The organism is Aquimarina addita, assembly GCF_039539305.1.
In the GTDB taxonomy this organism is placed as follows: Bacteria; Bacteroidota; Bacteroidia; order Flavobacteriales; family Flavobacteriaceae; genus Aquimarina; species Aquimarina addita.
The window spans coordinates 413,865-529,207 of record NZ_BAABCW010000001.1; the positions used below are offsets into that span (position 1 = coordinate 413,865).

The window sequence follows — 115,343 nt, forward strand, 5'->3', positions numbered from 1 at the left end:
TTCGGCAGTATGTATTGATACACCTCATCAAAACATTTCATCTCCCATTTATGAAAAACCTGATAAATTGTTGGAAGAAAAAGAAAGTATCGCTCGTATTTATAAAGGTGTTCATCAATTACCTGAAAATCAAAAAAAGGTGATTTTATTATTAAAAATTGAGCAAAATACGCAAGATGAGACGGCTAAAATAATGAATAAATCTACTAAATCCATAGAATCTCTATATCAGCGAGCGAAAAAAAATTTACAATATCTTTTGGAGCAAAATGAAGAAAAATCTGTATTATACGGTTCAGTTATTTAATAAATTGTCATCTATTACGTTTCTTATAGACATATCAATAGCCACTAAAAAATCAAAATTACAAATTGAAAAAAGCGCTTGATTATATAAAAGTAAATTTATGAAACTCTTTCCAACCTTTAGTAATTTTATAAAAAAAGTATCTTTTATACATGTAATCTTAGTGACTATATTACTATTATCTTGTTCTGCATTTGCCCAAAAGACAATATCACTTGTTCCTCTTTTTAACCAAAAGGCTTTGAAGCTAGATTTATATTATTTAATGGATAATAAAATTGATAGTATACAATTTCGAACAATAAAATTTTATATGTCTAACATTACCCTATTACAAGATTCTGCAGAAGTTCATACATTAGAGAAACAACATGTATTAGTCGACTTAGCAAATAATAAATCCCAGATCATAGATATTGATATAGAAAATGAAATATCCTATAATAAGATTCAATTTGATTTAGGAATAGACCCGATTACCAGTGAATCAGGTGTATTTGGAGGTGATCTGGATCCTACAAACGGTATGTATTGGACATGGCAAAGTGGTTATATCAATTTTAAAATTGAAGGAAACAGTACCACTTGTCCAACACAAAACCACGAATTTCAGTTTCATATCGGTGGTTATCAGGAACCATATAATACGAGCAGAATTATAACATTACCTTTACAACAGAAAGAAAATATTGTCATACAACTAGAACTCAGCACACTTTTTAGTCAAATTAATTTTTCAGAAACCTCTAGCATCATGAGCCCAAATCAGAAAGCGATGAAAATGGCGGACAAATTGACCACTATATTTAGAACCACACTATGAAAACAAAACTTATAGTCATAGGTATCTTAAGTTTATGCTCTGTAGGTTTCTATACTATAAAATCAGATTTTTTTAAATATCCCAAATATTTTCCCGTTCCTGAATATGATTTTACCAAAAACCCGATTTCAAAAAACAAAATAATCCTGGGAAACGCTTTATTTTATGATCCCATTTTATCAAAAGATAATACAATATCTTGTGCCTCTTGTCACTCTCCATATAATGCATTTGCCCACACTGACCATAAGGTAAGCCATGGAATCCAAGATCAAATTGGAACACGTAATGCTCCTGCACTCTTCAATCTTGCCTGGCAAAAATCATTCATGTGGGATGGCGCTATTAAGCACTTAGATATGCAAGCACTAGCTCCTATTAGTGATGCTACAGAAATGGGAGAAAACATACAGCATGTTGTTCATAAATTAAAGCAAAGTAACATATACCCAAAACTATTTCAGGCAGCTTATGGTGATCGTAATATTACGGGAGAACGTATTCTAAAAGCCCTGTCACAATTTCAACTCTCACTGATATCTGCTAACTCTAAATATGACAAAGTAATACAAGGAAAAGAAAAATTTACGAATCAGGAAAATACAGGATATTCTATATTCAAAAATAAGTGTAATTCCTGTCATGCAGAACCTATGTTTACTAATTATGGTTTTGCCAATAACGGAATTGCAGTAGATACCATCTTTAATGATTATGGAAGATGGATGGTAACAAAACAGAGTAAAGACAGTTTGGCGTTTAAAATCCCAACCTTACGCAACCTTAGATTTTCACCACCCTATATGCATGATGGACGTTTTAAGAAATTAAATCAGGTATTAAATCACTATACCAGTGAAAAAAATCAAAGTAAAACGCTGGCTGCTGAATTAAAAAAACCATTACAACTCACAGCTAATGAAAAAGTAGATCTGATTGCTTTTTTACGAACATTAAATGATGAGGATTTTATATTTGATCCAAAAAATAAATTCCCTAGAAATATTCTGTTAACTACCAAAACCAAAAACTAACAAAACTTTTCAATAGCTATAATTTATTTGATGTCAAATTAAACCTTTTCATATTTTCTGAGTCACAAGATCATCACAACACCCAAATCAACTTAAAACTCAAATTATGAAACAATTGATCCTATATGCTATTTTTCTGTCAATAGCACTTAACCAATTGTATCCACAAACAACAATTGGTCTTACCCAGAACGATACAGGAACATTAAACGATGGCTATGTATTATTCGCTCCCATAGGGCAAACCGATACTTATTTAATAAATACATGCGGAGAACAAGTAAAAACCTGGCCCAGTTCGTATCGACCCGGGCAATCTTGTTATATACTACCAGATGGCAATTTATTACGAACAGGAAATACTAATAACACTACATTTAATGCTGGTGGAAAAGGAGGTATCATTGAAAAAATTGATTGGAATGGAAACGTTATCTGGAGTTATGAAATTTCTGACGCTACCCAATGCCAACATCATGATATAGAAGCTTTACCTAATGGAAATATTTTGGTCATTGCCTGGGATTCTAAAACGAATACAGAAGCAATTGCTCAGGGAAGAGATCCTTCCTTAGTACCAGAAACTGTATGGAGTGAGAAAGTTTTAGAGATTGAACCTGTAGGAACAGATGGAGGAACTATTGTTTGGCAATGGAATCTATGGGATCATATCGTTCAGGAATATGATAATACAAAACCTAATTTTGGAGTTGTAAATACTAACCCTCAATTGATTGATCTAAATTATGGAGGAAGTGCCACTAATTCTGATTGGATTCACTTAAATTCCATTGATTATAATGCTGCACTGGATCAAATCGTATTAAGTTCTCATGAATTTAGTGAAATATGGATTATTGATCACAGCACCACAACTGAGCAAGCTTCAGGAAGTTCTGGCGGAAACTCTGGCAAAGGAGGTGACTTACTTTATAGATGGGGGAATCCTTTGGCATATAACCAATCCGGAGCATCTGCACAGCTATTCAGACAGCATGATGCTAGATGGATACAAGATGGGTTTCCTTATGAAAATCAAATTATAATCTTTAATAATGGAAATGGAAGACCTGGTGGCAATTATACGACAGTAGATATCATAAATCCGCCAGTGGATGGTTTTAACTATACCTCAACCCTACCTTTTTTACCTGCTTCACCATCTTATATATATAATGAAGGAAATCCAAACAATCTTTATTCACAAAATATTTCTGGTTCAGAACTTTTATCAAATGGAAATATTCTCATCTGTGACGGACCACAAGGAACTTTTACAGAAGTTAATTCATCAGGCACTACTGTCTGGACTTATATAAATCCTGCTGCAAACTCAGGTATAATGACTCAAGGAGAAACCCCATCAGCCAATCCCGTTTTCAGAGCTAACTTTTATCCAGACGATTATATTGGATTTGCTGGTCATACTTTAACAGCGATAGGCACCATAGAAAATACTAATTCTATATCAGACGATTGTAATGTAACATTATCAGAAGAAGAAAATATCTTCGCAGAAACTATTGCAATGTATCCAAATCCGGCTAATGACTTCATATATATTACCAATAGTAATGCTGGTATAAGAAATATACGAATCAGTAATTCATCAGGGCAGTTATTGCATATAAAAAGTTATGCATCCACAGTAACTGAAATATCTATCCCTGTCGATCATTATACAAATGGATTATATTTTATAGAAATCTCTGATGATAAGAGTACAACAACATTTACTACAGTTATTGATCATTAATTAACAAAAAGAATCGCATGATAACCGCAAGAAAAATTATTATATCTCTATTGTTCCTAATTACTTATGGCATAAGTATGCGAGGGCAATCTAATCCGGGGATCACTTCCTGGCTTCAGAACACTACACAGATCGGAACCTATTATATAGACGGAAATAGTACTGCTATCACTAATAATCTATTGGTAAACTGTCAGAAAGTAGAATACTCTGATGATTTTGTATATATAACTACTACAGGAGTTCCCTCCTATCCTACCGGTCCATTTTTAGATGGTAATGGTACTCAGGCATCTGATCAAGAAGCGATTTATCAAATCCCGTTAAATCCAACTCAAAATACAGGAACTCCCATTAGTACTACAGGCGGTAATATTGGTGTTTTTATTAATGGTGTATCCCTTTTTGATTTTAGAGATGGAGTTGCCTGGAATTCTACTACGCAATCTCTATGTGGAGGCCCGGGAAATAGTCCGTGTCCGGGTGGTTTTAATGGATCTGATTGGGGTAGGGATGCTATATTAGCAGAAAAAGAAGGTTTTGATTGTTCTAAAGGACATCCCGCAATGGGTAATTATCATCATCATCAAAATCCATCTGCCTTTAAACTTGATAAAGAAGTAGTTTCTGACATTTGTAACTTATACGATGCAGATGGATTATACGCTATTAATGAGAATCAACACTCCCCATTAATTGGATTTGCCTACGATGGATTTCCTATATATGGAGCCTATGGATATCAGAATGCTGACGGTAGTGGAGGCGTTGTTAGAATGAAATCAGGGTATCAGTTACGAAATATTACAACCAGAACAACTCACGCAGACGGAACAGATGTAAACGATGGGCCCGATGTAGATGAGACTTACTTTTTAGGATATTTTAGAGAAGATTATGAATGGATCGATGGAGGAACAGATGATTTTCTGGATGAACATAATGGTCGGATTTGTGTAACGCCAGAATACCCTGAAGGCACTTATGCCTATTTTGCTACCGTAGATGAAAATTGGAATTCAGCATATCCGTATGCAATAGGACCCACGTATTATGGTACGGGAGAAAATAGAAAAGTAGATGCAATTACCGAATCTACAACGGTATATGATGCAACACTGGATGTTACTTCTTTTGATTTAAAAAACTCCAACATATCTATTTTTCCTAATCCGGCTGCAGATTTAATAGCAATCCAAATGAATGGCTTACTTCAAGAAAACGTAGAAGTGGTATTATGTGATATGAGCGGAAAGCAATTGAAAAAGAAAGAAATCAATAAAGGGCAGACAATTGCATATTTTGATATCGAAACATTATACGAAGGTACATATCTAATTAGTATTTCTGATAATAGTTCTAAAAAATCACTGACGTCAAAAGTGATTATAAAAAGATAAAAACAAATAGTAGAAATAAAAAGCTGCCTAAAAACTACTTGTAGGCAGCTAAACAAAAATTATGAAATTACTCTATTAATTAATTGAACTTGGATCTCCTTGATAGGGACCTACAAAAACTATGTACCTACCAGTGGTTGAATACAGTTCATTAATAATATGATAATGGTATTCTGCTTCATTAGTATGTTGGGTTGTACTTGTATGACCTCCCGAAGCATCTAAATCGTTAGGATATGTTCCTGTAGCATTACACTTTCTACCATAAATAAAAAAACCATCCGCTATAATACCAACTAAATTTTCATCATCATTAGTAAATGCTAAAGGTTCTAGATGATAATGATACTCTGCGGGACCAATATGACCTCCTGTATAATCTAAACTCACAGCAGCCTCATCTAATGCTCCGTTCCCTTCTTGATCATTAAAAATTGCAGCTCCACTTACCGCAATACCAATTGCTCCTAATTGAGTTGCAGTAGTGCTACTTGCTATTTCTGGTGTAGTGGTTACCGTTAGAGAGGCAGTACCATCATATTGAGGAATTCTTGTAGGCGTCATATCCTCCTCAGTTGTTACTGTTGGAGCAATGTATTTTTCATTACCCTCTCCCCAATATGGCGTGTCATGGCTTGGATTGCCCGTCGTTTCGATGACAACATTAGAACCTTCTAAATAAATTGTAGTTTCATCAGTATCAAAATCAGCAAATGCTGCGTGTAGTTCCCCAGAAACAATATCTTCATCATCATCATTCCCATTTTCATCATTACTACAACTTATTATTATAGCTGTAATAGCCGCCATTGCAATACTTAATCTTATCAGGTTTTTCATACTTATCATAATTAAGAGGTTTATTTAATTATCATTTTTATATTAAAAGTATCTGAAAAAGCCTATAAATGCATGTTTTACAACCTGAAATAAGCAACATATGGCGTTTTTTAAGCGAATATATCTCGAAAGTCTGTGAAGTTGTTTTCTAAAAAATAAATTATATACTAAAGTATTCTCTGACATTCAGAAAATAAATATGAGAGACAAAAATAAGTAGCTTACATATATTTTTTTACCGGCATTAGATTTGCCATAGATTTATAAATCATTGATTATAAGAATTATTTCTTTCAGTTTTGAAAAAGAACTTATTTTTAGAATAAAAAAATGTATGCTAATAATTAAATTTATATGTTAAACCTCCTAAAACCTGTATTCCCTGTACCGGATAATTTGTCCAACGCTCATAGTTTTCACCTGCAAGGTTGTTTCCTTTAACAAAAACTGATAATTTCTCATTGAATCGATACCCTATATTAATATTAGCATCAAAATAAGAATCAAGTGTTAGAGAAGGTTCTGAAGCGGGTGGCGTAAATAAAACAGAAGTATCAACATCTCTTCGCTCTCCAACAAAAAATAACTGTGCGCCCGCAAACCACTGCTCAGTAATTTGATAATCGGTAATGATAGAAGCTTTTATTTCAGGTAAATTCCAGGCGGCTTCTTCATTATCCGTGCTGTAATTAAAATATTCAGCGGTAGCGCCTAAAGTAAATTTTTTGGTGATACTAAAATTTAGTTCTCCATATGCACTTATTGTATTGATATCATCATATCGATATGAAAATGAATTCTGGAAGTCATACCCTTCTAATTGCGGTAGAGATTCGTCATTATGAACTAATACTGCTTTATTCTTTTCTGAACGAAGACTCCCTCTAAAATTATAGCTTACCATATCATATACTTTTCCTTTTAAGCCAACATAGGTGTCAAATTGATTATCGGTAGGTCTGATTTCTAATGTTGGGGATACATATGGATTTATTTGTACCGCATCCCGATACGTATTTTGTTTCAACCCTCCTTCTAAACCTCCGTAGGCAATTACATTCTCTCCCAGCAAACGATACGATGCAGTCACATTAGGATAGATATGAAAACTATTATTTTCTCTCTGACTATCTACACTATAGACAATTTCTGCTCCTAAATTTAATGTTAGATTATCTCTTAATACTAATAAATTAGGCTGAATCCCCATATTTAATATTTTATAATCATTAAGAACTCCTGCTTGAAGTTCTCTTTCAAAACCACCACCCAGATAATCAATATTAATATTGGTGGTTACGATCTCATCTGCTATATTGAATTCTAAAGTTGGAGTTGCTATGAATCTATTTTCTCTAGAACCCAATGCATCACCAAAATATCGATAACTGACTACCACCTTATTAAAATACTTATCCTTAAACTCAAATTTACCTCCTAATTTACCACCAAAATAATTCTGTTGTGGATCAATACCCTCTAATTGTTCTTCAGTTAAAACAGGAATATCAGGTAGCCCATACCAATTATATAATTGATGTTCTGCACCAACTTCGATTCCGTAGACAAAATCCTTTGTCCGTGAGGTATAATTAAGATCTAAAAAGGTATTATAAAACTTATCATCCAATACAACATCTTCAATTCCTCCCTGAGATGAATTATGATGTAGATATAAACCTACATTATCAGTTCTGTTTAATTGAAAATTACTATAAAATTCTGCGAGAACAGAAGTAAAATTACCTACTCCTAACGTAGCATAATTATCATACAAAGGAATCTGTTGTGGTTTGTCAATATTTTCTGCTTTCCCTTTTGCCGGCGTAAAAGTAGAGGCAACCGGTACTGAAAAAATACTATATCGAATTTGCTTTTTTTTCTGAGTTACAGAATCGTTTAAGACCGGAGTGGATTTTACCTTAAAAGCGTCACTGATAGTAGGTGTATAAGCTTTAACGATAACTACACGTTCTGTTTCTAATGTTTGTTCATCATCATCCTGCGCAATCGCTCCACAATGAAGACCAAATACTATGATAACAAAAAGTCCAAAAGTAGACCTAACAGGTTTTAAAATACTTAAAAAAAGTATCATTATATTTTTACAATATCCAGACATATAAGACAATTGATTTACTAAATTTATGTTATTATTCAGGTTGGATGGATGAGTTTGTTTTAGCCTCTTCTGCTTTGATACTTTTAAGCTCAGCTCTTGCTTCTTTTATGACCTCAGGAAAATCGGTAAAATTTTTAATTACACTTTCTAAAATATAAGTAGCTTGATAAGCATCTCCTAGACCGTAAAAGTTTTTTGCCATTAATACAAGTCCCTTTGCCCCATACAACTTATAGCCTGAATATTCTTTGGATAATTTCTGAACGGACTCATTAGAAACTTTATAAGAACCTTCCTTATGTGCAAAGTAGGCATCATAATACAACGCTTCTGCTGCTAGTTCTCCGGTAGCGATTTTACTTACCTCAGTGTAAGCACGTTTTGCTCTGGCTTCATCTTGTGTTTGTAATGCTGCTCTGGCAATAAAAATCTGAGCATCACTCTTAACATCATTCTGTATTTTTGAGTTTTCTAACACTTTTTCTGCATACTGTATAGTTTGCTCGTAGTGTACCAATTGATAATGTGATTTCATCAAATTGGATTGTGCAAAAATAATATTTTGAGGAAAATCCGCGTCTTTCTCTAATCGTTCCAGTACAGGAATGGCCTCTGTGTATTGACGATTTTCGAGATATACCTGTGATAATCTTGCCAGTGCTTGTTCTGTAAACTCTGTTCGTTCATTTTGCAATACGTATTGATAATGAGGAATTGTTGCTTTTTTATCTCCTTTTTGATAGTATAGTTGTCCTAAATAAAAATGACTTTGTAAGGCATGTAGACCATTAGGAAATTCATCAAGATATTTCTGAAAACTATTGATAGCTGCAGATGAATTATTCTCTAAAAATTGTTTTTCTGCTGCTTCATAAGATGTATTATCTAAGTCTGCATCGGTAACATCTACAAAACTTAACCCTTTTACCCAATTAGCATATTTGTCAGTTCTTCCTAGATCCACATAAATCAGTCTTGCTGTATTCACTGCCTGGATAGATTCATCTGTACCAGGATACTCAGCAACTACTTCTTTAAATTTACTTAACGCCCTATCACCTTGATTACCGTTATAATAAACTAGCCCTTGTTTTAATAATGCTTTGGGCACATAGGAGCTCCTGGGTAATTCTTTCGTCAACCGATCATAAGATGCAATCCCTCGTTGTATATTATTCTCTGCTATATACGTATCCCCTAAGGCAAACATTGCGTCGTCACGATAGGTAGATTTTAGATATTGTTTTAAAAACAATTCAAGATCACTAATTTTCTTATCATTTTTTTTGACAAAACCATAGCTAATTGCTTTCTGATAATGCGCATAATCAGCATCTGCTCCTCCTCTCTGGATGGCTTTGTTATATGCTTCCATCGCCGGCCAATAATTACTTGAAATAAAATAACTATCTCCCAGCCTGAGATAACTATCGGTCAATCTCACCTCCTCTTCTGTAGCATTTTGTTTTATATATGCCTCAAAGGCATCAGATGCTTGTTTATATTGTTTTAATTTAAAATAAGTATATCCCAGGTTATAATCAACGCCTTTATACTCTGCTGTAGATGCAGCATCTGTACTTCCTTTAAATTGTTTAAAACCAATCAAGGCTTCTTCAAAATTGTTTTGCAAATAATCACTTTCCGATTTCCAATAAATTGCTTTAGCAGTATATACTGGATCTGTCTGTTGCGCTAGCGATTTATCAAAATACACAATGGCTTCAGCATATTTACTCTCATTATAGAGCTCGATACCACGAAAGAAAGCCACTTTTTGATACACCGTTTTATTATTAAAATTACGACTTCCTTCTAATAAGTCCATCGCCTCTTTATAATTTTTAGAAGTAATATAAGAGCTAATTAACAGCTCCTCTATTTCTTCTTTAAATTCAGAATCTGGATATGCTTCCAGATAAGACAGTAATACTTGTGGTGTACTTTCATAGGAGTTTCCTATTTCATAACTCAGTTTTGCATAATTGTATGTAGCATCTTCTTTAATTTTGGCTTCAAAATCCATTTCTGAGGCATTCTTAAAAGCATTTAATGCTTGTTGCTTCTGATTGGTTTCTAAATAGGCTTCTGCTAAGTGATAATAAGCATTCTGAGCAGTGGCATTATCACCACCAATGATCTTATTAAATTCTGAAATGGCACTCGTAAAATCTCCTCCTTTGTAATAGGCATATCCTAATTGATAATAATCCGTGTTATTCCATTTACCTTTTCGACCTTTATATTCTTTTAAATAAGGAATTGCTTTATCGTACTGACCTAAGTTAAAGTAACTTTCTCCAATAATTTTATTCAGCTCTGATTTTTCTGTAGGTTTAGAATTAGGAAGTTGCACTAATCCCTCATCAATAGCTTCCTGAAATTTTCCGGATTTAAAATTCATATCACTCTGGAAATAAGATAAATTTTTATTGTATTCATCCAGATCCTTTACCTCATCAAATAGTTTATCAGCTTCTTGATAATTATCTCCTTCATATGCTATAAAACCCAGATAATACTTTGCTTTTGCACCATATTTATCAGATTCTGCTACTTCATTCAAAAATTTCTTTGCTTCATTAAACCGTTGAATTTTAAAATAAGCATATCCATTATTAAAATTAAACTTTTCTTTCTGGGATCTACTCATGTTCCCTTGATCCACCTTTTCATACCATTTACGTGCATATGCATACTTACCATTATCAAAATAATAATTAGCAACATCCAGATAGGCAGCATTACGTTTCACACTGGTGGGATATTCTACCACAAAATCCTCCATCATAGTATCCGCTCCTTTTTGATTAAGCCATACCGCACAATTGGCAATATAATAAGCACATTCTGATTCGATATTATCATCATCTACGGCATCCTTTACCTTATCAAATAAATTCTGTGCTGCCAGAAATTGTTTATTATTGTACAGTTCTAATGCTTGATTGTAACGTACTAATTCATTAGTATAAATAGCAGATTGTTGCGCAAAAATCGATGAAGACAGGAACGCAACAAAAAGCATCAAAGTGATGTATTTGTTCATATAAATACTTCTTTTTTAAAGTTTAAATTCCGACCCTAACCGGAATAGCAAATTTAATAGAATTTTAAGGCAATACCTGCATTGCCTTTCTTAAAGTAGTTGTTTATCCTGTGAAAATATTTTGCATTAATGATTTCCCTTTGTATTCCATATACTAACGAAAAAAAATATGGATAATTATACGGTTTCTTATTTTTTAAAAGTACTTATGTGTTCATTTATAATTTTTGTGTATTTTTTTGCTCCTTTATGATTTAAATGATCGGGATCATACAAATCAGCATTCTCTAATCTTTGATCTCTTCGTAAATCAATATAAGTTGTATTTGGATACTCATTAGTTAACGTTTTACAGGAGAGAGTGATTTTCTGAAGCTTCACAGGGTTCAAGGCATTAAGATAAGATGGATGAACCGGCATATCAACAAGAAATACCTTACAATTGATTTTTTCACAATATCTTATTATCGATTTAAGCCTTGCTAAGTTTTCTTCAAAGTCAACCAGAAAATCCTCATGCCTCTTTGCTGTTACTTGTGATTGGACAATAAGGTCTTCATCTGCAGATTTATTGTAATAAGTACCCCATCCATCGGCATTACAATCTATAATCGTTCCATTCTCTATATATTTCTGAAATAAAGTAAGCGATTTATCAAAACGTCGTGTTAATCCAAGACTATATTTTCTGATATCTACACTACTAATCATCGGTACATCCAACTCCATTTGCTGGTGATAAAAATATTTTCTCCAAGTATCCTCTTTCGTATTTTCTAATTGGCTTAAGCTATAATATCCTAGAGTAATAACTACATTTCTCAATGCTGGCATACTATCCACATGCTTTTCAAAAAGCAACTGATCAAAGTATAAACTCTGACTTATATTAGATATATTAAAAGCTTTTGTGCTTAAATAGTCTGGATTAATCCCAAAAAAGGCATGAGAATCTCCTAAAATCAAGGTTTCGACCTGATCATAATTTTTCTTTATCATTTCATGCTTATATGAGTAGTTTGATACGGTAGTCTGATAGAAATATTCGACACCTATAAAAACAAGAACAACCGGAACCAAAAATACACCTGTATGTTTAAGAAAGTTTTTCATCTCTAAAACTGAAAATAAATAAAGGTTTGTAAATCACCTGCATAATAAAAAACAATAAAGACTGTAAGATAATAAATGGTGTATCTGATAAATTTTGAGTGGATATATGTAATATCTAATAAATGTTCTCTATGCCGCTGCAACCATTCTACTGTCATATAACCCAATAACAAAAGTAAGACTCCTTTGTGTCCTTCGGGTAATGAAAAAAGAGTTACAGAAAAAATACGACTCACATAGCCATAAGCTTGTACACTATCTTCTGCTCTAAAGAAAACCCATGCTAACGTCACCAAACAGAAAGTAATACCAATTCCCAGAAGTTCCCAGAAGATAGATTTTTTATTCTTAAAAAAAGAAGTTGTTCCTTTCTGTATAAAAATAGTACAAATCAATGCTACTCCATGAATTAAACCCCATAGCACAAATGTTATATTAGCCCCGTGCCACAAACCGCTCACAAAAAAAACAATTAGAATATTAACTATCAATCGCATCGTTGACACTTGATTTCCACCCAATGGGATATATACATAATCCCTGAACCAAGTAGAAAGAGAAATATGCCATCGCCTCCAGAAATCCACTAAGTTTATTGATAAATAAGGAAAATTAAAATTCTTCCTGAGATCAAAACCTAACAATCTGGCAGTTCCTATTGCGATATCAGAGTATCCTGAGAAATCCCCATAAATCTGAAAACCAAAAAAGATAGCTCCACAAAATAAAGTACTACCCGAATAATCTGTATAATTGTCAAATATCTTATTGACAATCAAAGCACAGTTATCTGCAATAACCATTTTTTTAAACAACCCTCCCAGAATAAGCTGTAATCCATCAATACCCCTACTATAAGTAAACACTCTTTTTTTCTGAAATTGAGGAAGTAAATTAGTAGCTCGTTCTATGGGGCCAGCAACTAATTGAGGAAAAAAAGAGACAAATGCAAAAAATGAAATGATATCATCAGTAGGTTCCATTCTTTTCCTATATACATCAATAGTATAACTCAATGTCTGAAATGTATAGAAACTAATCCCAACTGGTAATATCCATTGCACAGAACTATAAGAAATTGGTGCACCGAATAACAAAAAAGCTTCTGCAAACGTTTCTATAAAGAAATTAAAATACTTAAACACAAAAAGTATCCCAAGATTAGCGAATAAACTAAGTCCCAAAAGCAATTTCCTATGACTATATTCAGCTTTTTTTAATCGTTTGACAATAAAAAAATCAAGTATCGAACTAAAAAAAATCAAAGATAAAAATCGCCAATCCCAAAATGAATAGAATATATAACTAACTACAACCAGAAAAATGTTTTGAGCTTTTATAGATTTGTTAAAGACAAACCAGTATAACACAAAAATGGCCGGAAAGAATAACGCAAAATCAATAGTATTAAATTGCAAGAGGTAGTCATTTTATTTCTTCTGAAAAGTACTCAAAACAGCTGGCAATAAAAAAACAATTTTAATAAATACATATTAGCGTAAACTTTTTACTTTTACTAAATTAATAAAATTAGAATACTATATTATGTCCAATTCGGTTCTAAACCTTAAAGATGCGTCTATTTATCAACGTGATAACCTCATTCTCTCTCATGTGAATGTAGAAGTCAATAAAGGAGATTTTGTGTATCTCATTGGTAAAACCGGTACCGGAAAGAGTAGTTTTATGAAAACACTCTACGGAGATATCCCATTAATAGAAGGAGAGGGAAGTATTGTCGACTTTGACCTTACTACTTTAAAAGAAAACCAAATTCCATTTTTAAGAAGAAAATTAGGAATCGTTTTTCAGGATTTTAAATTACTTAACGACCGAACGGTGAAGGATAATCTGATTTTTGTACTGAAAGCTACAGGTTGGGCAGATCAAAAAGCTATGGAAAGTAAAATTGAATCTGTTCTGGATAAGGTAGGGATGAAAACCAAAGATTTTAAATATCCGTATCAATTATCAGGAGGTGAGCAGCAGCGTATTGCAATCGCAAGAGCACTCCTTAATGACCCTGAACTAATTCTCGCAGACGAGCCTACCGGAAATCTGGATCCACAAACATCTGTAGAGGTCATGGAAGTATTACAAGATATTAATAAGAATGGAAATACAATTCTAATGGCAACACATGATTATGCTTTATTACTTAAATATCCTTCAAAAACTTTAAAATGTGAAGGCAACAAAGTTTTTGAGGTTGTACAAAGAAAAGGATAAGTACTGCATGAAAGCATAAAAGAAATTCTAAAAAAATAACACCAAAACATTTCTATATATTCCCAAAGAATTAATTAAAATTCCTTTCGTCTGATCATTTTGGGACGAAAAACATCAGTGTAATACCTGTAAGTAATATTAAAGCAATTTTATAGAGACTCCAACTCAGAAACAATTATGCCCTATTGCGATAGTCTATACAGAACAAGATGATTATATGATGTATGAACAACTAAATACAGATTAACCCGAAAGATTTGATATTCAGCAAACCTATATTAAATTTAGAAAAAAAGAAAAATGCAATAAAACGTTTTCACCTACAATTTTAATTTAGATCGACCCTTAACTTTCATTAAGACTTTTACTTTTTATAGACATGTGGATTCTCTCGAATGCCGTTTTTGAATAATTTTCTTACCCCCATTCGCACTGATGAATCTAATTGCAATAATTTGTCCGTAAAAAACTGTCCGGGACGCCCTCTGAATGTAGTAACATGAAAAGATTTCTCATTACTCACTGGCTGATCAGAAAAATAGTAGTTAGAAATACAACATCTAACACCATCAGTGTTTACTTTACTAACAGAATGCCACGATTTTTTATGGGTAGCCATTACGGCAAGCCTATTAAATTTTGCATCTATTACTGTTGCTTCCCCTTTTAATCCGTCTGGCCAAATTTCTAAATTACCTCCATGTTCCGGATTCCAATCTGGTGTAACATAATATAAAAGATTTAACACACGCCACAACGCCCTGTCTTTATCATGAGAGTTATCAAGATGAGGGTTCAGATAATTTCCTTTTCCCATCATAGAAATACCACCAGCATATAAGTTACTATCAGGTTGTATAGCATCATATCCACATATATCAGAGATTAGGTTAACCACTCTTACATCCTGAAAAGCAAAAATTATTTCTTCTAATAATGGGTTGTACTTGTCCATTTGGGCAGCAACATACTTATACTCTCTTATGCTTTTTTTAACATTTACATCTTTAGTTTCAGGAAAACTTTTATAAATACGTGTCGCAATGTCATCTGGTAATAAATCATCTATATAAAAGCATCCTACCCCAGAACTCGTAAGATCAAAGTGCTTTTTTAATGCATCTTCATTATCTTTGAGCCTATTATATATGAAATCGGCAATGTGGTCTCTGTACAAGTGCTTCATGTATCTTTCATAAATTTATCATAAAAATAATTATAAATTCTTAGTAATACGCCTATTCATGTTATCTATTTTGATTCCGGTTTATAATTATAACATTTTTTCAATGGTTTCTCAGATCCATAACCAAGTATCTGATTGTCATATCACTTTTGAAATAAGAGTGTATGATGATGGTTCAAAACAGTTTAGTGTCAAAAATAATGCTATTAGTAATTTATCAAATACTACTTATAAAGAGTTACCAAATAATATAGGTAGAAGTGCTATTAGAAATTTACTAGCCGCAGAAGCTAAGTATGATTTATTACTCTTTATCGATGCAGGTACTGTTCCTAAAAGTGATAACTTTATTAAGGATTATCTTGATCATCCAGAGTATTCTGTAGTTTCTGGTGGTATGACTTATCTAAGTAAACCTCCCAAAAAACCATTTACCTTACGCTGGGCTTATACTAAAAAAAGAGAATCCAGTATTCAGAAACCTTCTCATACACAACCTGTTATTTGTTCTTCTAATTTCCTGATACAGAAAGAAATTTTCAAGCGCAATCCGTTTGATGAGTCTTTGAAAAAATATGGTTGTGAAGACGTACTTTTTTTTGATGGAATTACTAAAAAAGGAATCCCAATTAAACACATTAACAATCCCGTCATCCATGATGCTCAGGATGATGCAACTACTTTTATAAAGAAAACAGAAACAGCTATAGAAAATTTAATCGAATTAATTGACACAAAAAAACTACCCAGAAACCGATATAAAGTCTCTAAACTATATTACAAACTGGAAAGAATACGACTGGATACTCTTATTTCACTACTTTTTAAGGCAACTAGAAATATCCTTAAAATGAACTTCAATTCTTCTTATCCATCAATTTTATGCTATGATCTATACCGTTTAGGTTACTTTTGCCTAATTAAAAATAAAAAATAGTGCCTTTTTTTTCTATCATAATTCCTTTATACAATAAGGCAAATAGTATTGCCCAAACTTTACACTCTGTAATCAATCAAAATTTCAGGGATTATGAAATCATTATTATCAATGATGGATCTACAGATCAAAGCGAAGAAGCCGTGCATTGCTTTGATGATGATAGAATACGGTATATTCTTACAGAAAATCAAGGAGTTTCTAAAGCCCGAAATCTAGGAATACAAAAAGCGAAAGGCACTCTTATTGCTTTTCTCGATGCAGATGATTATTGGTATCCTAATCACCTCGACATACTAGCTACATTGTATCAAAAATTTCCTGAGGCAGGTTTATATACAACATCTTATGAAAAAAGATTTAACTCAAAATCTACTCATATTGTTAATTTCAAAAATATTGACCCTACAGGTAAAAGATTTATGATCATTGATGATTTTTTTGATTCCAGCCTAATTGATCCTATCGCGTGGACATCGGCTTGTGCAGTACCTAAACGCATTATTGATATATTAGGCGCGTTTGACATATCTATTACGCATGGAGCTGGAGAAGATACAGATTTATGGATAAGGATTGCGCTTAGGTATAATGTCGTGTTAGCTACTTTTATAACAGCCACCTATCATCTGGATGCTACTAATAGAATTTCTAACACAAATACCTTGCAAAGGAGCTTTATAGATCTTAGTAAATTCGAAAAAGAGGAAAAACAAAATATCAGTCTTAAAAATTATCTGGATCAAAATAGATTTGCAATCTCTCTTCAATATCGCATGGCGGGCGATCACAAAACGGCAAAAAAATATAGAAAAGAAATTGACTTTATCAATCTAAATACAAAACAGAAAATATTAATACGATTGCCAAAATCATTATTACTACTAAGCAAAAAGATTCAAACCTTTTTAATACTAAAAGCAGGTATTAAACTATCTAGCTTTACGTAATTTGAATTCATTAAAATCCCGAATATAATCAGCTTCTTCAAAAACTGCTGAAGCTAATACTAAACATACAGATCCTGCTGAAAAATTTTCTAATTCCCTCCATATTCCTGATGTGATTAACAATCCTTTATTAGGTTTATTGAGTGTCACTTTTTTATGAATTTCACCATCATGGAGTATCACATCAAAGCTACCACTTACCGGAATTAAGAATTGACATAAATTAATATGTGCATGGCCTCCTCTACTGGCATCACTAGGAACATCATATAAGTAATATACCCGTTTTGTTTCAAAAGGAATTACATCATGCTCTACAACACCAATAGTACCTCTGGGATCTTTTATACTAGGAATCTCAATGATTTTACAATCTTGTAGATTGGTTTTAATTACTTTTTTTTGAGTAGAAGTACTGCTTGCCATTGTGGTTGAATATTTTATATTTTAAATGTTAACACCCTTAGAATGGTTCATTATTTATATTCGTACTGAAAAATACACATCTGTTTCTATTTTTCTTATCTTATATATCACTAAGATACTATTCTAAACTGTAACTATAGCTTTTGAATGCTTCGATTTGCAATCTACAGAAAATCATTTATATTCAAAGGGTAAACTCCGTCAAGAATACCTATAAACACTGTAATATATTGATCGTTTTACAATAATTTAGATACAAAAGCTTATAACCTTTGTTCTCATATTTTTAGAAGGGCAACCTAATTTCTCTTTTATCAGATGCTTCGATCAGGACCAAAAAGTGATTTTCTGAATAGGATCAATAATACTATAAAATAGCATACATAATTATAAAAATGAGCCATTGATGCCCCTTTAAAACCAAATTCTGCTATTAAATACATACTTGAATAATAAAGAATAACAAATGAGATAATTTCTGTAATAAGATAATACCAAAACATCTTTTTTGCTAATAACTGATAAGCTATTACCAAGGAAGCTATTTTGACAAAATCTCCTGATAGTTGCCAGGAGAACAAAGATTCCATTCCTTTAAAATCTTCAGAGAAAAGCAATGCAATAATTAGGTTCCTCAATAGATAAATTAATAGAAAACCAATAAAAAATACAGGCAAGATTATTTTATAAAAACCAAATACTTCTTTCTTAAAATCATTGCTTCTTTTAATTTCTGAGAATTTTGGCAATAAGTATACAGTAAGCAATGTTGTTATAAACATCATATACTGTCCACTTATTCGCTGCATAGCTTCCCAATATCCTGCCTCATTCGCTCCTTCATTAAGAATGATAAAATTTCTAATTCGTATCAAAATTGCTGGCAAAATCGTAGCCGATATTAATGCCATTACCGCATAGGTACTTAACGATTTCAAATACTTTAGAGAAATCCTCTTTACCTTTAAAAACTTTATAAAATTCTGTTGATTTAAAACAAGAATAATGGTAATAAAAAAAGAAATCACAGGATTCACTATAATTGCAATGAATGCTCCATCTAAGTTGAATTGTAATACCAAAAAGATGGTTACAAACAATCCTGAAATACTACCGATAATGTTTAGAATAATATAAACCTTATACTTAGAAAATCCATTAATAATTGCCAGGCAAAATGTGTTTGCAGCATAAAAAGGCAGTGCAATGGCCATTGCCTCAAAAATATATCTAAAATCATAACGATCTGTAAAAATCAATGCATTCCAGAAATCAGAACCAATATATAAAAATACGGATAGCACTATAGTAACTAAAAGACACGTATAATAAGCAGTAGATAACATAGCTGCCATCTCCTTTTTGTTTTTCTTATACTCTGATATATATCTTACAACACCATTATATAATCCAAGTGTACTGATAGATTGAATAGTGGTTAACACATTACGCAGGTTGCCTATTAGTGCCATTCCTTCTGCTCCCAGATAGAGAGCAATTACTTTAGAACTTACGAGACTAGTTACTGACATAATGATAACTCCTAACGCATTAAAAGAGCTCACTTTCACTAAAACATTATCCTTAAGCTTTTGGAAATTAGAATTCACAACTTAATATTGGTTTAAGACATTAATGATATGCATTACTTCTTGATCTTCTAAACCGATATGCAATGGAATACTCACTACTTCATCATGTATTTTTTCTGTGATAGGTAGCACCAGCGATGATAATTCTTGTAGTGCTTTCTGTTTATGTGGTGGTATTGGATAATGAATCAGATATCCTATACCTGAATTTTCTAAGTATGTACAAAATTCTTTACGATCAGCAACTCTGACTACAAAAAGATGAAACACATGATTTTCTGAACCATCCCATGCTGGCAAATGTATCTTATCATTGTTAATTAAAGAAAGATATTTTTTTGCTAACGCTCTTCGCTTGTTATTATCTCTTTCTAAGTTCTTTAATTTTTCTATTAAAAATACTGCCTGCAACTCATCTAACCTAGAGTTAACGCCAATATATTGATTCTTATATTTACTGGAAACACCGTAATTCCCGATACTTCTTACTACCTCTGCTAGTTTTTTATCACTTGTAGTTACGGCACCTCCATCGCCCAGAGCTCCCAGGTTTTTTGTCGGGTAAAAACTAAATGAAGCCGCATCACAGAGACTTCCTGCCATCTTACCATGTTCATCTTTGGCTCCATGTGCCTGCGCTGCATCACTAATTACCAATAGATTATGTTTTTTTGCTATTTCATTCATAGCTGTCATCGCAGCCAATTGTCCATACAAATGAGTAGGCAACAGCACCCTTGTTTTATCTGAAATATAATTCTCTACATGATAAGGATTCATCGTAAAAGAGACATGATCAGGTTCTATAAGAATTGGAGTTAACCCTGCTTGCTTTATTGATAAAATTGTGGCAATAAAAGTATTTGCAGCCACTAATACCTCATCACCAGGATTTATTGCACCTAATATTATATATCCTTTTAATATTAACGTCAACGCATCCAGACCATTACCTACCCCTATACAATATTGAGCCCCACAAAAAGCAGCAAAATCACGTTCAAAATCTGCTACCGCCTTTCCTTTAACATAAACACCAGATTGCACAAAATCTGAAAAACGTTCCTTAAAAATCGGATCGTAAGCTCTGTTAATTTTAGTAAGATTTAAAAAAGGAATAGATGGTAAAAAATCTGTCATGGTCGTTTTTATCTTAGAAGAAATAACCCTTCCTTTTATTAGTAGTAAATTCTATATGATTCTGTTTTTATTATTAAAGTATTAAAAATACCTTTACAACAAAGATATTTTTTTTTATGTACCTCCCTAAAAACGTAGAATATTTTTTTTAAGTCTTACAAAGCAAGACATAAAATTGCCTTCATGAACATATTATTAGTAGGAGAATATAGTAGATTACACAATTCGCTTAAAGAAGGGCTGGTGCGAAATGGTCATCAGGTGACTCTTATCGGTAGTGGTGATATTTTTAAAAAATACCCGGTAGATATCAACATTGACGGTAGATTTATCAAAAATAATTTTTTATTAAATAAAGTCAGACATATCATCTATAAAATAATAAAGCTTGATATTGCTTCTATAGAGACTTTTTTTAGATTCAAAAAACATACATCAATACTCAAGGATTTTGACGTTGTTCAACTGATCAATGAAACTCCTTTTAATATTGATTCTTATTTTGAAAAAAAACTATTGCACTTTCTTTTTACGCACAATAAAAATGTTTTTTTATCAGCTTGTGGAGATGATTACATTTTTATTTCTTACTTATTATCAGGAAAATTTTCTCATAGTACCGTAAGCCCATACTTAGAAAACCCTTCCTTGAAAAAAGAGTATAAAAATACACTATGTTTTATATCCAATAAGCAAAAAACCATTCATGATTTTGTATTTAATCATATTCAAGGTGTAATTCCTGCAAGTGTAGAATATAATATTGCTTATGAAGACACCCAAAAAAAGCTACCTATCATACCCAATGCAATTAATACTGATACGATCAAATATCAACAGCTTCCGGTCACTGGAAAAATAAAAATTTTACACGGAATAAATAGCTCTAATTATATAAAAAAAGGAAACCGATATTTTGAGGAAGCTCTCGCAATACTTCAAAACAAATATGCTGATCGTATTGAAATTGTCACCACACGGGATCTATCCTATAATGAGTATATAATCCATTTTTTATCTACTCATATTCTATTGGATCAAACACACGCCCACGATCAGGGATATAATGCACTAGAAGCGATGGCTATGGGAAAAGTAGTATTTACCGGAGCAGGAAAAGCTTTTACTGATTATTATCAATTAACAAAAAAAGTAGCCGTAGATACTACTCCCGATAGTAAAAAAATTGCTCAGGATCTGGAACATTTAATTTTAAATCCTTCAACAATTACGATACTAGGAAAACAAGCCAGAGATTTTATTGAAAAAGAACATCATTATATTAAAATAGCAAAAAGATATGAAGAAACCTGGTTAGCTAATTCTTAAAATGATATGTCTAACCGATAGAAGTCTTGTGTATAAATCCTGCAGCCAAGCTCTTCTTTTTGTTTTAACAATCCAAAGTTATTTTCTGTAACCGTTCCCATATCAAAGAATGTATACCCTTCTTTTTTATATTTTTGAATTAAGGTAATAAAAAGAAAATCCAGCGCTCTTAATTTTTCACCTTCTTTAGTGACCGCTCCATATTGCGATTTTATGACAGAATTTGTCTTAAAAACAGTAATTCCTGCGAGGATTTGTCCATTCAGCCTTATAGTAAATTGCCTAATCTCTTCTGGGAATTTATTTTTGAGACTCATCATTTCATCAACCGTATGCACAGGTGATACATTATGTTTTTCTTTGAGCCTGGGTATTAATACCTGATTCCAAAAATCAGCACAATTTTCTTCTTCTTTAACAAGAAAACCCACCTCTTTTCTTTTTTCAAAATGCTTTAATTTACTTTTATGAATTGTCAAAGGCTTCCTGTAATCAATTGCCAGATTAAGATCTCTTTGATACATAGTTGTCTTATATTCTGAAAGAAAGAAAGTAAATGCCTGAGCAGGCTGAGTATGATAAAAAGCCGGAATCGATTTAACAAAAACTGTGGTGATATTATGGGATTTAAAAAAATCGATAAGTGATGACAATATATCTCTTACTTTTTCTCCTCCTGTAGATGCGGAAATGATGAGACCACCATAAGTAAGCCCTTGATGAGAATGCACCTCTGCCCCTACACTATTAGCAGGAAACAATCCAATTAATTTTTGTTTATCAAACACCATCAATGAATAATCAAGAAATCGATCATGATGATATTCCATAAAATCACGATCAAAAAGAAAGGTTCCATTAATAGAATCTTTCACAAAACTATTCCATAGCTCAGAGTCGCTATGCTGGTATTTTTTTACGATATATGCTTTTGACATTTGATTTATAAATAGTGAAAATAAGTATTTTGTTTTGGACTAAAGGGGTTGAAGGTGTTTTTTAGCCTAAATTTCACTTAATATAATTAAATCATAAAACACATAAAACAAAAGAAATTATTTATCAAATATAAAAGCCTTATATAAGCTACAAATTCTAAATCTAAAATTGATTGCAGAAATAGTCAATACCTCAGGATACTGTAGATTTTACATTATAGCCATTAACAATAAAATCCCTGAAAAACCGGGATTTTATTGTTATAATATTATAAATCAAATAGATTACACTATTTTATTTCTCTTACGTTCGTTTTCTGTCAAATAAATTTTTCTTAATCGTAAGAAACTGGGAGTTACCTCTACATATTCATCTTTCTGAATATATTCTAAAGCTTCTTCTAAAGAAAATTTAATTGCAGGAACTATCTTAGCTTTATCATCAGCACCTGCAGAACGTACATTAGACATTTTTTTAGTCTTGGTGATATTAACCGCCATATCATCCCCTCTGGAATTTTCGCCTATAACCTGACCTTCATAAATATCTTCTCCTGGATCTACAAAAAACTTACCTCTGTCCTGAAGCTTATCAATTGAATATGGTATCGCAGAACCGCGCTCCATAGAAACTAAAGAACCATTAATACGTCCGGGAATATCTCCTTTTAACGGCTGGTATTCTTTAAAACGGTGTGCCATAATTGCTTCTCCCGCGGTAGCAGTTAGCAATTGATTACGCATTCCGATAATTCCTCTGGATGGAATCAAAAATTCGCAGACCATACGATCTCCTTTAGCTTCCATGCTTAACATCTCACCCTTACGCATCGTCACCATCTCCACTGCTTTTCCTGAAACCGTTTCAGGTAAATCAATCGTTAATTCCTCGATAGGTTCGCATTTAACTCCATCAATCTCCTTTATAATTACCTGAGGCTGTCCTATCTGCAATTCATATCCTTCACGACGCATAGTCTCAATAAGAACTGATAAATGTAATACTCCACGTCCAAAAACGATAAACTTATCTGCACTATCTGTAGGATTCACTTTAAGCGCTAAATTTTTCTCTAGCTCTTTTTCTAATCTTTCTTTTATATGTCTCGAAGTAACAAATTTTCCATCTTTACCAAAAAACGGAGAATCATTAATGGTAAACAACATACTCATCGTTGGCTCATCAATCGCTATGGTCTTCAATCCTTCTGGGTTTTCAAGATCAGCTACTGTATCACCAATTTCAAATCCTTCTAAACCTACGATAGCGCATATATCACCAGCTTCTACCCTTTCGGTCTTTCTTCTTCCTAAACCTTCAAAAGTATGAACCTCTTTTATTTTTGTTTTCTTTATACTACCATCTCTTTTCACAAGTGAAACCTGCATTCCTTCGGTCAATGTTCCTCTTTGTAAACGACCGATAGCAATACGACCTGTAAATGATGAGAAATCTAAAGAAGTTATTAAAAGTTGTGGAGTTCCTTCTTCAATTTTTGGAGAAGGAATATGCTCTATCACCATATCTAATAATGGCTCAATATTATCGGTTTCATTTTTCCAATCATCACTCATCCAATTGTTCTTTGCAGAACCATAAACAGTTGGAAAATCTAATTGCCACTCCTCTGCTCCTAGTTCGAACATCAGATCAAAAACTTTTTCATGAACCTCTTCTGGAGTACAATTTTCTTTATCTACTTTATTAACAACTACACAAGGTTTTAACCCCAGATCAATTGCTTTTTGTAGTACAAAACGAGTCTGTGGCATAGGTCCCTCAAAAGCATCTACTAATAATAGCACTCCATCAGCCATATTTAATACGCGCTCTACTTCTCCTCCAAAATCCGCGTGACCTGGTGTATCAATAATATTGATTTTAGTATCCTTATAAACAACAGAAACATTCTTAGAAGTAATTGTAATACCTCTTTCACGTTCTAAATCGTTATTATCTAAAATTAAATCACCCGTATTTTCATTATCACGAAACAATTGACAATGGTACATAATTTTATCTACCAATGTAGTTTTCCCGTGATCTACGTGGGCAATTATAGCAATGTTTTTTATAGCAGTCATATACACCTGAATTTAAGGCTGCAAAGGTACGTTATATTTCAACAGGTTGTATAGGAAATTTCATAAGAATTTCTAATTAAGTAGAAGGTTCTTGTTTCAACATTCTTACTGTGATAAAAATGTATTAAGATTTTATCGGCTTTAATAAATATTTGACACCATATTAACGGTAACCTAAAGAATATTAACTTTTTAAACATAATGGAGCAAAAAAACCAACGTTTATAATATGTACCGTCATATTCGATTCATTTATAAAAACTTCTCTTATTGAAAGTTCTAAATATTAAAATCGTATAAATTAAAACCTCATATGAAAGCATCATTGATGTATAGGATCGTATTTGCGATTCTCTTAGTAAATTTTTCTCCGCGTATTAACGCACAAAACAATAATGATAGAGCAGAAGAAATGTTACGTTTAGTCAATGATATCAGAACTACTGAAGGGCTACAGCCACTAGTTTTGAATCAAGAATTAAATGAAGCAGCTTATCTTCATTCTAAAGATATGGGTGATCAAAACTATTTTAATCATACAGGGTTAAATGGTTCCTCTTTTAGTGAAAGAGTTCGGGATGCAAGCTATGTAGGTACTCCCAGAGGAGAAAATATTGCTGCAGGTAATAATACAGTTGCAGAAACTTTTAATCAATGGGTCAATAGCTCCGGACATTTGGATAATATATTGGACGAACGATCTAATGAAATGGGTATTGGTTATGCAGTAGTAAATGGATCAGAATATACACACTATTGGACACAAATATTTGGAAGAGGTGATACCACTTTATCGGTAGATAACATAGCGGATAATCATACATCATCATTCAAAGCATATCCTAATCCTGCTCAGGATGTACTATATATCACCTTGCCAAAAGACGTACACACATCTAAGAATCTAAACCTTATGTCTATAAAAGGAAAGATCGTTCACCAACAAACGATAACATTCGCTACAAATGAGCTTGCTATTAAGATCGATCATTTGCCGAAAGGAGTATACCTATTAAACCTGCAAGGTACATCGGTTCAAAAAATTGTAAAACGATAGCACCTACATTTACAAAGTAATCTTCTACCAAGTCTTAAGAAAACTTCGTATTCTGAACCAATATTATTTCCTATATAAGAAAGCTTACCGTTTTCATAAAAATTATATTGAGTGAAAGGATTGAAGAAGTCAAACCTGATCTCATAGATTATTCTTATGAATGTATTTTTAGTTCCTGTTATTAATCTTTTTATTAAAGTGGTAAAACACATATCTTTGCATCCTGAAAAAAAATATATGGATCTCTCCCAAATAAAAAAACTAAAAAATATTGATGCTAATAATTTCTTTCTTCTTGCAGGGCCTTGTGCAATAGAAGGAGAAGAAATGGCTTTACGAATAGCAGAAAAAGTAGTAGAAGTTACTTCAAAATTAAAAATTCCATATGTTTTTAAAGGTTCTTTTAAAAAAGCAAACCGAAGTCGTATTGATAGTTTTACAGGGATTGGAAATGAAAAAGCTTTAAAAATTATTCGTAAAGTAGGTGAAACCTTCGAAATCCCTACAGTTACTGATATTCACGAAAATGAAGATGCAGCATTAGCGGCTGCTTATGTAGATATTTTACAAATTCCAGCTTTCCTGGTTCGCCAGACAGATCTCGTAGTAGCAGCAGCAAAAACAGGGAAAACTGTAAATCTTAAAAAAGGGCAATTCATGAGTCCCGAAGCAATGCAGCATGCGGTTAAAAAGGTAAAAGACAGTGGTAACAATAAAGCGATGATTACAGATAGAGGAACCATGTTTGGCTATCAGGATATGATTGTTGATTTTAGAGGAATCCCTACCATGAAATCATATGCTACCACAGTACTGGATGTTACTCACTCTTTGCAACAACCTAATCAGTCTAGCGGAGTCACAGGCGGAAGACCTGAGATGATAGAAACCATTGCTAGAGCAGGAATCGCAACAGGTGTGGATGGGTTGTTTCTAGAAACACATTTTGATCCCGCAAATGCAAAAAGTGATGGAGCCAATATGCTTGATTTACAGTATTTGGAAAAATTACTAAGCAATCTAGTGGCTATACGGCAAACCATTGTCAATTTATAATCGATTAAAGTTGATACTTCGTATTTCATTTCTGATTACGCTAACAATAAATACAGAATACCAGTCCATCCCCTAAAATAATTTTGATAACAAGAAAATCAATCCTATAATTTGAATAAAATAACTACCCTCATTTTCCTATTTTTAATAATAGGAAAAAACAAAACTATTGCCCAAGATAAAGTCAATACTTCTAATCAAAAAGACAAAACAGAAACTAAGAATAAAGGAAAGATTTACTTTTATTGGGGTTGGAATACATCTAATTACTCTAACTCTACCATTAATTTTTCTGGTAACAATTACAATTTTACTATTCATAATGCGACTGCCAGTGATAAAATTACAACACCAATAGGATATAAAAAATATATCAATCCTGCTAATATGACTATTCCTCAAACGAATGCCAGATTAGGATATTATTTTCATGATCATTGGAATGCATCTATTGGATTAGATCATATGAAATATGTAATGGATCAATTTCAAACGGCAAAGGTAAGTGGAGAGATCAACCTCACTCCTCAAGACGAAGGAACTATGCTATTTAATGGTATCTACGACAATAAAGATACTTATCTGTGGAAAGAATTTGCTTCATTAGAACACACTGATGGTCTCAATTACGTGCATCTGGAAATTGCTCGTGTAGATAATCTGGGCGAGCTCGTTCATATAAATCCGAATAAAGTACAAATAAACATTACAGAAGGTTTTGGCGCAGGAGTACTTATCCCAAAGACAAATGCTAAAATTCTTAATAAAGATCGCCATGATGCATTTCATCTGGCTGGTTACGGACTATCGCTCAAGGGAGGTATTAACATTACTTTTTTCAATAAGTTTTTTATTCAGACTGAAATTAAAGGAGGTTTTATTAACTTACCAGATGTGCGTGCTAGCGCGGATCGTAGCGACAGAGCAAAACATAGCTTCTTTTTCTTACAACGTAATATTACCCTTGGTGGTACTATCCAGTTATTTTAAGGGTGTGGATATTTCTTTATTATAAATAGTTTTCTTCGACCCTAAGAGCCGTTAGTATTATGTAATCAATACTTTAGTAAGGTTTCCAAACTGAAATGGTTAATATGAGATTATTATGAACTACAATTAAATAGCTTGCAAGTTTTATAAGCTGATTTCATTTCTGACACCTAAAATCACATATCATTTTTCATATATAGAGAACTAAAGGGTTTCTCTTTTAAATAATAGAATGGAATCTTATATTTATAACATAATTCTATGATAAGAATAATATTTTCTATGAGTGATTACAACTGTTGCAAGAAGGTATTGAACGATGTAATCTGATTTAACCTTATCGATCATTAAAGGATTTATATTAATACCAGAAAATGATAATGCGAGCAAAAAGAACTATTTACCCTATAAAGTATAGATCAAAAAAACACATGATATTCCTCATATCAATAATATTCTTTATTTTATCGGGAAACCATATACAGGCTCAAAACAACAAAAAAGAACAAACCACACTGATAGAAGCAACTGTACTTGATCGAGATACAAAAAATCCCCTACCATTTACAAATGTTATTATAGAAGGAACATCCCTGGGAACCATATCTAACGAAGAAGGAAAATTTGAACTTACAGTTAGTAAAAACAACCTCTCTGGCATGATACTTTTTTCTTTTGTAGGTTATCTAGACACACGTCTTCCTCTAAAAGAATTTAAAAATTCTGAAAAAATAGTATATCTAAAAACAGCCTCTACTCCATTGGATGAAGTTATTGTGAAAGCTAAAAATAAATACAAAGAATTAATTGATGAAGCGATCACCTTATTTCCACAAAACTACGCTCAGGAACCTGTATATCTAAATTCATATTATCGAGAACTTACAAAAATAGATAATACATACACTAAATTTAGTGATGCCGCCTGTTCTATATTTTACTCGCCATATAACGGATCTTTTGATTCTCTATTTTCTATGAAAAATTATATGCAATTCAACCCATTAGAATCTAGTATAAAAAAAGTACCATTCCCGGAGCCACAGGATTTTATAGCAAGTATGCAAGATCAGGCTAAAATATTAGCTGTCAGAAAAAGTAATAACTTACAGAACTATAAAATAATGGAGCAATCTAAGACATTAGAAGCTATAGACACTACAGATCTCAAATGGTTGGAAAACAATGAAATTGGTGGAGGACCACTGCGATTAACCGGAGCTGATAAAGTCAAAAGGCAAGCTGATTTTTTAGATCCGCAACGTAATAGTCAGTACCTCTATACATTATCTGGCCGAAGCATGTATAATAATCAGCCTGTTTATATAATATCTTTTGCTCCTAAAGATTCCACATACACTAAAGCTATCTATCAGGGTAAACTCACATTAGATTAGCAGACAAAAGCCATTATAGATTATCAATACCGCCTGACTGATGCGTATAGAAAAAAATTAAATCAAAAATTTGGTACTCAATTAAAAACACCGCCTTCTCTAGAAAAAGAAACAAACAAGGCTTTTATAACAAGAACCACCAGTTTGCTGGATTACGAGGTATTTGTATCTTTTTCTAAATACAAATCCAAGTGGTATCTTAAAAGGATAAAAGCTACAAATACTTATAAGAATTCTGGCGACCTTTTTGATGAATATATCGCCAATACAGAGTCAGAACTTATCATTAATGATGTAAAAACAAATAACATATCTAAGTATATACAACCTGAAATTTTTCAAAGTACGTTTTCTAATACATTGTTTAATTATCCTAAAGAGTATACTCCAGAATTCTGGAAGCACTACAATACACTTGTACCTACTGGAGTTGTAGGAAAAGCGCTAGAAGACCTCGAATCTAGACATAGCTTGCAAGAACAATTTGAAGAGCAGAAATAAATCATTCAAAAACAAAACTTGCATAACTCAATATTTTAATTTTACTTTGCATTTCAAAGTACTTTTAATATGAGCACAGAAGATTATTTAAATGACATTACGGAGATCAAGGATTTAATGAATAAATCTACTCGTTTTTTTTCCTTAAGTGGACTCTCTGGAATACTTGCTGGTATATATGCCCTTATCGGAGCAGGTGTAGCATATTACCTAGTAAGTATCAGTGGTCGAAGTTATCTAATTATAGGCGGTAAAATATTTCGTTATATTTTATTAGACCTGGGAATTGTTGCTTTCTTAAGCATAACTACCGGAGTCTTATTAAGTGTACGTAAATCTAAAAATAATGGCGAATCCCTATGGAACAGTACATCTAAGAGATTGCTAGGCGCATTTATGGTACCTTTGATCACAGGTGGTATTTATATCCTTATCAAACTTGCCAGTCATCATTATGGTCTAACGGGTTCGTTAATGCTTATTTTTTATGGATTAGCTTTAGTAAATGCTTCAAAATACACAATTGGTAATGTAAAATACTTGGGATATGTGCAAATTATATTAGGTTTGATATGTGCTGTGTATCCAGGATATGGATTTTGGTTCTGGGTTTTAGGTTTTGGAGTTATGCATATTATTTATGGTAGCTTGATTTATTTAAAACATGACCGCTAATAATAAAAGTATTTCGGAAGACTCGTAACTTATACAGTCTTATAATGGAGTAAAAAATGACAATGATCGACCTGACACTAAGGACATGAGTAGTATAATTAATAATATAAATAAAGCATTCGATCACAGAATTCGATTAGGTATTATGTCAATATTGATGGTCAATGAGTATGCTGATTTTAAAACTCTAAAAGAGTTACTAGGAGCTACAGATGGTAATTTGGCTAGCCATACTAAAGCGCTAGAGAAAGAAACTTATATAAAAGTTGAAAAATCATTTATAGGGCGCAAGCCTAACACACGTTACAGTGCAACCAAAGAAGGAAAAATCGCTTTTAAAAAACATGTAGATGCGATTGAAAAATTATTAAAACAATAATATTAGAATCATATCTCACTCAATAGTGTAGATGGTTCAATATAGCAAGTAATATTTTTTTTATCATTAAACTTTGAAATTCAAAGTACTTTTAAAATAACAAAAAATGAGAGCTTTACTTTTAGAAATAATATATGAATGGAGTAAAATACCATATCAGAAATGGTTCAAAAAAGAAGAATCGTGGGATATATCAATGACACAACTTCTTAACTATCCGCCATCAAGCCTAGGATTTCATTTAGGCAGTTTTTTACTCCAGCATGATTTTACACCTCAACCTAAATTAGAGAACCACGATGTATTTCATGTATTGACAAAAGCAGGTATTACCGTTCCTGAAGAAATCTCTATGCAATATTTTCTATTAGGTAATGGCAAAAGAAGTATGTATTTGATGGGAGTCATTTGCATAGGAACCCTACTCTACCCCGATAAATTAGCAAAATTCAGAGCTGCCTTCAGAAAAGGGCGTAGTGCTTATACATTTCATCAATTAGATTTTAAAAAATTACTAAACCAATCATTAATTACCATAAGAACTACTTTTTTAATACCATCGATATGAAAATTACTCAAAATATTAATAAAACAAGCTTAATGATAGCTTGCCTAAGTTTTCTTTTAGGAACTGCTTTATTTATTATTCACTTAGTTGAACCGTCATACCGGTTATTAGAGATCGGACTTTTCTATACATTAATTGCGCTTGTACTCAATAGCATTACACTTATAGAACTTATAGGTCATGCGATTATTAATCCTCATCACTCTAATGAAAATTTAATCACAATAGGAGTATTACTTCTCAATATCCCTGTTACGTTAACCTACCTCATGTTTATATAATTTACCATAACACCTCATTTATGAAATCAATTAAAAATCAATTTCCGTTTATTAAAGGATTTACTATAGCTGTAACCTTTAGCATGCTACTGTTAATTATCAGGATCATTAGAGTAGAATCTATTTTCTTTATGTTTCTGGCATGGAATTTATTTCTTGCATGCATTCCTTATGGCATTACGCTAATATTAAGTTTCAGAAAACTACACAAAAACCGATTTCTCTTTGGGATGGGTTTCTTAATTTGGCTGGTATTTTTACCAAATTCACCCTATATCTTAACTGATTTACAACATATAAGAATCAGTTCCTTACAATCTATCTGGTTTGATGTATTATTGATCGTTTCCTTTGCCATTAATGGCCTTATCGTTGGTTTTGCTTCTTTACGTATTATGCAACAATTACTATGCGATTATTTTTCTAAGAAAGTAACTTATATCATTACCTATACCGTACTTCTTTTATGCGGATTTGGCATCTATCTAGGTAGAGTATTACGCTGGAATAGCTGGGATATCGTCAATAATCCAATGGGTATTCTGGGGGATATTGCTCAACGAATATTATTTCCAATGAATCATATTAATACTTGGTCATTTACCATTGGCTTTGGTGGTTTTTTAATTATTACTTATCACCTTATTCAATATTACCAACAGCTATACCTCAAGCAAGAGGACTAACTCTTTATTAAAATATTAAAATTTAATCACTATATATTATGGAAACTCAAAAACAAAAAAAGTCTTTCGGACAATGGATAAAAACTTCAATTACCATTCGTATGCTTATGGTCGGTATACTCATTCTTGTATTACTGATTCCGCTATCTTATATAAAAAGTTTAATCCAGGAACGCTCTTTTAGACAGGAAGAAGTAGTTAGTGATATCAATCAAAAATGGGGAAACGAGGTGCTGTTATATGGACCGATTTTAAAAGTTCCTTATCAAACTCATAAAATTCATAAAACCTGGGATGAGAAAACCAAATCCTATAGCGAAGAAGATATTATTACTATACATCATGCTTTTATATTCCCAAGCACTTTAGAAATTAATGGTAATATAGAATCCGAAGCATTAAAACGAGGTATTTATCAATCTGTAGTCTATACCGCGGACATGAAAATAACAGGATCTTTTACCACTCCAACCTTTGAGACAAAGGATATTGCTAAAGAGGATATCTTATGGCAGAAAGCTACCGTAATTATTAATTCTACCAATCTAAAGGGGATTAAAAGCAATCTGCAAATACAAATGGGAAGCGATGCTTATCCCTTACGATCAAGGTATGTAGAAAACTCATATACGAATATGTTAGAAACTAAATTTCTCAAAGAAAATGCAGTACCAACAGAGCATATGATTAATTTTAATCTGGACCTGATGATTAATGGCAGTGAACAGCTCAGGTTTATTCCTGTAGGCAGAGAAACCAATGTTAGTATGACTTCTAATTGGGCTTCCCCTAGTTTTAATGGCAATTTTTTACCGAACTCAAAAACTAAAGAAATTACAGAAAATGGATTTAAAGCAAACTGGAAAGTATTACAAATCAATCGCGAATTCGAACAAGAATTTTATGGTGAATTACCACATATCAATTCATCTGCTTTTGGAGTAAAACTACTGATTCCCGTAGATGAATATCAAAAAAGTGAACGAGCAACTAAATATGGATATCTGGTCATAGCACTTACTTTCTTAGTATTCTTTTTGATCCAGACAGTAAGTAAGATACATATTCATCCCTTTCAATATCTCATGATTGGATTAGCACTTACCATGTTCTACACGCTATTGATTTCTATTTCTGAGCATTCCAGCTTTTTAAAAGCCTATGGTATCGCTGGTATTGCAGTGGTCTTATTGATATCAATATATGCTAAGTCTATCCTAAAGAACTTTAAATTTATGGCAATGATCGGAGCATCACTGACTGCTTTATACTCCTTCATTTTTGTAATTATTCAATTAGAAAACTACGCTCTCATTGTGGGAAGTATAGGATTATTTTTAATTCTTGGTGCGATTATGATGGTATCCCGCAAAATTGATTGGGGATTAGATTAAATGAATTATAGGAATACGTATAAAGACCAAAACCGTAGGTCACCATCGGTATCATAATTTTACACCATATTATACTATGTATATATTTGCTTTTTTCCTTCTACCAGTTATTATTGGCATTCCACTTGCTTTATCCTTTTTGGTTCATAGAGCAGTAAAACGATATGATCCTTCTAAAGCACTAGCTATGAGTTTTTTAACATTCTTGTTACCCTATCTCATATGCTCACTATTCTATATAGATGCTAATAAGTATAATAAAAACACAGAATTTTACTCCAGTGGATTTAATAATAATGAAAATGAGTTTAGAATGATCACCAAATTAGAGCTTCCTAAAAGTGCTAATTCTATACTTACAAAAAAAGAGAATCCGTATTTTATTGTAGACGATATATCATCAATGGCTATTCACCTTAATCAGGAAGATTTTAGAGTTTTATATAAGAACATAAAAAAATCTTCTAAATTAATTAATCGTTCAGATGCTTATAGTACTCCTTATCAATGGATAAAAGATCAAACAGGAAATCAGCAATATATTTATTATGCATCATCTACCATAGAAAATGAATATCATTTTATCGGTTTTTGTGAAGATCAAAAGACGGTCATTACCCATAGTATGCAATGGTAATCAAAATATGTAGTCTATCCTATTGAAAAAAGTCGTACCTGTAATTATCATGGTGCGATTTTTTTCATAACCTACTTAATACATAACCAACATACACAAGTGTTTAACGTTATTTTCACAACTATCTCTACACATAATTCATACCTTCGACGGATCAAAAAATGAACCTATGCGCATACCTGTTTATATTATAATGATACTTACACTCTTTCTCTTTGGATGTGGAGCTTCTAAATCAAAAAAAGAAAATAAAACAACAGAAAACGGTATAAAAAAACCATCGGAAGACAAAAACAGCAAAAACCAAATCAAACCTTATAAAGAGGTCATAACGGACAAAGCTAAAAGTGACACTGGTTTATTTACTGTTCATCATATTGATGATAATTACTTGTATGAGATTCCTGACTCTTTATTTAATCGTGAGATGCTTATGGTAACTCGTATTGCTAAAACAGCAACTGGAATTGGTTTTGGAGGTGGTAAACAAAATACCCAGATATTACGATGGCAGCGAAAAAATAAACAAGTATTACTTCGTGTAGTTTCTCATCAAATAGTAGCTGCAGATTCATTACCAGTTCATGAGGCGGTAGTAAATTCTAATTTTGAACCTGTCTTATATTCTTTTCCTATAAAAGCATTTTATAAAGACACACTTAATACTGCAAAAAATGCAACAGTAATTGATGTCAGTGATTTGTTTGCAAAAGATGTAAAAGCTTTAGGGTTTCCTGAGTCTAAACGTAAGCAATACAAAATTTCTAAATTAGATGAAAGTAGATCCTATATTGATACTATACGCAGCTATCCCCATAATATTGAGGCACGTCATGTAAAAACCTATGTAGCCGCTGCACCGCCATCTAATGCGAGTACAGGATCTATTTCTTTAGAAATGAGCAATTCTTTGATACTGCTTCCTGAAAAAATTATGAAACGTAGATATTTTGATCAACGGGTAGGATGGTTCACCAGTGGTCAAACTGATTATGGGCTAGATGCACAAAAAAGTAAAACGGTTCGATTTTTAGATCGATGGAGATTAGAAGTTAAAGAGGAAGACATCGAAAAATTTAAGCGCGGTGAGCTTGTAGAACCTAAGAAACAAATTGTGTATTATATCGATCGTGCTACTCCAAAAAAATGGAGAACTTATATCAAACAAGGTATTGAAGACTGGCAGGTAGCATTTGAACATGCAGGTTTTAAAAATGCGATTATTGCTAAAGACCCTCCTACTGTAGAAGAAAATCCTGATTGGAGTCCGGAGGATGTTCGGTATTCAGTCGTTCGCTATTTAGCATCTCCTATTCCCAATGCTAATGGACCCCACGTAAGTGATCCCAGGTCTGGTGAAATTCTGGAAAGCGATATCAACTGGTATCACAATGTAATGTCTTTATTAAGAAATTGGTTTTTTGCACAAACAGCTGCGATTAACCCGGATGCACAGGGAGCAGCTTTTAAAGATGAGGTGATGGGAAGATTAATCCGTTTTGTCTCTGCTCATGAAGTTGGTCATACATTGGGATTACCTCATAATATGGGAAGCAGTGTAGCTTACCCCGTAGAGTCTCTTAGAGATCCTGAATTTACTAAGAAGTATGGTACGGCACCATCAATCATGGATTATGCGCGTTTTAATTACATTGCGCAACCAGGAGATGGAGATGTTGCTCTAATGCCAAATATAGGTACATATGACAAGTATGCAATTAATTGGGGGTATCGTCCTATTTTGGATGTAGCCGCAGTAAATGAAAAGAAAATTTTAGATAGTTGGATTTTAGAACATGCAAATGATCCTATGTATAGATTCGGAAAACAACAATTTGGAGCTCCTATTGATCCCAGCTCGCAAACAGAAGATTTAGGAGATGATGCTGTATTAGCAAGTTCTTATGGTATCGAGAATCTTAAACGGATTGTTCCTAATCTAATCAAATGGACTGCGGAAGATGGAAAAGATTATAAAGACCTTAAAAGTTTGTACGAAAATGTATTGAGTCAATATAATCGTTATATGGGACACGTAACAGCTAATATTGGAGGAGTATATGAATATTATAAAACCTATGATCAAGAAGGAGCTGTATACACACACGTAAGTAAAGAGAATCAAAAACGTGCTATGCAGTTTTTACAAAAACAACTCTTTACAACTCCAGAGTGGTTGCTTGATGTTTCTATTTTTAATAAGATAGAATCTGCTGGTAGTATAGAGCGTGTAAGATCTTTTCAGGAAAGAACATTAACCAATTTACTGGATCAAGGCAGAATGGCCCGATTAATAGAAAATGAAGCAATCTACGGTAAAAATGCCTATGGACTATTAGACATGATGACGGCTTTACGAAAAGGGATTTTTAGTGAATTAAGCAAAGGTGCTACTATTAGTGTTTATCGTCGTAATCTTCAACGTGCCTATATTGAGCAGCTAGAAACACTTATGACAAAGGATCAGGAACCTATACCTGAGAGAATTAGACGTTATGTTGTACGAACCAATGTAAATACTTCGCAGAGCGATATTCGTGCAGTAGTTAGAGCGCAATTAAACATTTTACAGAAGAATATAAAAGCAGCGATCACTCGCACCTCTGATACCATGACCAGATACCATTTACAGGATGTTAGAGAACGCGTTTCTACTATATTAGAGTCTAAACAATATATTATAGAGGCACAAAGCAAAGCAAAATAAAGATATAAGGCATTTAGATTGAACTTATGAAAAAATATAGTATTCCATTAATTTTAGCTATGATCGTTAGCTTCACGTTCTCATGCAAAGAAACGAAAGAGAAAGAGATAGTCACTGAAGAAATTAAATTTACAAAAGAAGCATCTTTATCTCTGTATCAGGTAACAGATTCAGTTCCGGTTTCTATCGTCAACTTAGAAATCGAAATTGCTGATAATGATTATGAACGACAAACAGGATTGATGTATCGCACTGATATGAAAGAAAAACAAGGAATGTTATTCATTTGTGAAGCTTACGAACCGCAAAGCTTTTACATGAAAAACACCTTGCTTCCATTAGATATTATTTATATCGATGAGGGTTTTAAGATTGTTAGCTTTCAAAAAAATGCAAAACCATTAGATGAAAGTTCTTTACCATCAGGAAAACCAGCTAAATATGTATTAGAAATCAATGCCGGATTAGCAGATCAATGGAAGCTATCTGTAGGAGATTCTATTTCATATCAACTGCAATAAAAATTAAACTATAACTATAAAAAAGGTGGTCTTAATAGACCACCTTGTATTCTCAATACTTACTTTTTCAATTTATTGTTTTATAATTTTGAGAACTTCGCGAATACCTTCTTCATTCTTCTTTATTTCCGCATAGTAAAGTCCAGAAGAAAAATCACTTAGATCTATGACCTCTTGATCAATAGCTATATCCATGGTCATTATCACCTTACCACTCAGGTCATAAAATCTTACTACGCTACCAGCTGCATTCACAACAGTAGTTATAGATTTTACAGTATTAGGATATATCGCAATATCTGATGATTTGTTTATAATACCATTTTTATTTACATCTGTAACCGGTGTAATAATCCAATGAAGGTTTGGATTATCATTATTAGAATACATTAATTCTATAAGATCGCCATTTTCTGGAGTTCTAACACCAGAGATTCCTAGCGTTGTTCCCCTTTTATTAAGTCTGTATATTCCGTTATCAATGCTTATTTTATTCCATTGCTGATCAAAACTTTCATTGTCCTTAGTACCTAAGTGGAGGTTTTGATAATTAGAAACTCCCTCATTAGCCTGTAGGCATACATTAGTATCATATTTTTGATATGAGTAGTATCCATCACCTCTATCAATCTCGTACCATAATTGATTTACATTGTTTTGATTTGCCTTCCAGAGATGAACATTTCTGCCTTCTATTCCTCCCCAATTACCATCTATTGCAAAATCAGGAGTATTTTTCATAGTAATATGTACTAATCGGCCTTCTTCCTCTTCTCCACCACCAGGATTAGACGTATTCGTTTGACAAGGTGAAATATTATCTAGTATTACTTGCATTTTTGGAGGTATTTCGGTTTGAAATGTATGATCATAATGACCCCAATGCCCCCAGATATTTGGTTCACCAAAAAGATTAAAACCCATCATCAAGGTAACTCCCCAATCTCTAAAATCTTGAATTACTTCATTATATAAGTCCGCTGATTGTTGAGAAGTACTTGCCTCATACATCGTTTGTAGTAATACAGGGTTATCAATATCATTAGAATGTATCATATGTGTTCCACCCTCATAGGTTACTGTAGGTTTTCCTAAATCAGCAGCTAATTTTATATTCCCTTTGATACCGGAATCTTCTCCCCAGTTTTCTAATAAATATTCTCTATTCTCCCTTGCTAAATCAATAATATCATTGACAGTGGCGGCGCTTCCCATTGCCATAAGACGATCTCTAAATTGATTTGTTGGGTCTGGCGTTTGTCCAGAAGGTGTCCATGCATTACTAATATTAAAATAGTGCGTTATTGCCAAGACATCCCATTCACTTTCATCTAATATACTGATCCATTGCGAAGCTACATAAGAATTGGCTGATTGAGCAGCTAGTACCCGTACCAGTCTATCACTGGATGTGTCGAATTCTTGCATCCAGATATTAAATATCTGTTGTGTTCTCATTGCAGCAGCTTGCCAGTGATTGATAGCAGACGGGAAATCACCATTGAATCGTAGTTGATCTACATAGCGAGTTTGCTGAAACGCCCAATTCCATAGTTCATTAGAATACTCAATATACAGTTTAACCTCTGGATCAAGATTATCTCTAAAAAGTCTTGCCATCTGACGCACATACCCGTTACTTGCGTTATGAGGAATCGTTAACCATAAATCTTTTTTAGCCTCATTAGCAATGGCAATGATATGCTCATAAGACATTCCCTTATCAGTCGCCTGTGTATAATATGTAGGTAGAATACGTTCATTCCATTCTCTCTTACGCATAAATGCATCAAGATCATCTGTATACTCAGCAAAAGAAGTATCCCAATTATTCGTTTTTAACAAGTCCATCATTCTAAGGGTGGATAGAGGAGCTATTTTATTTAGAAACTCTGGGTGAAAAGGTTCGTTTTCAAAATTGTTGATGTACTTTTCTGGAATTGCTTTAATGTTTTTTATATGATTTCCTACCGTAGATGAGTTTAATCTTATAAAACCATTCCCATCACTGGTTACTTTAAAACGAATATACCCTTCAGAAATTTCTTCTGTAAAAGACAGAGATCCTCCAAAATCTATATCACCCTCACCCTCATAAAGCAAAATATAATCATCTACTGGCATATATCCATTTGCGGTCAGATAGGAAATTACAATAATGTTTTGACCATCTACACTTTGAGGAAGAGATAAAGGGTACCCATTAGTATCAAAAGATAATCTATCTTTTTGATTTGTATTAGCAAGATTGCCTCCTACTAGATTAGTTCTCCATTGGTCTTTTCCCAAGGCATAATCTTTAAAAATATGTTGTGAAGCATAATAATTAATAGGAGACAAATTCATTCCTATTTCCATATATGATTCATTACAATTATCACTCTGTGCCTTGGTATCATAAATGATGAGTAGTACTAATGAAAGGAGGTATTTAAAATACCTGCTGTGTACTGTACGATTTTTCATAGTTAGTTAAGTTTAATTAATTTGTGTAATTATAAGTATTGAGTTTAATTTTTTACTGCTACAATTAGTCTATCATCTATTCTCTTAAATTGATGACCTTTTATAAAAAATAGTTTTAATAAGGAAAACTGATTCTTTACCTAATTATCAAACTTGTATCGTGAAAGATTTATGCTTTTATAATGTATGCTTTTGTATAAAACTTTGGATCTTTGACACCAATTTTGAATTATTTCTAAATAATTAGGTATTAACACAAATACATAATGTAAAAGATTCTGAAGAAGTAGAAACCGATATATTTGATTTTATTTTCTCTAAAAAAATAACTTTAGCATATCTAATTATACTAATATTTTGTATAATTAAAGAAACACGTTATTCCTTTTTTTTGAAATCTAAAAAACCTCTGAGTTTGTGCTGTACCAAATTATAAAATAAGCACGTTTTTAACAGTTTATACACATACATAAAAGATACATCAATTCTAAAACTATCTGTAAAAACAGTGGTTATAAAAGAATAAAGAGGTATTTGTTTTTAGTCCTAAAATTTAGTGTTTAACATAATGATGTATTAATGATGTAGTAAGTAAATAACAATAGGTAATGTAATAAGAGACAATTCTTATTTTTTTATCTAAAAAAAGATGGTCGATTACCAATAACTTTTCGTCCATATAGTTTGAGTTTTAACACTGAACCGAAAAAATAGTAAAATTCAAAATGTATTTACTAAATTGATAGCTTGTAGAAAACTCTAAGAAATGATATTTAGAAAGGCAACAAAAAATGACGTTCCAAAAATTGTGGAAATGATTGCGGATGATGAACTAGGAAAAACAAGAGAAGATTTCAGAATACCTTTACCGACTCAATATATAACAGCTTTTGAAAATATCAATGCTGATCCAAATCATGAATTAATTGTTTTAGAAAATAAAAACGCTGAAATTATAGGAACCTTGCAATTATCTTTTATTCAGTATCTGACGTATCAAGGAGGAATCAGAGCTCAAATAGAAGCAGTAAGAATCAGAAAGGATAAAAGAGGGCTCGGCATTGGTAAAAACATGTTTACATGGGCGATTAACAGAGCAAAAGAAAGGAAAGCACACCTATTGCAACTCACAACTGATAAGAAAAGACCCAAAGCAATTAAATTTTATGAAGATTTAGGATTTAAAACAACTCATGAAGGAATGAAAATGCATTTTGATTAAAAAGTCAATTGCTACTATCAATAATAATAGTTGTTTTTAAAAAGACCACTATTTAATTAAGACAGAGATTGTTTTTAGAATAAAGTAATCTTCATCAGTTTCAATGTATCGTTACCTATGTAACATATGCCTTCAATAGGATACATATATGTAGTAATCGTTATTATTTAAAAAAAATTTGAAAGTTAAAAATGCTATTAGATAATTTAGAATATATCACCATAGAGAATCAAACGACAGATTTTCCTAAACATTTTCATGAAACATTTTGTATTTCACTTATACATAAAGGAATTGAACAAATTGATTTTAAGGGTCACAGCCTTTTTAGTGAAGCTGGAAGTATTTCTATTACCAATCCTTATGAAATTCATTCAAATCCTATTACACAATGTGAATCTCAATTAAAATTTGATACCATATACATCTCAAATGACCTAATGAAATACATGCTGAATGGAAAAAACATCCGATTTGTAAACAGAAAAATAAATAATGAAAAGGCAAACATACTATTTGTATCACTAAAACAAGCACTGGATATTAATAACCCTGAAACTATTGAGTTTTATTTAATTCAATTTATTGAAATCTTAAAATCCTATTCACAAGAATATGAAAAGGAATACGCAACGTTAAATTTCAATAGTTTTAATCGAATCAACAATTACATTGAAGACCATATTTATGATAAATTTTGTCTGGATAAACTTTCGAAAATGGCAAACATCAACAAATTTGGGTTTTCTAAAAAGTTTAAGACCTCCACTGGTATGACCCCGATGAATTATATCTTAATGAAAAAAATATTTTCTAGTAAAAAAATAATTGTTCAAGATTCAAACCTTACCGATATAGCGTATCAATATAATTTTACTGATATGGCACATTTTTCTAAAACCTTCAAGCGCTATGTAGGACTTTCTCCTAAAAAATTTCAAGAAAATAACACCATTTAATCATAACAGCCAATATTATACAAGTACTACTATTTTTATGGGGCTACATTTGAGAAATAATAAAAATCAAATGAAAAAAGCAACATACTTCCCAATCTTCATGCTACTCGTTGTTAATCTATTAGTAGCCCAATCTATAGATGATTCTTTTTCGCAAAATAAAATGCAGAAAGATTTAGAAATTTTCAAAAAAATAAGACTAGCTACTAATTCTGGTCTCTATAAATATCGTACACCCCGGGAAATTGATAGTATATATAAATGGGCGGATCATAAAATTAAAGAATCATCTACCTACAGGGATTTTTATAACATTATAAATCAACTCACAGATTTTGAAGGTAGTTTGCATAACAACACAAACCTACCTAAGAAAATCAATCAATCGTTAATAAACGAAGAAAGCGGATATTTCCCTTACCCCATTAAGTTTATTGAAGGAAAATGGATCATGAATTATGATAAAGGAAAAATTCCATTAGGCGCAGAGATCATATCAATAAATACTACAAAAATTGAAGAGATCATCAAAAATACATATAAATATTATACCACAGATGGCATAAATACAACAGGAAAGCGAATAGGATTGCTATATAGCTTTAGTAAATATTATCGTTTACACTATGGACTTACGGATACATTCACAGTTGTATACAAAGAATACAACTCAGATGAGCCTAAAACTACTCTACTTAAAAGCGTAGGTAATAAAAAATATTATACACACGTAGAAAATAGATACTCTAAAGAGTTTGACAATGGCATTTATAAAGATTGGGATAAGCATGAAAAATACGATTTTCGCTTGATCAATCCTGATTCAGGTCTTTTAACCATCAATACGTTTAATATAGGATGGCATGCAAATCACGTTGAACATAAACAGTATGTACAATTTTTGGATAGTATTTTTTCTATTGTTAAAAGAGATAAAATCACAAATCTGATTATTGATGTTAGAAAAAATGGAGGTGGTACAGACCCTAATGATCTGGTTACGTATTCATATCTAACTGATCGAAATTTTTCAGAGAATAAAGAGGCTTGGATTAGTTTTAGAAAAATACCATTTCTACAATATAATTCTGATAGCAATGTACCCTATCTCATAAAATTAATGGGTGTAGGTAAATTTAATAAGGAATTTCAAAAAGAATTCCCAAAAGAGATGAACGGTAAATTTTATCAGGATGCTACAAGTTCTGACCATATGATAAGAACACCAAAGCCCAACGCCTTTCACGGAAATATATATTTATTAACCGATCCTAATATTGCTTCTGCAGCCAGTCTGTTTGCCGCTATGGTAGCAAGTAATAAAAATACAACAATTATTGGCGAAGAAACCATGGGTGGTTACTTTGGTCATAACGGACACGTCCCGCTGCATTATACATTGCCAAAATCAAAAATAGAAACGGGATTCTCTGTAGTAAATCTAGAGCAAGATGTCTCCAAAAAAAAGAACCAACTACATAAACGAGGAATTATTCCGGATTATACAGTCACCCAATCATACAAAGACTTTCTGAATCATAACGATACGCAGATGAATTTTGCTATTGACCTGATAAATCAGAATACACAATAGTGTGATGTTTTTAATAACATGATCATATTACAATCCATCTGATTTTTGTATCCATAATGCGTAGTAGGGTGATGCACCGTCCGATATACTGTTTACTCATTTGGATATTGAATACTATAAAATAAAGCATCCGCCACAAAGGTGACGGATGCTTTTACTATATATAGTATTTATTTTTACTGTCAGTAAGCAAAAGCTTATGCTTTTAACTCTTCAGTCTCTGGCTTTTTCTTTTCCTTCAGACCTACTTTCTTTACAGTATCATACATTACAGGAGTTGCAATAAATAGCGACGAATATGTTCCTACTACTACACCAATAATTAAAGAAAACATAAATCCTCTTAATGGTTCTGCAAAGATGAAAATTGCTACTAATACCAATAAGGTAGTTAAAGAGGTATTTAAGGTACGACCTAAGGTACTGTTTAATGCAGCGTTTACATTTTTATCTAATTGCCAACCCGTATGCTCACTCAGGAATTCTCTAATTCTATCAAATACTACCACGGTATCATTCAGAGAGTATCCAATTACCGTAAGTATGGCGGCAATAAAAGCCTGATCAATCTCCATATTAAATGGCATGAACTTATAAGTAAGAGAGAAAATCCCTAATACAACAAGTACATCGTGGAATACAGCAGCTACGGCACCTAAACTAAATTGCCATCTGCTAAAACGTAGTAAAATATATAGGAACACCACAATTAATGATCCAACTACAGACCATATAGCCGCTTGCTTAATATCATCTGCAATTGTAGGTCCTACTTTCATAGAAGACATAATTCCTACTTGCTTATTCTCATCACCATTAGCAAACTCATCATAGGTCAAACCTTCTGTAAGATATGGCTTTAAAGCTTCATACAAATCCTTAGCGATCTCATTATCCACAGTCGTTCCTGTTTCATCAATTCTATATTTGGTAGTGATTTTTAATTGATTATTAACATCTAATGTTTTTGCCTGCGCACTTTCGAATTTGGCAATCAAATCATTTTCCACATCTGTTGGCACCACATCTTTTGCAAAACGTACTGTATAACTTCTTCCTCCTACAAAATCAACACCCTGATCTAATCCTTGAGTAAATAAAGAACCTATACCTGCAGCAATGATAATTCCTGAGATAACATAAGCAATCTTACGTTTCTGTAAGAAATTAATATTAATATTCTTGAATAAATTCTTTGTTGCTCCAGTAGAAAATGCTAGTTCTTTACCATTCTTACCATATCCGTCAATCAATAATCTAGTGATAAAGATTGCTGTAAACAAAGAAGTAGCAATACCTATTAATAAGGTAGTTGCAAATCCTTTAATCGGACCTGTACCAATTAAGAATAAAATTGCTCCTGTTAATCCAGTGGTGATATTGGCATCTAAAATAGAAGATAGAGCATTTTTAAATCCATCTTTAATCGAATCTGCTTGCGATTTACCTTTTGCTAACTCTTCTTTAATACGTTCAAAGATAAGTACGTTCGCATCCACAGACATACCTATAGTTAAAACAATACCTGCAATACCGGGTAGTGTAAGCACCGCTTTTAAACCTGCTAATACTCCAAAAATGAAGAGTATATTTACTACTAAAGCGACATCCGCAAAAGCTCCTGCTTTTCCGTAATAAAAGATCATCCATAGTAAGATCAATACTAAAGCAATAGCAAATGACATGATCCCGCTATCAATAGCTTCTTGACCTAAAGATGGTCCAACTATTTCACTTTGGATAATATCTGCTGAAGCAGGTAATTTTCCTGCTCTTAATACATTGGCTAAATCTTTACCTTCTTCTACAGTAAAATTACCAGAAATCTGACTGCTTCCTCCACTTATTGCTCCAGTTGTAACTCCTGGTGCAGAATACACAATGTTATCTAATACAATAGCAATCTGACCTCTGTTATTATAAGCACGTCCGGTCATTTCTTCCCATTTTTTAGCACCTTTACCATCCATCTGCATAGACACCATTACATTGTTAAGGTTATCAAATGTCTGAAACGCATCTGTAATAACACCTCCACTTAGTTCTGGAATATCATCACGATTTCCTTTTAAAGCATACAGATCCACTCTGGTACTATCCTTTTCTGCTTTGCTCCAGGCAAATTTAGTATATCGTAAAGATTGAGGTTTTAACGCCTGTATATCTTTTCTATTTAAAAACTCATCAAATTTCTCCTGATCTTTTATAGCTACAGAAACTAATGCTGCTCCACTATAAGGTCCGCTAATTATTGAATTTATCTGATCTGCCTGATCAGCAACATCTGTAGAATCTTCTGCATCCGCTAATAACTTAGCAATCTCATCATCTGCATCAACCTGTGTAGAATCTTTTTGAACAGTATCTAATACTTGTTCTGACTCTGTAATTTCTTCTTTAACTTTTGGCTTCTCTTCTGAACCCTCTTTACCTTCATTCATAAATTTTTCATTGACTGCGCCAAGAAAATTTAAATGTTCCTGAGATTTTTCAACATCCCAAAACTCTAATTGAGCTGTACTTTGTAGTAACGTTTTAACACGATCTACATTTTTTGCTCCTGGTAGCTCTACGAGAATACGCCCTGATTCTCCCAGACGTTGGATATTAGGCTGCGTTACCCCAAATTTATCAATACGTTTACGTAATACCTCAAAAGCAGAAACTACTGATTCATCAATCTTTCGCTTTAAAATTGGCTCTACTTCTTCGTTAGACATATCAAAAAGGATATCATCACTTAAGTTTCTATTCGCAAAAATATCAGAAGAGGCTAATCTTGCATCCGGTATTTTATTGAATTCGATTAAGAAGTCCTCTACATAGGTATTCTGACTATCTTTTTGAGTTTGATCTGTAGCATCTAATGCCTGAGTAAATGCCGGATCTTTTGAGTTGTTTGCTAAACCTTCTAGTATATCTCTTACTGATATCTGAAGGATTACATTAATTCCTCCTTTAAGGTCAAGCCCTTTATTTAATTCTTTTCCTTTAGCATCATTATAGCTGAATCCAGCAAAAATTGGTTCTTTCCCAATAGAATCCAGATACCTCTTTTCTTCTAAGTTTCTTAACTCTGAATATCCTTCAACGCTCTCTGCATATTTTTGTTTTGCATATGCTTCTGCTTCGTTTTCTTTTGTATATGTCATGTAGGTAAATGAGAGTTGGTATAAACATACCAATCCAAATAAAACCGCAAACAATCTTACAAGCCCTTTATTTTGCATTATTTATGTATTTAGGTCAAATCTGATGAGATGGAACTCATCTAGTTTTAACAATTAATTAATTTTTAAATAGTTATGTATTGAAGCTTTATCATTTATATAAAGCTTTAATGAGAAGTGAACACTATATTATCTACAACGAATTTTAAATTCGCTATCTATTGTTCCTCTTTTAATAAGATAAAATAGTTGTTTAGGAAATTCTTGAAAAAATCAAGTCTCCTATTAAGAAATAGGGCCAGCTCTTACTTCTGGAATTTTATAAGAAGTATTATCTATTGATATAACAATAGTAGTATTTACTTTTCTAGCTACGTTGACAAGACGATGAATAACTGTAAGATCTACTGCCGTATTAACATCATATAAAACAGGGCCAGAATACCTATCTAATTCGTTTGTTACCTCTATAGTATACGCATTATTGAAATCCAAACCAATATCTGATCCTTGATAGATTTCATAAACATTAAGTTTATAATCTTTCTGATGTTCTCTTAAAGGAAACGGTTGATTTTCATCCTCATGCTGATTAAACAAAATATGATTAAACGCTAAATGCTGATGTTGTTCTTTAGAAAGTATTCGTTTAATATAAGCTACATCTTCATTACTGTAATAAGTAATGGTAAGTTTACCATCTTTTACATTCTTTGATAGTACAGGATTCTTAACACCTATTGATTGCAATTGTTTTTTTACAATCGCAATAGTATTTTGAGCTTCTGGAGAGGTGATATCAACATCAACAAATTCTAGTACAATTTCTTGATTAGGCACTACTGTATGCTGCTGAAAGCCAACAAACAAGGCAATAGCAGTAATCAAAGTAAAGAAGCACCATTTTTTCTCCATTCGGCAAATATAAAAAAATTAAAATTACATTTCTAATGTCTTAGGATAAATATCTATTGTAATTTTTGAACATCAAAACTGATAAGACGCATTGATGGAATCGCACCAGAAGTAATGATATTAGCAAGATCCTGCGCTTCTTCTACAGTAAAATTTCCTGATATTTCTGAGCGACCTTCTAATATCGGTCCGGATAGAACTCTCGGAGCACTGTATACTTCATCATTAAGAATAATAGCAATATTAGTTTGATTCTGAAAAGCTTTACCTGTTAATTTCTCCCAGACTTTTGCTCCTTTTTCATCCATCTTCACAGCTATTACAGGATTACCCATCGGATCAAAAGTATGGGATGCCCCCTCTACATGGTTACCACTTAAACCTGGTTTCCCTTCTTTCCCTAACTGTAGAGCATATAATGGAAAAACCTCACTTTCCCTTTCCTTTTTTCCCCATAAAAATCGTAAAAGCCTCGTATCTACTGGCAATGAGGATACAACCGCCTCAGATGATATATACCTTCTCACTTTGGCGGTATCTTGTTCTGCTACACTAAAAAGAACAGCGTTTCCAGAATATTCTGGCTCAACTAATAAACTAAACAATGGATTTTCTTCATCTTTTTTTAATCTGGCAATTTCATTTGCTTTTACAAAAAAATCAGTAAATTGATTAGTTGGGTACAATTCATAAAAATCTAATTTTCCAGGATTAGTGATATACTGCTTTATTCTTTCAATACTATGATGTGTAGGAACCTTTATACTGATTTGATTACTATTATTGATCCTTGCCACTTCGGGAGTTCTGGAAACTTTAGATAAACGATCTACTATTTTTTTTTGAATCAACTGCATTTCTTTTTCTGATACATTCTGTTCATCTACCTCAACTACAACTTCTATTATCTTATCTGGCTGAGGACCAAAAACAGAACAAGAAACCATCATAAGAAGCGTTAAAACAATAATTACAAAAGAATTCCACTTCTGAACATACAACTTTATCATATCCATTATTTTTAAAACAAAAGAGCTTCACTTATTCAGTGAAGCTCTTGTCGTATATAACTAGTAAGGATTATAATTCTAACAATCCATTCGTTTTCTTCACTCCTTCTGCACTTTCGGCTAATTTTGCTTTCTCTGCATCTGTAAGATCTATTTCTACTATTTTTTCTATACCATTCTCACCTAAAACAACAGGCGCTCCAATACAGAGATCTGTAAGCCCATATTCTCCTTCTAATAACACAGAGCAAGGAAATATTTTCTTCTGATCACAAGCAATTGCTTGAACTAATCCAGAAACTGCTGCTCCCGGGGCATACCATGCAGATGTACCTAGTAATCCCGTAAGTGTAGCTCCACCCACTTTAGTATCCGCAGCAACTTGTTCTAAACGTTCATCTGAAATAAATACTGATACAGGTACACTATTTCTAGTTGCTAATCTTGTCAATGGCACCATTCCTTTATCACTATGACCTCCGATCACCATACCATCAACATCAGAAATAGGCGCTCCTAATGCTTCTGCTAATCTATATTTGAAACGAGCACTATCCAAAGCTCCACCCATTCCGATAATTCTACTTTTTGGTAGATTAGTAGTTTTATGAACCAAATAGGTCATAGTATCCATCGGATTACTTACTACGATAATAATAGTATTAGGAGAGTGTTCTATTAAATTAGCTGAAACTGTTTTCACAATACCTGCATTAATCCCAATCAATTCTTCACGAGTCATTCCTGGTTTACGAGGAATTCCTGAAGTAATTACTACAATATCACTCCCTGCAGTTTTAGAATAATCATTTGTGGTTCCTGTTATTTTGGTATCAAATCCATTAAGAGAAGCCGTCTGCATAAGATCCATAGCTTTACCTTCTGCATATCCTTCTTTAATATCTAGCAACACTACTTCTGATGCAAAATTCTTTATGGCGATATACTCTGCACAACTTGCACCTACTGCACCAGCTCCTACTACTGTAACTTTCATTCTATATAATTTTGATTGTAAATAATTTGATTCGAGCTGCGAAAATACGAATTCTATAACAATTTCTTTTTTAAAGAAAAGTTTATTTAGTATTCTATAACGATTTATTAAATTATTAGAAATAATCATCCCTAAAATTTAAAAAATCATCAATGAACCCTATGAATTTTCAGTATTTTGAAGTTACTCAGCTAACAAGATTATAATAAAACAGGAACCATTATCAATTATGAATATGCTTTACTCTATTAAAAACCTACATGAAGCCCCATAGATAAGGTACTATAATTTTGTAGTGTATAATCCAGATTTACCTTAAAAAAACTAACAGCTACAATAGTGCCAAAAGTCGCTTTTAGTCCTGATTCTTTATGATCCACAGTTACAGGATCCTCCAGCGTTACGGCACCTCCACTTACTTCATAAGAACCATTAAGATCAGTAGTCGTTTCACCTGAATAATACCCAAATCCTCCATAAAAATTAAAAACAGGGAACTTAGTAGAAACTATCCCAGAAATGAGCCAAGAATTACCTTCGAATTCAATTTCTTGCCCTTCTCCTTCCAGGGTACTATCCTCAGAAAAATCATATGTAGCCCTTAATTTAGAAAAACCAAGAATTCCGGAAATACTTACAGGAGAACGTTTCCAACTAAAAATTGATTTTGTTAGCTCGTGCTGAATTCCCACACCATATAAGAATGATTCTGTATTACCACCTGATAATTTTGGCCAAAAACGCGCTTTTATCTCTGTACCTTTAACCAACCCTACACTTGCTTGCAGAAACACAGTAGGTATCGTATTAACCCCTGTTCCTCCCAGACCATCTGGTAATAGTATCTCTCCTTGCCCTGCTCCTCCTTCACCAACAATCATGACAACATCTTCTGCATTTTCTCCAAATACAGTAGCAACCGACTGAATAACACCATTTTCTGAATCTCTAAAAACCAGGTTGTCATAATCATCTTCTCTAAGAAAAAAAGCTTTCTTATCATCTCTCACAAAAGATGCATTCCCTACAATACCTATTTCAAAATCAAATAATTCTTTTACTGTTGCAGTGTTATACCATCCATTAGACATCGCATTAACAACGCCTTCTCCTGCGGGAGCAAAATAATCCTGACTAAATCGTCTGGCGTCATCTACCCCGGATTCTAAAATTTGATCAATCGTTACTTGCGCAACCATAGGATAACTAATTAGCATCAGTAAGAATATCGCTTGTTTTTTCATAAGATTTGGTATTATTGGCAATGCAATATAAAAAAAATCCACTACACAAGTGCAGTGGATTTTAGAACCATTAATTATTATAAATATTGTTTCTTTCTTAGCTTTTTATGCATCAATATTAGCATACACAGCATTTTTCTCTATAAATTCTCTACGTGGCGGCACTTCATCTCCCATCAACATAGAGAAAACTCTATCTGCTTCTGTTAGATTATCTATTGTTACTAAACGCATTGTTCTGAATTCAGGATTCATCGTTGTATCCCATAATTGCTCAGCATTCATCTCACCAAGACCTTTATATCGCTGAATTTTAGAGCTTTCTCCAAATTCCTGTATAATTCTATCACGCTGATCATCATTCCATGCATACTGCTTTTTAGCACCTTTCTTCACTAAGTATAATGGTGGTGCTGCAATATAAATATGTCCAGCTTCTATCAATTCTTTCATGTATCTAAAGAAAAAAGTCAGAATCAACGTAGAAATATGACTACCATCCACATCCGCATCACACATAATCACCACTTTATGATATCGTAATTTAGAAAGGTTTAATGCTTTACTATCTTCCTCTGTACCTATGGTTACGCCCAGGGCTGTAAAAATATTCTTAATCTCCTCATTTTCAAAAACCTTATGGTTCATCGCTTTTTCAACATTCAGAATCTTTCCACGTAGAGGCAAAATTGCCTGAAACATTCTATCACGACCTTGTTTTGCCGTTCCTCCTGCAGAATCTCCCTCAACAAGGAATACTTCACACAATGCAGGATCTTGTTCTGAACAATCTGAAAGCTTACCAGGTAACCCTCCTATACTCATTACAGATTTACGTTGTACCATTTCACGTGCTTTCTTGGCAGCATGTCTGGCCTGAGCTGCAAGAATCACCTTCTGCACGATCGTCTTAGCATCATTAGGGTTTTCTTCTAAGTAATTTTCCAGCATTTCAGAAACTGCTTGAGAAACTGCAGAAGTCACCTCTCGGTTTCCTAATTTAGTTTTAGTTTGTCCTTCAAATTGAGGTTCCTGAACTTTTACAGATACAATAGCGGTTAATCCTTCACGGAAATCATCTCCAGCAATTTCAAACTTTAATTTATCCAATAGTCCGGAAGCATCTGCATACTTTTTAAGCGTAGATGTTAAACCTCTTCTAAAACCGGATAGATGAGTTCCTCCTTCATGTGTATTAATATTATTCACATATGAATGTAAATTCTCTGCATAAGAGTCATTATAAATCATAGCAACTTCTACAGGGATATTGTTTTTTTCCCCTTCCATAGAAATTACTTCAGCTATGATAGCACTGCGACTTGTATCTAGAAATCTTACAAATTCTTTTAACCCCTCTTTAGAATGAAAAGTTTCTGTAACATCATTTCCTTCTTCATCTTGATGTCTCTTATCTGTTAATGTGATTGTTATCCCTTTATTAAGGTATGCTAATTCTCGCATACGACTAGCTACCGTATCATAGTTATATTCTAACGTTTGCTGAAATATAGTCGGATCAGGTCTGAAAGTAACGATAGTACCATTAAAATCTGTATCACCTGTTGATTTTACCGGATAGAGAGGCTTACCTTTCTCATATTCTTGCTCCCATACCTTACCATCTTTATGAACAACCGCATGTAAATGATCAGATAATGCATTTACACAAGAAACTCCTACTCCGTGAAGCCCTCCTGAAACTTTATAAGAATCTTTATCAAATTTACCACCTGCTCCAATTTTAGTCATTACGACTTCTAAAGCAGAAACTCCTTCTTTTTTATGAATTCCAACCGGGATACCACGACCATTATCCTTTGTTGTAATAGAATTATCCTCATTAATTGTTACCTGTATAGCGTCGCAATATCCACCCATGGCTTCATCAATCGAATTATCAACCACCTCATATATTAAATGATGTAATCCGCGAGACCCAACATCCCCTATATACATAGATGGACGCATGCGTACATGCTCCATTCCCTCAAGTGCCTGAATACTATCTGCTGAATAGTCTTTCTTATTAGCTTCTTCACTCATAAAATTGCTTAATTAATTATTTAATTTTTTGACAACAAACAAAGATAAACAAACAGTACAATGATGAAAGCATTTTACAGAAGATCATTTAAAGAGTTATTAACATTTGGTTAATGCTTTTTCTAATACAATACCGTAAAAACAAAAAAAGCTCTTAAATGCACTTAAAACACCCTTAAATCCAATTTCATAAATTAAGAAAAAAATCGACTAATAATTGAAATTATTTTTAGGCCGTTTAAAACAAGGCTAACCCACCACTTTTAAAAGATAAAGTAGTCAAAATATCAGAATCAAAAGCGTTTTGTTATAAAAGTCAGAAAACAGAGTCCTTTTTCTAAATATTCTGAGTTTTAAGTTTATTTTAAAAAAGTAATTTTCAAGCATAATTTTTAAGAATATCCACAAGTAATTCTATGTAATAATTTTATCAATAACGGATACGCAGAATGGTATTCACAAATACCTTTAACCTATAAAAAAAATGATTTTGTACTAAAATAGAGCTTTTCTTAATACAACTACATTGCAATAATAAACGGATTCTAATTACTTCTTTACGAATTCTGATTTGTTGATTTTTATTTAACATTAATTAAGTTTTTTTTAACAAAAATGTTTAAAACATACCTTTGAGAAACCAGTTAAAAGGGAGCGTAATACAAATTCAGAATATTAAAATTTAAGCTTATTATGAAAACGAAAAAAACAATTCAATTAATCAAATTTGGCTTATTAAGTGTAGGTCTATTTTTAGGTTCTTGTACTAATGAAAGTGTTGAAGAATTTCCAGAAAATAACAGTACACAGCTCATTAAAAAATTCTTTAATGATGAAGCAGTAGAGGTTGAGCCGCTAGGTAACGGAACTTATTTAATGTATGAGGATGTTATTGTAACTGAAGATCAATTGACAGATCAGAAAGTGGGTATAAGCGAAAACCCGGTCCCTAATGAAGGTGTAGATAAATTGGCACTTTCCAGCGGAATTAGAAAATGGACTAATAATACTATAGTTTATACATTAGACAATAATATAAGTCAGTCCGTACTAGATGAACTATATAAATCAATGGACGTATGGAGAGACAACACCAATGTTGAGTTTAAAGTACGTACTAATGAATCTGATTATATCACTATTACCAGCAATGGTAATAATTGTAATTGTGGTTCTGCCAGTCTTGGTATGGTAGGGTCTCGTGGGGTTATTAATCTTGGAACAAGAACTACTGCAGTGGTAATCATCCATGAAATAGGACATACATTAGGTTACATACACGAACAAACACGTTCTGATCGTGATGATTATGTTAGAATTTTATCTGAAAACATTCAGGATGGATATGCTAGTCAATTTGCTAGAAACACTAATTCTCAAAACCTTGGTGATTTTGATATTAGTTCTACAATGATGTATGGAGCGTATACATTTAGTAAAAATGGTCAACCTACGATTACACTTCTAGATGGAACTATTTATCCTAGTAGACAAGCAAGATTATCTGATGGAGATATTGCAGGAACAAACCAGGCATACCCTAGTAGTGATGGTGGTGACGGTGGTGATGGTGGTGACGGCGGCGATAGTGAAGATATTTGTGAAGGGGTTTCTGAATGGTCCCGTTTTCAATCTTATAGCGTAGGGGATCAAGTTACGTACCAAGGATATCTTTATGAAAGAGATTTTTCCAGATGGAACCAGTTAGGACAATGTGGTGAAACCAATCCAAGTGCAGATATTTGCGAGGGTGTGGCTGCATATAGTAGAAATAATAACTACAGTACCGGAGACTCTGTTACTTATAATGGGTATTTATATACATTAGGATCCAACGGAAGATGGAGCAACCAAGGTAGTTGTGGAAACTAGTTAAGAACCGATTCCAAAACAACATAATAACAGTAAAAGCTACAGTCATAAATTGGCTGTAGCTTTTTTTATATAAAAAGAAAACCTTGGGACACCCCAAGGTTAACATCTCAATTAACTCAACTTTCAGTGACTCAAACTGAAACTCTTTTTAATTTATTATATTACAACGATTTATTCTACATAAGCATCATCATGAACATTTTTTACTGCTCTACCACTAGGATCATTCATGTTTTTAAATGCTTCATCCCATTCTAATGCTATTTTAGTACTACAAGCAACTGATGGTTCCTGAGGAACACTTAATGCCGCTGTATCACTAGGAAAATGCTCTTCAAATATAGATCTATAATAAAATTCTTCTTTGTTTTGTGGTGTTTGTATTGGAAATCTAAAATGTGCATTTGCAATTTGTTCATCAGACACCTCTTTGTCAACCACTTCTTTTAATGTGTCTATCCAGCTATACCCCACTCCATCAGAAAACTGTTCTTTTTGCCTCCAGGCAACACTTTCTGGTAAGTAAGATTCAAATGCTTTTCTGATTACCCATTTCTCCATGCGCTCTCCATTAATCATTTTATCCTGAGGATTAATACGCATCGCAACATCCATAAACTCTTTATCCAGAAACGGAACACGTCCTTCTATACCCCATGCTGCTAAGGATTTATTAGCACGTAAACAATCATACATATGTAGCTTATCTAATTTACGTACAGTTTCTTCGTGAAATTCTTTTGCATTAGGCGCTTTATGAAAATATAGATATCCACCAAATATCTCGTCTGCACCTTCTCCAGACAACACCATTTTTACCCCCATAGACTTAATAACACGTGCCATCAAATACATTGGAGTAGAAGCTCGTATGGTCGTGATATCATAAGTTTCCAGATTATAGATAACATCCTTAATTGCATCAAGTCCTTCTTGTATAGTAAATTTGATTTCGTGATGAATGGTACCAATATGATCTGCTACCTTTTGTGCCGCTGCAAGATCCGGCGAACCTTCTAATCCAACAGAAAAAGAATGCAATTGCGGCCACCATGCCTCTTTAGTGTCTCCTGATTCCACACGTTTCTCTGCATATTTTTTAGCAATTGCAGAAGTTACAGAAGAATCAAGACCACCTGACAACAGTACTCCATAAGGAACATCAGACATTAACTGTCTATGAACTGCAGCTTCTAAAGCATCCCTAAGCTCATCAATACTAGTTTCATTATCTTTCACGACATCATAATCTCTCCAATCCCGTATATACCATTTTGTAAGCTCTCCAGTAGTGCTATCCAGATAATGTCCCGGAGGAAACAATTCTATTTTGCTACATACTCCTTCTAATCCTTTTAGTTCTGAAGCAACATAAAAAGTACCATTCTGATCCCATCCAATGTACAATGGAATAATTCCCATGTGATCTCTGGCAATTAAATAAGAATCTTTTTCCTCATCATATAAGGCAAAAGCAAAAATTCCGCTCAAATCATCCAGAAAATCAACACCTTTTTCTTCGTATAAAGCTAATATAACTTCACAATCGGATGCCGTTTGAAAATTATATTTTCCATTAAATTTCTTACGTATATCACTGTGATTATAAATCTCTCCATTGGCAGCTAATACCACTTTCTTATTCTCGCTAAATAAAGGTTGCTTTCCTGACACAGGATCTACAATAGCTAACCTTTCGTGAGCCATAATAGCGTTTTTACTTGCATAAATTCCACTCCAATCCGGACCTCTATGTCTTATTTTTTTAGACATCTCTAATAACTGGGGTCTTAGCACCTCTGCTTTTTCTTTTAACTCAAAAGCACAAACAATTCCGCACATAATCTTCTTTTTGTTTTAATTACGAAGTCAAAGATGCTGTTATAGTTACACAATACAAAGTATTTACAGTCTAATACTTATAATTATAAACAATAAGTGCATTTATATATTTAAAAATGAAAGTAAAATCACTAATAATACTAATAAAAACTATCAGGTTGTCACTATTATCTTTTAGAATCACATGACTAATATTCCCTCGTTGATAGCATAAACAAAGCTTCTTACTACAACCCTACTTGATAAACCTAGCATTAAAAGTATCTATTTACGCATACTCATTTAACATAATTTAAATACGATATTAACATTTCACATGTAAGCACATTGATATCTTTACGTCGAAACATTAAATTTAAATCACTTATCATGAAAAAATCATTTTTATTAGTAATTATTATGATTGCCAGTAGTCTCACTACTATAAATGCACAAAAATTCGCGGATCTTCAAAAAAGCCCCACTGATATCGCATACGCAAGAAGCGAGAGAAGCGCGAAACCAGATATTAAAGTCGTTTACAGCAGACCTCAAAAAAAAGATCGGAAAATATTTGGAGAACTGGTACCGTATGATAAAGTATGGAGAACCGGAGCAGATGAAGCTACCGAAATTAAATTTTTTAAAGATGTAAAACTAGGAGAAAAATCCATTCCTGCTGGGACTTACTCATTATTTACCATTCCTGGTGAAAAGGAATGGACTGTTATTATAAGTTCTGTGACTGATGTATGGGGAGCCTACGATTATGATGAAAGTAATGATGTTGCAAGATTTAAAGTAGCTCCATCTACAGGAAAAGAAGTTGAAGCTTTTTCTATTGCCTTTGAAAAAGTAGATGCTGGATATCATATGAAATTAGGTTGGGATACTACAATTGTAGCAGTTCCATTTATGCTTTAATATTTTAAGGAAATTATAAACACAAAAAGAGAACTTATAAGTTCTCTTTTTGTGTTTATAATAAAAATTCTTGTACTTAACAGAATATAAAATTATCTGTGAATAGCATTACTGGACGCACCAGGTAAATCTCTCAGAAAGTCCATTACGACTCTGAAAGTTAATCTAAATTTTGTGTAAAATAGCCCCATAATAATAGTTTTTAAATGTTCTCTTAAATTTAAAATTTAAATAACACAAAATCAATATATTTAACACTATTTTTTCGAATACTTAGATATAAAACCATTTTAATCAGACAAAACGTAACAAATAACATTAAAGGAGAGATTATACCTTTAATAATCCTACAGTCAATTTTACAAATATTACAGTATATGTAATAAAAGTAACCATAGCTTTGAATTAATCATGCATGAAGAAAACATTAAACGAAACCTGTCTTATTTTTATTTCCTCAAAAATTATTCTAGCGATGAATTGCATTACTACAAGCTGAAGGTAATTGTTTCAAAAAACTCTTTAGAGCCATAAAATCTATAGCAAATATTCCGTAAAAAAATTTCATAATTATTTGATTTTAAAATTGTTGTACAAATATAAAATGAAAGAAAATTAGTGTAAAAAAATTAACATTATTGATTTTAGTTATTAGCTAAAAAATTAAATAATACCGATAAAACGAAATTAACCTGTAATTCAAATGTATATCAAATAGAATATTCCTACAAATAACACCTTAATTCATGGGGTGTTATCCCTCCTAATAAAACAGTAAGCTTTCTTCTATTTTAATTTTAGATTATCTGATTGATCAATAATTATGCTTTTGTAAGATAAATTATGAAATTTCATCACTACATAATGTACGGTTTTACTCTCAAAGCAAAATATCTATAAAAAAGAGAGTAACTACTATAAGTAGTTACTCTCTTTTCACTTAATTCAAACATGGTTTTTTCTAACGCTATATCTTTTGGCTTAATGACGTATTACGTGACTAGAAGCCGAAGGAAGCTCTTTTATAAAACTAATCATTGATTTAAGACTGATAGTGAAAATTGTATAAAAGTTTTTCATAACATATTGTGTTTTAATTAGTTTACTAAAGTTAAGCACAACTTTAATAAAAAACTAAAAAAAACACTATAGCGTTTATTTTTTTAGCTGTAATTCTCAAGAAAAAGATTAAAAACAATAAAACTGCAAAAAATCAACCGAAAATGTAATCTTAATCCTACTTTTTTATTTGTTATATGACGGGATATTTCCCAATATGCGATGGTAATACCGCATAAGGTATTATGTGAAACATTAATTTATTCTAAAAAAGTTAAAACTAACAAAAATAATTTCAAAATTGAACTACCTCAACCCAAGCATACTAGGTAATAAAAACCTGATCATTTAGTTACAGTAATCAGTAAGTAAGATTCCTTTATAATAATTTTATACACTATACTAAAGGCAGAATAATGAGTTATTCTATTGACTAAGGGATATTGAGATATTTATGAGTTTGTAATGACACTTTCCATTTAGGATTTTTCATTACATAATCTACTATCAGAGGAACTACTTTATCACGTACGCTCCATTCTGGTTGCAGATAAAGAATACAATCTTCTGAAACCTGTGCAGCTTGTTCTTCTGCAAAACCAAAATCACTCTTATTATATATGATACATTTTAGTTCATGTGCTTTTTCATAAACCATCTGTTGAGGAAGTTTTACTTTTTTTGGTGATAAGCAGATCCAATCCCAAATACCTGTAAGAGGGTATGCTCCTGATGTCTCAATATGGGTTTGTGCTCCCTTACTTTTAAGCCCCTTTGTAAGCTCTGTCATATCCCAGGTCAACGGTTCGCCTCCCGTTACTACAACCACATCACTATATTGAACAGCGTTTTTAACAATAATATCTGTAGAAGTAGGTGGATGCAACTCAGCATTCCAGCTTTCCTTAACATCACACCAATGACAACCTACATCACAACCTCCTATCCTAACAAAATAAGCTGCTGTTCCTTTATGAAATCCTTCTCCCTGTATCGTGTAAAATTCTTCCATAAGGGGAAGCATTTTACCTTCATTCACTAATATTTCTTCATTTTTTTTCATAAGCCTGCAAAGGTAGCCAATTATGTATATATTTTATATCATAGTACTTAGTAAATAATACTACATTATTTTACAGCAATGCATTCTATTTCAACTTTTGCTCCGACCGCTAATCCTTTTGCTGCGAATGTAGTTCTTGCTGGCTTTTGTGGAAAATAGATTTTATAAACTTCATTAAACGCAGAAAAATCATTGATATCATTAAGTATTACTGTACACTTTACCACATTCCCTAAATCCATTTGATGTTGATCTAAAACTTCTTTTATATTTTCCAAGGCTTGCTTCGTTTCAGAAGTTATACCTCCTGCCACCAATCTCCGGGTGGTATGATCCATCCCCACCTGCCCTGATAAATAATATGTATTTCCAACCTCAACAATATCAGAAAAAGGTGCGTGTTCTTTTTTAGGCTCATGAGAAGGGTGAAAAACAGGAATGTTGCCTTTATCAAAATTTGTGCAACCCATTATAAATAAAATTGAGAAAACAAGTGTCATACTATTTTTCATAAGGAATTGAAATTATTAATATTTAAGGTAGTATAAAAAAACTAAAATTTATTTTTTTAAAATTAAACAATCTACAAATCAATCAATAGACCAGAATCACAATTTTAAACAAAACAACACCACATTCATTTTAATAGCATCGTTAAGATTGCTATTTTTATCAAAATTTACAATAATTATGAGCAATACTCAGGAATTTCTGGATCATATCAATACTGGCTATACTACCAAAGGAGATTTTATCACGCTTGGTGCTGCCATGCTTAATGGAGAGACTATCACAGATGCGCATGTCAAAATACCATTAAAAACATTAAACCGACATGGGTTGATTGCAGGCGCAACGGGAACTGGAAAAACTAAAACTCTTCAAGTTTTAGCAGAAAACCTCAGTGAAAAAGGAATTCCTGTACTGCTTATGGATATAAAAGGAGATCTTAGTGGTTTAGGTGCTGCCAGTCCAGGGCATCCCAAAATTGATGAGCGACATGAAAAAATAGGCATTCCATTTGATGCTAAAAAATTTCCAATAGAAATTCTTTCATTATCTAAACAGGATGGAGTGCGTCTTAAAGCTACTGTAAGTGAGTTTGGACCTGTATTATTCTCCAGAATATTAAATGTTACAGAAACTCAGGCAGGAATTATGTCCATTATATTTAAGTATTGTGATGACAATAAATTACCATTACTTGATCTAAAGGATCTTAAAAAAGTATTACAATATGCAACACGAGAGGGAAAAGAGGAATTAGAAAAAGATTATGGCAGAATTTCTACAGCTTCTACTGGTTCGATACTACGTAAAATAGTAGAATTAGAACAACAAGGGGCTGATCTATTTTTTGGGGAACGTTCTTTTGAAGTAAATGACCTATGCAGGTTAGATGACAATGGTAAAGGCTTGATTAATATTATACGTCTTACAGATATTCAGGACAGACCTAAACTGTTTTCTACTTTTATGCTAAGTTTACTTGCAGAAATATATAGTACATTCCCTGAACAGGGAGATAGTGACCGACCTGAATTGGTGATTTTTCTTGATGAAGCTCACTTAATTTTCAAACAAGCGTCTAATGCGCTAATGGATCAGATAGAAAGTATCGTAAAATTGATTCGTTCTAAAGGGGTAGGTCTTTATTTTGTCACCCAAAACCCAACAGATGTTCCTGATGGTGTTTTGAGCCAACTAGGGTTAAAAGTGCAGCACGCCTTAAGAGCTTTTACAGCAAAAGATCGCAAAGCTATCAAACTTACCGCAGAAAACTATCCTATTTCATCTTACTATGACACAAAAGAAGTACTTACATCTTTGGGGATCGGAGAAGCATTGGTATCCGCATTAGATGAAAAAGGACGCCCTACACCATTAGCATCTACAATGTTAAGAGCTCCTATGAGCAGAATGGATGTTCTTTCTCCAGAAGAAATATCTACGATATTAAAAGACTCTTCACTTTCTGAAAAGTATAATGAGCATATTGACCGAGAAAGTGCTTATGAAATTCTTTCTGAAAAAATAGAAAAAGCCGAAGCAGCTGAAGCTAAAGAAATTGCAAAAAAAGAAAGAGAAAAACTAAAGAAAACCACATCACGATCTAGTACTAAAAGAAGTAGTGCTACAGAAAAAGCTGTTGTAAAAGTTTTAACAAGTGCTACGTTTATAAGAGGAGCCCTTGGAATTTTAAATAAATTATTCAAATAATTTATTTAATTTCAACTTATCATTTTTTTAATTTTAGTAACACCTACAGACAATGCCAAAAAAAATAAGTTATTTATTAGCACTCGTTTTATCCATTATAAGTTGCCAAAAAGGAGATAAGGAACATGATTCATTCGAGATTACTTCAAATAGGATTGGTCACCTTACCAATAAGGTTCGATTACATCAATTAGATTCTGTATTCGCTAATGATTCTATTGTAAGAAAAACAGCGAGTAATGAATTATTAAGTGCTACCAATGAAATTGAAATATATGAAAAGGGTGGTAAAAAACTATTGATCTTAGAAGCCAGATCCGCAACCGACTCCTCCTCTACCATAGAAAACATAGAGGTGATCGACCACCGGTACAAGACTCCATCCGGGCTTACTCCTGATGGAACATTTAAAGATATCAAGGAGCATTATACTATTTCTAAAATTAACAATACGCTAAGTGCTGCAGTTATATTTGTAGACAGCATACAAGCTTATATAACCATTGATAAAAAAGAACTACCAGTAGCCTTAAGAACAGATACTGATATCAAAATAGAAGCTACTCAGATTCCGGACACGGCTAAAATCAAACATTTTCTTATTAGTTGGGACGAAGACTAAATACAATATAATAGATAACATGTCAAAAAAATATCAAATTCAAAAATCTCCTTTTATTGTTCCAACTACAGATGGTAAATTAATTGAAGAACATTTTGGAAAAGCGACTAATGGTAATTCGGGTATTAGCATTGCTCATATGATTGCACCACCAGGTTGGAGCGAGCCATTTCAGACTCCGGAGTTTGAAGAATACACGTACATCATTCGGGGTAAAAAACAGTTTATAATCGAAGATGAAAAAGTGATTCTGGAAAAGGGTCAATCTATCAAAATTGAAAAAAATACCAGAATTCAATATTCTAATCCTTTTGACGAAGCTTGTGAATATTTGGCAATTTGTCTTCCGGCTTTTACTATGGAAGCAGTTCATCGTGAAAAATCATGAGTACATTAAAAAAATACGCACCTTTAATCAAAGGTAAGCAACTATTATTCCTCTTTTTATTAGCTCCAAAAAAAGCACTAAAAAAAGCATTTATACTATTTTGCACACCCAGAGCAGGAAAAGTATTACCAGATCAAGCTTATTTTTTAGAAGAGGCAGAAGATGAAGTAGTCATTTTTAACAATCTTGAAATACAAACATATCGATGGGCTGGCAATGGGCCTACTATTCTATTGGTTCATGGCTGGGATAGTAATACACATCGTTGGAAAACTCTGATAGAAAAATTACATCAGTTAGACTTTACCATTATAGCTTTTGATGCCCCTGCCCATGGATACTCTTCTGGTAAAACGCTACACGTTCCATTATATACGGAGTGTGTCCAGAAAATAGTAGCATTGTATCGTCCTAATCATATCATAGGGCATTCAGCTGGCGGAATGGCAACTATATTTCATCAATTTAGCTATCCGGATTCTGAGATAGAAAAAGTAATTATACTCGCATCACCGACTAAGTTAGCTTCCATTATGAATGGATATCAGAAAACACTGAAACTCTCTGATAAATTCATACAGGCATTAAATCAATATTTTAAGGATCAATTTGGATTTTATTTTGAAGAATTTTCTATGGCAGAATTTGCTAAAAATATTGAAAAGCCTGGATTAATTATACATGATAAATATGACGACATAGCACCTTATGATGAAGCTGTAGAAATTGCAAAAAACTGGAAGAATGTTCAATTCAAAACCACAGAAAATTTTGGTCATTCTCTATTTTTTGATGAAGTAGACGACATGATTATTAATTTTTTGAAACTTTAAGATTTTATAACCACCTTTGCATGTGGAAAATTCTAAACTTACCAGACTTAATAAATACCTCAGTGAAGTAGGTTATTGCTCTAGAAGAGCAGCCGATAAACTTATTGATCAAGGTCGTGTTACAATTAATAACCGTGTCCCCGAAATGGGCACTAAAGTAGGTGTTAACGATATAGTACGTGTAGATGGAGAATTTATAATTGAACCCAAAGAAGAACACGTATATATTGCTTTTAATAAGCCAGTAGGTATTGTTTGCACTACTGCTCAGAACGAAAAAGACAATATTATTGACTACATCAACTATCCTAAACGTATTTTTCCGATTGGTAGATTAGACAAACCCAGTGAAGGGCTTATTTTTCTTACAAGTGATGGAGATATTGTTAATAAAATTTTACGAGCCAGAAATAATCATGAAAAAGAATATGTAGTTACTGTAGATAGACTTATCAGTGACCAGTTTATTAAACGTATGAGTACTGGCATCCCTATTCTAGATACCATTACACGTAACTGCGAAGTAGAACAGATTAGTAAATTTTCTTTTAAAATTATACTCACTCAGGGACTTAACCGACAAATAAGAAGAATGTGTGAGCATTTGGGGTATGAAGTGGTACGCTTAAAACGTGTACGTATTATGAATATTAAGTTAGATGTCCCGGTAGGTCAATGGCGTTATTTTACAGAAGAGGAACTACAAATCATACAAACAGATGTAGAGGATTCTGGAAAAACTAAAGAGTTCTCAATAGAGACAGAAGCTAAAACCAAGCCCAAACGTCAAAGAAATACACCAAAAGAAGAGACCGCTCCGCATCAAAGAAAAAAACTATCTAATAGAAAATCCTTACGACCAGAAAACAGGAGGCGGAAAGATCGGAGAAATTAGTTTTTTAAACAACAACAAAACTCATTGCAATACAAAGAATGGAAATTATTATATCATAAAATATGTTTTGTTAAAAATCAATATAAGTTTATATTTAATCCTTATTAGTAAATAGATACAGATCACATGAACATCAGATTATCACTGCTCCTATTCATATTCCATATACCATTTTATGCCATCGTAGCGCAGATAACTTCTGCAGACACTACGTCCTGGAAGGTTAAAAATAAGTTAGAATATACAGGAACCTATAATTTTGGAACATCTGACCTAGTATTATCATACGTCAATGGTTCTTTTGAAGGAAAAATAATAAATAGCAAGCTTAATGATGATGGCAACGCTCGTATAGAAAAACGAGAAACAATTTCTAATATTAGAATAGAGGGTAATACTTTTTATTCTAACAAGAGTAAAGGAGACTTTGTGGTATCAAATAGTGGAGGTAAGCAAATCTTTGGTCTCAAAATTTATGAACCTTGGAATACTAAAAAAGATATTGAAATTGGTCAATTAACCTCTGTTCGTAAAAGATATATTGGTAACTATCCGTACACCAGTTTTAGAATATTAACTAAAAACGACCTTAAATTCATACAAAAATCAGAATTACAAATCATGCGTAATGAGATTTATGCTAGACATGGTCATATATTTACTGAGGGAGGAAAAATGGATATCCATTTTAGAAAACAGCCTTGGTACACAGCCCAACAGAGTGATGCTACCGATTTATTAACTGAAATTGAAAAAAACAATATCGATCTTATTAAACAAGTAGAGCAGGAATAAAAAACATAATTAATTCTTACATAGTTATGAGTACATTAACACCATTTCATCTAGCCGTGCCCGTAGACAATCTAGCAGTAGCAAGAGACTTTTATACTAAAATGTTTAACCTGACGGAAGGACGCAGTACCGAACATTGGATAGATTATAATTTTTTCGGACATCAGCTGGTTTTGCATTATCAACCAAAAGCTGAATCACAAAAAAGTAACGCAAAAAATGTGGTGGATGGAAAAGAAGTGCCGGTTCCTCATTTTGGGATCATCTTAGAATGGGATGTATGGCATGATTTAGCAGACAAGCTTACCAAAAAAAATATTCAATTTGTAATTGAGCCTTATCTAAAATTTAAAGGAAAAGTAGGAGAGCAAGCTACTATGTTCTTTTATGATCCCTGCGGAAATGCGTTAGAATTCAAGTCTTTCAAAGATATGACACAGATCTTTGCTAAATAAAATACTTCACTCTATCAGTAAACTTGATATATTCAAAAAATAAATCCTTAATATATAACGTTAAAAATGTATAAAGAGCATTTTCTAATTAAACAAGCGTTAAAAACAGGCATTTATTGATTATAAAAGAGCAATTAATAAAACTTTACTGGAAATTCTTACTATATTTCGATCCCAATTTAGAATACAACAAAAATGGATTTTATTCAACCTCTAACATACGGAGTACCTTTATTCTTAATATTAATTGTAGTAGAATTAACCTATAGTAAAAATCACGAGGATCATAAAGATCTTTATAATTGGAAAGATTTATCTGCCAGTTTCACTATGGGTCTGGGATCCGCTATTTTAGGGCCTTTACTCAAAACAGTTTTTTCAGTAGTACTTTTTACTTTTATGTATAATGTTTTCAATCCAGAAGTAAATGGTGTTCGCACCAATATTATGGGATGGGAGTCTTTTGGGTATGCCTGGTATGTATGGCTTTTATGTCAATTAGCTGATGATTTTACATACTATTGGTTTCATAGACAAAATCATATGGTAAGAGCTTTGTGGGCAGCTCATATTGTTCATCACTCTTCAGACAATTTTAATCTGGGCACAGCAGTACGTAATGGATGGTTTACTTTATTATACAAGCCATTATTTTATATGTGGATGCCTATTGTAGGATTTCCTCCTGAAATGGTCATTGTCTGTCTAGGAATAGAAGCCTTATGGCAATTTCAACTACATTCTGTATTTATTCCAAAAATGGGAATAATAGAAAAAATAATGAATACGCATACAATGCATCAAGTACATCACGCTAAAAACGTGGAGTATATGGATAAAAATCACGGAGGATTTCTCAATATTTTTGACAAAATATTTGGTACCTGGAAAGAACTGGATGAAAACATAAAGGTTGAATACGGAGTAACACATGCTCCTGATTCTTACAATCCTTGGGTCATTCTTACCCATGAATATAAGGATATATGGAATGATACTAAAAAATCTAAGAATTGGTATCACAAGTTTATGTACATTTTTGGTCCTCCGGGATGGAGTCATGACGGTAGTACAATGACTGTAAAACAAATGCAAAAACAATTAGAACTAGAAAAATCACAAAAAATAGCTGCATAACTTGTGACCGTTTTGCTCTGATAAATATCGTATATTAATAGCCCTATGAATTATCAGGACATCATAAGAAAACAACGTCATTTTTTTAACACAAACAGCACAAAAGATATTTCGTTCAGGATTACTGAATTAAAACGACTTAAATCTATATTATCGGATAATGAAGAATTTTTATATAAGGCCATATATAAAGACTTTAAAAAATCCAAATACGAAACATATACTACAGAATTATCTTTAATCTATCACGAAATAGATCTTGCCTTAGCCAATATCAAAAAATGGTCAAAAAAAAGAAAAGTTGCTACGGGAATGGCAAACTTCCCTTCAAAAGGATATGTAATTCCTGAACCTTACGGAACCACACTTATTATTGGTGCTTGGAATTACCCTTATCAGCTATCATTCGCTCCGGTTGTAGCAGCTATTGCTGCCGGATGTACTATTATTCTGAAACCAAGTGAAATTTCTGCTCATGCAGCTGCTGCAATGGCACAACTTATTAATACCAACTTTAATCCGGACTTTTTTACGGTTATTGAAGGAGGTATTGCAGAAACAACCGAAGTATTAACTCATAAGTTCGATAAGATATTCTTTACAGGAAGTGTGCCCGTAGGAAAAATTATTTACCAAGCAGCAGCTAAACATTTAACTCCCGTCACCTTAGAATTGGGAGGTAAAAGTCCTGCCATTATTACCAAAGATGTGAATATGGATCTAACGGCAAAACGTTTGGTTTGGGCTAAATTTTTGAACGCAGGTCAAACTTGTATCGCACCAGATTATGTTTTAGTAGAAGCCACCGCTCAAAAATCTTTTCTCGCAGCTATTAAAAAGCATATTATACAAGCTGAATATGCTTTAGAAAATCAAAATTATACTCAAATCATTAATCAAAAGAACTTTAATAGATTAAAGGAGTTAATAGATCAAGATAAGGTATTCTATGGTGGTGAATTAGATACAGAAAATAGAATCATTTCTCCTACTATTATGACGGATATTACGCTGGAAGATGCTATTATGCAGCATGAGATTTTTGGCCCTATCCTACCTATAGTATCCTTCAATACGATTGATAATGCTATCGCTATTATTAAAACATTTGCAAAACCACTTTCGTGTTATATTTTCACAAAAAACAAAACAATAAAAAACAAAATACTAAATGAAGTATCTTTTGGTGGTGGCGCGGTGAATGATGCCGTTATGCACATTATAGAGAATAACCTTCCATTTGGAGGAGTTGGTGAGAGTGGTATTGGTAATTATCACGCCAAAGCAGGATTTGATGCCTTCTCTCACAATAAAAGTGTATTACAAAAATCGTTTTGGCTGGAGCTCAATCTAAAATACTCACCGTACACCAGTTCTAAGCTAAAATGGCTAAAAAGACTTATTGGATAAGATAGAAGTTGATTGAGCCTCATAACTTTCTAAACGATCTAATATCTTCTGTTCTACACCATCGCTATCCCAAATATCTTCAATACGATCTAAATTCATCACTTCATCCATAATAGCTGCTTGCTGGTCCCCAATTTCTAATGCTTCTGCATAAGGCTTATGTGTAAAAGTTACTCTGGAATATAGCGGCAACCATTTTTCAGGATATTTCTCAGAAAATCGCTTTTCTATCTTCTTTCTTAAAATAAATTTAGGATCCGCAGTTTTGCTACTCATTTCTATAAAATTACGATATGAAAGTTCTGCAATAGCATCTGCATTAGGCTTTCTTGCCTCTTGATAGGCCTCAAAAATATCCTGCCAATTATCCCCTTCGTAATTCTTTATAATATTATCTAATACAGTTATGTCTTCAAAACCTGCGTTAATCCCTTGTCCATAAAAAGGTACAATAGCATGAGCAGAATCCCCAACCAGAGCAACTTTATCCCAATATGTCCATGGATAGCATTTCATAGTAACAAGAGCACTTGTAGGATTACGCTTAAAATCTTCCAGTAATGTAGGCATCAAATCCTTAGTATCAGGAAAGTATTTATTCCAGAACTCCACTATTTTCACATCAGAACTTAACATTTCAAAGGAATCTTCTCCTTCATAAGGCATAAATAATGTGCAAGTAAAACTACCATCCAGGTTAGGCAATGCAATCAACATAAATTTTCCTCGTGGCCATATATGTAATGAATTCTTATCCAATTTGTGTGTTCCGTCACTATTTGCAGGAATCCCTAATTCTTTATAACCTGCATCCAGAAAATCCTGAGAGTAATCAAATCGGCTTCTTCGTTGCATTTTATGCCTTGTTCTTGAAAAAGCACCGTCGCAACCAAATATAATATCATATTGATATTCTTCCCAAGCTCCTTTTTCACTTTCACCAGTATAAATCTTTGCTTCAGGAAGATTAACATCCCACACTTTTTCCTCAAATTTAAAAAGGGCTCCTGCTTCTTCAGCAAGCGTAATCATTTTACGATTCAGCACTCCTCTTGATATAGAATATATTGCTTCTCCATCTTTTCCATATTTCTGAAAATACTCAGGTTGACCATTAACATGAATAGCACGCTTATCCATAGGAATAGCTAATTTCCTGATTTCTTCTCCTATACCAATGGTATCTAATGCTTTCCATCCGCGTACGGACATAGCCAAATTAATCGAACGTCCGCTGAATTGGATTTTTCTAATATCTGGTCTTCTATCAAAAACTGTGACCTGATGATTGCGCTTTCTCAAATAAATTGCAAGCAATGATCCTGCTAGTCCACTTCCTACAATCGCTATATTCTTTGTCTGCATAAAAATGTTATGATACCAGTCTACCGGATATTTTTAAAGAATCTTTTTCAAAGAGTCCGGATTTTGATGTCTCCAGCAAACTAGCGCATATCTATAAGAAAGTATGCAAACATCAAAACCTTTAACAAATGTAAATAAAATATTACTTACTTGTTACTTATAAGCCTTAATAGCAAAGAGAAGAGGAAATAATTTATCTTTATTTTCAAACATTTTGTTCTCATTCTGAGTTAAATTGGGGAAAATATCATAAGGAGACTCATCATATTCTTTTAAAAACTCAATCTTTAGTCCTGCCTCTGTAAGTGCCGAAACTACTTCACCTAATCCATGATTCCATCCATACTCCTTACTAACAACGTTAGCGTTTGTATCTGCGTACGTACCTTGATACTCTTCATAAATTACCTTCTTCTGATGATAACCATACTTTATGCTGGGTGTTCCCTCTACATAATCAAACATCCATACAATAGGATGAAATTCTACTATATAAAAAATACCGCCTTTCTTTAATTTTTCTGCGATCATATGCCCCCAAGGTCTCAAGTCAGGTAACCATCCTATCACTCCATAGCTTGTGAATATAATATCAAAATGACCAGCAACATGTGCAGAGGTATCTAAAACATTACAACAAACAAAGGTTGCATCTAATGCTAAATCAGTGCTCAGTTGATTGGCTTGTTCAATTGCTTGTTCAGAAAGATCAATACCTGTACATAATGCACCCATCCTACTCCAGCTCAATGTATCCTGACCAAAATGGCATTGCAAATGCAACAGAGACTTTCCAGAAACATCTCCTAATGCTTCTAGCTCGAATTGCTTCAATGAAGTTTTCCCTTTTTTAAAAGCTTCCACGTCATAAAAATCACTTTCCCAATGAACCTTTACCCTTTGATCCCATGTATTTTTATTTGTTGCAAAATATTTTTGTAATTCTTTAGACACTAAATAATAACTTTTAATTAAATCCTTCTCGTAAGGTTTTACCTCTTTTTATAAGATAAACTATAATCAAGTTAAATATAACCACTACTTTTCTATTCTAAAAGCATCCTTTAACTAAAATTTTATAAAAACCTTAAGAAAGCGATCTTCCTCAATCGTTGCAAAGGATTGTTATATTGCCTAATTTTAAACAATGAAAATTACAATCCTACAGCTTCAAAACGTTCCGGAATTACTGAATGTCCCTGATAAACAATTACAGTGGTTAATTGATACATCTTATGTAACCGTTCTTAAAGTAGGAGACTATCTTTTTAAAAGAGGGGATGATATTGATAAGCTCTTTATTTTATTAAAAGGAACTGTTGAAATTAAAATACAACAACAAGGTAATTACAAACTTGTCTCTCGTATGAAGACTAACCAGATAGGTGGACTTCTTCCCTTTTCAAGAGCAAGTTCTGCCCTTGGTTTTGGAGAAGTAGTAGAAGACAGTGAAGTATTAATATTGGATAAAGATTACTTTAGAGAAATGATTGCTAATCATTATGAGCTTACTGAAAGTTTAGTACATAAAATGACTTCCCGAGTACGAGAATTTACAAAAGACAATGTACAAGCTGAGAAAATGATGGCATTAGGTAAATTATCTGCCGGATTAGCTCATGAACTAAATAATCCTGCTTCTGCTATGCTCAGAAGTGCTAAATTACTTAGAAAACATCTGAGTAATGTTCCTGAAAAATTTAAAAGAATAATTTCTATCAAGGCATCTCCAGAAGAAATTGATATCATTAATACGATTCTTTTTGACAAGCTAAAAAATCGACCTGAAAATAACATGAAGCTTACAGAGCGAAATGAAAAAGAGGATGAGTTAGAAACCTGGCTAGAAGATCACGGGGTAGAAGATGCTTATGAATTGACCGAGACCTTACTGGATTTTTGTATGGAAATATCAGCTATCGAAGAAGTTTATAAAGCAACAGGAGATACTAATTTCCCATCTGCGATTGAATGGATAGAAAATGTATTGACTACAGAAAAAATGGTGGATGAAATAGAAGAAGCCTCTGACCGTATTTCTGGTTTAGTAAGCTCTATAAAAAGCTATACTCATATGGATCGTGCGCCTGAGAAAACAGCTACAGATATTCATATCGGTATTAAAAGTACCCTTACTATGTTAAACCATAAATTAAAAAGTAAGAATATAACCATCGAAAAGGATTTTAAAGATGAACTACCCAAGCCTAAAATTTTTGTTAGTGAAATCAATCAGGTATGGACAAACCTAATCGATAATGCTATTGACGCAATGGATAACAAAGGTATTCTAACCATTAAAACAGATGCATTTCAGCAGATGCTTATAGTCAAGATCATTGATAATGGCAAAGGAATTCCCGAAGAAAATCTGAATGCAATTTTTGATCCTTTTTTTACAACGAAAGGTATTGGTGAAGGAACGGGTATGGGGTTAGAAGTTAGTCAACGAATCATTAAACAACATCAAGGAGAAATTAAAGTAACATCAAAAAAAGGAGAAACAATTTTTACTGTTTGTTTACCTTTAGACTAATAAAAAATTCATGAAAAATATTACTAATATTCAAGGAACGTTTCAACTACATAACGGTGTACAGATGCCTTATCTTGGACTGGGTGTATATCAATCAAATAATGATCAAGAAGTTGTAGATGCTGTTCAATGGGCCTTAGAAGCAGGTTATAGGCATGTTGACACAGCTAGTATTTATAAAAATGAAGAAGGTGTAGGCAGAGCTATGCGTAATAGTTCCACTCCGAGAGAAGATATTTTTGTAGTCAGCAAAGTATGGAATAATGATCAAGGTTATGAATCTACATTAAAAGCTTTTGATGAAAGCCTAAAAAAACTACAACTAGAATATCTGGATCTATATCTTATACACTGGCCTGTTCAGGGAATTTATAAAGAAACGTGGAGCGCCTTAGAAAAACTATATAAAGAAAAACGGGTTCGGGCGATTGGGGTCAGTAATTTTATGCAACATCACCTGGAAGATTTAATGAAAACAGCCTCCATAGTACCTATGGTAAATCAAATGGAGTTTCATCCGTATTTAGTACAACAATCGCTCATTGATTTTTGTAATCAACATCAAATACAATATGAAGCATGGTCTCCTTTTATGCAAGGAAAAATTTTCAACACGGCCGTTTTGGATGATCTTGCAAAAAAATATAATAAAAGTGTCGCTCATATAATTCTAAGATGGAATCTTCAGAAAGGAGTTATAACAATTCCTAAATCGTCTAATCAAGAGCGAATCATATCTAATAGCGATGTTTTTGACTTTGAACTTTCTATAGATGACATTCAATTTATAGATGCATTGGATAGTAATCAAAGAATAGGACCCGATCCGGATAATTTTAATTTTTAGCACCGTATTTAACCCATGAAAAGACCAATCATATTTGCACTGGATGATGACCCTCAAGTATTACGAGCTGTTACCAGAGATTTAAAATCCGAATACAGAAAAGAATATCGGATTATGAGCACAGAATCCGCTAATGATGCTATAGAAGCCATTATTGAATTAAAGAAAAAGAAAGAAGTTATTGCTTTATTTTTAATAGATCAGCGCATGCCCGAAATGCTAGGTGTAGAATTCTTAACAGAAGTAAAAAAGTATTTTCCTAAAGCCAAAAAAGTGTTGCTAACTGCATATTCTGATACTGATGCGGCTATTAAAGCTATTAATGACGTACAATTAGATTACTATTTAACAAAGCCATGGAACCCTCCGGAAGAAAAATTATACCCTACACTTCATGATTTATTGAATGCCTGGCAACTTACTTATCAACCCGAATTTGATGGAATAAAATTGATAGGATATCAATTTTCCCCTAAATCCCACGATATCAAAGATTTTCTATCGGGTAATTTATTTCCTTTTCAATGGTTAGATGCAGAAACCAGTGATCAAGCTAAAGAGATTATAGCACTACATAACATTACTACTGCTGATATGCCTGTAATTTCATTACAAGACGGTAATTGTTTTAAAAATCCTAGTATTATAGAATTGGCTACTGCCCTAGGCCTAAATGCATATCCAAAAGATAATTTATATGATGTGGTTATTATAGGTGCAGGTCCTTCTGGATTAGCTGCTGCTGTGTATGGTGGCTCTGAAGGTCTAAAAACATTACTTATAGAAAAACATGCTCCTGGTGGACAAGCAGGAACCAGTTCGAGAATAGAAAACTATCTGGGGTTTCCTAATGGATTAAGCGGTCAGGAATTGACACATCGCGCTATTACACAAGCAAAACGATTCGGAATTGAATTCTTATCTCCTCAGGAAGTTACCTCCATATCAGAAAAGGATGGATATAAAAGTATTTCTTTGGGAAATGGAGAATGTATTAGTACCAAAAGCGTCATTATAACTACTGGAGTCAACTACAGAAAACTAGAGGCAGAAGGGATTGAAAACTATACAGGTGCAGGGATTTATTACGGATCCTCCATGACAGAGGCGCAAGCATGCCAGGGCAAAGAAGTATATATTGTAGGAGGTGGTAATTCTGCCGGACAATCTGCTGTATACCTTTCTAAATTTGCCACAAACGTTTACATTTTAGTTCGTAAAGAAGACTTGACTAGTAGTATGTCGAGCTATCTTATTGATCAGATCGAAACCATTGATAATATTACATTAATCGGTCATACAAACATCTCAAAAGTATTAGGAGAAAATGATCGAATAACCCAATTAGAACTTACAAGCACGGTTACTAATGAAACGAGCTTAGTATCTGCTGATGCTTTATTTATTTTTATAGGAGCCAGACCTTATACAGATTGGATTAAACTGGATATTATTAAAAATGAAAGAGGTTTTATAGAAACGGGTAGGGATTTAATACGTTATGAAAATTTTAAAAAAATATGGAAAAAAGAACGAGAACCCTTTTTATTAGAAACCTGTAGTCCCGGGATATTTGCATCTGGAGATGTTAGAGCTGGCGCTATGAATAGAGTTGCCTCAGCAGTTGGTGAAGGCGCCATGGCTATAAAATTTGTACACGAATATCTAGCAGAAATTTAATGTGGGGATAGGCCATTACAATACATATAATACCAATTGATATAATTAAATGGCGATTCCATCTGATAACTAAAAGATAAAAAGCTTAGACTGATGAAACTACGAACTAAAATTTGTGAACATTTAGAAAATTTTGATTCTCATGCTATAAAAAAAAGTAATAATTATGAGTGTTCTGAATGTATAAAAACGGGAGATTTATGGGTACATCTTAGAACCTGTCAAGATTGTGGAATTACATTATGCTGTGACTCGTCCCCTAATAAACATGCAAGTAACCATTATGCCAACCATAAACATAAGGTGGTTATTTCGGCAGAACCTAATGAAAGGTGGGCTTGGTGCTATGAGCATTCGTCTTTTATAAATTATTAAAAATAAAAGAAAGCAAAAAACACTCTTTGTAATTTTCTTAAAAAACAACGACCAATTTGATATGATCAGAGAGTTTAAAGAATTTTCAACGGATGCGCTGCTTACCATTGGAAACGAGGAATTACTAAACACCTACAGACTGCCTAAAAACATAGAAATGTTCACTTTTATATGGACTAAAACTAATATAGCAGCCGTAGAAATAGATGGTATATTAACCACTTTAAAGCCCAATACGATTACGGTATTAACTCCTAATCAATTTTTCACTTTTATTGAAGGTCAAGATCTTATCGTATATCAGTTTAACAGAGAATTCTACTGTATTAAGGATCACGATAAAGAAGTAAGCTGTACCGGTATCCTGTTCTATGGGAATAAAAGTATCACTATTGTAGAATTAGATACAGGAAATCAGCAGAAATTAAATGCATTACATCAGACTTTTCTGGATGAGCTAGAAACTATAGATACCATTCAAGCAGAAATGCTACGCATGCTCATGGCTCGATTTATTATAACGACAACACGACTTATTAAACAACAAAGCGATTTTAAAGATGTATATAAAGATCAGGTAGCTTTAATCAGAGAATTCAACTTGTTGGTAGAATTTAATTTTAGAAAAGAACATTCTGTAGCTTTTTATGCAGAAAGACTTTTTAAATCACCAAAAACACTGTCCAATAGCTTTTCAAAACTTAAAAGAAGTCCATTACAAGTTATTCATAATCGGATTGTGTTAGAAGCAAAACGATTACTTTTATATACTGATAAATCAGCTAAAGAAATTGCGTACGAGATTGGTTTTGATGATGCCTCTCATCTTAGTAGAATGTTTAAAAAACATACTACATTTTCTCCATCTGATTTCAGGAAACAACAGGCATCTATTAAATCATGAAAAAGTATTATGGATAAAGAGATAATCTTTCTGTACGATGAAAAGTAATATTGAAAAGTGCTTGTGGGGCTATTATCGTCGCTTCAAAAATTACTGTTTTACTTGATCTATCAACTTCAATAGATTTGCCATATACCATTCCATTATAAATTACTCCTCCGGGCGAATATAGTATATGATCGCTTCCTTCTAAATAATCCACATCGGATACAGCTCGAGAATAGGTTTCCTGCCCTCTCTCTTTGCCATACTCCCATTTTTGTTGAATGGTATTACTAATCGCATCTATTTCAAACTCAACGGCGCGGCTATAGACATCAAGACTTTCAAAATTACGATTAAAACCATTATCAAACAGCATTATATTTCCTGAGGGAAGTACTAATGGTGCATGTTGATACCAATTCCATTCAAAATCAGAATGATTAATGGTACCATCCATTACTCCCTGATCCATAATTTGACTACCTGAGGCATCTAAGGGTTGTAACAAATACGGTGATAATGTCGTTCCATTACCAGAGGTATCCCAATCCTTATGAGACCCCATTATCCATACTACCTCGTTGTCGTTCGTCAATTTTATCAGTCCTTGTGTACGTCCTGAAACAATAATAGTATCATCTGTATCATCATAAGCTACTGCATTGACATGAATCCAGTCTTCTTCATTATCTGTAAGCGTTTTTCGGGTGTTATCCAAAGATTGATTTAAATCCCAAACATTAATAATCTGTTTACTTGTTCTATCAATTTCTACAATATAATCTTCAATTGTAATAGCATTATTTCTATTGGCACAAACCAAAAAATTTCCGTTTGGTTTTTCGTGTACTTCATGATGAAATGTATATCCCTGCATTTCCCAAGAATTTACCACAGTTCCAAAAAGATCTACTTCATAAATAAAACCAGTATCACTGGCTCCAAAATATAGATTTCCGTTTGCTAAGCGCTCAGGACCATTATCATATTTTAGCTCATTGAGTTCAGGATGATCTTTATACTCTAAATACCAACGTACGTCTCCATAGGAATCAAACATAAACGGATACTGAGGAGTAGTATTTCCAGAATACCCATAATAACTTACTAATGTTACTCCTTCTTGCATTTGATCACGCTCTGCCTTTTCGATATTTATTTGTGGCATGGCAGTAGTAAGAGGCTCTGTTTGTATTTCATATGTTCTGGTTTCCAGTTCTTCATCACTTTCATCAAAAAAGGTAAGAATTACAGTATTGTTAAAATCTCCGTACAATCCGTGAACAGGAATGTTTAATTCATTTTTTAAGTCTGTAAAACTTTTAGATATTATTGAATTCTCTCCATTTTTACCTTGAATAATAAGATCAACCCTGACCTCTTTACTTGTCTGTATCTTAAGTAAAGCTGATAATGGTGCATAACCAGTGGGGTTAAGAATAACTTCTTCTGAAAGAATGATATCAGAGACAATAGGAACCTCTTGTTCTTCAGAATTTTGTTCATCGTCATCATTTTTACAAGCATTTAAAACAAATAAACTTATTAGTATAAGTGAAAATTTATAGATGACATTCATAGTTTCTAAATTTAAAAAAAGTTCATTTTTAAGCTCATAAGATATTGATTTATGTTTACATACAAGTATCTACAATGATAAAACAACTTGCTATCAACCATTAATAAAGTTAATTTTTACTTTCTTTTGAAATAATAATTTTTTTCTTAAAAGTATGCTCCTTTGCCTTTAAAAATAAAATATAGGATCCATTAGATAGATTATAAGTATTTAACTTTAATTTATTAGCTCCTCTAATTAATTTTATTGATTTTTCCAGTAAAACTTGTCCATCAAAATTCGCTATTTCTAAAATTGCGTTTTGCTCATCATTCAAAAATTCAAAATTTATATTAATCTCAGAATCATTAATTAAAGGATTAGGATAGACCAATACATCGGAATATATATCATTTGTCTCCATTATTGATTTATTATTATCTAATGATATCTGACCATAGACTCTAAATTCAACGATATGTACTGCATTATTGGCTGAATTCTGTAACATATTAACTTTTAAAAATTTCGCACTCAAATCATCAAAGTAAAATGTATTTCCTGCTTTGGTAGCAATAGAATTATCCTTTTTAAGTATTATCTGTTCCCAATCCACCCCATTTTGAGAAGCTTCAACCGAATAGTGATAATACCTATTGTCACCATAATAGTTAGTAATTGTAATTTCATTAATTTTATAAGAATCCATTAAATCTACCTGCCACCATTGATCTTGTGGAAATGTTCCCCACCAGTTATCTAATGAAAAAATGTTATCAGTAGCCATTGTATTGGGATTATCAATGGTAGATTTTGATGAAGTTGAAGGTTTATTAAATGCTATATTATTCCTTTCTGTGATTACATTAGATTGCTTTCCATATGCTTCAAACTCTATAAGATGTACAGAGGCATTAGACGAGTTAAAATCCATTTTTACTCTAAGAAATCTAGTATGGATACTATCTAGATTATCATAAACATCGCCATTTTGTATTGCTATTGTCTGATCATTTTTGGTTATACAATCAACCCAATTAATTCCATCAATAGATTTTTGGATAGTGTAATGGTAATATCTACTCCCATCATAATAAGGAGTTATTATGATTTTATTAATATCGTAAACATCAATTAAATCTACCTGCCACCACTGCATATAAGAATTGCTACCCCACCATCGGTCAAGTCTATAGTCACCGTCTACTGCGATTGAACTAGGATGATTAACATTATCATCAGATGAACTTGTTGGCTTATTAAATGCAATATTCCTACTTGGATGGGGATAATCATAAGGTTGATATCCTGGTTTTGCCTGCAAAAAATAATCTCTATTTTCCTGTATAGATGATTCGCAATTATTTGCTATTCCTTCGGTTGTGATATTTAACTCATCATGATACTCATTATTCCAGATATAAAGAGATCGAATCTGATGAATACCCGGATAAGTACTGCAAGAAAATCCCTCTGCCCATAATTCTACAGTACGATATATAGAGTCTGTACAAGTATTATTAAATATAACACCATCACCTCCTCTTATTCCAATAGCCGTTCTGGCTCTCGACTCCATATCATTGGTTGTATAAAATTCATTATTATAAATCTCATAACTACGAGAACCAACAGGTGAAGATGATTTACCATGTGCATCAGCCATTGAGTAATTCCGAACAGGGTTTGTATGCTCTACTTTATTATATCTAAATACATATTTAGAATTATTATTTGAGGCAATATGATGACGGTTTCCTGAAAAAAAATTGTCTTCTACAAACACAGCATTTTCAGTTCCTAATTCCAGATCAGTCCAAGTACCATTGCCATAAACCACTACTCCATATCCATAATTGTTAACTGAATCATAGTAATTATCTATAAATTCGTTTTGATATATCACTCCTTTTTGAACACTCTTATCGGCAACTGCATCTTCAATACATAAAGCACAATTTGCAAATCCAGAAAATTTACAACCGGACACTTTAAAATCAACACATCCATTCATGAATTGTACTCCACTACTAAGGTTATTAGTTTCCTTATCCTTTGCAAAATACTTACCCTCGAAACCTATATTGTATAACCCGTTAGGTAAACCATTAGCACCATCAAAAACTATTAGATGTTTTTTTGTTGATTCAGATCTATTAATTATTGTTTTATCGCTACCTCTTCCTATAATACTAACACCACCAGGCACCATAAGTTGTGATTCAGCACCCCAAAACCCTAAACCTTCTGGTATGAAAACTACATCTCCGGGAGAAGCAGATCGTACAGCTTCATATACGTCTTGAAAATTGACACTCAGTGCAAAAATATCTTTAGAGTTTGCTGTATAACTAACGATAATTGAAAAGCACAGAAAGATTATTTTACTAAACAAATTTGATATCATCTTAAAATTTTAAATTTCCTTTACACTAACAATAGAACCGACCTTATTAATAAATTTAAATTTAACCAGCGCTTCATATATTTAATAGAAAGACATGTAAATAACTACAAATGTCTGATTATACTAAACGATATCCAGTACTTTATATTTCATCTATCTAAAAAGTTCACGTTTTCTTTAAGAGAGATAATCTCAAAACTAATATTTAGGAAAAATTGACAAGCCATCGGGAAAAACAAGCATTCTTTACTCGCTATTCCTAAAGCATCTTTGCACTATACTTATAAATCAATAAATATTAATAATAACAGCTCCTGAAAATAAATTCAGGATTTTATAAAAACTTTAAAATTATGAGCACATTTAATGTACCAACAAGAGAAGAAGTAAGCACTAATAATCAAGTGATTTTTGATAATCTACAGAAAGGACTAGGTTTTGTTCCAAATTTATTTGCAACATATGCCCATTCTGATACTGCATTAGAGAACTACCTAACATTTAGCAATGCAAAAACTTCCTTATCTGCTAAAGAAAAAGAAGTAGTAAACTTGGCTGTAAGTCAAGTAAATAATTGTGCATACTGTTTATCTGCTCACACTGCTATCGGAAAAATGAATGGCTTTACAGATCCGCAAATACTAGAATTAAGAGCTGGCTATGCATCTTTTGACACTAAATTAGATGCCTTAGCAAAATTTGCTAAAAACGTAACCGAAAACCGAGGGGACACTGACTCCGTTATATTAGAGAATTTCTTACAAGCTGGATATTCAAAAGGTAGTGTAATTGATGTTATATCACTAGTAGGTGATAAAACGATCAGTAATTATATCCATAAAACCACTAAAGTTGCCATTGATTTTCCAGTAGCGCAACCTTTAGAAACTATTGAAGCTTAATTAAATTAAATCCAAATTAAACTATATAAATAAAATGAAAAAGTTAATCACCCTATTCTCGCTTATTTTTATTATCTCATTTTCAGCAACAGCTCAAGAAGCTAAAACTGTTTCTTTAGAACAAACTAAAGGAGAGTTTACGCAAAAAGAAGTTACGTTAACGGAAGGTAGTTATGTTTTTAACATATCCAATAATAATTCAGGAACCGACGTAGGTTTTGTATTAGTTCCTGCCGGAAAGGATGTATCTGATCCAGCTAATCATATTAAAGAAGCATATGTTACGAATGTGGTTGCAGAAGGAAAAACTGAAAGTTCTAAGACAGTAACTTTAAAAAAAGGAACTTATACTTATTTCTGTCCACTTAATAAAACACCACAATATACCTTGACCGTAGAATAATCAAAATAAAAATTAATAAATTCAATTAAAGAAACCTTGCTAATCGTCATTAGCAAGGTTTTTCTTTTCATATCTTAGTATATCGAAAACTTATATTATGAAAAACGTATGTATACTTATTCTGTTTTATTTACTAGTTGTAAGTTGTAAAGAAGAAGTAAAAACTAATCAAGATTATGATACTAGTATAGAGGTAAGAGATCCTGAGCCAATTAAAAAAGAAAACAAACAAAAAATACGTACTACTGCAGGAGCTATAGCATTTGCTAATGGGTTATCACATTGGGATAAGGTCAAACAAATTAGTTTTACGTTTAATGTAGATCAGGATAGTACACATTATGAACGTACTTGGAGTTGGAGACCTAAAAGTGAGATGATCACGATGATGTCATCAGAAGACACGATTACTTATAATCGCAAAAATATAGATAGTATTTCTATACAAGCGGATAAAGGGTTTATCAATGACAAATACTGGCTTCTGGCACCATTTAATCTTGTATGGGATGAGACTTCCTTTACGTCAAAGCATCAAATAAAAGCAGTGGCTCCTATTAGTAAAAATGAAATGCAAAAATTAACAATCGTATATAACAATAGCGGAGGATATACTCCTGGTGATGCTTATGATTTTTATTTCAATGGTGACTTTAAAATTAAAGAGTGGGTATTCAGAAAAGCAAATACAAAAGAGCCTTCTTTAATTACTTCTTGGGAAGATTATGAAAATTTTGATGGGATTACTATTGCAAAAACTCATCATAAAGAAGAAGGCAACTGGAAACTCTATTTCACAAATATCAAAATAGAAACGGATTAAATAAATATTAAAAAAGAACTTAAACCAGACTTTTGCTGTTAACTTTTGATTCCTTGTTTTAATATCTGTCCAAAATTAAACATATCCTCAAAAGAACAATAAAAAGGTGCTGGTGCTAGTCTAATCACATTAGGTTCGCGCCAATCTGTAATTACACCGTTATCCATCAAATAATCAAATATTTTTTTACCTTCCCCATGAAGAAATACTGATAATTGAGTCCCTCGTTCTTCTGGATTAGAAGGTGTTATAATTTCAAAAGCACTATCTACCTGAGCATCAATCTCTTTTAATATAAATTCCAGATAGGAAACAATAAGATTTCTCTTTTCTACAAGTACATCCATTCCTACTTCTTCAAATAATGTTAGAGAAGCCAGATAAGGTGCCAGTGACAGAATAGGCGCATTGCTCAACTGCCAGGCATCTGCATTATCCATCGGCTCAAAAGTGGGTTTCATCAAAAATCGTGATTCTTTTTCTGTTCCCCACCAGCCCTCAAAACGTGGGATATCTTTTCGATTATGAAAACGCTCGTGAATATAACATCCTGACGCATTGCCAGGCCCACTATTCATATATTTATAACTACACCAAGAAGCAAAGTCGACATCCCAATCATGTAAATTTAATTTTATATTACCTGCAGCATGTGCCAAATCCCAACCAACAAAAGAACCTATTTTATGTCCTTCGGCAGTAATCGTTTTCATATCAAATACCTGACCTGTGTAATAATTTACACCTCCCATTAATATTAATGCACACTCCTCTCCTACTTCATTAATGGTCTTTACAATGTCTTCTGTCCTAAAGTTATGTTCCCCTTTTCGTTTTTTGATCTCTACAATAGCATCTTGTGGATCATATCCATGAAAACGAACCTGACTCTGTAGCATATATTGATCACTAGGAAAAGCTTTCTCTTCGCAAATAATTTTATATCGTTTTGCTGTAGGTCTGTAAAAGGAAGCCATTAACAGATGTAAATTTACTGTCAGCGTATTCATTACAGTAATTTCTGAAGGTTTTGCTCCTACAATTTTACTCAAAGGTGCCGCCAAACGCTCGTGATAATCCCACCACGGTTTATTAGCATGAAAATGTCCCTCTACTGCTAATGATGCCCAATCATTCATCACTTCATCTACAAACTGCTTTGCTTTTTTAGGCTGGAGACCTAAAGAATTACCTGTAAAATAGATAACATCTTTGTCATTAACTTTAGGAAACAAAAACTCTTTACGATAGGATTGTAAAAAATCTTGTTCATCTAATTTTTGAGCGAATTCTCTCGTATTCTCAAATTGCATAGTCGAGTTTTTGATCAAAAATACATATAATACAATGTACCAAGGTATCTTATCAGTAAATATTATACTACTAAAATGATAATATAGACTCTAAAAAATCATTAAATTAAAACACAAAAATTAAAAAAAATAAAATTAGGGGTAACAATTTTGACAGTTACGCTACTAATATAAAAGAATCTGTTAATTTTTATAAAAAAGTATTAATTTTACAAAACAAAAAAGTAAATGAAGAAGATATTACTACTTACGTTATTGATTGTTGGAGTATTAACATTTCAAAGTTGTTCACAAGATAGATATCAAGATAATATTGGTATTGAGGAATCTAAAAAAGAAGAACTTGATTTAAAATTAAGTTTCCCTGATTTTAATACTGGAAGTAGTTCCTGTAATAGTTCAATTTTAGGATATATTGAATTTAGTGGAAATTATACTGAAAACGAAAAAAATACACTTAGAGAAAAAGCTGCATCACTAAATAACTTTGAGATTTGTGAAGTTATTGCATCCGATTGTTCTGATATGGAACTGTGGAAGATTAAAATAGACTTGTCATCCTTATTATTAGAATTTGGCAAATCTAAAAATGATCGAATAAATTCTATTGGAAATCGCGATGATGATGATGATTTAGATGGGGAAGGATCCACAGAAGGTGGCGATATTTTTTCGAGCCTGATTACTAACATTACTCATGAAAATCTAAGTCTTCAGATAATTAAAGAAATAGAGGATGTAACCGATCCAATGTGTATAGAAAATTAAAACTAAATATCATATCCAATAACACAAGCCTGTTTTCCAAAAAGAGAACAGGCTTCTTTTGTCTTATTATCTCAATCCTTTTTTATTGTGTAGGTAGCGCTCAATCAAAAAAAAGCGGCTCAGAAAAATTGACATTTATTTTAAATTCTAACAAAGAGTTGGCTATAATTGAAGGTTTAGCAGATAGCCTTTTAACTACTTATAAAAGACCTGAACAAGATGCTCTATTAGCATCTGAAATGCACGAATATGGCAAATGGATTTACGAGAAAAACATCAAAAAGGCACTATCTGTAACTAAAAAAGCTTCAGAAATAAGAAAGCACCTTATACCCTATGACGCCAACTCACATAGTAAAAGTCTTAACAATTTAATTTTTTTTTCCCGATTATCTAATGATTATATCAATGCAATAAAATACGGTACAGAATATATTGAAGTTACTCCTAACTTTGATAAAAAAACAGAAGCATACTGGAGATTGGGGATAGATTATTGGAAGATCAACGACTATGCTAATGCATTATTATTATACAGAAAGGTAGCGCAAATATATCAACAACAAAATAGACCGATCAAACTAGCAACTACTTATATTCAATCGGCTATAGTACACGAAAGTATTAAAGATGAGAAAAATATAAATTTAGGAATCACAAAAGGATTAAAGGCTGATTCTATTCTTTCGAACTTAAATAATCCGCCAAAAAAACTACTGTTTAAAACATACTCAGTACTTGCCAATCTATACAATGCGACAGGAAAAGACTCTATCAATTCCTTAAAATATTTTAATGAAATTTTACAATTAGGAAAAAAAGAAGGAGAAGATGAATGGGTTGGTAAAACATTTATAGATATAGAGATTCTAAAGAAAAATAAAGGAATAGATACCTCTCTATTTTATCAAAATCAAGCCTTAAAATATCTAAAAAATAATAATACATGGAAAGCTATTATTTATCAAAATCGCTCCTGGACCTATTATGATCATGATAATACAGAAATGGCTATAGAAAACTCTAAAGTTGCACTGCAATGCATCATCCCTCACAAACCAAATATAAGTACTTCCAATTTGCCAAATCACACAGATTTGACAGTAACTAAAAACAAACTTATTTTATTGGAGATTTTAAAGGATAATGTCAAATTTGGACACCAACTATTTGAAGAAAACAAGAATAAAACTGAACTAGAAAACTCTCTTAAAATATCTAGACTTGGAGATGAATTATTGGATATTATTCGATTAGAAACTGTAGAGCGTCAATCTAAATTATTTTGGAAAAATGACGCATCTGACCTTTATACCGATGCTGTAAAAACCTGTATCTTATTAAACCAACCTGAAAAAGCATTTTACTTTCAAGAAAAGAACAAGGCTTTATTACTGTTAGAAGATATTAATGAAGAACAATTAAAGAGGGTAAATCACATCCCTGATGCCATTACAAAAAGAGAATTATCATTAAAACAAAAAATTGCTAATATTCAAAACAAATTGAATATTACTAACACTCCTTCTGTTAATGATTCTTTAAAGCTTAAACTGCTTAGCACCAAACAAAAACACTCTTTATTTGTTGACTCTTTGAAGTCCTATTACCCTCAGTATTACAATTCTAAACGTACTTCAAAAATCACCTCAATTGAAGACACTAAACAATATGCGGATCAAAATAATACTACATTTATAGAATACATTCTTGATAATGAACAAGGGTATGGCTTAGTTATCAGTAAAGACATAGTTAAATTATTCGAAATTAAAAATATCCATCAGTTACAAAAAGACATTAAAGTCTTTAGTGAACTTATTTCTCATCCTATCCATTTTAAGAATGAACTACATCAATATCAGGAAATAGGCAAACGGATTTACAACCAGCTAATACCAAAAGATATTCGTTCATTTTTAACAGAAAAAATAACCATTATACCAGACCAAAGTATTCATAATATTCCTTTTGAAGCACTTCCTAATAACTCTAAAGAATACCTTATTTATGAATATGAGATCAATTATGCATACTCCATATCGTTTCTTATTCAAAATAGCAAATTGGTACGTACTGCAGAAAAAGAATTTCTGGGTTTTGCACCTATAACTTATAAAAATAACCTTAAGGCTCTTCCTAATACAAAATTAGAAGTAGAGAAAATAGCATCAAATTTTAACGGTTCGGTTTTATTGAATGAAAATGCTTCTAAACAAAATCTGATAACATACTTATCAAAATATAACATAATTCATCTCTCCACTCATGCTAATGCTAATGATTCTATTACACCTTGGATTGCTGCTATTGACGATAAAATTACATTAAATGATATTTATGCAACACAAAATAATGCAGATTTAGTAGTACTAAGTGCTTGCAACACTTCTATTGGCTCTATAGAAAAAGGAGAAGGAGTTATGAGCCTTGCAAGAGGTTTCTTTAATACAGGTGCTAACAGTGTGGTCTCTACTTTATGGAAAGCAGATGATACTGCTACTCTAGAAATAACTACTGATTTTTACAAACAATTAAAAGCAAATAAATCAAAATCAGAAGCTCTTAGAACAGCCAAATTAAATTATCTTAAAAACCATAAAATGGAGAAAAACTCTCCTTATTATTGGTCTTTGTTAATCCTTATTGGTGATACCGAATCACTATCTTTCACCTCCAGAACCATTTCATATCCTTTTTTATTAATATCTCTAGTTGTTCTTATTGGCATTATATCCATTTTAATCTTTAAAAAACATAAAAGAAGGATAGTTAAATAAATTACTTCACTAACAATATTACACATTCTCTAAGGTTAAAATAATAAAACTATAAATTTGCAAAAAAATAAAATCATGCATTTTATACCAGAGAAATTAGATGCTTATGTAGTAGAACATTCAGAAAAAGAACCTGAACTACTAAAACAACTAACACGAGAAACCTATCAAAAAATGTTACAACCTCGTATGTTGAGTGGTGCTTATCAAGGACGTATATTGAGTATGTTATCTAAACTTACTAACCCAAAAAACATATTAGAGATAGGAACCTACACCGGATATTCTGCCTTATGTTTAGTAGAGGGAATGGATAAGGAAGGAACACTACACACCATTGATATTAATGAAGAATTAGAAGATTTTCAAAGAAAATACTTTGACAAATCTAATCATGGACATCAGATAATCCAGCATATAGGAGATGCTACTAAAATAATTCCTAATCTTGACCTAACATTTGATTTAGTATTTATTGATGCAGACAAGCCTAATTACCCAGCATACTTTGCATTGATTATTGATAAAATGAATACAGGTGGAATTATCATTTCTGACAATGTTTTATGGAGTGGAAAAGTAATCGAGAATATAGATGACGATGACGATTCTACTAAAGCCCTACTTACTTACAATAAATTATTAGTGGACGATAATAGAATTGAAACTGTATTATTACCTATCAGGGATGGTTTAACAATTAGTCGTGTCTTATAAAACAAAGTGATCTCCTTCCAACAATTTAAAACTGGATTTTTAGGTCTCTATTTCTTCTGAAAATAGCGACTGCCTCTAAAACTGAGAAGATCACTTTGTATTATTTCTTTTTGTTATATCATAGGTGTATAGAAATGTTATTGTACAGCTTTTAACGCATCTATGTTACCGTACCCAAAATTACTATTTCTATTAGGATAAAATTCTCCTGCCTGTTTTAACTTATTTAAAACCTGTGCTCTCGTCATTCCAGGGTTACGTGCCCAAACCAAGGCTGCTATTCCTGCAGTAGCAGCTGTTGCCACCGATGATCCACCTACATAGGCTTGAGTACCAGAATTAAATCCTAAAACAGGTACATTTCTATCAGTATTGCTTGCTCTTTGCATAACCATAGTAAAATCAATTTTACTACCTTCATGGCAGATATCACATCTATTATATCCATTGTCTTTTAGTCCGGTAACTGCTACAGTTTCATTCATACTGGCAGGAAAAATAACACCATACCAATTTGTAAACGTAGTTGAAGTACCCCCTGCAGCTACAATCATTTTACCTTTACCATATGCATACTCAACAGCATCTTTTACATTTCCTATTGACCACGGGTATCCAACTGACATAGATATAATTTTAACGTCCCCTCTATTTCCTAGAGCTTTTAAAGCATTAGTTACACCTTTTTTCTCATGATAATCATTTAATAACACATCTTCTGTACCTCTGTAAGCTACTAAATTACAATTGTATGCAACACCTACTGGCATATAATCATTATTACGAGGCGATGCTAAAACAGAAGCCATCTGTGTACCATGTCCGCATTTATCATTAGGACCGTCTGTACTATTAGACCACCACCATGGCGAATCTATAAAAGTTCCAAAACGTTCTACCGTTCTCCCATTAGAATCTCCATCATTAAAACCACTTCCTAATAAGTTTTGGCTAGCAGATAAACCTGTATCAATAAGACCTACTGTAATACCCGCCCCGGTACTATAACTCCAGGCATCCGGTATATTATGAATATCAAAATTCCATGGCAATCTGGCATTAGGAGAAATTACACGGTAATCATTACTATTAATAGTTTGGCTTTCTTGCGCACAACCCGCATCTTTTTGCGAACCATTATTTTCTTCCTGAAGATACAACCCGTAATTAGGTTGGAAATATCTGATATTATCTAAATCTTTTAGTTCTTCTACAGTCGCTAAATTAGTGATCTCTACTTCAGCAAAATTAAGAATATCATCCGCTGCTATATCATCTGTTGATTTATTAACACCTTCTGTTTTTGCTAAAATTTCTGATATACTTCTTAAAGCAGTATTTGAAACAGACGAGCGCTGACCCTCTGTAAAACTTTCTCCCTCTCCTCCATAACCGATTGTTAAAACTCCATTACTTTGCATAACCGCACTATATAACATCAATGCAGATGCGTCTGTCCAGTTAACATCTCCGGACACCTTCAACTCTCCAGCTATAAATTCGTTAATTTCTTCAACCGTTAGCATTTTTTGCGAATCTGCACTTAGATTCTCGTTTTCTGTAACATCTTCCTTAGAACAAGATAAAATTATCAAAAGTCCTAAGCACAGGGTAGTGATTTTTTTCATTTTAATATAAGATTAGTGAGTTTGTGTGTTATTTATTACTAAACAAAATAACTCTGCCTAGCAATACTGTTATTTATGTAATTTTAAAGCTAATTTATTAAAAATATATCAATTTTTTTTACTAAAAATTAAGATAAATATAATAAAATTAAACTTACTATGCTTGCATAGAATAAAAAACCGATTTAAAAATTATACTAAACCTCCCTGTTTATTAGAGTTTTCATAGTAAGATATAAGAATATTACTTAAAAGAAATAAAACGAAAACGATCGATAAAATATCGTAATTTTATAGAAAAAAGTAGGTAATTGACTAAAAGTTACGCTTTATTGGTCCTGTGATATCATTAATATCTTCTTTAACCTTATCTATTTGAGTTTTTACATCTGAAGAGATCGATGAGGTAATATCAGTATCAAGTCCGTGCTTATCTGCACTTTTAGTAATTTCAGTTTTTATATCATTGGTAGCATCTTTGACAATACGCATTCCTTTACCTAATCCCCGTGCAATCTCGGGTATTTTATCCGCTCCAAAAACCATTACCAGAATAAAAACTATAAAGGCAATTTCAGTTCCGCTAATAAATAAAGGTATTGTTATCATGATGATGCAAATATAGTAACAATAATAGATAGAAAAAAGCCATCCACAATAGTTAGTGGATGGCTTTGAAAATATTTAATTAAAAAATGCTTAAAAGCATTATTGTTTCATCTTTTCTTTGAATTTATCAAATTGTCCTTTCTGTTCTGCAAGAGGCCAACTATTATTAGTAGTATCTATATCTGCAGTTTCTTGATTGGGATCTACTATAATCCTTACAATTTCCTTTTCGGAAGGAATTGCTCGTTTCACCGACAAATCATTTTTTCTCCAAATTTCTGCAGGATACGTTACAGTCTCAAAAGTTCCGTCCTTATAAACATATTCTACGATTAATGGCATTACTAATCCTCCTGGTTTCACAAAAGTTACCTCATAAAAGAACTTAGGACTTTTCATTATTTTTCTTTCTTCTACAGAAAAATTATCCATTAAATATTCTTTTAGTGTTGTAGCATTATCTAAGATATTACCATTACTTTTCATTGTATTATATTCATCGGTACCTTCTTCTACCATAAATACCAATGGTCCAAAATCTTCTAATTTTGCTCCTCTTCCTTCCGCATAATCTTTTACTTGCTTATTTGCTTCTTTAGACACTACAAATTTCTTAACATCTCCTATTCCAATATCAGTATAGTCAGTAGTATAAAACCATCCTCTCCAGAACCAATCTAAATCTACCGCAGATGCATCCTCCATTGTCCTGAAAAAATCTTCTGGTGTAGGATGTTTAAACATCCATCGTTTAGAGTATGTTCTAAAAGAATAATCAAAAAGATCTCTCCCCATAACAGTTTCTCTAAGAATATTTAATGCTGTAGCTGGCTTAGCATAAGCATTAGGACCAAATTGATAGATATTTTCAGAGTTAGTCATAATGGGTGCAATAAAACTTTGATCACCACTCATATAAGGAACAATTTTTGCTGCAGGCCCTCTTCTGGAAGGGTATTCCTTTGCTGGAGCGATAGCCTTAGGGTACCATTCTCCAAAATCCTGTTCTGCGACATACTGCACAAAAGTATTAAGCCCTTCATCCATCCAGGTCCACTGTCTTTCATCACTATTTACAATCATAGGAAAAAAGTTATGTCCTACTTCGTGAATAATAACACTCATCATCCCAAATTTTACTCTATCACTATAAGAACCATCAGGATTAGGTCTACCGTAATTCCAGCAAATCATTGGATATTCCATCCCTTGATTCTTTGCATGCACTGAAATAGCTTTATGATATGGATAATCAAAAGTCATACGACTATATGATTTTAATGTACTTGCTACTGCTTTTGTAGACCAATCTTCCCATAAAGGATTTCCTTCTTTAGGATACATGGATACAGCCATAATATCCTTTCCTCCTATTTTTACAGCCATCATATCCCAGATAAACCTTCTGGAAGTAGCAAAACCAAAATCTCTTACATTTTCTGCTTTTAACTTCCAGGTTTTTTTTGTTTCTGAGAATACTTTTTCTTTTGCCTCTGCCTCTTTTTGAGAAACTATAATCACAGGCTTATCATATGATTTCTTTGCCTTTTCGTAGCGGCTCATCATTTCACTGGTAAATACTTCTTTTCTATTGACTAAAACTCCTGTACCATCAAGAATATGATCCGCTGGCACCGTAATATTCACTTCAAAATCGCCAAATGGTAAAGCAAACTCTCCTCTACCCCAAAACTGATGATTCTGCCATCCTTCAACATCATTATATACTGCCATACGAGGGTAAAACTGAGCTATCACATAAGCTCTGTTACCATCATCAAATTCTTCATATCCTGATCTTCCTCTACCATCAACGTGATTATTTATGTTATACCACCAATCAATAGAAAAAGTAAATTTACCTCCCGAAGCCAGATTCTTCGGCATTTCTACTCTCATCATCGTAGTATTTATAGTATATTTAAGAGGTTTTCCTGAAGCATCTTTTACTGAAGTAATATTAAATCCTCCATCAAAAGGTTCTCGTAAAAAACTTCCAACAAATTCCTCTGGCGAACTTGCTAGTTTAACATCATCAGAACTAATTAATGGTGTCTTAGAATCCTTAGATCGTCTATTCTGATCTAATTGAACCCATAAAAACTCTAATACATCAGGAGAGTTATTAGTGTATGTTATGGTTTCACTACCTGTAATTTTTTTATTCTTATCATCCAGTTCTATATCCATCTTATAATCAGCCTGCTGCTGATAATATGCAGAACCAGGAGCTCCAGAGCCCGTTCTATACATATTGGGAGTAGAAAACTCATCATATAACTGTTTAAATTTGTTTTCATTTGTATGTCCCAATTGACGTCTTTGCTGACCATCATTTTGATTCTGAGCATATAATCCAAAATCTGTTACAAGAAAAGCAACAGTCAGGATACATAATATTTTTTTCATTTGAGTGAATTGAATTAGTTATAATTGTGCAAAATAATTTAATTTTAAAAGCTTAGTAATTTATTCACTAAACTTTAACATGCCTTGACTTATTTCATTTTCTAGCATAAGACTCTTACGCTGTGTACCTTTTTTTACGTGGACGATGTTTTGTTGTTCATTAAAAGCATCCATAAGTACGGTATTAGAAACCTCAATAGTTTCAAGATCCTGAACACCTTCAACCTCTAGATAACACAATATTAAATCATTATCATATTCTTTCCCTATGTATTCAAAAACCACTGGTTTTCCATTTACAGAAATTGAAATTTTCTGTTGAAGATATTTTTCTATATATCCATCTATTTTATCATTTGGGTTTTCTGAAGATAACTTTATAGAACTATCATAACGATCTTGAAGCGTAGCCTCAAAATCATCAACAAAAATTCTTGATATAATCTGTAACGACTTCTGCTCTTCATTATAATCTATTTGGGTAACACTTACATAAAACTTATGTGTAGTAGTAAAAGAACTAATCGTTAAAAATATAACACCAAGAATAAAAACTATTTTTTTCATGAATTTTAATTAAAAAAGCACGTAAATGTACTGTTTTAGGAGTAAAAGATACTACACCACTAAACTTTATTTTTCTCAAAAACGATTGTTAATCGATCTCTTTTAACAGCTTATAATCTTTAGATTTCTGTTTAAAAAACTCTAAAAGAGATAGCTTTTTAGAATTTTTTAGTAAATCTTTAAAATATTCATCTTCGGCACAATAATACATGAAATCTGTGATTAAATCCTCTGGAACACCAATAGAATCAACAAAAAAAGCGGTATTAAATGTTGTAGTCCCTTTGTCAATTAATAGATCTAAGTCTTCTAAAGCTTTGAGACGCTTTAATCGTTTTAAGGTTCCATTTAGATAATTGATAGGCAAATCAATAACACCAGATCTAGCTGTATAAATTTTCCTTTCGATTTGAGTGGGTTGTTTACGGTCCTTAAAAGGAAGCCCAAGGGTCTGATTACTTACATAGGGCAAAACTTCTATAGTTTTGGTATCTTTATCTACATTGCCCGAAAGATTGGTTGTACTTACTTCTACTTCATCTAACATACGAACAACAGGAGTTAATCTAATGGTGAAGTCGGTAGCATTCATATCATTTTCAGACACAATGATAGAAATTACTTCATATTGAACGGATGAAAAAATAATAGAATCATGAATCGCAGCTGGTATTTCAAAATACCCATTGTCATCATTTGTAGTCCCTGTCTTTTGAGTAAAATTCACAATATTAATCGCAAATCCTTCTAATGAATCTGCTATAATTTTTCCTTTTAGCCTATCTGATTGACCATATATTTGAAAACAACATAACAATAAGAGTGATACTATACTTTTGATCATTATTAATTACTCATTTTTAAGACCAAAAAACATAATATCTCTAATTAAATTTAAGATAAGGATATATGAATCGTCTTTTTAATCAAAGACGATTTTACAAAAAGATTGTTACGTATTTATATGTTTATTTACGCTCTTTATACAATTTACTTTGAGAAACCAGAAACTCAATTAGATCCAGTTCTTTACCTTCCTGTAAATATGATGTATCTAATCCATTATCTTCTGCAAAAAATATAAAATCATTAATTTGATTCATTTCTAAATCCAGATTTTTTCTAAAAAACTGATCATCATACATCTTACGCACTTTCTCATCAACATTCGCAATTGTACCAGCATTATTCTTTGAATTTTTATTCTCTAAAACTGCTTTGAAAAGGTTTACAAAATTAACACCATTTATCATACCTCTATCCTGAACTCCGATTGCGTTATTATGTACGTTAGAAAATTGATCGGGCGTCCAGTCATAACTAGCGTCATTAATTCTTGATTTTGTTAACAGTTCAACTTCTTCCAATCCACCTTTGACTATATTAATCTTCTTAACATCAACTGAGACATTACCTAAAAGATCGTAGGGGGTAACAACAACCTCTTCTAATAAATTCACTGATTCATTTAAAAAAATAGTTAGTTTTTTAGAATCTATAATACCTTTATTAACTAATACTGTAAATTTTTGATATTGCATGGATACTACCTCTATTTTATCATTAATACCGACATGAATATTAAATATTCCATTTTGATCAGTAATAGTACCCTTATTCGTACTACGATTATACACTACAACACCTTCTACAACATCTCCCACAGGAGCACTAATTTTACCTTCTATAGGAATTCTAGAAGTAATTTGCGCAAAAGAAAAAGTTGTAATGAAACAAATAAAAACTAACGATAATTTCATTTTCATAGTAAAATCATTAAAAATAGGTTATACATAAATATCAATTTTTCACTTACTAATTATAAAGCCTGAGATATAACACAAGGTGCTATTATACCCTATTAAGGTACTATATTTTTTCAATATGCTTTGAAGATTTTTATATAAGAAAACGTTAAACTAACTTTACCTAAAAAAATTATGCCAAATTGTATTATAGCAAGTACTTCTACTATTTATGGAGACGAGCCCTTAGCATATCTCAAAGAAGCTCTTGACAAGCTCTTTATTAATTGTAATGAAATTTTATTCATTCCATATGCACGTCCTGGAGGAATATCCCATGATGAATACACCGCATACATACATAATATTTTTAAGAAGAGTAATAAAAAAGTAGTTGGTCTGCATTCATTTTCTAATGCTCAAGAGGCAATTAGCAAAGCAGAAGGTATTTTTACCGGAGGAGGAAACACCTTTGTTTTAGTTGATCAATTACATCGTAACCAATTGATAGAACCACTTAAAGACAAGATAAAAGCTGGTATTCCATATTTAGGAACAAGCGCTGGCAGTAATATATGCGGTCTTACGATGCAGACCACTAATGATATGCCTATTGTATACCCTTCTAGTTTCAAAACATTAGGAATTGTACCCTTTAATATCAATCCACACTATATTGACCCTGATCCAGATTCTAAACATAAAGGAGAAACCCGGGAAACAAGAATAAAAGAATTCCATACATTAAATTCTCCCTCTGTTGTGGGCTTACGTGAAGGGAGCTGGTTAAGAGTAGACGGTACGAATATATTTCTAAGAGGAGGGCTTCAAGCAAGAATTTTTGAAAAAGGTAAAAAACCTTATGAAATGGCCACAGGTAGCTCTTTAGCTAAACTAATTTAACAAGACAAGATGGATTATCAAACTATATTAAATAAAATTCAGACTACTTTATTAAGTGTAAATAATACAGGAAAAGTAGCCACCTATATCCCAGAATTAGAATCTATTGATCCTAAAAAATTTGGAATGCATTTGTATTGCAATAATGCCGGACATTATAGTGTAGGAGATCATCAGGAACGGTTTTCAATTCAAAGTATTTCTAAAGTTTTTGCATTAACTCTCACGCTGTCAAAATTAGATTACAATGATTTTTTCAAACGTGTGGATTTTGAACCTTCGGGAGATCCATTCAATTCTCTTGTTCAATTAGAACATGAAAATGGGAGACCCAGAAACCCATTTATTAATGCCGGAGCATTGGTTATTTCAGATTTACTGATTTCTCATCTGGATAAACCAAAAGAAGATTTTCTAACTCTTATACACACTATTACTGGCGATAAGACGATAAATTTCAATAAGAAAGTATATGCTTCTGAGAAAAAATGGAGTTATCGTAATGCTTCTTTACTTAATTTGATGAAATCTTTTGATAATATTCATAATGATCTGGAGGAAGTCCTTGATTTCTACATATATCAATGTGCAATCGAAATGTCTTGTAAAGAACTCGCTACAGCTTTTATGATCTATGCAAATAGAGGTAAAACCTTAGATAACATAGAAATTATATCTCCCGAAAAAACAAAGCGTATCAATGCGATTATGCAAACTTGTGGATTCTATGATGAGGCAGGAGAATTTAGTTTTAAAGTCGGATTACCCGGCAAAAGTGGCGTAGGTGGAGGTATTGCAGCCATTCACCCTGGACAATATGCTGTTACAGTATGGAGCCCTCCGCTAAATCCTAAAGGAAATTCAGAATTAGGAATGCTAGCATTAGAAAAATTAACAACATTAACGGGGTACTCTATTTTTTAATTTTCATTATAAATCTATATTTGAATATAAAAACTAAGTTATTACCTCCTTGTTACTCTTATTATTTTTAACCTTAAAATATTGATAAGCCTGAATAACTATAATCGTCAAAACAAAATAAACAAATAAAGAATTATAAGTACTCCCTTTTCCTGAATGCACAATAATAGAAGTAGCAGATAGAGGAAGAGAAACTACAATTAATTTAATCCAATCCCAATATTTTCTTCGGATTAGAAAATAAGCTAATGGAAATAATAACCAACCCAGGTAGGGCACTGGAATTGTTCTGGTCATTGTTCTTATAACTCTTTTACATAGAATTTCCATATACCACACCGGGTCATTTTTAATATCAGATAACACTTTTTCCTTCATTATCACCTCATAATTAGGCAATTCTTCAGGTTTTTTATAATATAATCCAGCTTCGTCATAATAATCATCAGTATGATACCGTCCAGAATATTTTATATTCATACCATATTTTTTATTCAAAATTGGTATCGCATATTGGTATGCTTTTAGATCATTCCATTCATATCCATATTTAGTATCAAAATCTCCCAATCCGCAAAACATGGGATGCCAAAAATTATGTCCGCTGATTTTTGCTCCAGAATATACATGTCCTTTATGGGAACTAACTAAATGACTTGTTTTTTCAAACTTCATAGCGAAGTGATTTCTAATATATTTTTTGCTAGAATTGAAGAAAAATATAATGGTAAGTATCAATACAATTTTTGGAACTATTTTTATGGTTTTTGACAGTATATAAAGTAAGAGTAAAGACACAATAACTATAGAAATCTCATTTCTGAATTCACTAAAGAAACCTAATATACCTCCTGAAAAAGCAGCTATAAAAATAGTTTTAAAATAATTTAATGTTGGCAGAAATAAAACTTGCACGTTTAACCCCAGTATTATAAAAAACGCTGATGCCATAAGCGCAAATATATTCTCCCTGGAGTATATTTCATATAGAAAAAAGGGAGTGCAACTAATTAAAACTAATAAAACAAACCCGAACAAAGGCTTCTTTATATTCCAAAATCCAAAATAAAGAACCAATAAACTAATGGTAAAAATTAACACATTAAATAGACGAATTGACGGGTTTTCTGGTGAACCTTTTAGATATGCGTTAGGAAGATATGCTAGAATTCTGGCACTTTCTCCTAACCTGGACCAATGCGTATATTCCATAATCAAATCCTTACCTCTATTGTTAATTTCATTGATTGCTCCTTCCTTTGAATAAGTGAGATCATTATGTATAGTAGCTAAAGGAAAATCACCAGTATAATAGTAGAAATAAGCAAATTTATAAGCTCTGTTATGTGAAAAACCAGAAGCATCAAGTCGTGTCTGTTTAGGCTGATAAGGATCAGAATCAGAAGACACATAACGTCCTAAACTTGACAAAATAACAAGCACTACTATGAGACCTAACCCTTTCTTACTTTGTAAAAAAACATCAAACTTATGAACTAACTTGATTATTTTATGCATACTAATCATTCTTTTGTTTAATGATATAAATAGGTCTTTTCCTTATTTCCTGTATAATTTTCTCAAAATAGAGTGACAAAATAGATAATGTTATAAATAAAATAGAAAAAGAAGCAGACATAAAAATTATAATCGTGTTGTAGCCGGAAGGTGCCTCGCTTCCGTATAAATAAGTATAAGTTGTATATCCAATCATACCTGTAGTAAATAATACAAATAGAATTGACAAGAATATACTAATCCTTAATGGTTTATTCGAAAACGAAAAGATGGCATTAATAGATAACTTAAGAAGGCTTAAGTATGAATAATGACTTTCACCATATAATCTTGCTGGTGCGGTAAATGTTATTATTTTTTTTGAAAAACCTACTGATTGTATAAACCCTCTTATAAATCGACTTTGATCACGAAAATTAGACTTAAGTATCCCTTTTATCTGTTTAGAAATCAAAAAGAAATCCGTTGAATTTTCTTCAAATTTTATTGCTGACAATGCATTAATCATTCGATAAAAAAAGGCAGAAAATTTTTGCTTTAAAAAGCTATTATCTTCTCTAAGCAATCGTTGCATCAATACAATATCATTTCCTTCATTATACAATGTTATCATTTTAGGTATTTCTTCTGGAGGGTGCTGCCCATCAGAATCTATACAAATAATTGCATTACCAGACGCATGATCTATACCCGCTATCATAGCCGATTCGTGACCAAAGTTTTTAGAAAACTCGATAGATACCATATCTACGTTATCAAAAACAGATTCTTTACGTATTTGATCAATAACTTCCTGAGTTCCATCAGTGCTGCCATCATTAACCCAAATAAGTTCAAAATGTACATGCTTCTCCTTATTCAAGACTTCTTTCAGAGAGTTCCAGAAATGATGTACCCCTTCAATTTCATTAAATAAGGATACAACTATAGACACATATGTCTGTTTCGTATTGGGCATTTAAAAAAAATTGTTTTTAATTCTAATTGATTCTATAAAATTACAAATATTCACTTTTTTTTCTTTAATCAGATCTTTCTTATGCGTACTAAAAAAACAAGACCCTTGATTCCCAAATATAAAGTAATTCATCTCGATTTATGACTCTTTCTTATTAGTTTTCATTTGTAATGCTTTTAGAATTTTAAATCAAAAAAAGAAAATTAATATTTTTAAGTAAACGCTTCCAAAATTAAAAAACAAGATTTATAGAAGTAAGCATTCTTTTTACGCACAAAAAATTTATCACTCACATTACTAAAAACAACATAAAACTAGTATATTTATTCAATATTTTTTTGGTAAAAAAGATGATTTAATGTAAGCCTTTGTAATAAGAGATCTTGTATATACCAGAATTTTTTTAAAAGATACATGCTAACTAAATTTACTTCCCAAAAATTAGAACTCAAAATACTAATCGCAATATTAGTAGTTACAAGCTTGGTATACCTTAACCATTTTGACAATCCATTCTTCTTTGATGACGTTCATACCATTACTCAAAATGAATCCATAAGAAGTTTAGATAACTGGATCAGTTTTTTTACAAATGCAGATACTTTTAGTTCATTACCTGCAAATAGAGCATACCGCCCTATGATCACTTTTATGAATGCGATTGACTATGCTATTGCCGGAGATTTAAACCCTTATTACTATCATTATCACATATTTTTTTGGTTTTTAGTGCTTATCGTACTAGTATATATACTAAGCAAGCATCTGTATAGATTATCACTTCCAGAATATAACTGGATAGGAATGACAGCACTTTTTGCTACAGCTTGGTTCGCACTCCATACTGCGAATGCAGAAACCATAAATTATATCTGTGCCAGATCCGACTCTTTTTCTACACTATGTATTGTGTCATCCTTATTACTGTATATTCATCCTTTCGGAAAAAAATGGCATTTATATATTATCACCATGGTTATAGGTATTTGGACTAAACAAACTGGGGTCATGTTTGTACCGATACTAGTAATTTACATCCTACTTTTTGAAGAACACTCCCTCATAACCAATTATAAAACAGATACTAAAAAGAAAATAATCCACGTGGTAAAAAAAGTGGCACCAGCAATGATTATTGCGTCTTTTCTATTCATTTTTAATCAGTATTATCTGACCCCTAAGACTACAGACTCTACTAACTTTACAGTAACACGATTCGAATATATCAGCACACAATGGTATGTGATTATGCATTATTTAGGAAACTTCATTCTTCCTATAAATCTAAGCGCAGATCCGGATATCGCCATTATAAAGCCGTGGTACGACCTAAAAATAATTTCTGGTCTTTTAATAATTTTAGGGATGTTATTTTTAATGGTAAAATCTGCGTTGAAAGAAAAATTAAGACCTATAGCTTTTGGAATTGCCTGGTTCTTTATTGCCTTATTACCCACCACATTGAACCCTCTATTTCAAATAGCAAATGATCACCGTATGTTCTTTCCTTTTATTGGTTTATTTATAGCGGTTCCATGGGGTATTTCTCTCTTATTAAAAGAAACCAGAATCATTAATAAAAGTAAAAGCCAGAAAACTAATATTATCATACTATCGGCTCTTTTGCTTATAGGACACGCATATGGCACTATTCAAAGAAATAAAACATGGAACTCCGAAGACTCTTTATGGCTGGATGTTGTTGTAAAAAGTCCGAAGAATGGAAGAGGGCTCATGAATTATGGATTAACACATATGGCTAAAGGAAATTATGATACAGCTTTAGACTACTTCAACAGAGCATTAGAGTTTGCTCCAAATTACTACACGTTACATATTAATTTAGCAATTTTATATGGAGCAACTCAAAACCACTCAAAAGCGGAAGAATATTTTAAATCCGCTATAAATTTAAATTCGAATTCTCCATCTCCCGAATATTATTATGGGAGATATCTTTCTAAACAAAAAAAATATCAGGAAGCAGAAAAACATTTAAAAAAAGCATTAAAAAACAGTCCTAATCACATACAATCAAAGCAACTTTTAGCTAACATTTCAAATTTGCTAGTGAATTCAGAAAAAGAAATAAAAGATTTAGAAGAAAAAGCTAAAAATGAGCCTAGTTTAGATATATTACTTAATTTGAGTTTAAAATATTATCAAAATAAAGAATATCAAATGGTGATTAATACTAGTAAGAAATTATTAAAATCACATCCTACTTCTTCTGTTGCGTTTAATAATATGTGTGCAGCATATAATCAATTAAGAGAATGGGAATTAGGTGCCAAAGCTTGTGAAAAAGCTTTAGAAATAAATCCTGATTATCAACTAGCCCGTAACAACTTGAAATGGGCAACAGATAATATCAAAAAATAATTAAGCTTATAAAAAAACATTTACATGCTCAATAATAAAACAATAGCAGTAGTTGTACCTTGTTATAATGAAGCGCTACAAATCAGTATGGTATTAGATAGTATGCCATCATATGTCGATCGCATTGTAGTGGTAGATGATGCTTCTAAAGATGACACCACAGGAGCAGTTATGAATTATTTAGGAGAAAACACATCTCCTTTGAAATTAACATCTGCTTTTGATCAGAAAATTATTCCAAATATATATAATCGAGCAGATATCGAGGTTCGACAAAAAAGCATTGATGAAATCAAAAAATTCACTCCATCAGAAGTTATAAACAAAGATGCCAGTCAGGATAGAATTATAATGATCAAACATTTAGAAAATGGTGGGGTTGGTGCAGCAATTGCAACAGGCTATAAATGGTGTAAAGATTATAATATAGATTGTACCGCGGTTATGGCAGGTGACGGGCAAATGGATCCTGCAGAACTTGATTCAATATGCAGACCTGTAGTAGAAGAAGGTATCGACTATGTAAAAGGGAATCGATTGATCCACAAAAGTGCCTGGGTAATTATACCGCGAGTGCGTTTTTTAGGAAACTCAATCTTAAGTATACTTACAAAAATAGCATCAGGCTATTGGGGTGTCTCTGATACTCAGAGCGGGTATACAGCGATTTCTAATAATGCACTAAATTCTGTACCCCTATATGATATTTATAAAAGATATGGGATGCCTAATGACTTATTGGTAAAACTAAACATCGCATTTTGTACAATAAGAGAAGTTAAAATAAAACCAATATATGGTGTTGGAGAAAAATCCAAGTTAAATATTATAAAGGTTTCTTTACCAATACTATTTTTGTTGATTCGTTGTTTTTTCAATAGATTACAAACAAAGTATTTATACAGAAGCTTTCATCCGCTTTATCTGTTATACTGGTCTGCTTTTATTATAGGCAGCATCAACATCTATTTTTTATATGAACTAATTATCAACTTTTTTACGCCAAATTCTAAAACTCCAACAGATTACTTAATCATTTTTATTTTCTTGACAATCTCCGGATTTCAATCACTTCTATTTGCAATGTGGATGGATATTCAGGATAATGAAAGACTTGCAAAATAATCACAACGCTATTTTAAAATAGTCCTCTATTAAATCTTTATCTCATGGATTTAAGATCTTCTAATCGTATGGGAGAAAGGTAAAACCAAATAGCTCCGGGAATAAAAGAAATAAGTTGCACAAAAAATACAATTAATGATAATGCAATAGCATCTTCTGAGGGAAGATTATACAATTGAAAAATAAGAACAAGTGACGTTTCTCGTACTCCAATTCCCAAAATCGTAATCGGTAAAAGGGTCAGTATCCCTATTATAAAAGCTCCTAAAAACAAACCTATATGACTTATTTCTAATCTCATAACCCAAGCTAAATAGTTAAGCACACCATACATCAAAATCATACTCATACAGGTAATTGTGAATGCTTTTATGCTTTTACACACCCCTAAATCATGTGAATTAAATGCTATAAACCAAGGCTTTATTATATTTATTATTTTTTTTCTAAATAAGAAAAATGAAAATAGAAGCAATACTAATCCTAATATCCAAATAAAGATTGTATTATAATTGGTTGGAAACTTTAAAATCTCAAAAACAACCTGATAATACAAAAAAGCAAATAAACTAAACAAGAGGAGACATATTAAATCAAAAACACGATCCATTAAAAGACTTGCTAAACCTATTTTTTGATTAGGCACTTTATCTTTGATATAAAGTAATCGTCCAAAATCACCTAATTTACCTGGAGTTATATTAGCCAAAAAAAGTCCTATAAAAAATATTTTAAAGGCTTGATACCTTCCTAAAGGTATATCATAAGATCTAGAAATAATTCTCCATCTACTACTTTTTAAATAAAAGGCTATCCATAAAATAAGTACTGATATCAGAATATGAACAAAAGGAACTTTTTGTATTGATTGCAAGGTACTCTCCCATCCTATCTTATAAATAAGAATAGAAAAAAGGATTAAACCAAAAAACTTTATCCAAAAACTAAGACGTTTCAATAAGTTGACTATTTTAACAAAAGTAATCCCTAATAACTTTTTTAATAAAGCTATTAGACTATTTTAAATCATTTTTTCTTTTTGCATATCACCTATAAAAACCAAATCTCCATGAATTTTTTCACAACTATAAAATTTCATTTTCATTTCCTGCTCTAACATCCATTTGTATGGAAAAAACCGAACATGCTCGTCCAATGTATAATAATACGCCCGTTGACAAGGTACCACAACACATAATGTTTTTCTTGTTATACGTTTAAGTTCCTTAACCGCCTTTTCAAAATCAATAACATGCTCTAAAGTATGAGTCGCCATAACAACATCAAAAGAATTATCCTTGAAAGGTAGGTTTTCAATATTAGCTTGATAATAATCACTGTGATCAAAACTCTTACCTCCAATAATATCACACCCTGTAGTCTGAAAACCTTTTTTACTAGCATATTCCAACAAAAATCCATTACCACAACCAACGTCTATAAATGTATTGTTAGAGGAAATAATGTTATCGAATACATAATCCATACATTGTTTAGACATATCAGTAACCCTGCTATTAGAAAAACGTGTGTCTCTATTTGTATAAAAATCAGAAAATTCTTGCTCTTTCCACTTATAAATAGTTGATTTTAGATTCATGACTGTTTTAATATTCTTTCCCTTATACGCATAGTAATAAAAAGGATACATGAAAAACTTAGAGTCTCTTATGGCAGGCGGTAACCATTCATCCATAAAATACCTAATCACATTTGTAAAACTTCTGCTATTCATAAATTTAAAAGACTAAAAAATTAACAAACTAATGTACATATTACAAAACATTTTTATTTAAATCTTAAATATCTATCTAAAAAAGCATATTTATTTTAATACTGTATCTAATTTTTTATTCAAAAAACCATTTTTAGAGAAAAATTCAACTAAACTTTCAACATTAAATAAAAAAAGCTTCATCTTAGTGATGAAGCTTTTGAGCGGGAGACCAGGTTCGAACTGGCGACATTCAGCTTGGAAGGCTGACGCTCTACCAACTGAGCTACTCCCGCTTTTGCAGGAACAAATGTATTAGATTTATCTAGAAATAAAAATAAAAACCACTTTTTTTTGTACCAAAATCTAATGTAATTCACATAATCAACAAGTTATTAATAAATTATACAAAAAGATATTTTAAGCATTTTATCGAAAAAACAAGTACTTTGTCGAATAATTTACATATTTTTGTAGTTAAGATATTATTAATATATTAGCAATTGAACTATTTTTGAATACTATGATAAGTGTATTCACTTAAATTTCAGTAATTACTGTTTAACCCCAACTAGAAAGATATAAAACCCTTTCGTCAGGAAACATCCTACAAAATATGAAAATAAAATTACTTTTATTTATATTCATACTTTCTTCAATAACTGCTTTACAAGCCCAGGTAAAGATAGGTGACAACCCGAATCAAATTGACAACTCCTCTATATTAGAATTAGAAAGTATAGACAAAGCATTTGTGCTAACTCGTATTACCACAGTTCAGATGAATGCTATGACCCCACTAAATGGAGCTTTAATTTATAATACAGACGCCAATTGTATTTTTCAATACAATAATAACAGTTGGACGGATCTTTGTAGCGGTAATGATAATCAACAGTTATCTTTTGACCCTATTACAAATTTTCTCACACTAGAAAATGGCGGGACTCCTATAGATCTTACTTCTCTTATAAACGATCTGGATTCAGATCCGTCAAATGAGATTCAGACATTATCTCAAATTGGAAACACAATCACTCTATCTAATGGAGGTGGTAGTGTAAATGAAACGATTTCAACACTTATAGATAATGGGAATGGAACATTTACCTATACAGCAGAAGATGGTTCTACAACACTAATAGGTACCGTTGGTGCAACAGGAGCAACTGGTGCACAGGGTCCAACTGGTGCGCAAGGAGCAACAGGAATACAAGGTGAAACCGGAGCACAAGGTGAAACTGGTGCGCAAGGTGCTTCTGGAATACAAGGCGAAACCGGAGCTCAAGGAGCAACTGGAGCACAAGGAGCTACAGGAATACAAGGTTCAACTGGAGCACAAGGAGCAACTGGAGCACAGGGTGCAACTGGTGCGCAAGGAGCTACTGGAATACAAGGCGAAACCGGAGCTCAAGGAGCAACTGGTGCGCAAGGAGCAACTGGAATACAAGGTGAAACCGGAGCACAGGGCGCAACTGGTGCGCAAGGAGCTACTGGAGCACAAGGAACAACAGGAATACAAGGTGAAACCGGAGCTCAAGGTCCAACTGGTGCGCAAGGTGAAACCGGAGCACAAGGAACAACAGGAATACAAGGCGAAACCGGAGCACAGGGCGCAACTGGAATACAAGGTGAAACCGGAGCACAGGGTGCAACAGGCGCGCAAGGAGCAACTGGAATACAAGGTCCAACTGGAGCACAAGGAGCAACTGGAATACAAGGTGAAACCGGAGCACAGGGTGCCACCGGTGCACAAGGAGCTACAGGAATACAAGGTCCAACTGGAGCACAAGGAAGAACAGGAATACAAGGTGAAACCGGAGCACAGGGTGCCACCGGTGCGCAAGGAGCTACTGGAGCACAAGGAACAACAGGAATACAAGGTGAAACCGGAGCACAGGGTGCAACAGGTGCGCAAGGAACTACTGGAATACAAGGTGAAACCGGAGCACAGGGTGCCACCGGTGCACAAGGAGCAACTGGAATACAAGGTGAAACCGGAGCACAAGGTTCAACTGGAGCACAAGGAGCAACTGGTGCGCAAGGAACTACTGGAATACAAGGTGAAACCGGAGCACAGGGTGCCACCGGTGCACAAGGAGCAACTGGAATACAAGGTGAAACTGGTGCACAGGGTGAAACTGGTGCGCAAGGAGCAACTGGTGCGCAAGGAGCTACTGGAATACAAGGTCCAACTGGAGCACAAGGAGCAACAGGTGCGCAAGGAGCAACTGGAATACAAGGTGAAACCGGAGCACAAGGAGCAACAGGTGCGCAAGGTGAAACTGGAGCTCAAGGAGCTACTGGAATACAAGGTGAAACCGGTGCACAAGGTCCAACTGGTGCGCAAGGAACTACTGGAATACAAGGTGAAACTGGTGCACAGGGTGAAACTGGTGCGCAAGGAGCTACAGGAATACAAGGTGAAACCGGAGCACAAGGTCCAACTGGTGCGCAAGGAACTACTGGAATACAAGGCGAAACCGGAGCGCAAGGTCCAACTGGAGCACAAGGAACAACTGGAATACAAGGTCCAACTGGAGCACAAGGAACAACAGGAATACAAGGTGAAACCGGAGCGCAGGGTCCAACTGGAGCACAAGGAGCACAAGGAACAACAGGAATACAAGGTGAAACCGGAGCACAAGGAGCAACTGGTGCGCAAGGTGCAACTGGAGCACAAGGTGAAACTGGTGCGCAAGGTGCAACTGGAGCACAAGGTGAAACCGGAGCACAAGGAACAACAGGAATACAAGGTGAAACTGGTGCGCAAGGAGCAACAGGAATACAAGGCGAAACCGGAGCACAGGGTGCAACAGGTGCGCAAGGTGCAACTGGAATACAAGGTCCAACTGGAGCACAAGGAACAACTGGAGCACAGGGTCCAACTGGAGCACAAGGAACAACAGGAATACAAGGTGCAACTGGTGCGCAAGGAGCTACTGGAATACAAGGTGAAACTGGTGCGCAAGGAGCAACAGGAATACAAGGCGAAACCGGAGCACAGGGTGCAACAGGTGCGCAAGGTGCAACTGGAATACAAGGTCCAACTGGAGCACAAGGAACAACAGGAATAAAAGGTCCAACTGGAGCACAAGGAACAACAGGAGCACAAGGAACAACAGGAGCACAAGGAACAACAGGAGTACAAGGTGCAACTGGAATACAAGGCGAAACCGGAGTACAAGGTGAAACCGGAGCTCAAGGAGCAACTGGTGCGCAAGGAGCTACTGGAATACAAGGTGCAACTGGTGCGCAAGGAGCAACAGGAATACAAGGTGAAACCGGAGCACAAGGAACAACAGGAATACAAGGTCCAACTGGAATACAAGGTGCAACTGGTGCGCAAGGAACTACTGGAATACAAGGTGAAACCGGAGCACAGGGAACTACTGGTGCGCAAGGAACAACAGGAATACAAGGTGAAACTGGAATACAAGGTCCAACTGGAGCACAAGGAACAACAGGAATACAAGGTGAAACCGGAGCACAAGGTCAAACCGGTGCGCAAGGAGCAACTGGAGCACAAGGTCCAACTGGAGCACAAGGAACAACTGGAATACAAGGTGAAACCGGAGCACAAGGTCCAACTGGTGCGCAAGGAACAACAGGAATACAAGGTGAAACCGGAGCACAAGGTGAAACAGGAGCGCAGGGTCCAACTGGAATACAAGGTCCAACTGGAGCACAAGGTCCAACTGGTGCAACTGGTGAGCAAGGAGCAACTGGAATACAAGGTGCAACTGGAGCACAGGGTGCAACTGGTGCGCAAGGTGAAACCGGAGCACAAGGAACTACTGGTGCACAAGGAGCTACTGGAATACAAGGTGAAACCGGTGCACAGGGTGCAACAGGTGCGCAAGGAGCAACAGGAATACAAGGTGAAACCGGTGCACAGGGTGCAACAGGTGCGCAAGGAGCAACTGGAATACAAGGTGAAACCGGAGCGCAGGGTCCAACTGGTGCGCAAGGAGCAACCGGAATACAAGGTGAAACCGGAGAGCAGGGTCCAACTGGTGCGCAAGGAACAACAGGAATACAAGGTGAAACCGGAGCACAGGGCGCAACTGGTGCGCAAGGAGCTACTGGAGCACAAGGTGAAACCGGAGCACAAGGAACAACAGGAATACAAGGCGAAACTGGAGCACAGGGTGCAACAGGTGCGCAAGGAGCAACTGGAATACAAGGTCCAACTGGAGCACAAGGAGCACAGGGTGCAACAGGTGCGCAAGGAGCAACTGGAATACAAGGTGAAACCGGAGCACAAGGAGCAACAGGTGCGCAAGGAGCTACTGGAGCACAAGGAACAACAGGAATACAAGGTGAAACCGGAGCACAGGGCGCAACTGGTGCGCAAGGAGCAACTGGAATACAAGGTGAAACCGGAGCACAGGGCGCAACTGGTGCGCAAGGAGCAACTGGAATACAAGGTGAAACCGGAGCACAGGGTGCAACTGGTGCGCAAGGAACTACTGGAATACAAGGCGAAACCGGAGCTCAAGGAGCAACTGGTGCGCAAGGTGCTACTGGAATACAAGGCGAAACCGGAGCTCAAGGAGCAACTGGAGCTACAGGAATACAAGGTCCAACTGGAGCACAAGGAACAACAGGAGTACAAGGTGAAACCGGTGCGCAAGGAGCTACTGGAATACAAGGTGAAACCGGTGCGCAAGGAGCTACTGGAGCACAAGGTGAAACCGGAGCACAAGGAACTACTGGAATACAAGGTGAAACCGGAGCACAGGGTGCAACCGGTGCACAAGGAGCAACAGGAATACAAGGTCCAACTGGAGCACAAGGAGCAACAGGAATACAAGGTGAAACCGGAGCACAAGGTCCAACTGGTGCGCAAGGAGCAACTGGAATACAAGGTCCAACTGGAGCACAAGGAGCAACAGGCGCGCAAGGAGCAACTGGAATACAAGGTCCAACTGGAGCACAAGGAGCAACTGGAGCACAAGGAACAACAGGAATACAAGGTGAAACTGGAGCTCAAGGAGCAACTGGTGCGCAAGGTCCAACTGGAGCACAAGGAACAACAGGAATACAAGGTGAAACTGGAGCACAGGGTGCAACAGGTGCGCAAGGAACTACTGGAATACAAGGTGAAACCGGAGCACAAGGTCCAACTGGTGCGCAAGGAACTACTGGAATACAAGGTGAAACCGGAGCGCAGGGTGCAACAGGTGCGCAAGGTGCAACAGGAATACAAGGTCCAACCGGAGCACAAGGAACTATTGGAATACAAGGCGAAACCGGAGCGCAGGGTCCAACTGGTGCTCAAGGAGCAACCGGAATACAAGGTGAAACCGGAGCACAAGGAACAACAGGAATACAAGGTGAAACCGGAGCGCAGGGTCCAACTGGTGCGCAAGGAACTACTGGAATACAAGGTGAAACCGGAGCACAGGGAACTACTGGAGCGCAAGGAGCAACTGGAATACAAGGTGAAACCGGTGCACAGGGTGCGACTGGTGCGCAAGGAACAACAGGAATACAAGGTCCAACCGGAGCACAAGGAACAACTGGTGCGCAAGGAGCAACAGGAATACAAGGTCCAACTGGAGCACAAGGAACAACAGGAATACAAGGTGAAACCGGAGCGCAGGGTCCAACTGGTGCGCAAGGAGCAACCGGAATACAAGGTGAAACCGGAGCGCAGGGTCCAACTGGTACGCAAGGCGAAACTGGAGCACAGGGTGCAACAGGTGCGCAAGGAGCTACTGGAGCACAAGGAACTACTGGAATACAAGGTGAAACCGGAGCACAGGGTGCAACCGGTGCACAAGGAGCTACAGGAATACAAGGTCCAACTGGAGCACAAGGAACAACAGGAGTACAAGGTGAAACCGGAGCGCAAGGAGCTACTGGAATACAAGGTCCAACTGGAGCACAAGGAACAACAGGAATACAAGGTGAAACCGGAGCACAGGGCGCAACTGGTGCGCAAGGCGAAACCGGAGCACAAGGAACAACAGGAATACAAGGTGAAACCGGAGCTCAAGGAGCAACTGGAATACAAGGTCCAACCGGTGCACAAGGTCCAACTGGAGCACAAGGAGCAACTGGAATACAAGGTCCAACTGGAGCACAAGGAACAACAGGAATACAAGGTGCAACTGGTGCGCAAGGAGCTACTGGAATACAAGGTGAAACCGGAGCTCAAGGAGCAACTGGAATACAAGGTGAAACCGGTGCACAAGGAACAACAGGAATACAAGGTGCAACTGGTGCGCAAGGAGCTACTGGAATACAAGGTGAAACCGGAGCTCAAGGAGCAACTGGAGCACAAGGTGAAACTGGTGCGCAAGGAGCTACAGGAATACAAGGTGAAACCGGAGCACAGGGCGCAACTGGTTCGCAAGGAGCAACTGGTGCGCAAGGAGCAACTGGAGCGCAAGGTGAAACCGGTGCACAGGGTGCAACAGGTGCGCAAGGAGCAACTGGAATACAAGGTGAAACCGGTGCACAGGGTGAAACCGGAGCACAAGGAGCAACTGGAATACAGGGTCCAACTGGTGCGCAAGGAACAACAGGAATACAAGGCGAAACTGGAGCACAGGGTGCAACTGGTGCGCAAGGAACTACTGGAATACAAGGTGAAACCGGTGCACAAGGTCCAACTGGTGCGCAAGGAGCTACTGGAGTTGGAATACCACAAACATTAAGTATCAACGATCATGACATTACCCTGTCTGATGGAGGAGGAACAGTTACTGTACCTGATGATACTATTTATAATACAGACGGAACTTTAACAGGTGAACGTACTATGACTATGGGAAGCTTCCTTATGAATTTTGATTCTGGAGCAGATAGTCGATCTACTCTTACTTTACAAAGAACTAATAATAACAACGAAATTGGGATCGGTTTCCAAAATTCAGGTACATTTTATGATGCAGCTATCGCTTTAGGTGCAGGTAGCTCTGTTGGAGGACTAGACTTCTATTCCGGAGGTAATGAAGCTACTACTGCCACGCTTACTAAGACACTTTCGTTACAGAACAACAATCAAATTGAATTCTCGCAGTATGGATCTGATACCTTTTTAAATAATAGTCCTTTTAGGATTTTAGGAGTAGAAACAGACGGCGATGTTGTAGAAGTTGATCCATCTACTTTTGGAACAGATGATCAAAATGCTCAAGAAGTACCTTTAGTAACTGATGTAGACGTAGATGAAGGAGGTGTTGCATCTCCAACATTAGAAACGACGGTAGAAGAAGTTGTACAAGCAATAGCACCTATAACATCTAAGGCGGCCAGAGTATTTTATCCTCCTTCGATTGAAGTAGATGCCTCTACAAACGGTACATTTACAATAAATCTCTATGATCAATATACAGCACAATTTAGCAGTCCTGTAGCATCATCAGTTGATGGAGGAGTTACGGCACCACCTATCCCTGTATACGGAGTTACTGACTTATACTATTATGTTACCTTTGCTGATCCTTCTGTTTTTGGAGCAATTAGTATTAATGGTACTACAGGCGTTATGACATATACTATAGTAGGACAACCGGTGGATTATAATACTTTGATTAATGTAGTTTTTGTTGTTAAGTAATTCTCTAAGACCTTTATTAATATGATATTGATTACTAGTATAAGAAGTCAATTATTAATTATACCATTAATAGTCCTCTTGCCATTTAGCACAATTTTTGGTCAGGATATCTATCAGGACAATTTTAATGGTGGGGCTAATTACGCGAATAGTAGTGGAATAACAAACTGGCCTACAAGCTGGGTAGAAAGTGGAGAAGGTACTAATGCAAACGGAGGTAAGATTAGAATCAACAACAATCAATTAAGATTTAGACAACAAGGAGGTGGAACAAATATAAGTGCCCGAAATATTAGTAGAGCTATCGATTTATCACCTTACTCTGATGTAATATTAACATTAGATTACAACAGAACGAATGGAAACGAAACAATTGCTATACAGTTGTGGAATAACAATACAAGTTCATGGAACACTGTTCTTACTACTGGAGGAGGAACCGGTTCGTTAAGTCATACATTGACAGCTGATCAAATCTCTGTTAATTCTGCTATACGACTACTGAGCGGAAGTGGAGGTTGGAATAACAATGAGACTATATTTATCAATGATGTACAATTCGAGGGAACTTTATTGCCATCCAATCCAGAAATCTCTATAGATGATGTTACTGAAAATGAAGATGCTGGAACTATAGATTTTACAGTATCGCATACCGGTGGCACTGCTTCTGGTAGTTTTACTATTGAATTTACTACCTCAGATATTTCTGCAAATGCTCCGGCAGATTACACTGCATTTACTGGTACTCCCACAACCACAATTACATTTTCAGGAACTAGTTTAAGTACACAAACTATTTCTATACCTATAGTAGATGACACATTAATAGAAACTGCAGAGTCGTTTGAAGTGAATTTAAGTAATCCAAGTGATGGGTCAGTTACAATTATTGATACTCAGGGAATAGGTACTATTAATGACAATGATGGATTTATTATTACCAATGGTACTGTAAATACTTGTAGTGGTACTTTTTTAGATTCAGGAGGACTTGCTGGAAACTATGGTAACAATGAATCGTTTACCTATACGATTTGTCCTGATACTCCGGGAAATTCTATTTCCGTTGATTTTACAACTTTTAATGTGGAGACTGGTTTTGATGGTCTAGAAATTTTTAACGATAATGGAACTGCTAATTCGTTAGGCGTTTTTGATAATAGTAACATTCCAGGATTAATAACTTCTACAGATGGCTCGGGATGTTTAACCTTTGTATTTTCATCTGATGTAAGTGTTACCGGAAATTGGGAAGCCACAATAGGATGTTATTCCAGTTTTGTTGTAGCAAACAATATTACTGTCAATGAAACTGATGGAACCGCTACATTTCAAGTAACTTATAATGGACCAGCTACATTAGGTACCTTTACGGTCGATTACACTACAGCAGATAATACTGCATATGCGGCATCCGATTATACTACTGTTGCTGGTTCACTTGTTTTTTCTACGTCAGTTCCTGGTGTACCTCAATTAGTTACCGTACCCATTATTAATAATAATTTTGAAGAAAATGATGAAACCTTTTACCTTACCTTAAGTAATGTTAGTGATCCAAGTATAGGTACCGTTAGAGGAACAGCAACTATTATTGACACTCCTGGTGACACGCCTGTTGATGATGATGTACCGCTTACCTTATTTGATAATTTTAATGGATACTATGATTATGCATTAACTGCAGGGACTTTAAGAACAGCCGATGAAAATGTTGATCCTTGTGCTATTACAACTTCATCTACTAATACACTTACTACTCCCATACTTGCGGGATCCACCATAGAAAAAGCCTATCTTATCTGGGGGCACTCGGGACGAGCAGCGGATGATGTTGTTACTTTTGAAGGTCAATCTGTGACCGCAGATGTGGTCAATTCTACCAGTGGCGGTTTTTATTATGGTATGGTAAGCGATGTTACCACTATTATTCAAGGTATTGCAGATCCTTCTACTAATGCGTACGATTTTACTGATCTTGTAATTGATAATAGCTCAACCTATTGTGGATCTGTAGTTTTTGGAGGTTGGTCATTATATATCTATTATACCAATCCAACATTACCAGCTGTAAGTATCAACATGTATAATGGGTTTGATTCTCAAATAGGAACTATAGGTTCTCCAAGCTCTACCAGCTATACATTGGATGGTTTTTTTGCTATTGGTTCCTCAGGGTCAAAAACTTCAGTATTATCTTGGGAAGGTGATCGATTGCGTACCGGAGGTGAAATAATATCTGTAACAACTGGTTCTGGAACCACTAACTTAACAGGCGATGGTAATAATTCTCCTACACTAGCAAATGTTTTTAACTCTACCATTTATGATGATACCGCAAGTCCAACATTTGAAGACACATCATTATATGGTTTTGATTTAGATACATATGATATTTCTTCTCTTATTACCCAAGGAGAAACTACCGCAACTACAAACGTAGCAACGGAAGGCGATTTTATAATTCTTAATTCGGTATTACTAAAAGTACCCAGTAATTTAATGACGGGTACTGTTTTTGAAGACATTAATTATCCCGGAGGAGTCGGAAGAGACCTTGCTACATCATCAGGATTACCTGTGGAAGATGTCAGAGTAGAATTATACGATAATACTGGGACTCTGATCGATTTTGATATTACTGATGCTACTGGCACCTATAGTATAGGTGGAATGGCGAATGGCACCTATAGTTTA

At 33.5% G+C, this 115,343-nt stretch carries 92 protein-coding genes and 1 tRNA gene (2 of these 93 cut by a window edge); 56 read left to right on the top strand and 37 right to left on the bottom strand.

All coding sequences use genetic code 11. The annotated features are described in order from the left end of the window. The 5 genes from ABD816_RS01870 to ABD816_RS01890 all read left to right on the top strand — a co-directional run. On the top strand, positions 1-307 hold the 3' portion of the coding sequence (locus ABD816_RS01870) for an RNA polymerase sigma factor (RefSeq protein ID WP_344924205.1). The gene continues 239 nt to the left of window position 1, outside the view; only the last 307 of its 546 coding nucleotides appear in the window; its start codon lies off the left edge, out of view; it ends in the stop codon at positions 305-307. Between the two features lie 100 nt (positions 308-407). After that, positions 408-1,130 (top strand): MbnP family protein, encoded by a 723-nt coding sequence (locus ABD816_RS01875; protein WP_344924207.1) that lies wholly within the window; start codon positions 408-410, stop codon positions 1,128-1,130. Beyond that, the gene (locus tag ABD816_RS01880; RefSeq protein WP_344924209.1) at positions 1,127-2,164 is read left to right on the top strand and encodes a cytochrome-c peroxidase; all 1,038 of its coding nucleotides are present in this window, start codon (positions 1,127-1,129) and stop codon (positions 2,162-2,164) included. Before ABD816_RS01875 ends, ABD816_RS01880 begins: the two co-directional genes overlap by 4 nt. 106 nt (positions 2,165-2,270) lie before the next feature. Then, positions 2,271-3,920, top strand: a complete 1,650-nt coding sequence (locus tag ABD816_RS01885; protein ID WP_344924210.1) for an aryl-sulfate sulfotransferase — start codon at positions 2,271-2,273, stop codon at positions 3,918-3,920. Positions 3,921-3,937: 17 nt separating this feature from the next. After that, entirely contained in the window at positions 3,938-5,320 is a 1,383-nt protein-coding gene (locus ABD816_RS01890; RefSeq protein WP_344924212.1) for a T9SS type A sorting domain-containing protein, read from the top strand. A 75-nt stretch (positions 5,321-5,395) separates the two neighbouring features. On the opposite strand, the gene ABD816_RS01895 is transcribed toward ABD816_RS01890, so the two are convergent. The 5 genes from ABD816_RS01895 to ABD816_RS01915 form a co-directional block, all read right to left on the bottom strand. Beyond that, complete coding sequence (locus tag ABD816_RS01895; RefSeq protein WP_344924214.1) at positions 5,396-6,160, bottom strand: YHYH protein; 765 nt, start codon at positions 6,158-6,160, stop codon at positions 5,396-5,398. A gap of 337 nt (positions 6,161-6,497) precedes the next feature. Further along, positions 6,498-8,258 (bottom strand): TonB-dependent receptor, encoded by a 1,761-nt coding sequence (locus tag ABD816_RS01900; protein ID WP_344924216.1) that lies wholly within the window; start codon positions 8,256-8,258, stop codon positions 6,498-6,500. 55 nt (positions 8,259-8,313) lie between these two features. Further along, a complete protein-coding gene (locus ABD816_RS01905) occupies positions 8,314-11,331 on the bottom strand; it encodes a tetratricopeptide repeat protein (RefSeq protein ID WP_344924218.1) in 3,018 nt (1,005 codons plus the stop codon). A gap of 189 nt (positions 11,332-11,520) precedes the next feature. Then, positions 11,521-12,444 carry a hypothetical protein gene (locus ABD816_RS01910; RefSeq protein WP_344924220.1) on the bottom strand — a complete coding sequence of 308 codons (924 nt, stop codon included), beginning with the start codon at positions 12,442-12,444 and terminating at the stop codon, positions 11,521-11,523. A gap of 2 nt (positions 12,445-12,446) precedes the next feature. Further along, positions 12,447-13,862 carry an MBOAT family O-acyltransferase gene (locus ABD816_RS01915; protein ID WP_344924222.1) on the bottom strand — a complete coding sequence of 472 codons (1,416 nt, stop codon included), beginning with the start codon at positions 13,860-13,862 and terminating at the stop codon, positions 12,447-12,449. 127 nt (positions 13,863-13,989) lie between these two features. Between ABD816_RS01915 and ABD816_RS01920 the strand changes: the two genes are divergently transcribed. After that, a complete protein-coding gene (locus tag ABD816_RS01920) occupies positions 13,990-14,673 on the top strand; it encodes a cell division ATP-binding protein FtsE (RefSeq protein WP_344924224.1) in 684 nt (227 codons plus the stop codon). A gap of 364 nt (positions 14,674-15,037) precedes the next feature. On the opposite strand, the gene ABD816_RS01925 is transcribed toward ABD816_RS01920, so the two are convergent. Then, on the bottom strand, positions 15,038-15,859 hold the full coding sequence (locus ABD816_RS01925; protein WP_344924226.1) for a 2OG-Fe(II) oxygenase: 822 nt from the start codon (positions 15,857-15,859) through the stop codon (positions 15,038-15,040). Positions 15,860-15,917: 58 nt separating this feature from the next. On the opposite strand from ABD816_RS01925, the gene ABD816_RS01930 reads away from it, so the two are divergent. Together ABD816_RS01930 and ABD816_RS01935 are read left to right on the top strand one after the other, a co-directional pair. Further along, positions 15,918-16,796, top strand: a complete 879-nt coding sequence (locus tag ABD816_RS01930; RefSeq protein ID WP_344924228.1) for a glycosyltransferase family 2 protein — start codon at positions 15,918-15,920, stop codon at positions 16,794-16,796. Beyond that, the gene (locus ABD816_RS01935; protein WP_344924229.1) at positions 16,796-17,746 is read left to right on the top strand and encodes a glycosyltransferase family 2 protein; all 951 of its coding nucleotides are present in this window, start codon (positions 16,796-16,798) and stop codon (positions 17,744-17,746) included. The genes ABD816_RS01930 and ABD816_RS01935 overlap by 1 nt, the downstream gene beginning before the upstream one ends. Here the strand turns inward: ABD816_RS01935 and ABD816_RS01940 are convergent. The 3 genes from ABD816_RS01940 to ABD816_RS01950 form a co-directional block, all read right to left on the bottom strand. Further along, positions 17,729-18,172, bottom strand: a complete 444-nt coding sequence (locus tag ABD816_RS01940) for a sugar 3,4-ketoisomerase (protein ID WP_344924231.1) — start codon at positions 18,170-18,172, stop codon at positions 17,729-17,731. The genes ABD816_RS01935 and ABD816_RS01940 overlap by 18 nt on opposite strands. A gap of 314 nt (positions 18,173-18,486) precedes the next feature. Next, positions 18,487-19,782, bottom strand: a complete 1,296-nt coding sequence (locus ABD816_RS01945) for an O-antigen translocase (RefSeq protein WP_344924233.1) — start codon at positions 19,780-19,782, stop codon at positions 18,487-18,489. Between the two features lie 3 nt (positions 19,783-19,785). Further along, positions 19,786-20,904 (bottom strand): DegT/DnrJ/EryC1/StrS family aminotransferase, encoded by a 1,119-nt coding sequence (locus ABD816_RS01950; RefSeq protein ID WP_344924235.1) that lies wholly within the window; start codon positions 20,902-20,904, stop codon positions 19,786-19,788. Between the two features lie 183 nt (positions 20,905-21,087). Between ABD816_RS01950 and ABD816_RS01955 the strand changes: the two genes are divergently transcribed. After that, a complete protein-coding gene (locus ABD816_RS01955; RefSeq protein ID WP_344924237.1) occupies positions 21,088-22,233 on the top strand; it encodes a glycosyltransferase family protein in 1,146 nt (381 codons plus the stop codon). Here ABD816_RS01955 and ABD816_RS01960 read toward each other — a convergent pair. Then, positions 22,230-23,171: a GNAT family N-acetyltransferase gene (locus tag ABD816_RS01960; RefSeq protein ID WP_344924239.1), complete on the bottom strand. Its 942-nt coding sequence runs from the start codon at positions 23,169-23,171 to the stop codon at positions 22,230-22,232. The two genes, ABD816_RS01955 and ABD816_RS01960, sit on opposite strands and share 4 nt — an antisense overlap. A gap of 285 nt (positions 23,172-23,456) precedes the next feature. Next, positions 23,457-25,256 carry a translational GTPase TypA gene (gene typA, locus ABD816_RS01965; protein WP_344924240.1) on the bottom strand — a complete coding sequence of 600 codons (1,800 nt, stop codon included), beginning with the start codon at positions 25,254-25,256 and terminating at the stop codon, positions 23,457-23,459. Positions 25,257-25,569: 313 nt separating this feature from the next. On the opposite strand from typA, the gene ABD816_RS01970 reads away from it, so the two are divergent. The 14 genes from ABD816_RS01970 to ABD816_RS02035 all read left to right on the top strand — a co-directional run bounded on the left by ABD816_RS01970 (position 25,570) and on the right by ABD816_RS02035 (position 38,105). Continuing rightward, the gene (locus ABD816_RS01970; protein ID WP_344924241.1) at positions 25,570-26,313 is read left to right on the top strand and encodes a CAP domain-containing protein; all 744 of its coding nucleotides are present in this window, start codon (positions 25,570-25,572) and stop codon (positions 26,311-26,313) included. Between the two features lie 237 nt (positions 26,314-26,550). Continuing rightward, positions 26,551-27,369, top strand: a complete 819-nt coding sequence (kdsA, locus tag ABD816_RS01975; RefSeq protein WP_344924516.1) for a 3-deoxy-8-phosphooctulonate synthase — start codon at positions 26,551-26,553, stop codon at positions 27,367-27,369. Positions 27,370-27,480: 111 nt separating this feature from the next. Next, positions 27,481-28,359: a hypothetical protein gene (locus ABD816_RS01980; RefSeq protein WP_344924243.1), complete on the top strand. Its 879-nt coding sequence runs from the start codon at positions 27,481-27,483 to the stop codon at positions 28,357-28,359. Positions 28,360-28,790: 431 nt separating this feature from the next. Then, the gene (locus ABD816_RS01985) at positions 28,791-29,756 is read left to right on the top strand and encodes a carboxypeptidase-like regulatory domain-containing protein (RefSeq protein ID WP_344924245.1); all 966 of its coding nucleotides are present in this window, start codon (positions 28,791-28,793) and stop codon (positions 29,754-29,756) included. A 144-nt stretch (positions 29,757-29,900) separates the two neighbouring features. Next, positions 29,901-30,257 (top strand): hypothetical protein, encoded by a 357-nt coding sequence (locus tag ABD816_RS01990; protein ID WP_344924247.1) that lies wholly within the window; start codon positions 29,901-29,903, stop codon positions 30,255-30,257. Positions 30,258-30,326: 69 nt separating this feature from the next. Continuing rightward, positions 30,327-30,932: a hypothetical protein gene (locus ABD816_RS01995; protein WP_344924249.1), complete on the top strand. Its 606-nt coding sequence runs from the start codon at positions 30,327-30,329 to the stop codon at positions 30,930-30,932. Between the two features lie 85 nt (positions 30,933-31,017). Beyond that, the gene (locus ABD816_RS02000; RefSeq protein ID WP_344924251.1) at positions 31,018-31,311 is read left to right on the top strand and encodes a winged helix-turn-helix domain-containing protein; all 294 of its coding nucleotides are present in this window, start codon (positions 31,018-31,020) and stop codon (positions 31,309-31,311) included. A 106-nt stretch (positions 31,312-31,417) separates the two neighbouring features. Continuing rightward, a complete protein-coding gene (locus ABD816_RS02005; protein WP_344924253.1) occupies positions 31,418-31,879 on the top strand; it encodes a Coq4 family protein in 462 nt (153 codons plus the stop codon). After that, complete coding sequence (locus ABD816_RS02010) at positions 31,876-32,160, top strand: hypothetical protein (RefSeq protein WP_344924256.1); 285 nt, start codon at positions 31,876-31,878, stop codon at positions 32,158-32,160. Before ABD816_RS02005 ends, ABD816_RS02010 begins: the two co-directional genes overlap by 4 nt. 20 nt (positions 32,161-32,180) lie before the next feature. Next, positions 32,181-32,846 (top strand): DUF1361 domain-containing protein, encoded by a 666-nt coding sequence (locus ABD816_RS02015; protein WP_344924258.1) that lies wholly within the window; start codon positions 32,181-32,183, stop codon positions 32,844-32,846. 38 nt (positions 32,847-32,884) lie between these two features. Beyond that, positions 32,885-34,240 (top strand): cell envelope integrity protein CreD, encoded by a 1,356-nt coding sequence (creD, locus tag ABD816_RS02020; protein WP_344924260.1) that lies wholly within the window; start codon positions 32,885-32,887, stop codon positions 34,238-34,240. A gap of 76 nt (positions 34,241-34,316) precedes the next feature. Then, a complete protein-coding gene (locus ABD816_RS02025) occupies positions 34,317-34,877 on the top strand; it encodes a hypothetical protein (RefSeq protein WP_344924262.1) in 561 nt (186 codons plus the stop codon). Positions 34,878-35,046: 169 nt separating this feature from the next. After that, entirely contained in the window at positions 35,047-37,584 is a 2,538-nt protein-coding gene (locus ABD816_RS02030) for a zinc-dependent metalloprotease (protein WP_344924264.1), read from the top strand. A gap of 26 nt (positions 37,585-37,610) precedes the next feature. Further along, positions 37,611-38,105: a DUF192 domain-containing protein gene (locus tag ABD816_RS02035; RefSeq protein ID WP_344924266.1), complete on the top strand. Its 495-nt coding sequence runs from the start codon at positions 37,611-37,613 to the stop codon at positions 38,103-38,105. Positions 38,106-38,177: 72 nt separating this feature from the next. Here ABD816_RS02035 and ABD816_RS02040 read toward each other — a convergent pair whose 3' ends face one another. Next, positions 38,178-40,571 (bottom strand): T9SS type A sorting domain-containing protein, encoded by a 2,394-nt coding sequence (locus tag ABD816_RS02040; protein WP_344924268.1) that lies wholly within the window; start codon positions 40,569-40,571, stop codon positions 38,178-38,180. 766 nt (positions 40,572-41,337) lie between these two features. Here ABD816_RS02040 and ABD816_RS02045 point away from each other — a divergent pair. The 3 genes from ABD816_RS02045 (at position 41,338) to ABD816_RS02055 (ending at position 44,346) form a co-directional block, all read left to right on the top strand. Further along, positions 41,338-41,793: a GNAT family N-acetyltransferase gene (locus ABD816_RS02045; RefSeq protein ID WP_344924270.1), complete on the top strand. Its 456-nt coding sequence runs from the start codon at positions 41,338-41,340 to the stop codon at positions 41,791-41,793. A gap of 191 nt (positions 41,794-41,984) precedes the next feature. Then, positions 41,985-42,752 (top strand): AraC family transcriptional regulator, encoded by a 768-nt coding sequence (locus ABD816_RS02050; RefSeq protein WP_344924273.1) that lies wholly within the window; start codon positions 41,985-41,987, stop codon positions 42,750-42,752. Positions 42,753-42,822: 70 nt separating this feature from the next. Next, the gene (locus ABD816_RS02055; protein ID WP_344924275.1) at positions 42,823-44,346 is read left to right on the top strand and encodes a S41 family peptidase; all 1,524 of its coding nucleotides are present in this window, start codon (positions 42,823-42,825) and stop codon (positions 44,344-44,346) included. A 197-nt stretch (positions 44,347-44,543) separates the two neighbouring features. Here ABD816_RS02055 and secDF read toward each other — a convergent pair whose 3' ends face one another. From secDF to gyrB, 6 genes are all read right to left on the bottom strand, one after another. Then, positions 44,544-47,576: a protein translocase subunit SecDF gene (secDF, locus tag ABD816_RS02060; protein WP_344924277.1), complete on the bottom strand. Its 3,033-nt coding sequence runs from the start codon at positions 47,574-47,576 to the stop codon at positions 44,544-44,546. A gap of 225 nt (positions 47,577-47,801) precedes the next feature. Continuing rightward, positions 47,802-48,431: a hypothetical protein gene (locus tag ABD816_RS02065; RefSeq protein WP_344924278.1), complete on the bottom strand. Its 630-nt coding sequence runs from the start codon at positions 48,429-48,431 to the stop codon at positions 47,802-47,804. A 53-nt stretch (positions 48,432-48,484) separates the two neighbouring features. Next, positions 48,485-49,441 carry a SecDF P1 head subdomain-containing protein gene (locus ABD816_RS02070; RefSeq protein WP_344924280.1) on the bottom strand — a complete coding sequence of 319 codons (957 nt, stop codon included), beginning with the start codon at positions 49,439-49,441 and terminating at the stop codon, positions 48,485-48,487. A 70-nt stretch (positions 49,442-49,511) separates the two neighbouring features. Further along, entirely contained in the window at positions 49,512-50,438 is a 927-nt protein-coding gene (gene mdh / locus ABD816_RS02075; RefSeq protein ID WP_344924282.1) for a malate dehydrogenase, read from the bottom strand. A gap of 248 nt (positions 50,439-50,686) precedes the next feature. Further along, positions 50,687-51,682 (bottom strand): DUF6588 family protein, encoded by a 996-nt coding sequence (locus tag ABD816_RS02080; protein WP_344924284.1) that lies wholly within the window; start codon positions 51,680-51,682, stop codon positions 50,687-50,689. Between the two features lie 105 nt (positions 51,683-51,787). After that, a complete protein-coding gene (gene gyrB, locus ABD816_RS02085; protein WP_344924286.1) occupies positions 51,788-53,728 on the bottom strand; it encodes a DNA topoisomerase (ATP-hydrolyzing) subunit B in 1,941 nt (646 codons plus the stop codon). A gap of 693 nt (positions 53,729-54,421) precedes the next feature. Between gyrB and ABD816_RS02090 the strand changes: the two genes are divergently transcribed. Beyond that, positions 54,422-55,600, top strand: coding sequence for a M12 family metallopeptidase (locus ABD816_RS02090; RefSeq protein WP_344924288.1), 1,179 nt, complete (start codon positions 54,422-54,424; stop codon positions 55,598-55,600). A 174-nt stretch (positions 55,601-55,774) separates the two neighbouring features. Here ABD816_RS02090 and asnB read toward each other — a convergent pair whose 3' ends face one another. After that, positions 55,775-57,445, bottom strand: coding sequence for an asparagine synthase B (gene asnB, locus ABD816_RS02095; protein ID WP_344924290.1), 1,671 nt, complete (start codon positions 57,443-57,445; stop codon positions 55,775-55,777). Positions 57,446-57,814: 369 nt separating this feature from the next. Between asnB and ABD816_RS02100 the strand changes: the two genes are divergently transcribed. Continuing rightward, positions 57,815-58,348: a DUF2911 domain-containing protein gene (locus tag ABD816_RS02100; RefSeq protein ID WP_344924292.1), complete on the top strand. Its 534-nt coding sequence runs from the start codon at positions 57,815-57,817 to the stop codon at positions 58,346-58,348. Between the two features lie 1,492 nt (positions 58,349-59,840). On the opposite strand, the gene ABD816_RS02105 is transcribed toward ABD816_RS02100, so the two are convergent. Continuing rightward, positions 59,841-60,470: a 7-carboxy-7-deazaguanine synthase QueE gene (locus tag ABD816_RS02105; RefSeq protein ID WP_344924294.1), complete on the bottom strand. Its 630-nt coding sequence runs from the start codon at positions 60,468-60,470 to the stop codon at positions 59,841-59,843. Between the two features lie 65 nt (positions 60,471-60,535). Then, a complete protein-coding gene (locus tag ABD816_RS02110) occupies positions 60,536-60,982 on the bottom strand; it encodes a RidA family protein (RefSeq protein WP_344924296.1) in 447 nt (148 codons plus the stop codon). Between the two features lie 178 nt (positions 60,983-61,160). On the opposite strand from ABD816_RS02110, the gene ABD816_RS02115 reads away from it, so the two are divergent. The 9 genes from ABD816_RS02115 to ABD816_RS02155 all read left to right on the top strand — a co-directional run bounded on the left by ABD816_RS02115 (position 61,161) and on the right by ABD816_RS02155 (position 69,225). Further along, positions 61,161-62,690 carry a helicase HerA-like domain-containing protein gene (locus tag ABD816_RS02115; RefSeq protein WP_344924298.1) on the top strand — a complete coding sequence of 510 codons (1,530 nt, stop codon included), beginning with the start codon at positions 61,161-61,163 and terminating at the stop codon, positions 62,688-62,690. A 52-nt stretch (positions 62,691-62,742) separates the two neighbouring features. Continuing rightward, positions 62,743-63,312 (top strand): hypothetical protein, encoded by a 570-nt coding sequence (locus ABD816_RS02120; protein ID WP_344924300.1) that lies wholly within the window; start codon positions 62,743-62,745, stop codon positions 63,310-63,312. A 19-nt stretch (positions 63,313-63,331) separates the two neighbouring features. Beyond that, positions 63,332-63,700 (top strand): cupin domain-containing protein, encoded by a 369-nt coding sequence (locus ABD816_RS02125; protein ID WP_344924302.1) that lies wholly within the window; start codon positions 63,332-63,334, stop codon positions 63,698-63,700. Then, the gene (locus ABD816_RS02130; protein WP_344924304.1) at positions 63,697-64,533 is read left to right on the top strand and encodes an alpha/beta hydrolase; all 837 of its coding nucleotides are present in this window, start codon (positions 63,697-63,699) and stop codon (positions 64,531-64,533) included. The genes ABD816_RS02125 and ABD816_RS02130 overlap by 4 nt, the downstream gene beginning before the upstream one ends. A gap of 22 nt (positions 64,534-64,555) precedes the next feature. After that, positions 64,556-65,428, top strand: coding sequence for a 23S rRNA pseudouridine(2604) synthase RluF (gene rluF / locus ABD816_RS02135; RefSeq protein WP_344924306.1), 873 nt, complete (start codon positions 64,556-64,558; stop codon positions 65,426-65,428). 126 nt (positions 65,429-65,554) lie between these two features. Next, positions 65,555-66,223, top strand: a complete 669-nt coding sequence (locus tag ABD816_RS02140; RefSeq protein WP_344924307.1) for a YARHG domain-containing protein — start codon at positions 65,555-65,557, stop codon at positions 66,221-66,223. Between the two features lie 26 nt (positions 66,224-66,249). Continuing rightward, on the top strand, positions 66,250-66,678 hold the full coding sequence (locus ABD816_RS02145) for a VOC family protein (protein WP_344924308.1): 429 nt from the start codon (positions 66,250-66,252) through the stop codon (positions 66,676-66,678). A 195-nt stretch (positions 66,679-66,873) separates the two neighbouring features. Further along, a complete protein-coding gene (locus tag ABD816_RS02150) occupies positions 66,874-67,815 on the top strand; it encodes a sterol desaturase family protein (RefSeq protein ID WP_344924310.1) in 942 nt (313 codons plus the stop codon). A 45-nt stretch (positions 67,816-67,860) separates the two neighbouring features. Beyond that, the gene (locus tag ABD816_RS02155) at positions 67,861-69,225 is read left to right on the top strand and encodes an aldehyde dehydrogenase family protein (protein ID WP_344924312.1); all 1,365 of its coding nucleotides are present in this window, start codon (positions 67,861-67,863) and stop codon (positions 69,223-69,225) included. On the opposite strand, the gene ABD816_RS02160 is transcribed toward ABD816_RS02155, so the two are convergent. Both ABD816_RS02160 and ABD816_RS02165 read right to left on the bottom strand, forming a co-directional pair. Next, positions 69,205-70,590 (bottom strand): FAD-dependent oxidoreductase, encoded by a 1,386-nt coding sequence (locus tag ABD816_RS02160; protein WP_344924313.1) that lies wholly within the window; start codon positions 70,588-70,590, stop codon positions 69,205-69,207. The genes ABD816_RS02155 and ABD816_RS02160 overlap by 21 nt on opposite strands. Positions 70,591-70,743: 153 nt before the next feature. Next, positions 70,744-71,544 (bottom strand): class I SAM-dependent methyltransferase, encoded by an 801-nt coding sequence (locus ABD816_RS02165; protein WP_344924314.1) that lies wholly within the window; start codon positions 71,542-71,544, stop codon positions 70,744-70,746. Between the two features lie 193 nt (positions 71,545-71,737). Between ABD816_RS02165 and ABD816_RS02170 the strand changes: the two genes are divergently transcribed. The 5 genes from ABD816_RS02170 (at position 71,738) to ABD816_RS02190 (ending at position 76,932) form a co-directional block, all read left to right on the top strand. Beyond that, entirely contained in the window at positions 71,738-73,126 is a 1,389-nt protein-coding gene (locus ABD816_RS02170) for an ATP-binding protein (protein WP_344924315.1), read from the top strand. 10 nt (positions 73,127-73,136) lie between these two features. Further along, positions 73,137-73,973, top strand: a complete 837-nt coding sequence (locus tag ABD816_RS02175) for an aldo/keto reductase (RefSeq protein WP_344924317.1) — start codon at positions 73,137-73,139, stop codon at positions 73,971-73,973. A 15-nt stretch (positions 73,974-73,988) separates the two neighbouring features. Next, a complete protein-coding gene (locus tag ABD816_RS02180) occupies positions 73,989-75,653 on the top strand; it encodes an NAD(P)/FAD-dependent oxidoreductase (RefSeq protein WP_344924318.1) in 1,665 nt (554 codons plus the stop codon). Between the two features lie 93 nt (positions 75,654-75,746). Beyond that, complete coding sequence (locus tag ABD816_RS02185) at positions 75,747-76,028, top strand: UBP-type zinc finger domain-containing protein (RefSeq protein WP_344924319.1); 282 nt, start codon at positions 75,747-75,749, stop codon at positions 76,026-76,028. Between the two features lie 61 nt (positions 76,029-76,089). Then, positions 76,090-76,932, top strand: a complete 843-nt coding sequence (locus ABD816_RS02190; RefSeq protein WP_344924320.1) for a helix-turn-helix domain-containing protein — start codon at positions 76,090-76,092, stop codon at positions 76,930-76,932. 7 nt (positions 76,933-76,939) lie between these two features. On the opposite strand, the gene ABD816_RS02195 is transcribed toward ABD816_RS02190, so the two are convergent. Further along, a complete protein-coding gene (locus tag ABD816_RS02195; RefSeq protein WP_344924321.1) occupies positions 76,940-78,496 on the bottom strand; it encodes an aryl-sulfate sulfotransferase in 1,557 nt (518 codons plus the stop codon). 109 nt (positions 78,497-78,605) lie between these two features. Next, a complete protein-coding gene (locus ABD816_RS02200; protein WP_344924322.1) occupies positions 78,606-80,882 on the bottom strand; it encodes a discoidin domain-containing protein in 2,277 nt (758 codons plus the stop codon). 353 nt (positions 80,883-81,235) lie between these two features. Here ABD816_RS02200 and ABD816_RS02205 point away from each other — a divergent pair, with 353 nt between their 5' ends. The 3 genes from ABD816_RS02205 (at position 81,236) to ABD816_RS02215 (ending at position 83,010) form a co-directional block, all read left to right on the top strand. Beyond that, entirely contained in the window at positions 81,236-81,784 is a 549-nt protein-coding gene (locus ABD816_RS02205) for a carboxymuconolactone decarboxylase family protein (protein WP_344924323.1), read from the top strand. A 34-nt stretch (positions 81,785-81,818) separates the two neighbouring features. Beyond that, complete coding sequence (locus tag ABD816_RS02210) at positions 81,819-82,187, top strand: cupredoxin domain-containing protein (RefSeq protein ID WP_344924324.1); 369 nt, start codon at positions 81,819-81,821, stop codon at positions 82,185-82,187. A 97-nt stretch (positions 82,188-82,284) separates the two neighbouring features. Further along, on the top strand, positions 82,285-83,010 hold the full coding sequence (locus tag ABD816_RS02215) for a hypothetical protein (RefSeq protein ID WP_344924326.1): 726 nt from the start codon (positions 82,285-82,287) through the stop codon (positions 83,008-83,010). 38 nt (positions 83,011-83,048) lie between these two features. Here the strand turns inward: ABD816_RS02215 and kynU are convergent, their stop codons facing one another. After that, on the bottom strand, positions 83,049-84,323 hold the full coding sequence (kynU, locus tag ABD816_RS02220) for a kynureninase (protein ID WP_344924327.1): 1,275 nt from the start codon (positions 84,321-84,323) through the stop codon (positions 83,049-83,051). A 228-nt stretch (positions 84,324-84,551) separates the two neighbouring features. Here kynU and ABD816_RS02225 point away from each other — a divergent pair, with 228 nt between their 5' ends. The 3 genes from ABD816_RS02225 to ABD816_RS02235 all read left to right on the top strand — a co-directional run bounded on the left by ABD816_RS02225 (position 84,552) and on the right by ABD816_RS02235 (position 88,588). Next, positions 84,552-85,091, top strand: a complete 540-nt coding sequence (locus ABD816_RS02225) for a hypothetical protein (protein ID WP_344924329.1) — start codon at positions 84,552-84,554, stop codon at positions 85,089-85,091. A gap of 128 nt (positions 85,092-85,219) precedes the next feature. After that, positions 85,220-87,871: a CHAT domain-containing protein gene (locus ABD816_RS02230; protein WP_344924331.1), complete on the top strand. Its 2,652-nt coding sequence runs from the start codon at positions 85,220-85,222 to the stop codon at positions 87,869-87,871. Positions 87,872-87,946: 75 nt separating this feature from the next. After that, a complete protein-coding gene (locus ABD816_RS02235; RefSeq protein ID WP_344924332.1) occupies positions 87,947-88,588 on the top strand; it encodes an O-methyltransferase in 642 nt (213 codons plus the stop codon). A 137-nt stretch (positions 88,589-88,725) separates the two neighbouring features. Here ABD816_RS02235 and ABD816_RS02240 read toward each other — a convergent pair whose 3' ends face one another. The 6 genes from ABD816_RS02240 to ABD816_RS02265 all read right to left on the bottom strand — a co-directional run bounded on the left by ABD816_RS02240 (position 88,726) and on the right by ABD816_RS02265 (position 95,567). Further along, positions 88,726-90,216 carry a S8 family peptidase gene (locus ABD816_RS02240; RefSeq protein WP_344924333.1) on the bottom strand — a complete coding sequence of 497 codons (1,491 nt, stop codon included), beginning with the start codon at positions 90,214-90,216 and terminating at the stop codon, positions 88,726-88,728. 315 nt (positions 90,217-90,531) lie between these two features. Then, complete coding sequence (locus tag ABD816_RS02245) at positions 90,532-90,825, bottom strand: Sec-independent protein translocase subunit TatA/TatB (protein WP_344924334.1); 294 nt, start codon at positions 90,823-90,825, stop codon at positions 90,532-90,534. A gap of 99 nt (positions 90,826-90,924) precedes the next feature. Continuing rightward, complete coding sequence (locus ABD816_RS02250; RefSeq protein ID WP_344924335.1) at positions 90,925-93,234, bottom strand: M1 family metallopeptidase; 2,310 nt, start codon at positions 93,232-93,234, stop codon at positions 90,925-90,927. Between the two features lie 60 nt (positions 93,235-93,294). Beyond that, on the bottom strand, positions 93,295-93,801 hold the full coding sequence (locus ABD816_RS02255; RefSeq protein ID WP_344924336.1) for a DUF6702 family protein: 507 nt from the start codon (positions 93,799-93,801) through the stop codon (positions 93,295-93,297). Between the two features lie 88 nt (positions 93,802-93,889). Next, entirely contained in the window at positions 93,890-94,645 is a 756-nt protein-coding gene (locus ABD816_RS02260; RefSeq protein WP_344924337.1) for a peptidase associated/transthyretin-like domain-containing protein, read from the bottom strand. Positions 94,646-94,769: 124 nt separating this feature from the next. Further along, positions 94,770-95,567 (bottom strand): carboxypeptidase-like regulatory domain-containing protein, encoded by a 798-nt coding sequence (locus ABD816_RS02265; protein ID WP_344924338.1) that lies wholly within the window; start codon positions 95,565-95,567, stop codon positions 94,770-94,772. A 174-nt stretch (positions 95,568-95,741) separates the two neighbouring features. On the opposite strand from ABD816_RS02265, the gene pepE reads away from it, so the two are divergent. Further along, positions 95,742-96,449: a dipeptidase PepE gene (gene pepE, locus ABD816_RS02270; RefSeq protein WP_344924339.1), complete on the top strand. Its 708-nt coding sequence runs from the start codon at positions 95,742-95,744 to the stop codon at positions 96,447-96,449. A 9-nt stretch (positions 96,450-96,458) separates the two neighbouring features. Continuing rightward, positions 96,459-97,373 carry a glutaminase gene (locus ABD816_RS02275; RefSeq protein WP_344924341.1) on the top strand — a complete coding sequence of 305 codons (915 nt, stop codon included), beginning with the start codon at positions 96,459-96,461 and terminating at the stop codon, positions 97,371-97,373. A gap of 33 nt (positions 97,374-97,406) precedes the next feature. Here ABD816_RS02275 and ABD816_RS02280 read toward each other — a convergent pair whose 3' ends face one another. Together ABD816_RS02280 and ABD816_RS02285 are read right to left on the bottom strand one after the other, a co-directional pair. After that, the gene (locus ABD816_RS02280) at positions 97,407-98,891 is read right to left on the bottom strand and encodes a hypothetical protein (protein ID WP_344924343.1); all 1,485 of its coding nucleotides are present in this window, start codon (positions 98,889-98,891) and stop codon (positions 97,407-97,409) included. A 1-nt stretch (position 98,892) separates the two neighbouring features. Next, a complete protein-coding gene (locus ABD816_RS02285; RefSeq protein WP_344924344.1) occupies positions 98,893-99,849 on the bottom strand; it encodes a glycosyltransferase family 2 protein in 957 nt (318 codons plus the stop codon). 414 nt (positions 99,850-100,263) lie between these two features. On the opposite strand from ABD816_RS02285, the gene ABD816_RS02290 reads away from it, so the two are divergent. Both ABD816_RS02290 and ABD816_RS02295 read left to right on the top strand, forming a co-directional pair. Beyond that, positions 100,264-102,231 carry a tetratricopeptide repeat protein gene (locus ABD816_RS02290; protein ID WP_344924346.1) on the top strand — a complete coding sequence of 656 codons (1,968 nt, stop codon included), beginning with the start codon at positions 100,264-100,266 and terminating at the stop codon, positions 102,229-102,231. A gap of 24 nt (positions 102,232-102,255) precedes the next feature. Further along, complete coding sequence (locus ABD816_RS02295) at positions 102,256-103,356, top strand: glycosyltransferase family 2 protein (protein ID WP_344924347.1); 1,101 nt, start codon at positions 102,256-102,258, stop codon at positions 103,354-103,356. A gap of 37 nt (positions 103,357-103,393) precedes the next feature. On the opposite strand, the gene ABD816_RS02300 is transcribed toward ABD816_RS02295, so the two are convergent. The 3 genes from ABD816_RS02300 to ABD816_RS02310 form a co-directional block, all read right to left on the bottom strand. Then, positions 103,394-104,314 (bottom strand): lysylphosphatidylglycerol synthase transmembrane domain-containing protein, encoded by a 921-nt coding sequence (locus ABD816_RS02300; protein ID WP_344924349.1) that lies wholly within the window; start codon positions 104,312-104,314, stop codon positions 103,394-103,396. A 63-nt stretch (positions 104,315-104,377) separates the two neighbouring features. After that, positions 104,378-105,091: a class I SAM-dependent methyltransferase gene (locus ABD816_RS02305; RefSeq protein WP_344924350.1), complete on the bottom strand. Its 714-nt coding sequence runs from the start codon at positions 105,089-105,091 to the stop codon at positions 104,378-104,380. A 202-nt stretch (positions 105,092-105,293) separates the two neighbouring features. Beyond that, positions 105,294-105,366, bottom strand: a tRNA-Gly gene (locus ABD816_RS02310). Between the two features lie 858 nt (positions 105,367-106,224). Here ABD816_RS02310 and ABD816_RS02315 point away from each other — a divergent pair. The 4 genes from ABD816_RS02315 to ABD816_RS02330 form a co-directional block, all read left to right on the top strand. After that, the gene (locus tag ABD816_RS02315; protein ID WP_344924352.1) at positions 106,225-108,147 is read left to right on the top strand and encodes a hypothetical protein; all 1,923 of its coding nucleotides are present in this window, start codon (positions 106,225-106,227) and stop codon (positions 108,145-108,147) included. Positions 108,148-108,222: 75 nt separating this feature from the next. Further along, entirely contained in the window at positions 108,223-111,738 is a 3,516-nt protein-coding gene (locus ABD816_RS02320; protein ID WP_344924354.1) for a hypothetical protein, read from the top strand. 110 nt (positions 111,739-111,848) lie between these two features. After that, complete coding sequence (locus ABD816_RS02325; RefSeq protein WP_344924355.1) at positions 111,849-112,643, top strand: hypothetical protein; 795 nt, start codon at positions 111,849-111,851, stop codon at positions 112,641-112,643. A gap of 21 nt (positions 112,644-112,664) precedes the next feature. Continuing rightward, positions 112,665-115,343, top strand: the 5' portion of a protein-coding gene (locus tag ABD816_RS02330; RefSeq protein WP_344924356.1) for a beta strand repeat-containing protein. The gene runs 2,124 nt beyond the window's last position; only the first 2,679 of its 4,803 coding nucleotides appear in the window; it begins with the start codon at positions 112,665-112,667; the stop codon falls past the right edge of the window.

What these genes read in the sequence shown, in the direction of transcription:
- ABD816_RS01875 (WP_344924207.1), top strand. Translation starts at nt 408, where the DNA reads ATGAAACTCTTTCCAACCTTTAGTAATTTTATAAAAAAAGTATCTTTT.
- ABD816_RS01880 (WP_344924209.1), top strand. Translation starts at nt 1,127, where the DNA reads ATGAAAACAAAACTTATAGTCATAGGTATCTTAAGTTTATGCTCTGTA.
- ABD816_RS01885 (WP_344924210.1), top strand. Translation starts at nt 2,271, where the DNA reads ATGAAACAATTGATCCTATATGCTATTTTTCTGTCAATAGCACTTAAC.
- ABD816_RS01890 (WP_344924212.1), top strand. Translation starts at nt 3,938, where the DNA reads ATGATAACCGCAAGAAAAATTATTATATCTCTATTGTTCCTAATTACT.
- ABD816_RS01895 (WP_344924214.1), bottom strand. Translation starts at nt 6,160, where the DNA reads ATGAAAAACCTGATAAGATTAAGTATTGCAATGGCGGCTATTACAGCT.
- ABD816_RS01900 (WP_344924216.1), bottom strand. Translation starts at nt 8,258, where the DNA reads ATGATACTTTTTTTAAGTATTTTAAAACCTGTTAGGTCTACTTTTGGA.
- ABD816_RS01905 (WP_344924218.1), bottom strand. Translation starts at nt 11,331, where the DNA reads ATGAACAAATACATCACTTTGATGCTTTTTGTTGCGTTCCTGTCTTCA.
- ABD816_RS01910 (WP_344924220.1), bottom strand. Translation starts at nt 12,444, where the DNA reads ATGAAAAACTTTCTTAAACATACAGGTGTATTTTTGGTTCCGGTTGTT.
- ABD816_RS01920 (WP_344924224.1), top strand. Translation starts at nt 13,990, where the DNA reads ATGTCCAATTCGGTTCTAAACCTTAAAGATGCGTCTATTTATCAACGT.
- ABD816_RS01925 (WP_344924226.1), bottom strand. Translation starts at nt 15,859, where the DNA reads ATGAAGCACTTGTACAGAGACCACATTGCCGATTTCATATATAATAGG.
- ABD816_RS01930 (WP_344924228.1), top strand. Translation starts at nt 15,918, where the DNA reads ATGTTATCTATTTTGATTCCGGTTTATAATTATAACATTTTTTCAATG.
- ABD816_RS01940 (WP_344924231.1), bottom strand. Translation starts at nt 18,172, where the DNA reads ATGGCAAGCAGTACTTCTACTCAAAAAAAAGTAATTAAAACCAATCTA.
- ABD816_RS01950 (WP_344924235.1), bottom strand. Translation starts at nt 20,904, where the DNA reads ATGACAGATTTTTTACCATCTATTCCTTTTTTAAATCTTACTAAAATT.
- ABD816_RS01955 (WP_344924237.1), top strand. Translation starts at nt 21,088, where the DNA reads ATGAACATATTATTAGTAGGAGAATATAGTAGATTACACAATTCGCTT.
- ABD816_RS01960 (WP_344924239.1), bottom strand. Translation starts at nt 23,171, where the DNA reads ATGTCAAAAGCATATATCGTAAAAAAATACCAGCATAGCGACTCTGAG.
- typA (WP_344924240.1), bottom strand. Translation starts at nt 25,256, where the DNA reads ATGACTGCTATAAAAAACATTGCTATAATTGCCCACGTAGATCACGGG.
- ABD816_RS01970 (WP_344924241.1), top strand. Translation starts at nt 25,570, where the DNA reads ATGAAAGCATCATTGATGTATAGGATCGTATTTGCGATTCTCTTAGTA.
- kdsA (WP_344924516.1), top strand. Translation starts at nt 26,551, where the DNA reads ATGGATCTCTCCCAAATAAAAAAACTAAAAAATATTGATGCTAATAAT.
- ABD816_RS01985 (WP_344924245.1), top strand. Translation starts at nt 28,791, where the DNA reads ATGATATTCCTCATATCAATAATATTCTTTATTTTATCGGGAAACCAT.
- ABD816_RS01995 (WP_344924249.1), top strand. Translation starts at nt 30,327, where the DNA reads ATGAGCACAGAAGATTATTTAAATGACATTACGGAGATCAAGGATTTA.
- ABD816_RS02000 (WP_344924251.1), top strand. Translation starts at nt 31,018, where the DNA reads ATGAGTAGTATAATTAATAATATAAATAAAGCATTCGATCACAGAATT.
- ABD816_RS02005 (WP_344924253.1), top strand. Translation starts at nt 31,418, where the DNA reads ATGAGAGCTTTACTTTTAGAAATAATATATGAATGGAGTAAAATACCA.
- ABD816_RS02010 (WP_344924256.1), top strand. Translation starts at nt 31,876, where the DNA reads ATGAAAATTACTCAAAATATTAATAAAACAAGCTTAATGATAGCTTGC.
- ABD816_RS02015 (WP_344924258.1), top strand. Translation starts at nt 32,181, where the DNA reads ATGAAATCAATTAAAAATCAATTTCCGTTTATTAAAGGATTTACTATA.
- creD (WP_344924260.1), top strand. Translation starts at nt 32,885, where the DNA reads ATGGAAACTCAAAAACAAAAAAAGTCTTTCGGACAATGGATAAAAACT.
- ABD816_RS02025 (WP_344924262.1), top strand. Translation starts at nt 34,317, where the DNA reads ATGTATATATTTGCTTTTTTCCTTCTACCAGTTATTATTGGCATTCCA.
- ABD816_RS02030 (WP_344924264.1), top strand. Translation starts at nt 35,047, where the DNA reads ATGCGCATACCTGTTTATATTATAATGATACTTACACTCTTTCTCTTT.
- ABD816_RS02035 (WP_344924266.1), top strand. Translation starts at nt 37,611, where the DNA reads ATGAAAAAATATAGTATTCCATTAATTTTAGCTATGATCGTTAGCTTC.
- ABD816_RS02040 (WP_344924268.1), bottom strand. Translation starts at nt 40,571, where the DNA reads ATGAAAAATCGTACAGTACACAGCAGGTATTTTAAATACCTCCTTTCA.
- ABD816_RS02045 (WP_344924270.1), top strand. Translation starts at nt 41,338, where the DNA reads ATGATATTTAGAAAGGCAACAAAAAATGACGTTCCAAAAATTGTGGAA.
- ABD816_RS02050 (WP_344924273.1), top strand. Translation starts at nt 41,985, where the DNA reads ATGCTATTAGATAATTTAGAATATATCACCATAGAGAATCAAACGACA.
- ABD816_RS02055 (WP_344924275.1), top strand. Translation starts at nt 42,823, where the DNA reads ATGAAAAAAGCAACATACTTCCCAATCTTCATGCTACTCGTTGTTAAT.
- secDF (WP_344924277.1), bottom strand. Translation starts at nt 47,576, where the DNA reads ATGCAAAATAAAGGGCTTGTAAGATTGTTTGCGGTTTTATTTGGATTG.
- ABD816_RS02065 (WP_344924278.1), bottom strand. Translation starts at nt 48,431, where the DNA reads ATGGAGAAAAAATGGTGCTTCTTTACTTTGATTACTGCTATTGCCTTG.
- ABD816_RS02070 (WP_344924280.1), bottom strand. Translation starts at nt 49,441, where the DNA reads ATGATAAAGTTGTATGTTCAGAAGTGGAATTCTTTTGTAATTATTGTT.
- mdh (WP_344924282.1), bottom strand. Translation starts at nt 50,438, where the DNA reads ATGAAAGTTACAGTAGTAGGAGCTGGTGCAGTAGGTGCAAGTTGTGCA.
- ABD816_RS02080 (WP_344924284.1), bottom strand. Translation starts at nt 51,682, where the DNA reads ATGAAAAAACAAGCGATATTCTTACTGATGCTAATTAGTTATCCTATG.
- gyrB (WP_344924286.1), bottom strand. Translation starts at nt 53,728, where the DNA reads ATGAGTGAAGAAGCTAATAAGAAAGACTATTCAGCAGATAGTATTCAG.
- ABD816_RS02090 (WP_344924288.1), top strand. Translation starts at nt 54,422, where the DNA reads ATGAAAACGAAAAAAACAATTCAATTAATCAAATTTGGCTTATTAAGT.
- asnB (WP_344924290.1), bottom strand. Translation starts at nt 57,445, where the DNA reads ATGTGCGGAATTGTTTGTGCTTTTGAGTTAAAAGAAAAAGCAGAGGTG.
- ABD816_RS02100 (WP_344924292.1), top strand. Translation starts at nt 57,815, where the DNA reads ATGAAAAAATCATTTTTATTAGTAATTATTATGATTGCCAGTAGTCTC.
- ABD816_RS02105 (WP_344924294.1), bottom strand. Translation starts at nt 60,470, where the DNA reads ATGAAAAAAAATGAAGAAATATTAGTGAATGAAGGTAAAATGCTTCCC.
- ABD816_RS02110 (WP_344924296.1), bottom strand. Translation starts at nt 60,982, where the DNA reads ATGAAAAATAGTATGACACTTGTTTTCTCAATTTTATTTATAATGGGT.
- ABD816_RS02115 (WP_344924298.1), top strand. Translation starts at nt 61,161, where the DNA reads ATGAGCAATACTCAGGAATTTCTGGATCATATCAATACTGGCTATACT.
- ABD816_RS02120 (WP_344924300.1), top strand. Translation starts at nt 62,743, where the DNA reads ATGCCAAAAAAAATAAGTTATTTATTAGCACTCGTTTTATCCATTATA.
- ABD816_RS02125 (WP_344924302.1), top strand. Translation starts at nt 63,332, where the DNA reads ATGTCAAAAAAATATCAAATTCAAAAATCTCCTTTTATTGTTCCAACT.
- ABD816_RS02130 (WP_344924304.1), top strand. Translation starts at nt 63,697, where the DNA reads ATGAGTACATTAAAAAAATACGCACCTTTAATCAAAGGTAAGCAACTA.
- ABD816_RS02140 (WP_344924307.1), top strand. Translation starts at nt 65,555, where the DNA reads ATGAACATCAGATTATCACTGCTCCTATTCATATTCCATATACCATTT.
- ABD816_RS02145 (WP_344924308.1), top strand. Translation starts at nt 66,250, where the DNA reads ATGAGTACATTAACACCATTTCATCTAGCCGTGCCCGTAGACAATCTA.
- ABD816_RS02150 (WP_344924310.1), top strand. Translation starts at nt 66,874, where the DNA reads ATGGATTTTATTCAACCTCTAACATACGGAGTACCTTTATTCTTAATA.
- ABD816_RS02155 (WP_344924312.1), top strand. Translation starts at nt 67,861, where the DNA reads ATGAATTATCAGGACATCATAAGAAAACAACGTCATTTTTTTAACACA.
- ABD816_RS02160 (WP_344924313.1), bottom strand. Translation starts at nt 70,590, where the DNA reads ATGCAGACAAAGAATATAGCGATTGTAGGAAGTGGACTAGCAGGATCA.
- ABD816_RS02170 (WP_344924315.1), top strand. Translation starts at nt 71,738, where the DNA reads ATGAAAATTACAATCCTACAGCTTCAAAACGTTCCGGAATTACTGAAT.
- ABD816_RS02175 (WP_344924317.1), top strand. Translation starts at nt 73,137, where the DNA reads ATGAAAAATATTACTAATATTCAAGGAACGTTTCAACTACATAACGGT.
- ABD816_RS02180 (WP_344924318.1), top strand. Translation starts at nt 73,989, where the DNA reads ATGAAAAGACCAATCATATTTGCACTGGATGATGACCCTCAAGTATTA.
- ABD816_RS02185 (WP_344924319.1), top strand. Translation starts at nt 75,747, where the DNA reads ATGAAACTACGAACTAAAATTTGTGAACATTTAGAAAATTTTGATTCT.
- ABD816_RS02190 (WP_344924320.1), top strand. Translation starts at nt 76,090, where the DNA reads ATGATCAGAGAGTTTAAAGAATTTTCAACGGATGCGCTGCTTACCATT.
- ABD816_RS02195 (WP_344924321.1), bottom strand. Translation starts at nt 78,496, where the DNA reads ATGAATGTCATCTATAAATTTTCACTTATACTAATAAGTTTATTTGTT.
- ABD816_RS02200 (WP_344924322.1), bottom strand. Translation starts at nt 80,882, where the DNA reads ATGATATCAAATTTGTTTAGTAAAATAATCTTTCTGTGCTTTTCAATT.
- ABD816_RS02205 (WP_344924323.1), top strand. Translation starts at nt 81,236, where the DNA reads ATGAGCACATTTAATGTACCAACAAGAGAAGAAGTAAGCACTAATAAT.
- ABD816_RS02210 (WP_344924324.1), top strand. Translation starts at nt 81,819, where the DNA reads ATGAAAAAGTTAATCACCCTATTCTCGCTTATTTTTATTATCTCATTT.
- ABD816_RS02215 (WP_344924326.1), top strand. Translation starts at nt 82,285, where the DNA reads ATGAAAAACGTATGTATACTTATTCTGTTTTATTTACTAGTTGTAAGT.
- kynU (WP_344924327.1), bottom strand. Translation starts at nt 84,323, where the DNA reads ATGCAATTTGAGAATACGAGAGAATTCGCTCAAAAATTAGATGAACAA.
- ABD816_RS02225 (WP_344924329.1), top strand. Translation starts at nt 84,552, where the DNA reads ATGAAGAAGATATTACTACTTACGTTATTGATTGTTGGAGTATTAACA.
- ABD816_RS02235 (WP_344924332.1), top strand. Translation starts at nt 87,947, where the DNA reads ATGCATTTTATACCAGAGAAATTAGATGCTTATGTAGTAGAACATTCA.
- ABD816_RS02240 (WP_344924333.1), bottom strand. Translation starts at nt 90,216, where the DNA reads ATGAAAAAAATCACTACCCTGTGCTTAGGACTTTTGATAATTTTATCT.
- ABD816_RS02245 (WP_344924334.1), bottom strand. Translation starts at nt 90,825, where the DNA reads ATGATAACAATACCTTTATTTATTAGCGGAACTGAAATTGCCTTTATA.
- ABD816_RS02250 (WP_344924335.1), bottom strand. Translation starts at nt 93,234, where the DNA reads ATGAAAAAAATATTATGTATCCTGACTGTTGCTTTTCTTGTAACAGAT.
- ABD816_RS02255 (WP_344924336.1), bottom strand. Translation starts at nt 93,801, where the DNA reads ATGAAAAAAATAGTTTTTATTCTTGGTGTTATATTTTTAACGATTAGT.
- ABD816_RS02260 (WP_344924337.1), bottom strand. Translation starts at nt 94,645, where the DNA reads ATGATCAAAAGTATAGTATCACTCTTATTGTTATGTTGTTTTCAAATA.
- ABD816_RS02265 (WP_344924338.1), bottom strand. Translation starts at nt 95,567, where the DNA reads ATGAAAATGAAATTATCGTTAGTTTTTATTTGTTTCATTACAACTTTT.
- pepE (WP_344924339.1), top strand. Translation starts at nt 95,742, where the DNA reads ATGCCAAATTGTATTATAGCAAGTACTTCTACTATTTATGGAGACGAG.
- ABD816_RS02275 (WP_344924341.1), top strand. Translation starts at nt 96,459, where the DNA reads ATGGATTATCAAACTATATTAAATAAAATTCAGACTACTTTATTAAGT.
- ABD816_RS02280 (WP_344924343.1), bottom strand. Translation starts at nt 98,891, where the DNA reads ATGCATAAAATAATCAAGTTAGTTCATAAGTTTGATGTTTTTTTACAA.
- ABD816_RS02285 (WP_344924344.1), bottom strand. Translation starts at nt 99,849, where the DNA reads ATGCCCAATACGAAACAGACATATGTGTCTATAGTTGTATCCTTATTT.
- ABD816_RS02290 (WP_344924346.1), top strand. Translation starts at nt 100,264, where the DNA reads ATGCTAACTAAATTTACTTCCCAAAAATTAGAACTCAAAATACTAATC.
- ABD816_RS02295 (WP_344924347.1), top strand. Translation starts at nt 102,256, where the DNA reads ATGCTCAATAATAAAACAATAGCAGTAGTTGTACCTTGTTATAATGAA.
- ABD816_RS02305 (WP_344924350.1), bottom strand. Translation starts at nt 105,091, where the DNA reads ATGAATAGCAGAAGTTTTACAAATGTGATTAGGTATTTTATGGATGAA.
- ABD816_RS02325 (WP_344924355.1), top strand. Translation starts at nt 111,849, where the DNA reads ATGGGAAGCTTCCTTATGAATTTTGATTCTGGAGCAGATAGTCGATCT.